Raw genomic sequence first — 87,766 nt, forward strand, 5'->3', positions numbered from 1 at the left:
ATTGCCCAATACCTATACTGACAACATCCTTGCCTGGTTAAGTTATGGTGCAAATAACCAATCGATGGATAGAAGAGTATCCTTGTTGATCTCCCCCGAATTCACCTTGATTCCGAATGCACTGAAATTAAAGGCCGACCTCAGTTATCAGCCCCAGTCTTATAGCTTGAGCCGATACAGCCCCAAATTCAACCAAGTCGTAGACTCCTGGCAATATACATCGCAGCAAGCCGAGGCGGCAGAAAACCGGGCCTATTTTGACAACAATAACACCAATAAATACCTGGTCAACATCTATGCAGATTATAAGAAGACCTGGGCAGAGAAACACAATTTTTCCACCGTAGTGGGTTACAATCAGGAACAGACAAAATTTAATCAGATCACCAATACATTCCGCAAACTGATTTCGCCCGATATACAGAACCCGGATGCAGCTGAGGATCCTTCTTTACATACAGTATCCAGAAATGCATACACCCTGGCTGGACGTGCCGTATTTGGCCGTGTGAACTACAACTTTGCTGAGAAGTATTTCTTTGAGAGTAACCTACGTTATGATGGAAGCGCCAAATTTACGGAGAAAGATCGATTTGTCACCTTCCCATCCTTCTCTGCCGGATGGCGGATATCGCAGGAGGATTTTATGGCCGGAACGAAGAACTGGCTCAACGAACTTAAACTGCGCGGAAGTTGGGGGAAATTAGGAAATCAGCCCTCATCCATCTATCCTTATCAGGCAACGATGAATACAGGCAAGGCTCCTTACTTAATCAACGGGCAGCAAATAGTCTATATCGACCCGCCGGGACTCGTATCCCCTTACCTCACATTTGAGAAAGCCAGAACCTGGAACGTCGGATTTGATGGAACATTTCTCAAAAACAGGCTCGATGTAACATTTGAATATTACAACAGAAAGACCACCGACATCCTCACCGATGGAAGTGCCTCATTTCCGACGACGTTGGGAACAGCCGCACCGCTGGAAAACTCGGGTATTTTGGAAACTAAAGGATTTGAACTTTCCTTCCTTTGGAAACAAACCATCAATCCCGATCTACGATATCGCGTAGGTCTCAACCTGTCCGATTACCTGACCAAAGTACAGCATTACGCAGCCAACACCAGCATGATGATTACCAATTCTTCGGGCAGGGAGGTGATGTATGATGGTAAAACGATCGGCGAAATATGGGGTTACCGTACCGGTGGTATACTACAGGAAAGTGATTTTGCCGGACGAAACGAAAGCAATGGTAACTGGATCTACAATGGAGCTTATCAAGGCACCCTCTATCCGGGATATATCTGGTATCAGGATCTTGGCGGACCCGAGGGTATTCCAGATGGGAAAATAGATGCCGGACTGAACACCTTGGCAAATCCAGGCGACCGTGTCGTTATTGGAAATTCTACACCACGGTATCGATTTGGTATTACCGGAAACGTGCAATATAAACATTTCGATCTTGACTTCTTATTCCAAGGTGTGTTGAAACGTGATATCTGGGCCGGACTATCTTCCTACTGGGGCGGTGGAGCAGGCTCAAAATGGATGTATGAAAGATCTTGGACACCGGACCGCACAGATGCTGAGTTTCCAATGTACGGTTCCTCAGTCAATGTGCAGGACAGATACCTCATCAATGGGGCCTACCTGAGACTTAAACAGGCGGTATTGGGCTATACCCTACCGCAAGAGATGACCAAACGATTTGGTGTGGAGCGCCTGCGTTTCACGCTTGCCGGTTACAACATCTTTGAAATTACAAAAATACCAACAATTTTTGATGTCGATCAGATATCTGCCGACTATCCACAAAAAAGATCAATTGCTTTTGGAGCCCAAATTGTATTCTAACCATTACTACTATGAAAAAAAATATATTCAGATTGATCGTGATTGCAACAGCTTCCTCCCTTTTGCTGACGCAGTCCTGTAACGATAAATTTTTACAGCTAAGTCCCGAAACTGAACTATCGAATGACAACTCCTTACATACCGAAACAGAGCTGACATTATACCTCAATAATCTCTATAACCGCTATATTCTAGGGCATGGTTCGGGCTGGGCTGATGCTAAAGTCAACCCCAATGTTGTTGGTGGCAGCCATTTGTTGGCATCCGACTTTATGACTGACAATATGGTCCGCTACGGTAACATTAGTAGTATGATGGACAACACCTTTATTCCGCCCAATGCAGGTGGTTCAGTTGACTGGACATGGGAAAACCTGCGCTCCGTCAATTATTTCATCAAAAACTACCGCAATGCATTGCCGGCGGTGAATAATGATGCCACGCGATTGAACAAATATATCGGTGAAGCCTATTTCTTTAAGTCGATGGATTATTACCGCAAGCTTATGCTTTTCGGCGATGTACCCTGGCTTTCAAGCGACCTCAACATCAACAGCGAGGAATTATACAAACCACGCGATAAACGAACGGTGGTTGCCGACTCATTAATGAAGACCATCGATCTGGCTGTTGCTGGTCTAGAAGGTATTACTGGCCGTCCAGACGGACGTATCAATCAGGATATGGCGTTGTTTTTAAAAGCGAGAATTGGTCTTTTCGAAGGCTCCTTTAGGACCTATCACAACGAGCTGTCTCTACAAAGCACAGCAAAACCTTTTTTGGAAGCAGCTGTGGATGCTTGCGAAAAAATCATCGCATCAGGTCGCTATCAATTGTATGCTACGGGCGAAACTCCTTACTGGAAATTATTCACATTCAAGAAAGATCCAAATTCCGATGGCAATAAAGAGGCTATCTTAGCCCGTGTTTATGACGGTACTGTTGTCGGTCACGCAACGCAGCGTTATTGGGATCAGAACAACAGTATTTCGGGCGGAAGACCTGCTGGAGGTGCAACACGAGGCTTGATCGATGAATATCTGTGTATTGACGGTAAACCGATCTATACGTCAGGATCCGCAGGCAGCTACACCGCCAACCCACTTTTCAAAGGCTATGATGGTCTATGGTCCGAACTCGAAAACCGCGATCCACGGTTAAAGCAGACCATTAATTATCCGGGGGAAAACCGGTCACTATTCAACAGGACTGACGGTACAACCAGTCTGGAGAAAAATGGCATCACCTATCCTCGATTATCGTATAATGTGAGCGGCGGCACAACTGTTACGGGTTATCTACCCATTAAGCATTGGATGGGTGACCGTACCGAAAACGAAGCGACAACAAACGGACAACAAACGGCCATTGAATTCCGATATGGAGAGGTATTGTTGATGTTAGCAGAAGCAAAAGCCATTTTAGGCACGCTGACACAGAATGACCTGGATCGGACGATCAATCTGTTACGCCAACGTGCAGGATTTGACTTTGCGAAATACCCGAGCAGCAAGCTTGAGCTTGGCAACCTTCCTGCTGATCCTAGGCTTGATGAGATCTATGCTGCAAAACTTGATTATTCCGTTAGCCCCATCATCCGTGAAATCAGACGCGAACGCCGTATTGAAATGGTGTTGGAAGACCGTCGTTACGAAGATTTGATGCGCTGGAAAGCGGGAAACCTGATGACAGTGCCCTTACGCGGCATGAAATTTACAGCTGAAAAAGGAAAATTGTACGATGGAACACATACCGCCAAACCTATTATCGCCCTAAAAGAAGAAGTCAATAAAGACATCTTTTTGGATAATAACGGGTTTATCATCGCTTATCCACGGAGTGCCAACATTACAAATGGTGTCGCCTTATGGGCAGACTACCGATACTACTGGCCGTTACCTTTATATGATCTCACGTTGGACGGTAATCAGCTGGTTCAGAATCCAGGATGGCTGGGCGCAAAATAATATGAATAAAAAAAAAATAACATCATGAAAATTAAAGTATATATCTACCTGTTGATTAGCCTCCTATGTGTAACTATGGGGTTGAACGCATGCAAAAAGGATCTGGGGCCTATTAAAGACAATTTAACTGTTCGGGAAGCTGTACTTTCTGGAGGTTTCATGCAGATTCCTGTTAAAATCGGAACGCCGCTTCAGATCAATCTGGCAGTCAATCCTGGAAACCGCAGCGTCACACAGGCGACCTATACCAACAAACATCCAGAAATTGCAACGTATAGCAATACGGGATTGGTTACCGGCTTAACCGTCGGCAAAGATACCGTCACCATACGATCTGGCGAACTGAATGTCTGGTATATAGTCAATGTAACCAAGTAATAGTCGGCATTCACCATGTTCGAAAAAATAATGGTAAGAGGTGACCATTTGTTTATTTAGTGTTTAGTTTAGACTATCAGACAAACCCGTCTGGTAGTCTTCTTTTGACAAAATAACATCTATTCATTTTACCGTTTTTCAAATTATAAAAACGATTGACTTAATTGTAAACCGCAGTAAAACAAACCCAATTTCTTACTATAAGCTTGTATTTTGAATAATTATAAGCCACCAATATACATGAACAATTATAAATTATTTACTTCAAAAATTATGACACAACAAACAAGAAAATGGATGCAAATCCTGAAAGGACTTGCATTGTCCACCACAGTCCTATTCCTTTTTTTCGCGTGCTCCAAGCCCTTGGTAGAGCAAAATGCACCAGAAACGCTACGATTAAAGGCGTCATCAAATGGCGTTATTGACACATCCCTGGCCAATCTCACATTTGTCACTAATCCAGTAAATCTCAATATCGTCATGTTTGTCCCCACAGACAATCCAGCCTTACCCGGCTACAAAACACGGTTATCTCAACTATTTGTCCATTTCCAGGATTGGCTGCATAATGAGATGGCACGTTATGGTTACAGCAGTTATCTGGGGCTGGCAAAAGATTCTGCAGGCCTAGTTAACATCATTGAAATCCCTGCCGCAGGAGCTCAAGCGGACTACCCCTATAGCTCAGCCGTATCCGCTGGTAAAATTATAAATGAGATCAATACGTACAGAGCTGCCCATCCAAGCCAATTTTCATCCAACAATCACTATCTTGTGCTGTTGCCTGCAAGAACAGATGGCGATAACAGCCAACCCTTCTATGGCTATGGAAAATACTGCTTTGCAGTAGATAATTCCTCCATGTCTGTCAATGGAATTCCAAACCCTAGCTCAAACTATCTCGGCGGCATGCTACATGAATTGGGCCATGGATTAAATTTGCCGCATAACCGCGCTAAATATGTCAGTGAAGAACCTACATTGGGCACATCACTGATGGGAAGCGGCAATGTGAGTTTTAGCAAGGGACAGCCTACTTTTCTAACAGGCTCCGATGCTGCGATTCTCAACAGAAATGAAGTTTTTCAACCTGCAGTAGCGACAGCTAGCCCCTACCAAACACCTACATATTCTGTACAACCTCAATTTGCCATTGATAACAGTCAACAAAAAATCTTTATTACTGGAAATTATACGTCCAATTTGCCTGTGAGTGAGATACTAGTCTATATGGACCCCAATGTGAACAACGAAGGTACAGGAGCCAACAAAGATTACAATGCAGTCACCTGGAAATTTGCCCCCGTTTCCTCTGGTGTCATCCAAGGTACTATAGATCTCAATGAACTTTACTACAAAAGCAATACACCTTATGAGCTTAAGGTAAAATTATTATTGCAAAATGGCTATACAACATCCAATGTTTACGAATTCAACTATGTCAACGGGCTCATGACGACCAATCAGGATTCGGTGTATACCTATTCCAATGCGTCCTATGCCGGTGTGAAAGGAAGCTTTGGCAAAGGGCAATATACCACCGCAGATTTATTGGCCAAAGGTGTGACAGACAATAGTGTCTCTTCCATTAAAGTTGGTGCTAATGTTAAAGTGACGTTATACAATAACGATAATTTTACAGGCGACAGTCTTGTCGTCACATCATCGTCTTCTTATCTTTCGACTTTCAACGATAAGGTTTCATCCATGAAAGTACAAAACCGTTAAAAGATTTGGGAAATACAATGCATAAATTAATTTTAAGGAACGCAGGGCCATTGCTTGTTGTGCTATTAGCGTTGGTCGGGTTGAACCTGCAGGCGCAGCCCGCTCCCTGGTTCACCGACGGGAAATTCGGTCTGTTTCTACACTGGGGGCTCTATTCCCAGACCGCGGGCGACTGGGACGGCCATCCTACCAAAGGCGGCGAGCATTTTATGCTCTACGAACGCATACCCGTCAAGACCTATGCAAAGATTGCCAATCAGTTTAATCCAACAGGCTTTGATGCCGACCGTTGGGCTCAGATGGCCCACGATGCCGGCATGAAATACCTGGTGATCACAGCCAAGCACCACGATGGGTTTGCGATGTACAATTCGGCCGTCAGCGACTATAACATCGTCAAGCGCAGCCCTTGGGCAAAAGATCCAATGAAGGAGCTTGCTGCAGCCTGTAAGAAATATGGTCTGAAGCTCTGCTTCTACTATTCCCTCGGCCGCGACTGGGAAAACCCCGATGTGCCCACCAACTGGCCTGTCAAAGCTGGGCGCAGCAATACCTGGGATTATCCCGACGAAGATGCCAAAGACCTCAACAAATACGTCGAAAACAAGGTCAAACCGCAGCTGCGCGAATTGCTGACACAGTATGGTCCTATCGGTATTATCTGGTTTGATACACCCGAGCTGATCACCAAAAAACAAAGTCAGGAAATCAAAGATCTGATCCATTCCATTCAGCCCGACTGTATTATCAACAGCCGGATAGGCAATGGACTTGGCGATTATGCTGTTGTTGAGCAGTCGCTGGTTTCTACTGCACGCAAGAACTGGGAAGCCTGCATCACGATGAGTGAAAACTGGGGTTACAATAGACATGACACCAAATGGAAAAGCCCCGAGCTGCTGGTTCGCAACCTTATTGAAGTCGTGAGCAAGGGGGGCAACCTGCTGCTCAATGTCGGCCCCAAAGGCGATGGTACCTGGCCAGTCGAAAGCCAGGAAAACCTACATACTATCGGAAGCTGGATGAAGACCAACGGCGAAGCGATTTACGGCACCACGGTCTGGGGTGGCGCCAAGGAAGCAGCACAAGCCATACAGACCGACAAAAAGATAGCCGAAAAGGAAAAAGCGGGCATGAAAGATGCCGTGAATGATGCAACGTCAAAAGAAATCGTATCAGACTATCGCTTTACGCAGAAAGGCAACTTTGTTTACCTCTTTGTACGCAGTCCGTCGACGGCTACGATCGACATCCCGGAGCTTGCAAAAAGTGGCCGCGACATCAAAAGTTTAACGCTTCTCGGCAGTTCCTCAAAGGTGAAATGGACACAAAGAAGAGATACGCTAAATCTGTCTTTACCCACTGTCAAGAACCCAGAAATCCCGATTTACGTATACAAGATCGAAGCGAAATAGCCCATTGCCTATTTCACAAATCGTCTTACTCCCTTTAACAAAAAGCTCCCTGATCATTGATTGATCGGGGAGCTCTTACAATCCAACCGCTCTTCTTACGTTGACACCTCACTCGGACTGTATTTTAAATCAATATTGTTTCAGGTGGAACGAATCGTAAGCCAAAACGATCGGATATAAATCTACCGAAAAGACTAGCCTTAAAATGTGCATCTTTGCTTTAACGACAAAAGACAAAGTACACACATGAAAAAATATATTATTGTATTCAGTTTATCCATACTTACGTTAACCGTTTCGGCGCAGAAAAAAAAGAAGAAACAGGGCCCGCCACCAGTGGTGAAACCTATCCCCGAGCCACCAAAAGTGATCGAACAGGCAGGTACTTCGGAAAGCATGCCTGTTATGATATCCATGCCTACACGAGCGGCAGATCAGGTGCGCATCAAAAAGACAGATGGACAAGAACTCAATCTGGAGAAACTGGAGGAATTAGTAAGCACAGACTTAGCTCAGGTAAAAACCTTATCCCTGGGTTCTTCCATTTCCGGAAAGAAGCTCGGCAGCGAAATCCTGCAAAAGATTATGAACGAAGGCAGTCAAATGGAGTCATTGGAAATTAACAATTTAGACATCAACACATTTCCTGAAATCACAGCAGCCCATTCTAAACTTAAAAAGATCACGTTAAGCCGAAATAATCTCAGTGTACTTCCCGCAAGTATTTCCAATCTGGCAGCGCTGGAAGAGTTCGACTGCAATAATCCCTTGACGAGCTTGCCTGCATCCTTTGCACAACTCAAAAACTTAAAACAGCTGGGGCTTAACGGGAATCTGTTCAGCACTTTTCCCAAAGAAATTTTTAGTTTGAACAAGCTGTCTTTCCTATACCTTTCGGGCAATTACAAAGGTGAGACCAAGCTGACAGATCTGCCCGATCTATTTGAGCAGTTGCCCGAACTAAAAGAACTCGGCATAGAGCATGCGGGGCTATCGACACTCCCAAAATCTATTGTTACATTAAAAAAACTGGAGAAGGCCAATTTTTCCTTCAATCAATTTACGAGCTTCCCCGCAGCATTGTACAATAATCCCAAACTGGTTTTTGTACCGTTTACGAATAATCCCCTGCAATGGGAACCGTTTTTGGCTTCTGTCAAAAAAATAAAATGGAGCGGTCTCTTCTTTTTGAACGATACAGGGCTTAGCAAAAAACAGTACGAGCAGGTACAGCAGATCCTGAGCAAGACGGATGTCTATTATGATGAGATGAATGATTAAACCCTTTTACAGTAAGCCCAAAAGATAATTTTTGGGCTTACATTCGAAATTATTCGTTCTAAATAACACGCGATACAATTATTGCGCATGAAATTTATCTTTAATTGCTTTTGCTAAATTGGGTATATCAACAATCGCTTGATCAATCAGGTGTCGATATAAATTTTCTCCATATTTTGCTATTAAATGCTCATTTAAATCACCACTTGTCGGCCTTCCGTCACTATAGACATAAGTAGGCACAATTAAATAATTTGGAACATCATCAAAGGTTATCATTTCCCATGTCAATAACCCTTTAAAATCTCTTACAATATTCCTGATTTTGCTATATATAACCTCATTTTTATCTTTGTCCTTAAATCTGAAACGTAGAAATGGGTATCCCGCATACCGATCATCTATCGACATCATTGATATTCTACTTGTCGCAATTGGGCAAATATCATTTAATGTAAAAAACAAAATTCTATTTACTTCTTCGAAATCCATATTACAGTCGTTTAATTTAATGGACATGATAGTCTGACAATACATTTGCCTTGAATTTTAAAAATCAAATTTCAATTCTTTACTCTTTCCAATCCAAACTACATCTTCCTCAGCACCTTTAAACAGAACATAACTAGATACTTTTGCGGTAACAGCATACCAAGGAAGCATTTTAATATTAAATTTTATAGCACGATTATGAGAAAAAGTAAAACTAACATGCTGATAATTAAACCAAATAGTCGGCAATAAATTTACTATTTCCTGACTTAAGATCTTTCCTTCGAATGTAAGCTCAAAGTTATTATAACTAAAATTATCTTTATTATCTAAAACCAATTTTAGCTTTTCGAGCAAACTAGGCTCATCAAATTCAGGCCTACTTGCATTTATATAAAAATTACCCGTTTCGAAACTTAGCTTTAAAATCAAGTTGACAAAGTATTCTCTATCAGAATAGACATCAACTACAGGCTTGATAGACAGTAGATTGCCACCCGCATTATTATGAATTTTTAAATCTTTCATTATTTCATTTTCGGTATTTTCTTATAAATAGTCGGCAGACATTATTAATTCGGAGAAAGTGCGTTTTGAAAGATTAATTTTTAATTTCCCATAGGCGCCTTCATATGTGGGCGAATCAAAAGAAATTATAGGATAGTACTTAAAAAAATCCTTCAGAGATTTGTTGTTCTTTAAGAAGATATTTACGTCAACAAGTACACTATCTGAATTACTATAAACTTTCAATTGTTTGTAAAATGCATTATTACCATCTTTATTTTTCAAAAGTGATATTAGGACAGAATCAATAAAAATTAAATCTCTTTGATTCAGGTTATAACTATTATCAAAAACAGAATCCTTTGGAGCATTGAAAATTGCATAATCATGAAACCTCTTTTGATCGAAATAATTTATACTATACGTATTCCCTTTTTGTAAACGTAGCCTCCTAAAAAAAATATCCCCTATATATAAGTCCATAAAGCCATTTCTTAATACCGCCCTATCAACCTTATTAAAAGAAGGAGCAAAGTAAAAAATATTCCCATCTATTCTAGTTTTACCCGTAACAGTATTCTCTGCCAACAGTAGCGGATTTTCTTTAGGATCGATTAATTCCAACGTAGCAGAATCAAGACCTAGGGAATAATCAATTACCCGATATGAGGAGTCTTCTCGTATTTCAATAGCGTAATCCGAACCACCAAACATATCACTATTGACTGTTACGGCCTTAACCAAAACATGATCTTTAGGGGTATTATTACAAGAAACTGTAAAAATTACGACGACTATGCAAATAAATGCGCTTCCTCTCATAAATCTCATTATTTTCCCCATTTTAATTGAACCGATATAATCCTCGGCTGATTTATTCGACCCCAACTTCATATCCTTCTTCCTTCAGATTTCATTATCTTCTTAAGCTTTCCATGGTCAGACAAATCCCAGTACCACCATTTGTGGGATAAACCTATGATCTTCGATAAGTCCCCATTAAAATACAATTTAAATATAAAAACATATCCCTTGAAACAGAAGTTCCGTCTAAATAACACTACTACCCTTAAAGAATTTCTAAGAAGACTACTGAAAATGACAGAAATGAGGCTTCATAATCCCGAACGGGTATAAAGCACTTAAAAAACACATAAATTATACCCGATAAAGTATAATTTAAGAATATTTATTATATTTATATCAGATAGGGTATAATTATGAATTCATTACGAGTGTTTGTAAAACAGAAACGAAAAGAATTAAAGCTAACGCAGGAAGATTTAGCTGCGAATGCTGGAGTCGGTTTAAGGTTTTTACGTGACCTCGAGCAGGGAAAAAAAACATTACGTTTAGACAAAATAAATGACATATTAGCGTTATTCGGTAAAGAAGTTGGTGTAATTGATCAAATTAAAGAGTGATGGCGCGCGAAGCAAAAATATACTTTCATGATGACTTGGCAGGATATCTCATTGAGACTGATCATGGTTATTCATTTAGTTATGAAGAGAATTATCTAAAAAAAATGGAAAGTTTGGGAATATCTGAGCTCGTAAGAAATAATATTTACAAAGACTTTAGAAAAAAATGCTGATAAAGTTAAAGAATTGATTGATTATAGCTTTCTCACGGATGATTACAAGGAAAAATATGTTCAAATTGTTCACAGTAAATTGAAACAGATTGAATTATAGAAAAGAATTTAGTGATCAGTCTATTCGGATTTCTGACGGATGGAAAAACGACACGAATGGGTCTTTTATTAAATTAAGGTAAATAGACGCTTGAGCGCTATAAATCCTTGTTATCAAAACTTTATTCTTGCTATCATAATCGAGCCAATTATCATAAAAAAGAAACATGCTATTAATATAAAAAGAGCAATGGCTCTTCTTATATAGACCTTAGATTTACTTAAACTCTTATAGTTTTTCTCAAATACTGGATTTCTCACGGTTTGTTCAATGGATGAACGGCCAATTAAAATGGCTAATAGACTATAGATCATAATACCAAATGCCATAAAGATAGGCTCCTTAACACCTACTAATTTTAAAATTAAAAAGACAAATACTTCCCCTAAATAGATTACTTTACTTATGAATAAATAAGCTAGTCCAGGAACTACATTTTCTGTCTTCCTCTTTCCTGCAAACCATTTTGACAGCACAAAATCTAACTGTAATATTTTATTTATCATACCTTTGCTTCCTACAAGCAACTAAATTTATTTTTCCATTTAAATTTGCCCCTCTCCGATAATTCAATCACCGAATAGGTTTAAAAAGTCCCATCTCCAAAACTGACCTTGTCATTTAATTATTTTTGTTCAACGGGACAAAAAAACTATTCGGCTCATAATCATCTTCATCAATTGAAAAACCTTTTAAATAGAACAGATAAGCAATAGAATATTTTGTATCAAGAGGACTGAGAAACTCATCTTTCAAGCGCAAGATAACCGATCCAGGAATACGGGACGTAAATCGTTCAATAGCTTCTGAAATAGGTTTGTCAACGTATTTTAATACTTCCGGATCTTGATTAAAAATCCCATATTTATCAACTATTTCGGCTATAAAAGCTTCATCTTGCGGATTCGTTAAGAGATCATTAAGAAATTGCGAAAAACTTATCTCGGTATCCATATTTTCCTTAAAATAGTTTCTAAACCACAGTAAGCGCCCCATAAAAAGTCTATTCTCTTTTGTTTTTCCGTATACAAAAAGTAGATCATTTCGATCGTAAAAAAATTCACTACTATCGCTTAAAACAAACGTCCTAATGCTTGCGGATTTGTCCAATATGTCTGCGTCTTCTCTAGAAAAGCTAACTTCATTAGGACGAGGATCTATTGAAGCCGCTTTCTTGTTGTCAGAATGACAACTACAAAAAAAAGCTGATAAACAAACTAGTAGTAACAATCGTAATCCCATACGCTCCTATTTATATTTTACATCGACTTCACAATAAGTTTTTGGTGGATCTGATGAATTTTTTATGGCCTTATATTTATGTTTATCCAAAAATGCTGAATTTCCAGATAAATAGATCCGGTCGACCTTCTCAAAATAATTGTAATAGTCAATCAGCGACCTGATTTTATCCCCAAAATCCTTATCCAGAAACTTAACGATGCCGTTTTTGCTCTTATAAAAAATATCGTTATCATTATTAATTAACAAGATATCGTCTTTAGAAGTAATCAGGTAAATTTTATAGTCGCCATAGGGATACATTTTATTGTCATCGTGATTAACGGTATCTCCCTGGGTTCGATATTTATTTAATATCGTTTTATACAACTTGTTCCATTCGGCACTATCTAATAGTTTATCATGGACCTTTGCAACAGCATCGTAATCAAATATATTTCGTTGAAACGTTGAAAAGCTAAATTTATCATCTTGGATAAGTCCATTTTCAAAGATAACTTTTATATAAGCACTGTCTGTCCTAAATGTGCTGTCTATCTTGTTATTTTCAACAACATGTCCATTGCAGCTTGATATAAGCAGCAGGCAACTCATCATGCTGGCTAGCAAACAATGTAGAATCTGTTTCGTTGTTTTCATTTCTGGCTGCCCATTTTTAAATATATTTTCATAATCCTATGTTACGGAAGTTTATTTCTTACGATGTTTATTGTGCTGACTTTCCATAATTATGCTTAGATTAATACCCTTCCAAATTCCATCCAGTTGGTTTATCTTCCAGATCTGTGATGTCAAGCCCATTGATTAGTGTATAAAGTGGCTCGTCAGGAAAATTATTCATCCGCAATAGAATGAGCTTGTCGTATTCTTCGTTGTAATAGTAATACCCAATTTTTGGATGTTTTTTCCAAAAAATAGTTGACGTAATTAATTCTTTATTGGTCATAAGGTCTTTATTTAATAATATGCTATCAAGTTATTCAGAACGATAAGAATCTATTTCGATCCAATTGCTTGACGTTATAATTCTCCCATTTCCCTTATTTTTTAGATATAAGTGCAATTTCACTTTCCTATCTGCGGTCGAAACTCTCAATTCATCCCTTCCTACAGTAAATCGATATGAAATAATACTGTCCTTTTTCAATTCCAATTTGAATTCCTCTAAAAATGCGCAGTTTGGCAGTACAGCCGGTACATCCATTCCTTCTGGAAAAAACTGTCTTGACAATAACCTGATTTTATTGTCTGTATTTTCAATAATAATTTGGTTATGTTTTAGCGCACTTGGATTCTTCGTTTTATAAAATACGGTCGCGTCTTCCCAATAATCAGGACAGCCAGTTGCAAACATTCGCTGATCTAATTTTAATATTGTATCCATTTTTGATTTGAACTCCAACCTTACAAGATAATCATTCCCCGTTTTTCTAATCGCTGTTTTTAAACATATTGAATCTTCGCATTTTTCATCAGATTGACATGAAGATAAAACACCTAATAAGGCAATATTTAAAAGTAGAAATATTTTCATAATGCTATGTTACGGAAGTTTATTTCTTACGATGTTTATTGTGCTGACTTTCCATAACTCCACCATTACCTATTTTTCAGCGTATTTCGTATATAAATCAACAATTCTGAGCATACATATACAATAAACACAAATATGAGGATGAGATTTATATTTTTTGATAGTTCGGGCAAATCCTATAAGGAAGTTCCTCTATAGGGCTTTAATAGAAAAGAATCCGACTTGTTTTCAGAGACAACTTTGCGCAGCAGCTTTTCATCCGTACTTAATAAATCGATATTCAGATGATCCAATACTTTTATCACGAAAGGCAATTCACGATGTGAGATATCAATATTTGAATAGAACAAGTCCTCTTCCTTAAACAGCCCATAGGGATAGGAGATCAAGTCTTTTGATAGCTCCATCAAAAGTTCTTCACTACAAATCAATGCACCTCTAAAATTAGCTGAAATATCATTTTGCTTGAAAAAGTTCCGTAGTGCGGGTAAATTATCCTCATTATTCGGAAACCACTCGAGATCTATCTTATCGTGATTTATGATCCATGAAGAGCCCCGCTCAAACGTTGATATAACTTTCTTGAACCAGGGGTCATATAACCTAATAAAATCAGCTAAATTAAACTCCTTTCCTTTCGGATCTACTTGAAAGGAAACACCGTACCACTTAAGTGATGAAATATGCTCGCCAAAGAGGAATTCAATATAATGATTCCTATCGTATGGGAGTATATCTGTCCTATTGCTTGTTATCATAAATATTTCTATTGATGTGTACCCTTCATGTTAACGGGAATTATACGATCTATTCAGCTTATTACCGTAACTTTTCTCAAATTCATTCCACTGCTCTGTCGTTTTTCCGTTTATGAAATAATCAATACAATTTAATTCTACGTCAATCCGAGTGGTATCGAACATCTTTTTTGTTTTATGAACTTCAATTATTGGAACGCCTTTCCGTTTAACAATGGTATCACCTATATCACAAAAAGGTATAACATGGTAAAACCACCTACCTGGCAGCGATTGTACAGTATCTCTTTTTGTGCTAGGATCAACGCCAATAAGGATAAAATCCTGATACTTGATCTTAGGTTCTTTTAAAAGAACAACATTAGCCTCGAAACTTTCAGCATATTGTTTAGTTGTTTCACATCTATTGGGATCATTACATCCAATAACTAATAAAGCTAGGATACTATAAATTGCTTTCATATTTGTTACTTTGTCTGAAATAGTGAAATTGTCGTAGTTTTACCGTATACAGCCCCCACCCCTTCACCCAAGGAAAACTCATGTACACCTGTAATATCTGTATCGCCTTTTTTGAGTATTGGCCTTGCATAGGTTCCCATAATTCAAGTTCCAAAAGAGAAATCCTGAGGTTCACCAGTTAATTAAACAAGCTCATCCCCAAAATAGATAAGGGCTCATAAGAATTGGCTCTTACTGTGAATGATACTTATTATTATCATAACTTTCCAGAAGTTCTTTCCATCGTCTTATCGTCTTTCCATTTATGAGATAACTTTCGCAAGTTGCTTCTATGTCAAATCGCGTGGTATCATATTTCATTTTTGTTTTATGAACTTCAATTATGGGAATGCCCTTCCGTTTAACAATGGTATCACCTATATCACAAAAAGAGGTCACTTGGAAAAACCATCTACCGGGCAACAACTGTACGGTATCTCTTTTGGTAATAGGATCAACTCCAATAAGGATAAAATCTTTATACTTAATCTTAGGTTCTTTTAGCAGAATAATATTAGCCTCGGGACTTTCAGCATATTGTTTAGTTTCTTCACATCTATTGGGATCATTACATCCAAAAGTTAATAATAGTAGTATGCTATAAATTGCTTTCATTTTTAATTTGTTTGAAATAACTCTTCCCTGTTAATGATACCTCAAAATAAAAAATGCAACGGTTTTTATGGCTCTTTTCCTTAAGCAAATTTATAAATTTATTGACAGAGAAAATTATAAATATGCATCATTATTGGAAAATCAGGGGCAAGTGATAACTAGACAATGCTATTCACCGAACTTCATGTAAGTGAAGCTTATTAGATTTGCGCATACCATTTTTTTATGTTCGGTATTGTATATAAAATAAATGGACTGACAAAAGTAGCTACTACCAAATCATAGAAAAAAGAAAAGACAAATACAGACCCCAGTGAAAAAATCAACGTAAAAATAAAAGAAAGAAGTATATATAAACCAGCGTTAATTAAAGCCAGTTTTATCAATGCATTTTTAAAAGCTATTTTATTATATAGATAAAATATAATAAAACACCACAGTGGATAGTAAAATATTAAGCGTAGCGAATTCACCTCATTAGCTCCTCTTATTGCATACTCAAGGTTTAGTTGACTATCATGCCTAAAATAAGGCTCAATATAAAATAAAAGGACACAAATGATATATTCAATGATTAACAATAAAAACCCAAGCGATACAATTCGCACACCTCTTTTCATATTTTGTTAAGCTAGTCTACTATAAATTACTTTCATGCTTATTCCTCTCTCAGAAATCATACCCACATGAAATGATCCACAATTAAAAAATGTAGTGGTTTTTATGGCCTTTTTTTTTCTAAAGCAAATTTATAACTTTATTTACTTGGAGACTTAAAAAAATGCAATCATTTAATGAAGATCTAGCGCAATGCACCAACAAATAATGATATTCTCTAAATCGATTATTTAACATACCAGATAACCGCATCAGCAGATTGGAATATTGATATAGCTAAATTAGCGATAAACACATGAAAAATTTCGAAAGAAACGGAAATGAATACAAAATGAAACCCCAGTTAGGAACCTATGTTCCTTTGGTTGGTATATTTTCCATTATGGCCCTAGTAGGTTTCATCAAAATGCCTGAATCCTCATTCAAATGGTGGATGCTGGGTATTGTCATTATCTTGATGATTTCCCTGCTTAGAGCCTATTTCATCATTGATATGGACAATAGGGAGATCCGTACACGTAAGGGACTTTTGGGTAAAGAAGTGACCATTCCGCTGGAGAGCCTACAGGGTTTTAGTATCCACAAGCTTAAACAATACGGCTTTATCACAATCAACGTCGCCCTGATCGCGCGTTATAAGGATGAAAATGGGAAAGAAAAAAAGGTGCAGCTGGCACAGAGCTATTTTACAAAACCCATTAACCGTATTATTAATGATATCGACGAAATCATTGCCGAAGATCATAATCGATAAGTTAAAAGCAGTATTCAGGCGCGTCCCCTATCATTGAGTTTCGTCTAAACCCCATTTCTTCTGATATATACAAGTTTATTACCTTTAGGAGTATAAAACATAAAATAGCTTCCTCCAGAATCAGCATAGATATAGGCATAAAAATTTCCAGGCTGGTTGAGCTTTCTATTCAATTCCTGAAAACAGCTATTTTCGAAATTCGTACTATCCAGTTCCAGTGAAAATAATGCTTTGGTTTCATCGTCAACAGGGCACTCTTTCCACTGACCAATTTTTGCATCGCCGGCAATAGTTCTATTTCCCCATTTTGAAATGGGTTTTATGTCTTTCTTTAATAGGACGTTTTCTGCCTTATATTGTATTACATCAAAAAATTCACCCCGCATGCTAAATCCGATAAGATCCACTGCACATTCCTGTTTTAAGGTTGGAAGCTGATCAAACACGGCCAATTGATCACTTTTCTTAAAGAAATCAACGGACTGATTTTTAATCGTAAAAAAGATCAGTAGGCAGATCAATAAAACACCAATTTTTTTCCAAACATTCATAAAGATAAGCTCTCGGCAAACAGACCTCCCTTTAAAATTAGTAATTCAGCGCTGAATTTTCTAATTTTAATCATTAATGACCGACATAGAAATCCTAAAACGACAAGTTCTACATGCGCTGAAACGCGGAACAGGTGAAGCATACCTGATCGTAAAAGAGCATCCGAAAATTGACTTTTCAAATCAAATTATACAAGGTGCATTAAACATTTTCGCCTATGACGGACAATGTGAAGGCGACCGGGCAGCTTATATTTTTGATATTATTTCTATTTCAAAGCAAAAAGACAAAATCCGTAAAGCCGTCTTGCAGGGTTTGGCAAGGGAACAGGATGACACCTGGAATTTGACACATTTGTTTGCGCTGGCAAAACTTTATGCGCAGCAAAATGACACCGAAGCAAAACAAGCTATTTATGACCGCTTTTTAAACAACCCGATCGCCGGTGCTGATTGGGCCGGCGCTTATGAAATAATACAACTTGACGGACTAAATGGCTTATTTTACGTTGCCGAGAAATTTGGAAAATACATTGAACAACACCCTGACGATTGGCAAGACGATGGCATCATTCGGCATTTTCAAGCAGAAAACCTAAGCATACAGGTTTCTGAAGAACTTCAAAAGAAAACCCGAACCAATAAGTTCATCCGTCTTTACCTTGACAACATACAACGGACAGAAATAAACCAGAATACACAGCGAACAAAACCCCAAAAATACAAAGACATCATTGATGAAGTTTTAAATAGTAAAGCCCGTATTTCTTTTGCAAGAATGAGAAAGCTAACAGAAGAAGAGATAAACACTATCGCAAAGCATCTTTTGAAAGAAACGGACCAGGCAAAAATTGAATGCCTTTTGGATATTTTTGACTTTCACAAATTTCCCTACGATAGCCAAGTCATTTTAGACTATGCTAAACAAAAGGGAACAGGCAAAAACAGAATAGCTAAAAATGCCATTAAAGCACTCAAACATCTAAAAAGCAAAGCCATTAGAGATTTTGCCGTGGACAAAATACAAACCGTCAAAAATCCGATTGACTATTTGGAATTGCTGATTTCTAATTACAGAAATGGCGACTCGAAGCTACTGACCGACATCGTCGAAAAGGCAAAAAATGAACACGAAATTGAGCGATTGGCAGGGATATACACAAATATTTTCAAAAAAAACAACACAAAATCCTGTAAAAAACCCCTTGAAATTCTGTATAGCAAAATGAATTGTGCACTTCACAGAAAAGGGATAATAGAAATCCTTCTGGACAACAATGTTCTCTCCGATACTATAAAGAAAGAACTGCAATTTGACTGCAACCTGGAAACAAGGATGATAGCTCTTCACGATGGGACGCCGCATCCCAATAATTAGAATTTCCGATTAAATTCTCCAGCACCTTATTGTTCAAAGCCGTGGAACACTTAGATATTATTATCTTTTATCTTGAAAACAGTTCATCTGGCTCAATAAGGCTATAAATTCCTATATAATCATCAAGCTGCAAAAATTTATTATTGATAAAGCAATAGTAACTTATAGACATCAGCTGTGATTTAGCATATCCATCTTTAAGTCTCCAACTACTATTTTCCTTGATGAAGTATTCGAGTAGAAAATCTTCTAAACCATGACTTTTATAATAATTAGCTACTTTGGAATCTAATAAAAAGCAATCCGCGGTACCTAAAATACGCTTATTATCTACCTCTATCTCTTGGTTCAAAGCTAAAACCAAAAATTTTTCATAAGACAAGTTTTTCGGATTTTCACGATGAATTCCCCACAATGCAGGTTCATTAATCATAGCGACTTTGCCATTATTGCATCGAACAAAAAAGTCAAAATCAAATCTTGAGGGCGTTGTTCTGTCATCATAAGCCATTTCATAAATTATCCTTGAATCAATGCGCTTTGTATTCTTATTTCTAGAACAAGAGCTTAAAACGATGAACGCTATCAATATAAATTTTAACATATTTATTCAGATCATTCCGGATCAATCACAACTATTTTCCTATCGCTAAGTTTGCTATTATCTGATTAATTTCTTGTTGTTCTTCAACAATCTCCGGATCAATCTGGGTAACAGTGTCAATAGTGTAACTGCAATAAACTACTTTATTATCAGCTGCAAAAATCCAATTAAAAATAGTTAACGCTTCGCCGCTATTTTCCGATGACGAGATATAATAAAGATAACTGTAGCCTCCGTCATTTTCCAGTATTTTCCCATTATTCTCTTCACATAAATCTACTAAATACTTGTCCGTATCAAAATGACTAGCTTGTATTTCTAAGGGCGTGATTCTAAAACTTCCTGTTTGTTCGGTGTAAAACAAGTAAGTCCCCTCCTCCTCTTCAACATAGATCAAATGACTCGGATAATTAAATTTTATCCACCCTTGGTTGGAAACAAAATGATTATACTTCATAGCGGTTAATTTACAAAATTCTCTCCGCTTCCGATCATCAGATTCAAAGAACCTTTTTCTACTGAGATGTCGCTTTTTGGCCGTTAAACCTCATTCCTTATCTCCTACGCAAGCTTATTATCCTTTGCGGAATAAACAGCATGCAATGATGACCAAATTTAGACACAGGAAAATGAAAAAATAAAAGTTTAAAAAAGCCATATCTTACGATATGGCTCAAAACTAAATAAACATAAACAATCCTATGATGCGTATTGCCTGGGATTAAAGCAAAGATTCGTAAAATTGCCTAAGGTCTTTCCATCGATAATACACGCCATCCACTGTCTTGACTGGCGGGACAGTAATTTCATTCTCATGGAGTAATATTTTCACCAGGATATCATTTGGATTTCCACTGTTTTTTCTAAAAAAAACAAACTGTATATTCCCTGCCATCGGTGCGACTTTAAAATCGCTCCAAGCCTCATAAACCTTATTAGGATCCGAGACACTGCTATAACAACCTTTTAAGTGCAGCAGCATCGCCAGCGGAATAATATTCCCGTCATGGGCAAACCTAAAGTCAGCCCCTCTGCCTCCATGAGCAATGATCTGCTCTGCACTATCCAAAATGCTACGCAACAATGGTTTTGCATTCTCCATCATTAAGCCCTTACTAAACGCCGAATTTCCATCATTCAGGTAAGTTTTCAGATTTTTACACTGCCAAAGGTCCACCAGCTCATCTTTGGTAAATACGTCAAAAAAACTCAGCTTGGTTTCTACATTTTGCATGCCCTCCGCGATGGCAAAAAGTCCCCACATAATCTTTTCTGCCGTCATCTCTCTTTCCACTGACTTTGCGTTTGTAAACAGTGCTTGCATCATCCGTTCCGGCTTAACATGGGCTTTCTCAAACTTATTGTATTCCGGTTTCCAGGTGTCTGCTGCAGAGCGATAGGCAACAGCCTGCTTGGTATGATGATTGAGAAAACGTTGCCATTTCTCCCCTGAATTGCGTTCAATATGCGTTTCAGGACTAAACTCCTTGATCCGTTCGCAAAAAGCATCCATACTGAGTACACAGCGGACAACCGTAGTGGCACAAGCTGTTACTTTGCTGCCCGTACCGAACAGCTCAGGGTAGCTGCCAAATAGACGTGAAGCAATACCACGCTGTTCGCGCACACCTCGAGGCGACAGATCGCCGCCGCGCCATTGCACCTCCTTCCACAGTATATGGAGCCTCCCGAGGACTTCCCTGCCCAATGGAGTAAGGTCATTTTTTCGCGATGCCTTTTCGAACAGATCGATCAGATCTTTATACTCCGTATCGCTGATGAGATAACGGGATCCGTGACGTCCCAAGTGACTGATGTAAAAGGGACTATAGCCGTCGGGAGCTTGGCTTTGCGAACCTATTTCATGTTCGGGATAGGCAAAGTGCACACCGCCAGCCTTTTCAATCTGGTTATACAGTTCGGTCTTACTTGTCTGCGCTGTCGTCTGTTTAGCGAGAATAAAGAGTACAAGAAAATAAAAATATCTTATCATGCTAATAAAAATTGTGTCTATCGTATCAAATGGCCATACAATATGGGCTATATCGCCGGCTTAATTAAAATTTGGATTCTGTTTGAGATTTGGATTCACGGTAAATTCGTCCTGGGGGATGGGAAATAAGTTGAATTTGTCATCTACATCCTTGCCCAAATAATGCCCTGCTGCGCCATCGCTCCCTTTCCAGTCCCAATTGTATCCCTTTGTAAATTTGCCGAATCGGATCAGGTCCGTCCGTCTCACAGACTCCGTGTATAATTCACGTGCACGTTCATCAAGGATAAAATCCAGGTTAAGTTCAGCCTCAGTGATTCTTCCGCTGGCAGCCCCGCCGTAATTACCCGATAGATAGGCACGGTCACGTAGCTGATTGACATAGTCCAAAGCTTCGGTCCGGCTTCCCGCAGCACCGCGCAAGATAGCCTCCGAGGCCATCAAATAGGCATCTGCGGTACGGAACATCGGATAGTCTACCGAACTATATGTGGTACCTCCTTCTGCAAGGTCTTTGCGATCCTTGGTAACATTGCGCCACTTCATGATCGCATAGCCATTATTGAAATCATTTTGAAATGCTTTACCTGCTACCCAGGTTTCCTTGGTATGACCTGGCGAAAAAAATTGGGCACGCTTATCCCGCTTGCTATCCCCCCAGGTATCGTTAGCAATAAATGGCTGGTCAGCGGTGGCAAACTTATCCATCAGCTGTGTTTTCGCACGAGCATTTCCCCAGCCGCGCGCACCGATTCCGGTCAGATAATAATTGCTCATCACACCGTTCACCAATGCTTTGATCAGAAAATTGGTCCCAGCGCTATTGATCGTATTATCCTGATCCTGTACCAACGGCCAGATGATCTCCTTGCATTTATCGTTGTCTGCCAAGAAGATATGGCGATAATCGGAGGCCAATGGGTAGGTACCATCGCTAATGATTTTCTTGGCATAGCTGTATGCTTTGGTATATTCCTTATTTCCTGACCATACTTCTGCATTCAGATAAACACGGGCCAATAGAAACCAGGATGCCACCTGATCGACGCGTCCATATTCATTTTTACCAGCGGTTATCAGTTTGGCCTGTACATCTTCGAGTTCGGAAACTACATAATCGTAGATTTCCTTGCGTGTTTTCTGCAGCGGAATAGTCCCGACAGCCATGGTTTCATCGATAAAGGGCCCCGAACCATACAGGTCGCAGAGCATGCTATAGCAGTAAGCCCGTAGGAAGCGGATTTCGGCCCGGAAAGCATCGATATCATTTTTGAGCGCATCATACACCGCTCTTTCTTTCAATTTACTTTCTGTTGCTTCGCGAAGAAATTCATTGCAGTAGCCGATTGTCATATAGAGCCTATAATAGGCATATTTACTGATCATAGTCGAGGGGTTCCAATTGACAAAGAGCAAGTCACGCGAACCCTGTGAACTTCCCGAATGCAGGGCTACTTCGTCAGTCGTGCACTCCTGCAAATAAAATAAAGCCCGGGTATAGCCGCTATATCCTACATCTAGACCGCCAAGATCACCATTGTCATCCGGTCCTTCCTGTCCGTTCAAGATGAGCGAACCATAACATTTGGCAAGCACTCCTTTATAGCCGGCTGCTGTTTTATAAACATCTTCATTGATCAGCTGCCGATCGTTGAGCGGCAAGGTATCGAGATCTTTCAGACATGAAGTCATTAATCCAGATAGCATGAATAAGCTACCTACATATATCATTATCCTGTGTTTCATGATTTTCATTCTTAAGGAGATTAAAAGCTAAGATTTAATGAAAGGGTATATATGCGCGGACGTTGGTACACATTGTTGTCGAGCCCATTGAAAAGCTCAGGATCCACGCCCGAATATTTTGTAAAGAGCTTTACATTCTGCGCACTCAGGGCTATCCGCAGTGCAGTACCTTCATTCCAGAGACGGCGAAATGAGTGTCCCAAAGTAATATTATCGATCCGAAAGAAGGCACCGCTCTCCAAAAACAGATCGGAGAAATAACGTTCCTGCGCGAAGCCCCGCTCCAATGCTTTTTGTGAAATATTGCTGGATACACGTTCCGAGCTGAACAAGTCCATCATTGACTGGCTCGCCTGCTGGTAATTGAGCACATAGTTACCAAAACTTCCATGACCGTTGATTCCCAGATCCCAATTTTTATAATTTAGGCGGGTCGATAGGCCGTAGTAATAAGGAACCCGCGAGCTTTTGCCCGTAATGTATTTATTGGCATCCTGTTCGCTGGTGGTAACCGAACCATCTTTGGCGATATAGCTGCCTTCAATCGCTTTGCCATTGTCATCATAGGCCTGTTTGAGCAAGAAAAAGGTATTCGGTGTTTCGCCCACTTTCTGCACCTGAAAATCATTGCGGCTAATGGTACCCGTTTTCACGTAATTATCTTCTGTATCAATGGTATTGAGCTTTTTTATTGTCGCATTGCCATAAGTGAAGTTTGCATTTACCGTCCATTCCAGGTCCTTCTTCTTGATCGGACTGCCGCCCAGCGCAAGCTCTATCCCCCGGCTCTCCATATCTCCGATGTTAGTTTCAATAATATTGGTAAAATTACTTCCCGCAGGCACCGCAATTTTATTCAGCAGGTCTTTGGTGTAACGTTTATAGATATCAAAACTTCCATATAGACGATTGTTAAAAAAACCAAAATCCAGCCCTAGGTTATACGTATCTGTTGTCTCCCATCGGATATTCGGATCGTATCCATTGGGGCGGTACATATTTAGCCAATTGCTTCCAAAGAGGTATCTTGCCGCGTTGCTGGAAACCGAATACGTTGATAAGTAAGGATGATAACCGCCGATCTCCTGCTGACCTGTCCGGCCATAGCTCAGTCTCAGCTTCAGATCGGAGATCTTGCCCATATCTTTGATAAAACTTTCCTCAGAAAGGCGGTAAGCCAATGCCGCAGACGGGAAATAGCCCCACCTGTTTTCCGGCGAGAAACGCGAAGATGCATCGGCACGCAATGTTCCTGTCAGTAATATTTTGTCTGCAAAGGAATAATTGACCCGGCCGAAAAAAGAGAGCAGATAGAGGATATCTTCATCCGGAATTGAGGTATCAACAACATCTTTAACGACGCTTTTGGGGTCGGTACTATACCAGAAGCGCTGCCATTCGTAACCTGCAGTCGCATCAATCTGGTGCTTCCCACCAAACTTTTTCACATAATTTGCATAGGCAGTGAGCATGTAGTTGGTATTCTTGTCGTTCTGTGTCCGGAAAAGCCCCCTTCCATCGTTACGGTTTGAGGTATACATGGATGGTGCCTTATCCGGAATAGACTCCTCATAGTCCCGCTTGCGGATATCATACCCTAGATTGAGATTTAACCTGAGCTCTTCGAAACCATGGATCTTATAGTCCACCGCAACATTCCCGATTGACCTTTTGATCCGGTCGAGCTTATCAGACAAAAAGAGCTCCGCCACCGGGTTGCTTGGTGCCAATGTGATCGGCGTACCACCATTCCGCCAAAGATAATAGCCCAATCCTTCCTGATCAGGATAATCTTCATAAACTGGCCGTGTAGGATCAAAAGAGATCGCACTTCCGATGACACCAGTAGAAATTGGACGCTCGCGCTCCAAGCTGCCTTTTAGATTCAGGTCTACAGATAAATGTTTATCCAGAAATTTAGGGGAAATGCCGAACCCTAGGTTTGTCCGCTGGTATTTGTTTTCTTTGATGATACCATTCTGATTAGTATATCCACCTGATACGCGGTAGGGCATGCCAGCGCTGTTACCTGTTAAAGAAAGGTTATGATCGTTGCCGAAGGCTGTGCGGTATATTTCCTTTTGCCAATCGGTATTTGCTGAACCCAGCTGAAAATCTGCAGGAGCATTGGCTTTCTCAGCAAAAGCCTTGCGGTATTCGTCGGCAGACAGCACATCATAATAACTTGCTACCCTATTGAGCGTAAAATTGCTGCTATAATTAAATTGTGGTTTCGACTGCCCCAGCGTACCTTTTTTTGTTGTAATGATGACGACCCCATTAGATGCACGCGAACCATAGATCGCTGTGGCCGAAGCATCCTTTAAGACGGTAAATGTCTCGATATCGTTTGGGTTGATTGACCGCAGGGGCGATCCGCTGCTTATAGGTACACCATCGATCACGATCAGCGGATCATTGGAAGCCGACAGCGATGCCCCCATCCGGATCCGGATCGTCCCTTCACTCCCCGGTGCTCCGCTCCCGGGTACAATATTAACACCCGCAATCTTCCCTACTAGGGCATCTTGGGGTGTTATCTGAACACCTTTATTTAATTGGTCGGGTTTCAGGCTAGCAACAGCACCTGTGGCATCTGTTTTCTTGACCTGACCGTAACCGATCACTACGACCTCTTCCAGTTCCTGATCCGCAGGCTCGAGAAAGATATCAGTTTGCATGCGTCCATCAAGCTGTATCTCCTGTTTTTGAAAACCCACATAGGAGATGACTAGCGTACCCTTTTCGCCAGGTTTAAGCTGATAATTTCCATTGGCATCCGTAAGTACCGTGCGATCCTGTCCCTTCACTTTTATATTGGCACCAACGATTGCCTTGCCCGTCGCACGATTGAAAACGGTACCCTTGACCGCGGTCATCTCCTGTCCTATCGCCTGCTGCAAAACGATAAGATGGCCGACAAGAAAAAGTAGAGAAGTAAGCAGATTTTTCCGCTGTTTGAACTGTATCATAATTGTCTATAATTGGTTATCTAATGAGCAACAGGATATCCATTGCCCGATAATTCAAAGTTAGACTGAGACAGCTGCAATTAAAATAGAAGTAGATGCAGAAAGTAGATTAATTGCTAGAAAACAGAAAAACAACTACTTAATAAACAATACTTTAATAAAAACAAAACTCAAAAATAAAGTAGACAAAATAGGGGTTATGAGTAGACCATCAGCGCAAAATCAACGTCCGATCTGTTCCATTTTCAGTTTGAATTCCTCCTTGCCGACTTCCAGTTTATTCATAATTTTCCGTTTGTAGTTATAAACTGTCTGCGGTGAATAATGCAAAAAGTTTGCGATACGGCTACTGTCCGGAATCCCCATCCGCATCAGCGCAAAGACACGCAATTCGGGTGTAAGGCAGTCATCAGCCTTGGGCTGGATCTGCTCTTCGGGTTTAAGCAGCCGATTGAAGTCCGGAATAAATCGCGGATATATACTCAGGAATACCGCGTCAAAATTCTGGAAGAAATCTCTGACTTCATTGGATACAAGATTGGTATCGCCAGTTGCCGCCAGGGCCTCCTGGATCTGGCCCGCCCGAAGTTTTTTATGCAGGTTGACACGATAGCTTTCCAGCTTGTTGATATACGACGAACATAGGTTGAACACATAGCCGATATACGTTTCCTTAACATGGTCGGATTCAGAAAGCTTGGTATTCAGATCGCGCAGGGTGACATTGATTTCCATCAATTCATCGTTTTTGCTTTTCACTAGCTTCTTGGTTGCCGATATCCGTTTAAGCTGCTGATAAATAAGGATACTGCTCGCCAATAAGATCACCGACAATACGGAAATCAGTATCAGATAATTGAATAAGTTATTCTTCTCCTCTTCCATCTTCTTATCATAAGATGCGACTATAATGGGAAGCGCTTCGGAAATTTCGAGCATACGGAACCGGGCTCGGGCAAAGGAAGCATCTTCCATCGCGCAGCGGATATAGGAGTAAGCTCTATCCACCTGACCTTCCTCATACAGTAAGACGGCCAGCTCGCGCAGGGCGACATAACTTTTGGCTGCTCTCCTGATGTCTGTCAGAGCAGCAAGCGTCAGAAATCTTTTTTGTTCCGATGCATCGCCCAGCTTTTCGTAAGTCTTGGCAAAGCGATAAGCGATACTGGCTTTTTGCGCACTATCTTCATCCGGCTGCTGCCCGATTTGCTCTAATGCCAAAAGGGCTTTTCTATAATCTCCTTTTTCAAGCAGCTTATCGTTATAGGTCAGTTTATAAGGTATACTCTGTTTGTCATAAACCTGGAGGAGCGAGTCCTTATAACGGCTAATGAGTGTATTATACTGTTTTTTTTCATCATCCAGTAAGGCATTGTTAAATAGCAAGGTATAGATGGAATGGTAGAGGTGATAGTAGTAGCCCCATTGGTCTTTATTTAATTGAGACTTGTCTATTTTGGCCATGCTATTAAACGTTTCCTTGTAGATCCCCATTTTCCCCATAATCTCCGCAATATTCATCTGCGACTGCAATACCAGCTGCCGGTCCTGCAGCTGCTGTGCAAGGGACAATTTCGTCCGCGCGGCGGCAATGGCCGAATCGAGATTATAATGTTTATAAGCATCAAAGAGCTTATCCGCATAGTTGAATTTATCTTGTAGACCGCTGCTGCGATGGAATGCCAGTTTCAGATCCTTTAAATGCTGTTCCTTTTTATCTGAAAAATCAGCTCGTCGTGCTATCGCTTTATCGAGTACCTGCAATAATGAATCTACATTTCCATTGGCAAAAACTGGAAGTAGCGTTATGGATAATAAGATCAGAAGAATAATTTTTTTCATGATAGAGGCTTAAAAAGGTAGACTGATAGCTGCCGTATTCCGGCTAGCTCAAAACTACGGTTATTGTTGTAAAAAAAGAATAAAGATGCGAATATGGTCGTTTTTAAAATTGTGGGGACTTTGTGGATCTTTCTGACTTTTAAGAAATATCCCGAACCAAGACCGCTATTCATCAGTGTTTAAAATCAAAAACAAAAGGATGATAGCTCTTCAAGCTATGGCGCGGCATCCCAGTGATTGGAATAACGGCGACTAGCTTATATCAGTTACTTTTTTATTCGAATAAATCTGTTTGTACTATCCGGCTTATGCTTCAAAGGATAAAACTTATAAAGTTCATCTACGGTTCGCTCCCGACCTCCATAATTACTTTTCGAATAGGTAATCCTAAAGTTTCTTTCAATAATTCTCGCCTTGTTTATCACTGTTTTTAAAGGCCCTCCCGACGATGGTTCCCAAAATTCCATGTAAATTTCATCATTGGAGATATCATAAACCCCAAAACCAGTCTTGCTATCTTGCATCAAATTAGCAAATCTATCTATCGTACCCTCAAAATTATTCTTCAAATCAGATTTGAATACCAGTCCGTGCAACATCACCGAATTGCGATACAGCAAAATTACTGAACAAACGTATTCCTTTGCATCTTCCTTATTCGCTTCTGAAACAAATACACCATCGATATCCAGAGCTCCAGGGTTTTGGACATTACGCAAATAGAGCTTTTGGTCAATGCATGACACGAAGCAGCAGCACGCAAGAATTGGGATTAATATTTTCACTATCATATTTAAACTATTTATTTATAATTGCCCACCTTTCATTCACGCCTAAAGAAGAAATAAAATATACCCTCTTTTTTTATTTTACGTATTAAAGCAAATTTATATCTTTATTAACAAGAAAACTTAAAATTATACTATTATTTACCGCAGGCTGCATTTAAATGATCATGAATAAAATACTATTTATCATCCTCTTTGTTTTGGTTTCTACTTTCGGTTTTTCACAAACCTTGACTAAAGCAGACTATCTCGAAGATCTGGATTTTTTAAAAAGGACATTACCCGCCAAACATACCAATCTATTTGCCAAAACCACAAAAGCCACTTTTGAGAAGCTCGTCGATGACATTGCCAGCAAAGCTGATTCGTTGAATTATGAGACCTTCACCGTAGCGCTCTTCAAGCTAATGGTAAGTATAAAAGATGAACACACCTTTGTTGAAACAAAGTTCAACAGGATACTTCCCATTCAGCTGGATGTGTTTAATGATGAAGTCTACATAACAGCTATAGATCCAGCTTTTGCATCGTTATTGGGGACCAAATTAGTCGCAATCAATAACCACAGTTTCAAACAGATTACTACTTTGTTTAAGGAGGCTATCCTAAGTGAAAACCGTTCGTATTTCAATGATCACCTTCTCCATTTCATCAACAATCCGGCTTTTTTAAAGGGCCTTGGAATCATCGATTCGGACAAAGAAGCAGCATTCACATTTGTTGACCGGAACAATAAGATCAGTAAGATAAAATTGACGTCGTCGGAAGGCAATGACCTAAAAAAATTAAACTTAACAGGGGCGGCGGTCAATCTACTTTCAAAAAAGAAAAAAGGGAACTACTGGTACGATTATGACGCTGCTCACAAAATCCTTTATTTTAATTATACGACATGCCGGGAAGATCCAGCTCAGCCTTTCGATCAATTCAATCAGGAGTTGTTCACGTTGATCAATTCCGAACATCCCAATAAAATTGTGCTGGATCTAAGGTATAACAACGGCGGGAATTCCGGTATTTTAACGCCATTTATTGACCAAATCAAAAACAGCTACCTGAATAAAAAAGACAGCTTTTTTGTATTGATAGGCAAGAATACGTTCTCTTCTGCTGTAATGAATGCCGTTGAACTGAAGAAAAATTCTAATGCAACCTTTATAGGCGAAGAAACCAGTGGCTCAATCAATCATTATGGGGAAGTAAGGGGATTCAGTCTACCAAAATCAGACATCGTGATTGCCTATTCGACGAAATACTGGGAAGTATGGAAAGGGAAAAAAGGGCCGCTAAAACCTGATATAGATATCAAGTATACGATCGAGAATTATATGAAAGGAAAAGACGAGGCGTTAATGAGCATTTGGCCCCAACGATCTCGTCCTAAAGGGAAGCCAATAAGCAGTAGACTAATACTGCGATAAAAAGAGCTACCAGTTCGAGAGTTTGATTTTTCCATCGTTATCAAAATCCGAATTGTCCGTCACTCTTTTAAGGTTCAGCTGCTTTAATGATAAGCCTTCCTGCAGAGTCACCCCTGTAGACTTTATCCTAAACAAGGGATAAGATAATGGCTTTTCGTTCCATTCGAGCACAAAATGATAGCCATCTACAATCTTTTGCTGGTCATCCGTTTTGATGATCAAGATATTGTGGAAGGTTTGCTCCGGTTTTGCAGGATCACTATCGGGCAAAGCACCCCTTGATTTATAGGTGGCGACAAATTTATAATAATGGTATTTGCCATTTATGGGATTGAATACCAATTCACGGCTGTTGTTTTCCTTGATCAATGCTGAAAAGGACTGCTCGAAATCATCCAGCATTTTATAATTAAAATCGGTATTGATCTTATTGGCGACCAATATATAGGTCTTTTCATCTTTACCGACACTATTTCCCTTCGCTTGGTTTTGTGCAGCGGCCGAATAACAAGTGAACCAGCTTAACAATAGGACTATAAAATATCTCATCCTACTAATTTATTAAAATTCAAAGAATATTACCTTAGCTGGCCAGCAAACATTTCATTTTTCGATTTCCAGCTGACACAGGCACAAAACTTTTACACTACTCCAATAGATTTTTCCACTAATATCGCATGTATTGGTCATACGCGTACTATTTCTCCTCCAATCTCTGATCATCTATGTTCAATCCACATCATTTAAAACCTAAAACAAACCATTAACTTATATTTATTAAATTTGTAGCATTACGCATATTATTTCCGTTTGCAATAGTATAGTATCAAAATAAATTATGAAAAGACCTGTTTTAACGAAATGTGCAATATTATTGATTTTCCTGTAAGACTTCCTAATGACCTATTCTAAATGCTGAACATATTTCAAAAAGTAAATAAAGGACAATGGTTGCTCTTTATCCTACCATTCTTTCTATTTGGGTGCGAAAAAGATGAGCGCGATGGCACAACCTGTACGCAGAATTGTATTGTACTATCGGGCGTTGTTGTGGATACTCCTGCGAACAAATTACTATCTGATGTAGAAATAGGGATTTCTTTCCAATATTACAGTTCATTCCTTAAACCATCTATAAGTTTGGGGAAAACAAAGACAGATTCCGAAGGCAAATATAGTTTTCGATTTGATGCCAGCAAATACATATCCCAGGAAGGCTTTTTTATAGTTGGCGTCAAAAAGAATGGTTATTATCTTAATGCATACCATCCAGATTCCTATCAAAGCGTAGCTTATTATGGCTTGGACGAGCTCAAGTATGATACGCCGACTGATGAGCGAATAATGCTGTTTAAAAGGGGGGAAATGGAGTTACATCTCAAAAATGTCAAAAAACTAGATTTGACGATGCTTGCCGTTGGCTATGGTCCGGAGAAATCCAATACTGGCTTTTCTATCGCTCCGGTCCCTCGTGATTTGGATACCATTGTTAGGATAACGATTCCTGCCGATATGGAATCTGTATTAAAATGGCAAGGCTATAATGGATCGAAGCCCTTACAATTCGACAAAGCAGCCACCGTTAATTCAGAAAAAGGAAGCTTTACACGCTATCAGTTAGATTTCTAGTGGGAATTAGCGCTGATTAAAAAGAGAAAACAATTATAAAATCTATAACCCTATATTCATATGCTCAAAAAATTACATTCCAGAATATTCCTTGCCCTTTTAACTTTATCAGGATCCTCGCTCTATGCGCAGCAAAACAATGGCGGCAGTTATGACATCGAACTTTCTATTACTCCACTTGCTGAGAGTAATATTGGTCCGTGGCAAAGCCTTATGGGAACCGGTAGCAATGCCAGTAAGAATTATATAGCTGGATTGCTCCGCCTAGGTTATCACTATAATGAAACATGGTCGTTTGGTGCAGGTGTGGGCTATTCCCACCAGAACATAACGACAACATCGGCAATTGTCGATCCATCGGTAGAGCGGAATCAATACTCCTCGGAACTTTCTATTTGGGAAGTCCCTTTAGATGCCAGGGTAAAATTTTTAAAATATCTCTACGCAAATGCGGGACCTATGTTACACTTCCAGCAAAACTCAAATAGTCATGTAGACAAACAGAATGGTATAGGTTTCCATATTGGACTAGGCGCAAAGGTTCCATTATCCCAACAGTTTGCTGTCACGCTGTCCCCACACTATAAGATGTACTCGCTCATTCCTTTTCATTCCGAGAGAAATTATGATCGCGTGCAGGCTTTAGGAATCAGCATTGGGGTGAATTATCGGATCGTAAAATAGTAATCGCTTAGCACGGACGAAACATCCCAGGTTAAGGCTGTTTCTTATCAAACCAACGCTTAAAGTGAGCAGCATGGTAACGGCTGACCAATATATCATCTTGCTTCTCAAAGGACGGCTTTAGTTCAATCGTTAATATACCATTGTCTAAAGCACGATATTCTTTGATGATACTCCGATTAACGATATAACGCCTGTACATCAAGTAATATTGGTCATGGTCGAGTACCTTCATCAATGTCTCGAGGCTATAGTTGTGTGTATACTCTTTACTACTCGTCAAGGTCAGGAGCTTTTTGTCATTCGCCGAGCTTTTGATAAAGGCAATGCCGTCAAGCGCGACGTAGTTATCTTCATAACCGTATTTTACCCCAAGACAAGGAGCTAGTTTGATCGCATCGGAAAGGTCCTCCCCCCTTTCATCCTCCAATTTTAGTTGGAGTGCTTCATAGGTTACAATCATTTCCTTGAGGGCAGTCATTTCAATTTCTGCCTCTAAGTATTGATCTTTCACAAATCGGGCAAATCGAATGACGTATATCACCAGAAATACCAAGTTCAATATCAGAATAAACAAAAATAAAAACCTAAACTCGTTACGCATATAGGGAATGATAGACCCCCACCCCTTTGCGTTTAAGGGTAAAAACACCAGCATCACAAATAACACTGTGAGCAATGCAGGCAGTACCACTCCAAAGAGACTCTGTCTGATCAGACGCGGCTTAAAATCCGTCAGCCAGGACATTCTCCCATCCATATACCGATTAAAAATATGTGCCCCACGAAGCACAACCATAACGATCAGCGAAGAAAGAAACCAATAGAGATAAAATTTCGGCATGTCATACCTCTTATCAAAAACAAGAAATTTGTTGGGCGAACAGAAAAAATTACCCAACAAAACAGCCAACAATAGCTGAAGCCTAAACGGTATGTAGTTAACCTGAATCTCGGAATGGAATTTCTCAATAAGTTTTTTAGTTTGCATAAAGTTTAATCGGTTAAGGCAAACTAAAATAAAAATTTTCCGAATAAAAAATTAAAATAAACCGCAAGATCCCCTAAAATCTACCGATAAATACTACCATTCATGCTATATTTTTATTTTTATGTCTTTACAAAAAATCCCCCTTAAATAGCCATTAAGCAACATATAAGCGCACTATCCTATACCATTCATCCGGCTTCAGACGTTTTGCCTTGTCTTCGAAGATAGACCTTGTTAATTTTATAACAACACAATTAATTAATGGATAAGCAACGCATTAAAATTGTTTGGCGTAGACCAAATGACCAAGTACCTTAAAAAATTATTATGAGAAAATTAAGAATAACTTATGGACATTCCTTTTATAGTTCCCCCATAGAACAGTGTTTCTATTGCGAACGACATTTGAGCGATCATAACAACTGGACCAACCTCCAGCGGTGTAATGACTTATTTCGTCCATCGACGAAATTAAGCGGCAATAAGATCAGGGTTGTGGTATGCCATACCTGCCAGAGAGCCAAATCACGGCTTGAACCCGAAGAGTTTATCGAAATACTCCAAGCCAGCTTTGACAAAATACAGGAGTTTAAATATATTGCTGTATCGCAGATCCAGACCATCATCAGCAATATTCTTTACATCCTGGATCATCTGGAGCCTGATCTCAACGGGCGGAATCTCACCATCATCAAGAGAACGGACTCCAAAAAACCACAATTAAAATATCAGGCTGTGCCCAGCCCAATTTCTATTCAACCAAATGCATTGCAAATTAATACAAGCCTGACTTGCTATTACTGTAATACACCATTGGACATCTCACGGAAAGATCCCAACCTTCAGATCACCCGCGATCATGTACGTCCTATTTCCAAACATCCTGAATCCAGGAAGATTGTATTCAGCTGTCATAGCTGCAACAACAGCAAGGCGAATGATGAGCCAGAAATTTTTCTAGCAAAACTAAAAATTGCCCATTATCATAAACAGAACTATAAGAAAATACCCCATAATCTTCTAAGCACTATTATTGTTAATCTACAAGATTTGATCCTTAAGTCCCTGAAGCCTTTTGCTCCATACCCGGTACTAGACATCCTGCAACGGTATGACCTTTCGCTCCTGCGACAACAGCTGCATGGTAAAAAGCGGCAACTTTGGCTCGACCGGATTGATGACTACGCCTTGCTGGAATTGCTCTTGCTTTGTCTCGGTGCTCAAAACAACCGTTCACGGGATGGCTTGGCCCATGATGCTGCTTTTTTTAACATCACACTCTGGCAAGAGCGACTCGAACTAGCATTGGAGATCGGATGGATATCCGCATTTTACCGCATCGATACCATCGATTTTCACATGCTGATGGAAGAGCAAGAGTTTGATCAATTTTATATTCTAAGCGATCGAGGCAGGGTGGCGCTCCAATGGGACACGATTCATAAAACTACATGCACCTCTTCCAGTGAGCAAAATAAGTTATACAAAAAACATTGACGTTAATGGAAGAAAGAGGGTCATACCAAAAGCTCATCAGGCATTTAGAATCTTACAGAAGGCTCACTGACAGTCAACAGGATATATTGCGCCAGCTGGTTACTGTCAAATACTGCAGTCCAAAGGAGATCTATCTCGAGCGAGGTGGTATTGCCAAGCATATCTGTTTTATCCATACGGGTTATGCTTTGGGCTATGAGAACATTGATAAAGAGTCGCGACTATCTCGTATCTGGCAAGAAGATCAGATTATCTTAAAGACGGAGAGCTTGCTGGCTTTTCAGCGTAGTGAAATGGATATTATCTTTCCCGAAGGCGGCAATATCATCGAGATCCCTGTTGAACATCTTCTTCAAGCGACAGAACTAACCCCTTTTTTCCATTATCTGCTCCTGCAGGAACTCAAATATTACCAACAACAAGAAAACCTATTTAGATTAAAAAACAGCAGAGAATTGATACGTTGGTTTCACCATCGCTATGCTGGTATTCGCTTTAAACTCACCGATCTACAGATCGCTCAATTTCTGGGTATCACGCTCAGGTGGTACAATCAGAATAAAAATAACCCAAGCTTGGAATAAAAACACTAGAAATAGGAATAAAAACTTAACACTCAGGAATTAATGTTTGCACAACAGGAATTAATGCTCTAGTAATACCTCATTGATGAATTTACCTTAGTATCATAATCAAAAAAACACGATTATGATGAAAAATAAATTCGCAGTGAAGGCATCACTCTTCACTTTAATCTTGGCACTGCTCGCAATCGGTACGTATGCGGCAGTTGCAGTGATGAAAAAAAATACCATAACTGAGAAATCAACAGTTGTTGACCCACAATGGTATCAGTATGACGGTAGTGGAGATCCTACCGATGCAAGCAATTACAACCTTATTCAACCACAACCGGCTGATGACGGTGAGGCCAATACGCTATGTCCTGGCACTGAGGAAATGTGTGCGGTACGTGCATTGCCAGGATCGCCAACACAACCCGCTGCGTTTAGCGATGACTTTAAGGATGATATTACCGATGCTTTGGCAAACTCTGCTCCCACAACGGAGATTAAATTGCATGACTAATCTTATTGTTTCTTTCATACGTTAAATTAAATTTAGTTTTGAATCCATCCAGAAATGCTTACCAAGCAGATCTGGATGGATTTCCTTGTTTATCGTGGGTTCTGCGGAAACCCAGCAATGGCGATAACATTATCCGGTATCAGAAACACATATTTCAGATCATCAGGTGCAAGCCTGTACACTTCCTTATCCAATTGCCGCTGTAGCGTCATGGCTGTCTCTTTATCCAGATTGAAACGCCTTAGGTCTGTCCAGCGAAGTCCCCGAAACAACAATTCCTTTCTCCTTTCTTCGAGCACCAATTTCAATGCCTGCTCATGCCCAAGCGTTAAATCCGGCTGATAGGTACCTGTAACATAGCGATTGCTCAGTAGGGCTGCCAGACTTTTTAATCCTTCCTGCACATCTCCCACCCTCACCTGTGCTTCGGCTTGTATTAGATATAGCTCATCCGCGGTCAAGCCTTTGAACAGGAAGCCCTGTACGCGGCCATCGTAGGTGCCCTTAAACGTATAATAGCCATCTGCATTTTTGGTAAAGAACGCTTTTTTGCGTAGGTCTTTATCGGCATAACTGCTGTACAGGAGCGAATCTACCCGACTGCGCGCCGGAGCCAATAACGCACTGACCGTATTGCTCCCCGCCATCCAGATAATCTCTGCATTTGTTGTGTTAAAAGGCGCTGCGGCAGTGATGTTGATGCTATTATAGTCCACTAACTCTTTCCCATAAGAAAGTGCCTGCGTACTTGCTTTCAACGCATTTGCATAATCCGATATAGCCAAATAAATACGGGCCAAAAGCGCATAAGCTGTACGCTTAGTCGGCCTGTTGATATAAGCCGTATGCTCGGGCAGTATTTCGGCAGCAGTTTTCAGATCGTTCAAAATCTGCTCATAAGTTTGCCCCACTGTACCCCGCGGAGTATCCTCCTCAATTGTTGTAGACAGCCGAATGGGAATACTCAGCTTCTCCATATTTTCAGCAGCATACACCGGCCCAAAAATACTGGCTAGCTCATATAACGCAAAAGATCTAAAAAATAACCCCGAGCCTTTGATACGCTGATAGTCCTGTTCACCATTTTCTTTTCCCAGCACTTCCAGTTCTTCGAGAACCGTGTTACAGATAAATACGACCTTATAAGGAGATATCCAATCGGCATTGAGCTTTCCCTGCTCCTGCCATATGTACCTATTACGTGTATCCTGATTGGCAATACCCTGCCAGTTTTTGGCGCTCAAAAAGTAATTGTCCGAAGCCTCTTCACCTGTCGATGAATAGACACTGTTTATGGTTCCGTAGGCATCGAGCAATGCCTGCAGATCATTCATTGTCTTTGGGACAGAAAGTGCCTTATTCGATTTTTCATCCAAAAATTTCGTGCAGGAGACCATACATAGCAGACTCCAGCACAGCCCTAGTCCAAAATAGAGATGTATCTTTTTCATATTATAATTGTATGTTTAAACCAAAGGAAATCTGCATCGGCAGTTTAAATCCGTCCGGATATTCAGGGTCGATACCACGGCTATTTTTACGCCAAAGCACCCAGTTTAGGCGATCGGCATAACAGTAGATATCCATGCCACGGATGATTTTGCTTCCAAATACATTTCCTTTGAACGCGTAAGAAATCCTGATGTCATTTAAACGAATATGGGATCCATTTTCTACGGTCGCTGTAGACATACTGTAGAAATTATCCCGATCTTCATTGATCGGATACACAAAAGAAGGAACGGTCGTATACAATTCATCACCAGTCTTTTGCCAGCGAAGCGCATAGTCAGTATGGCCTACGTTATTTTTCAATAAGTTACTGTAAGAGATGGTATTTCGCCGAAAATAATAAGCGGCTTTAAATGCTATATTGGCCGACAAGGTGAGCTGTCTGTACGAAAGCGTATTCCTAAAAGCACCATGCCAAAGCGGTACTGGCGAGCCATGGAAAACCAGCTGGTCCAAAGCCGTCTTCTGACGGATATCCTTATAGTTTTCGCTAGGAGCGCCATCCAACTCCCCTATGGGATCACCCGTTGCCGGATCAAGCCCATTAAAGCGGTAGCTCAGGAGCATGTAGGGCATCTCCCCTTCATAAGGCAGCACATTTGTACCGCTACCCACATAGAGATAAGCCGGACTTTGCCGATCCAGCAAATATTTCGTCAAGGTATTTTTCGCGTAACCTGCTTGCATGTTAACAGTCCAGTTCCAGCTACCTTTTAAAACCTTTCCGATCAAATTTAAGTCTACTCCCTGCCCAGTCATATGCGCGCTGTTGACCATTACAGCCAGAAAACCTTTGGTTGGATCAACGGTCTGCGAACTGACCATATCCACCGCCTTTTTACGGTAGTACTCCACCGTTCCCTTGATCCGATCATCCAGCAGACCAAAATCTAGGGCAAAATTGGTCATCGCAACTTTCTCCCAGCGTAAATAAGGGTTGCGCGGGGAAACGATATTGGCATAAGGTATTTTAACGATCGAATTTGAAGATGCCGAATTGTTTCTGACAATGGTATAAGCAGACATCCCATTAGGGATATTACCACTCGTACCATAAGTGGCCCGCAGATTTAGGCTAGAGAAAATCTTCGACCGCCAAAAGTCTTCACGCGCAATATTCCACGAAGCACCTACCGACCACAATGGCACTCCACGTTTATTTGTCTCCACACCAAACAAATTCGATTCATCCTTGCGCATACTTGCATTGACGTTGAAACGCCCATCGTAGGAATAGCCTACATTACCATAGTAAGAGATAAAACGCGTAGTGCTTTCCGAAAGCGATACCGCATCCGTAATTTTTTGCAGGCCATACATACCATTATAAGTGGGGAGATAATCGATTGTGTTAACAGGTGTCGAACTAATCAAATCGTCCACATATCCGTATAATCGATTCCCCTCGCTCTTCTGTTTACTGTGGCGCAATTCGGCTCCTGCCAATCCTGTCAACAGTCCCGAAGTACCTATTTTAAGGTTAAGATCCGTTTGCATCCGAAACGAATGTGACGCTAGCCTGCTGTTGCTGTAGTCCAAGATGCCGCCCATCGGTACCGCATAAGTCGGTGTCCCGTTTTTGACTGTGGTCATCAAATTGATCAGGTTGCGCGCATAATAACTATCCGGTCCCATATAGTCATCATTTCGACCAAAAGACTGTCCAAATTGATATTTGAGGCTTGCACGCAGGAAGCTGAACAACTGTACCTTTGTCCCTATATTAAACCGCAGGGTATTCATGGCCGAGGTGACCTTTACCGCATCCCGATCCTGCAGGGGAAAATAGTTCCAGTCTAGTAATGCTCCATTACCCACTGTATCCACAAATGATTGCCTAAAGTCTCTTTCCACAGGCAGTCGATTACCACTTTCATCAACTAAACGCGTATATGGGAATAAGGCAACCCGGTCGCGGCCTAAACGATAACCGGTAGCATATCCGCCCAGACCACTTTGTGTACCACCCTCATGTGCATAGTAAAAGTCACTTTCCAATTTGATCTGTTTCGTTAAATCAATGTTGTTTCGGAGATTTAAGGTCAGCCGGTCATTGTATTGCTCCACTAGATCTGTATTATTTTTATCATAACCGACCGAAAACAGGTAGTTATTTGTCGCCGCGCCACCATCTATGGATACAAAATGCTGCTGCAAGAATGTCGGGCGGTACAGATAGCGGCTGATATCCTGTCGCACATCCCTAGCTTTCAACAAATCCACTTGCCGCTCACCCTCGGCAGCATCCATTTGCCCTTCCTTGACTCCCTGCCAGATCTCCACTGCTTCACCCAATACCGGATATAAAGTTTTGTCATTTATACGGCTCTCGTAATATGCTTGATCATAGAGTACACGCTGGAAACCGATATAATCTGCACTTGACATCTCCGGGTAAGCCATTAAATTAGGTTTCGAACTCCATGAGAAATTATTGCGGTAGCTGATGTGCCTGGCTTTGCTTTTGCTTCCACGTTTGCTCGTGATAACAATAACCCCATTCCCAGCGCGAGCACCCCATATAGAGGTTGCTATTGCATCCTTTAAGATTGATACATTGGCAATATCATTGGGATTGATCGACTCTATATTCCCTTCAAAAGGAAAATCATCCAGGATAATCAACGGATTCGCATCCGAAAATAGCGTACTCAGTCCCCTGATCTGTAGTTTTGGCTGATCGGTACGTGTATCAAAGAGCAGTCCCGATGTGGTATTTTCCAGTCGGGAAAGCACATTCATACCCACCGCGCGATTGAACAGTGCCGAATCTACCAGCTCAAAAGAACCAGCAGAGCGTTCACGCGAGAGCACCTGATAGCCCGTGTTTACAATCACTTCATCCAAGGTATGGTTTGTCCTGCTCAGATAAACTACGGCAGGCAGTTTTCCGGTTAGCACATCAAGTTCTTTACGCTGGTAGCCTAATATCCTAAAGCCAAGCTGTACTTTATCATTCAATGCTTGGATTACAATCTCCCCTCGATCGTCCGTAGTTCTTGGAAGGAGCTTCTGATCAATGCTGACCAATACGCCCTTGATGGGCTTTTGATCTGCACTATCCCGTACAGTTAATACCACAGACTGAGCCAATAGCAGCTGTCCAGAGAAAGACAACATGAACAGCGTGAATAAAACGCGCATCATGCTCCCCTCCGTTCTGAGATCACCAATACCGCAAGATTTTCCTTACGCTGATCAGCCTTGATACCCGATTGAGCCAGCCGTTCGATTAGCAGCTTAGCCGAAGTACAATCCTTCAAATTACTTGGCACATGCAGGTTTTGCAGATCACTCGGACAGATGAGATACGGAATATCATTATCCCGAACATTAAGTTTATCGACCAGTGTTTTTAATGCTATGGTTTCACCCTTTGAAACATGAGATTTACGGTTATTACCGTACAAAGCAATTACTGAAACCGGCCGTTCTTCTATCGCCAGTTTAATCTTAAAATGTTGCCAAAGATCATTTCGCAGAGTCTCTCGAAAGGCAGCTGTTGTTGACTCAACAGGTAATACAGCCTCATAGCATAAGCCATATTGCTGGTTATAGACATCCGCATTGACCTGCTCTTTATTAAAATATCTATTCTGATCGATGACCTCGTAGACAATTTTCTTTTTAGCAAGCTGCACTCCTTGGATATCACTCATCGCATCCATACAGAGACTTCTCAAGGTCGTATTGACAAAATAACGACGCTTCAATCGGAGACTATCCAAATCCTGCAGGCCACTTGTAGGTGCTACACCGCTTAGAAATCCGCAAAAACCAGTATAGCGTGCCTTTAGATCGGCCAGTTCAGGGATCAATAACGGTTGCTTTGGATCAAAATCAATTTGATCAATTTTCATTTTCACCTGAGCGAAATCATTATTCAATCCCTTTTGTAATTGCTTATCTGTTATGTATTCGGACGAAGTAAAAGCTTTGATAATACCATCGGCATCAATCCAAACGAAATGCGATATTGTCGCATGCGGAAACAGCTGTTTCAATAATTCATCACCAACAACGAGGGGAAACTGCCATTGTTGGGCATTGTTATTACCTTGCTGAAATTTGCTGACCACCGCATCCGATTGAAAGGTAACAGGGATAAATGCAATTTTTGACTGATCGTACTTCAGGTTATACTGGATTTTTCCAAGGCTTTCTACACAGCTTGCACACCAGGTCGCCCAAAAATCCAGTATAATCAATTTTTTATCGCGGTATTCGCTGAGTTTTATTGTTTTCTGACCAGTTGGATGGTTGACCACTTCAAGCCAGGTATCCCATAGTGATTGAGGAATCTTGTCGCCAATGTTTAAAGCTTTGACCGGAGACCGCCCATCCGCCCCGCTGTCCTTGCGGGGCGTCTGAGCTGATAAACTAAACATAGAAACCATCAGAGCTAATAAAGCAAGAGCTCTGATGCTCTTCAATACCTTAAAAGAATAATTAGATGATTGAAAAACTACTGCGATGCATGTTAAGAAACACTGCGCAATTGTTCGACTCCGCTTCGGCTGCCCGTCGGCTGTTCTTCGGGTCGGCGTCGGGACAGCTTCGAGACAGCTTCGGGTCACGTTCGGGTGTGCTTCGGCTCGGCTTCGGCTGCGCTTCGGGTGGCCTTCGGCAAATTGTCGAAGAAATGCCGAACAATAGCCGAAGCTGTCCACACCATGGTACGACGTTGATACGAAGCTGACTGGGAGAAACCCCAAAGCAAGGCCGAATAAAGTATTGCTTATAACTGCTATATCTGTATTTAAGTAGTACTTAATGAGTACTTGAACTATATGGGTTATATATAGCCTTACAAAGGCTAGTAATTTTAGGGTATTCATAATTTAGTTTGTTGGCGGTTGGATAACCTACTGAAAAACTCAGCAACTTTTCTGCTCAATTCTAGCTCTTTTCCGATGCGCTCTTCAGCTTCTGCTGACAGCTGCATTTTACGCAGGTCTATATGGCGATGATAGACGATACAATAAGCTATCAACACCCGATACAATGCAGTTACAAATTCCTGCATTTCCTCATCCTTTAGGAACCTATTTTCTCCTACGCCACAATCAAGATACGTGCTCAATAGCTGGAGTGTATGAGCAGAAATAGCGTCTAAGGCATAATGTTTCCAGAATGCCTCAATCTCCTTTATAGGATCATAATCGACCTTATGGACATCATAAATCATATGATCAAAAGCAAATTGTAGCGCTAAAATCCTTTTCATTTTTCAGTCTGTAATCTTTAACCGAAAGTACACAGCATCCCCTCTCCGATCGAAATCAGCTTTTTATTGGGAGCCTGATGTTACTCAGTTCACATTAGTAATAATTAATTCATTGGGAGCCAGACTACGTTTGAATGAGGGGTCACAAGGTATATAATATTGGCGATACGTGGTCCATGGCAAAGAGAAGCCAAATCTTATTTGGCCAAACCAGCCGAGCTACTCGGGGGCTGTGATGATGTTCTTTGATTGTTGTTTTTTGTTCATAACTCGTTTGTTTATAAAAACGAGTCTTCTGGCAGGTGTTAGATACGGCAATGGCGTGACATCCAACCTACCGCTGTGAGGCCCTGAGAAGCCGTGGAACGAGTAAGCGGACGCCACGCCATTGCAGACGGGCGTTTGATTCCACTTATCGCCTTGTTCCATTTGAAATTTCTCAGGTTTCACAGCCAAGACTCATAAGTGCAGCCACCTAAGATGGTGCAAATGTATTGTTTTAATCTACTAAAGACAAATAATTTACTTTAAAAGTGGCTTTAGACTATGTATAAAGCTCATTTTATCGACAAATAATCGTATCTTTATATCAAAGGTAAGGAACCAATTATTTAGAGCAAAATGGTAAAATACCGGTAAATTACCGAACTTATTAAAAACTATAAAAAATGGGCGTTGCATTTCAAGAAGAGAAAATACACGAAGGAAAAAATCTAAAAAGAATTCGTGAAATCATGGGTATGAAACAGGAAGCTTTAGGACAAAAATGCGAAAGCAAATTTGACCAACGGCGCATTTCTGAGTTTGAAAACTCCTGGACTATTTCAGAACCAGCCTTAAAGGAGTTGGCTGACGCTTTAGGAGTATCTGTCGAATTTATTCGTGCCTTCAATGAAGAGAAAGCCATATTTAATATCCAAAACAATAACAATTCTTACAACGATCACGCTGTAGATCACTCTCATGCGCAACATTATCAACCTACCATCAATTACCAAGAGAGAAAAGATCTTACCTCACTTTTGGAAAAACTCGTTCAGGACGATGCAGTTAAGACTAAAGCGATTTTGGATTTGACTAAGGTTGTTGCTGATTTGGCGGAAGAGGTGAAGAGATTGAAGGGCGAAAAATAGACTATGGAAATCGATTTTGGATATTTCTTTCATTTTCAAGACAACTTTGAAAATGAACATAAAAAATCTAAACTGGATAGATTTTATAAAAGGCTCAATATAGAGTTAACTAGCTATGTTGATCATTTAATAAAAAGTTCAGAGGGCTATAATAACCAAGAAAAGAAGCTAAGAGATGAATTAAAGCTAAATTATCCAAATTATGATGAATTGAACGCTGAATATTATAGGTTATTTAAGGAATACGAAAAAATACACGGAGGACAAGCTGCAAGCCAAATCGCAGCGCACGAATCTGGCGTTGGTCAGATTGATCAAGAATTATCTTATGCAGACGAAGATATTTTTAATACTTTTCAATATGTTCGAGATACATTCTTTAAATCGTCATTAATATATTTATACTCAGTACTTGAAAGCCACTTACGTGAGATATGTACAATTCTTAAAGATGAAAATGCAGTTTTATTAGACATAAGTGATTTGTCAAATCGCAACTATTTAGAAACCTGTTTCATTTATCTCTCAAAAGTGATCGGCTTAAATTTAGAAAACCTAGATCCCTATAGAAATACACTTAAAGATTTTCAAAATCTTCGTAATTGCCTTGTTCATGATTTTGGAATAATAGCTCCAAATAAAAAAAACCAAATAAATAAAACTTTAGAATCCTATACAGGGATAGAATTGATAGAAGGTAAGATTCAAATAAATAATTATTCAATTCTAATAACATTTTTGCGTTCAATAATTATGCTTTTTCAAGATCTGTATTGGATTATAGATATGAAATCAAATTATTTGAAACTAAACGCAAATTTAAATAATGGTCTACAGTTTATAACTAAGGGTTTATCGATGCATATTACTTCTGTAGAATATGCAAAAGGACTTACAGAAGCAAAATTCAGAAATAAGATAGTCCATTTAGATATTTTAAATAGGAAAAAAGAAGCTATCGCACAAGCCACAATTTCAATTAATACCCATAAGACTAAATCGTCATTTAGAATTAGAATTGAGCCCCCAATATATATCCCTAAAACATATTCGCACAAATATACTCGGTTAGTTAAAAGACTAAAACAAGAACCATTTGTTGTTATTAGTGACATTTTCCAGAACTTTTACTTGACACAGAAATTACCTAGAAGAGTTGAAATCACTATAACTCTAAAAAGTTAAATTAGTAATCTATATTTAATGAATAATATCGAAAATTTCAGAGAAGTTTTATTAGATATATTTTCAAATATCGAAAAAAAACTGCAGGATTAGCGATAGATATGATGCTGGTCCGTCAATACACGAGTTCCCCAATGACTCAAGAAGATGTATAATAAGAATTCCCATAAATCATTTCAAAGATGAACCAATCAAAATCATTTGGACTATCTTACATGAATTTGGTCATCATGCCTCAGGAAGGTTTGAGAAAAATAATGCATCTAAATATTCCCAATCGGCAACTCATTCAATAGTTTCTTCTGCACGCGCCAGTTTGGCAAATACTGGTCCATCAATGAAACAAACCGTTTGTTATGATTGCGCTCTATCAAATGTACGAGTTCGTGTACTACAATATATTCAATACAGGATAAAGGCTTTTTAGCAAGTTCAATATTAAACCACAACCGTTGGGAGCTCACCGCGCAGCTGCCCCACTTGGTTTTCATGTAGCGTATTTTAAAATCGGGAACTTCAAGCGCCATTTCTTTACTGTATTTTATAACATATGCTTGCAATTGTTTGCGAAGCTCTCGGCGATAATACTGGGAAACAATTTTTTCTTTCAGATTCCGATCATCGGGATCTGTACACTGGACAATTAGCCTGTTACTACTGATGACAATACTATTCCGATTTCCTTTTACTACTTTCAACAAATAGCGCTTACCTAAAAACTGATGACTCTCTTGAGTAATGTATTCTCTTGCTTCTTCCCTATCCTGATTTCTGATTTTTGCCTGCTCCTTTTTAATCCAACTTAGTTTAGTAGCAGCATAAATCTTGACTTTTTCCAAATCATAGAAATCCGGTGAAGAGATAGTTACTCTTCCATCTGGAGGATGAACACTCAAATGCAGATTTTTGATCGCTTTGAAGGTGACTTCAACAGCTATTGATCCGATATGTATTTTACAAACCATTAATATTCATCCTTATGGGCATCAATGATTTTGTAAACCTCTTCGACTTTATTAATATCTTCCACCACCTCATAGATTGCCTTCTTAACTAACTTCTGCTTAGCTAAGTTCTCTCTGAACCCATCTTGTTTGGCATATTGCACCGCATCTTCACAGGCTAAGGCTAATTGCTCATTATCTTCCAATGTATGGTAGAGTGCAACCTTGCCCTTGGTATTAAGTGATTGAGGAACATTGCCTTTTTTACCTTTATTGACATCAGCAATAAGTGCTGCCATCTCCCTTAAATACTGCTGATAATTGATGGTTTCTTGTTTCCTTCGGGCTATTAACTCCTGTAATAAAACAGACATTCTATCAAAATATTTAGGATCAAGCAGATGCTCTTCTACAATTTTACTGCGGACGTTATTTTCGATAATCTCGGCCACAGCTTCTTGATTTCCTTTAATATCATTTGGCAAACTAGCAATGGCGCCAGCCATATCCGTCTCTAACAAGACTAATAGCGAAATATTTTCGAAAGGTGAGATAACCTCCGATTCCTCTGCTCTTATATAGGTATCAATCAAGAAGCGCATATCGGCTTCATAAGCCTTTAAATCAATAGTCTCTCTAGAGGCAATACGGATAATTTCTCTGATATTTAGGTACTCATTTAATTTATCGGTGAAACGCTTGATTTCGGCATCGGTAAATTCTGCCGTTATAAAATCTGCTTTCACATTGGCATAAGCTCTAATATACTCTACGATGGCTTTGTATAAGGCCATTCGTCGATATTCCGTAGCTTTTAAATCATCTGGTTTTTCAGTGTTACCACAGAAATAGTGTATATAAGCCAAGTCATTTTTAGGCAGCTCCACGTTCTCGCAAATACTCTCAACAGTCTCTAAAGCTGTGAACAAGCGATCTTTGGCTATTTTCAAACGGTCTTTGAGCTGTATGCTCACATCCTCTTGCGTGAAACCTTCGCTATCTAATTCTGAGGTATATACGTTGATCGCGTCAGTTACGTATCCAAACAACTCCATATAATCGATAATATAGCCGTAGTCCTTGTCCTCAGTATCTAATCGGTTGACCCGACAAATAGCCTGGAATAGGGTATGGTCCTGCATTTTTTTATCGATATAGATATAAGAACAAGGCGGAGCGTCGAATCCGGTTAACAATTTGGAAACGACAATCAAGAGCTTCATTCGCGCAGGCTCCTTGCGGAAGCTTTCTTTTGAATCCGTTTCGTAGGTTTCCGTTTTTGACTTGTTCCCTTTTACACTGACATCCTTTAATAAATCCGTATAGGTTTTATAAATAAACTGCTTGTCGGTTTCATTATCAGCACCAGTATCTTCTAGCGAAACATCACTTGCATTCGGATTATACGATGTAATGATGGCACATCTATTTTTCATTTCCGTATTCAGAAACAGCGTATAATATTTACAAGCTTCAAATATGCTGGAAGCTACCAAGATGGCATTTCCACTTTGAGATCTCAAGCGAGGCTTTGTGGAGAAGTCAACTATGATATCTGCAACAATTTTTTCCATGCGACTCTTCGAACTCAGAACGTTTTGCATAGTGCCCCACTTCTTTTTCAGTTCGTTTTTCTGGAAATCATTGAGTCCGGCAGTCTTTGCTTCAAACCATTGGTCAACTTTTGTCTGCGAAGTCAGTGTTTGTTCAATAGCCCGCCCTTCATACATCAAATCTTTGACCACACCATCATCTACCGCTTCATTAAATTTATAGGTATGAATGTACCGTCCAAAAACATCCATCGTTGTTTTCCTATCTTCTTTTAGCAGTGGCGTACCCGTAAAACCGATAAATACAGCGTTATGTAATATGGTCTTCATTACCTGGTTTAATTTTCCACTTTGGGTACGATGACACTCATCGATGAAAACGAAAATCTCTCCCTGCGTTTGTACTGGATTTTCCTGTAAATCTTTTATAAACGCATCGAAATCAGTCTCTGATTTATTGCCAAACTTATGAATGAGCGAGCAGACTAGACGGGGTCTGGATGAAGTTAAAAAGGACATAAGTTCCTTGCCCGATCTGGTCTTGGCCACATCAGTCTCACCGACATCTTTAAATACGCGCTCGATCTGATCATCAAGTTCGGTACGGTCGGTTAAAATGACAATCCGTGAATTGGCCACGTTTTCCAGTATCCATTTACCAAGCATGACCATCATCAGTGACTTACCTGATCCCTGTGTATGCCATATAATACCACCTTCTTTTCTGCGGACAAATTTTTGGGCTTCTTTGAGACCAAAATACTGATGTGGGCGTGGCAATTTCTTGACCCCAGCATCAAAGACAACGCCGTTATAGATTATATCAACTAAACGCTCTTTCTGACAAAGCTTCTTTAAATATTTGTCTAGCTTATACCCCTCATTATCATCTTCATCTTCTTTCCAAGCTAGGTAATATTTAGATTGGGTTTCTATCGTTCCATATCTTAGTCCCTGGGTGTTGTTACCTGCAATAAGCAACTGAATGGTGGTATAAAACCATTCGTTGAACAGTACTTTTTGGTTAGATATGGATTGATTGATACTTTCCGAAATATCGGTAGTCCCCCGCTTTAACTCCAGTACGCCAATAGCAATACCGTTGACGTACAATACGACATCTGGTCTACGGTTGTTTTCACCTTTGGATAAGGTTACTTCCTCAGCTATTCCAAACTCATTTTTTTCAACATCCTGCCAGTCAATAGGGAAAATCGTGTCAAATTGCTCCCCTAGATCGGGTCTGGCTTTTACTCCATACCGCAATAAGGAATACATTGCTTTGTTTCGATGGTATAGCGTCCCCGAATTGCTAGTTGCTAAATCATAAACCTCTTTGACAGCTTTGTCTGCTAAGGTCTCCGAATAGCCTCTACGTAACAAATTCTGTTTAAGAATATCCTCTTCCACATTGCTATTGTGTTCTCGTTTTTCCCAATTGCCATAATAGGTATAGCCTAGTTCTTTTTGAAAAAGCTGGATAATGCGATCTTGCGTGCGGCGTTCTACAGGGTTGATCATAAATCTTGGTTCTTAGATGTGGCAATAGCGATAGCCCGATGCAGCTTTTCTTTTAGAATTTCTTGTGAAGGCAGCAATGTCAAGTATTCCGCTACTTTTATATTGGCCTGTTCCAGTTGCATGAGTTCAATATGTTCCTCATTTTTACCGGTACACAGGATTAATCCGATTGGGTCATTCTCCCCCTCTATTTGTTCATGTTTTTGAAGGTAACGTAGGTATAATTCCATTTGACCTTTAAAACCAGCTTCAAACTCACCAAGTTTTAAGTCTATGGCGACCAAGCATTTCAACCTGCGGTGATAAAATAGCAAGTCGATATAATAATCTCTATTATCGATACTAATACGCTTTTGACGGGCCATGAAAGCAAAATCGCTCCCCAGTTCAATAATAAACCGCTGGAGTTCTACGATAATGGAGGTCTCCAGATCCTTTTCGGAATACGTATCACGAAGTCCTAAAAAGTCCAGGAAATAAGGATCTCTGAATACCAGATCGGGAGAAAGCTGTTGCTCATTTTTCAGCAAGGCTAAATCGTTGGCGATGGTTTGCTCTGGCTGTTTACTAATAGTCGTCCGTTCATATAACATGGACTGGATTCGTTCTTGGAAAGTTCGTACGCTCCACTTTTCCAATTTGCACATTTCGATATAAAAGTCTCGCTTTAAAGTCTCATTAATCGGAATAAGTAGCTTGATATGTGACCAGCTCAATTGTCGTGTCAGTGATACGACAATCTTTTCATCAGGAAAAACGCTGGCGAACTGCATCATCCTTCGCAGATTTTTCTCTGAAAACGAAGTGCCGTATTCGCTATGCAATTGTCGCCACAGTGTAGCGACAATCTGTTTGCCATAGCTTTGCTGCTTGTCGTATTTTTTGAGTTCTTCGTTAATAGCATAACCAATCCGCCAGTATAGCACACTCATTGTGGCATTAACCGCCACAGCAACCTGCTGTTTGCTGTCGTCTATCAGCTGCTTGATATTAACGAAAAGTGAATTATGTTGGGATGGCGTACTCATAAGCTAAATTTAATGATATTTTCTTAAACTAATCGTATCCTACCTGTTAGCAATTCCTGCATCATGCCTTGTTTGATCTTCCTAACTTTTTTTAGCTGAGCTGCTAAGGCTTCTAGCTCTGCATCCATATCTGATAGTATATTGGCGATACGGGTTTGTTCGGTTAGGGAATTGGGTATAAAAAATTCATATGATTGCAATTCTAAACTATTAATCCCTGGCTGCCCACTTCTCAAAGAATTAGAATTGATATAATCCTGATAAGATTGAGATTTGGTTATATAAAACAGTAACTTTGAATTTAGAAGTTGAGGATTTACTTTCAATCTAATTAGAAAACCTGCAAACACTAGATTCCCATTTTCTTTTTTATGATAATATGATTTGCCAACACTCGCTCCAGTTCTTGCAATGCAAACATCTCCAGCATCCAACATGTAATTAACTGAAAGAAAATGATCCACAGAAACTTTTCCATCCTGAAGAAAAGTACCGTTCTCACTAATGTCTGTTATTCTCAAATAAGTTGGTAATTTATCTTGATATTTTACCGCCGCTGCATTAATACCATATTCAGGATTTCTGAGCAATAATTCCCCCAACCTCTTCTTTTCCCATCCCTCCTTTGATGTCAACAATTCCTGCATTGCACCTTGTTTGATGAGGCGTTTTTTAGCAATAAGTTTCTCAAGGCTTTCTATCCATTCATCGGTATCACTCAAGGCTTCTGCTATTGCTTCTTGTTCGGGTAAGGGTGGAAGGGGAATATTAAAATCTCTTATCTTAGCCATTGAAAGACTAGGTTGTGCTCCAATGCTCATCCTATCTTCTATTTCTTTCCTGATGAATTCGCTCAAAAAATAATTAAAAATATAATCTACATCGACGTCTCTATTTTCAATTTTAATCTTAGCAGTATTTGGGCCTAAATGAAATCTATTATTTTCCTTAACAAGATAAATCGGGCCAATGGTCCCCACATAAGCAAAAACTAAATCTCCTTTCGACAACTTGCTTCTATGTAGAAAATCCGAAGTCTTTCTTGGAATATATTTCGTATCCGATAAATCCAGTTTATTGCTAGTGATATTTGTTCCTCTAATAACAACAATTTCTCCGCCATCTTTATAACTATTGAAATATTTGGAATATTCAAATCCAGCTAGCTTCGTTACAAATGCTATATTTCCTAATTTCTTCAAATCCCACTCCTCTGGTAGTAGCCCAATCTCTGTATTTTGCATCACATTTTCCTTTACCATACCAATCCCATTTTTTTCAGATGAGCCATTACTTTTCGCGAAGATTCTTCTACCTCGGTTTCCAATATCGGTAAAGCTTGCTGGTAGCGGGCTGCCAATTCTTTAATGCGTTGCGTTAGGTTTTGACTCAGTCTTTCCTGTTCGCTTTGCAATGCCTGTCGCAATACGGGAGTCCATTTGTGGTTGATGACCAAATCCTTTATTCCGGCTTCGCTTAATAAGGGGTATTGCGCCACTACTTTGGCTTCCAAATTTTCTTTGGCAATTTTGATTAACTTACCAATTCCCGTTAACGCTTCTTGCGTATCTAAGTAGTTTTTTATGTACTTCAGCTCTTCCATGGGCGCATTCTCTGCTTTACGCTGTTTGTAAAGCTCCTTTACATTCTTTGGATTGATTTTTTCTATATCGCTAAAAATCCCTTCATCACCACCGTTTTCTTCTTCTATTTCAGCAATGGCTTCTTGCGTCAGTGACAATTGATTTTCTAAATCCTGTAGGCTGTCGCTTTGCTCTTTAAAAAAATAGTTGATGATCATTTCTGGTGTTACCATCCGACCTTCAATACCTGCCAATCCTGCAATTTCTTTATCTTGTGCTGTCTTGCCATCTTTCCCCTTTTTACCTTTGATAACAAGTCGGGTGTAATCGTTTCCAGCTTTCCACCCGTCTAATGCAATTGAGTAAAAATCGTCCTGCATCGTTTCGTTCCAATACTGCATAAGGTGTTGGTACATCGCATATCGATTGACTAAAGCATTGTTTTCAAAATGACTTAATAAGGTTTGGGCTGAGGTTTCGATCATTTCCTTGATCTGTATTCCTTCACTCATTTCAAACCATATCTGTTGTTGTTCGGTGATCCAAGCATCAAACTCAGCGTCCATAGCCTCATTAAAAGCTACAAACTCTCGATGATTAAAGATGGTGCTTTTTATGCTTTCGGCAGGCACTTTTAACTCAAAATATCCCGTTCTCATTTCGCTGAACAACTCGGCTTTCAGCGAGGGAAACAAATCCCAATAAGCCTGTAAGCTATCTATATCTCGCTGCGGAATACCACCGAGCAAATGTCCTCCCAAATCTTGAATATCTTCGGCTTCCTGTGTATCGATATATCGAGGAATATTGAGATTATAATCATTCTTAGTATCAGCAATTTCTGTCATCGACACCATGCGACTGTACTTGGAAACTTCAACAAATGAAGCAAACACATCGGTAATCTTGCGGATGTCTTGCTCACGCAAGCGATTTTTATTGCCATCTTTGACAAAGCCTTTGCTAGCGTCGACCATAAATACACCTTTGCGATGGGTGGCATTTTCTTTGTCAAGTACAATAATACAAGCTGGGATACCCGTGCCATAAAAGAGGTTGGCAGGCAATCCGATGATGGCTTTGATATAACCCTTCTTTAAAATATTTTTGCGAATTTCGCCTTCTGCGTTACCACGGAACAATACACCATGCGGCAATACCACTGCGCCTTTACCATTTGCTTTTAAGGATTGTAAAATATGCAAGAGAAAAGCATAGTCGCCATTCTTCTCCGGTGGTACGCCCAATTTGAAGCGATTGTATTCATCGTTTTCAACGTTAACACCATTACTCCAACTTTTCAATGAAAAAGGCGGATTGGCAACCACATAATCGAACTTCTTCAGCGAGCCATTTTCTTCTTTATAAAACGGACGACTGAGGGTATTATCTGCAATAATAGTAGCTGTTTCGGCCCCATGCAGAATCATATTCATATGTGCTAAGTTGGCCGTTGTGGTTTCTTTTTCTTGCCCGTAAAGGTCTATGTTTTTGCCCGCTTCATTCATCACTTTGAGCAATAGAGATCCTGAACCACATGTGGGATCGTAGGCTGTAGTTTGATGTGACGAATTCTGCTGATTGATGCCAATTACTTTAGCTAGTACTCTTGACACTTCGGCGGGCGTATAAAACTGACCTTTGGATTTACCGCTTTCTGTCGCAAAATGCCGCATCAGGTATTCGTAAGCATCGCCCAAAATATCATCCCCTTCCGCCGAATTACCGGAAAAATCCAAACTTGGTTCGTTAAATATACGCACCAGATTGGAAACGGTATCAACCAAATCCTTTCCTTTACCTAATTTACTTTCGTCATTAAAATCAGGAAATTCATTCAGCTTATTCGCCTCCTTAATTGGATTGAGGATTTGCTTATTTATTTTATCACCAATTTCCGCATTTCCGATCAAATCCACCATATCGTCAAAGGATGCTCCTTTTGGGACAGTAATTGCCCCAAAAGGGTCACCTTTGTATTTATCTGAAATGTACTTCACAAACAACATCGTCAGTACATAATCTTTATATTGTGAGGCATCCATCCCACCACGTAATTCATCGCAAGAAGCCCAAAGTGAGCTATATAATTCTGATTTCTTAATCGCCATAATTTTGATAATCAAGACCTTAAAGATCTTTCGATTTTGACCTCAAAATAACCTTTATTTGCCAATTAGACAATAGTAATATATGGGTATATATTGACGAATTTGCCAAGAAACTCTCATTAAGTGATCAAAAGTTTAATAGTCCGTAAAACCGCTGGATAATTTGCTTTTTTCTCACGAGATATTAGGATATTTTTCACCATCAAATATTTATGATAGAAATATTCGATTAAAATACTGTTAACGAAGATTAGACTTTATTACTTAACAAATATCTTTCCTCCAAATTCCAAAAACTCTTTCAACAACTTCGGTGTACCAACCTTTTCTTCTAAATGGTGGGCAAACGAAAACAAAATATCATTTATCCTGTGCTCCAATGCCGCTTGCTGAGATCCTGGATCAGAAAAAACTTTCTTTTTCATCGAGTGAATTCTATTCCGATCAATACGCTCAATGTAAGACTCAATCAAGTTTTCAAATGAACGGGAATTTTCTTTAAAATACTCCGAATAAATTATTAAAGAATCAATATGAATAACGATAAGTTTTTTAATACGGTTTTTGATTGGTTTTAGTTTTGTACTTTTTTCTACTTCTTCTTCGAACCAATTATTTAGGATATGGTTTATACCGATTGTATTTAAAGAATGGTCTGTAACCAATAATATCGGCGTAACTATAAAATTGGCCGGTCTATCTTTATCATAAACTGCCTTGTTTGAATTATCTTCAAGAATTTCTATCCTTTCAATCAATTGTAAAATTGCTTTTTTATCGCGTTGATTACCATAAAACTTCCTTTTCAATTCTGCTTCTAAATTTTGCCAGGAAAATCCTTGTTTAACATCCCCTCTAACTATACTGCCCTTTATTTCAAACATAAAAACTTTCTTTCCATTCCGGACATAATAATCAGGCTCAGTATCTACTTTAAAAGTATTAGTAATATCTTCACCTGAAAATACTTTATAGCCCCTTTTCCTAAAGATTTTATCCAATACAGTATACGAAAGGTATTTTTCCACAAAATCGAACGTATATATTGAAAAGAAATCTTTCTTCACTTTTACTTTACCATCTTTGATTATTGATAAAATATCAAAAAATATAGAATTGAATAATCGATTAACTGCCAACCCCCTATCAATAATTAAATATTCGGTATCTGCAATTTTGTATAGAGGATTTGATCTTAAATGCACAAAATCTTCCAGTAATGATATAGATCCTTCTGAATTCGCAATTAACTTATCTAAAAACAATTTGGAATCCCCTTCAGCTTTTAGAATTTGTATACCCGATTCTGTCAATTCACCTCTCACTGCATGGATTGCGATAGGCATAATACTTCTTAGAAACTCATTTTTATCAGCAATTCCATAATCAATAAGAAATTGCTTAAACAACTCTGGGTAATTTGACTCTAGAAATTCAAGCAGTAGATAAGCCTTATAAAAGTTGGCAATCAGCGTATTTAAAACGTTCGTATAACTTATCTCAAAGATGCTTATCGAATTAGAGATATGCATTGTTGCCAAATAATCTTCTATTCTACCGAATGCTTCGGGGTTTAGCTGCTGTGCAAGCTCATCTGATTTCTTGATAAATTGATCGTTTATTTTCAGATAGTTTTTGAATAAATCAACTTCAACCTCATGTTTGGACAACTCCTTATTTTCTTCATTTTCAGAAGATAAGAGATCATTCATTAGCTCAAAGTTTGACCAAAGGCTAAAAGTAACCAATTGATCAGGCCTGTAACCATTCTTTTTGTAATAGTCACGAATTGTATCGAACAAATCATCAGCATTTGAATTATCATTTGAAAACCAAAAACCAAACACATCAAATATACTTGATAGCTTTCCCATACGAACTTTGTGATTCAGGGATGCTATAACTTTTGCAACGTTTTCTTTTTTAAATTCTTTCAGTTCGGCAACTTTATGATCTGGAAATGGACCTGAAAAAGAAATTGGTAATACTCGTTTTACATTCATATATTTCTGATTAATAAATTGATTATATTACAATATCATGACTTACAATATACTACATTGTTAACAACCCCAAATGTAATAAAAGCCACATCTCCCGACATGGCTCCACAACATATATATTTATTTGAAATCGCTCTTATTTATACGAATTGATTGATTTGGTTACTTTCCAGTCATTGCCCACACGCTCCAAGGTGACTAGATCGGTCTTGGTGAAGTTTTCAAATTTCAACGTTACTTTAGCGACCATATAGTCTGCTGATTCTTCTAAAATGTCGGTGCTTACTGTACAGTTTAGCTTTTCGCCTTTTTGTTTTTTCAAGGATTTAACCACTTCGCTACGGTTGTTATTTTGAGCATTGGAGACTTGGATCTTTTGATTAAAATCTTCGGTAAATAACTGCTCTACACCTGCCGATTCGCCCTCGGTGGTTACAGCCACATAATGATCCAAAGCTAAGTCTGCTGTGGAAAGGTTAACGTTTGCTTTTGTTGCTTTTGCTCCAGGTCCCTCAGCTGCCATAGCGAATGTAGATACTGCGATTAAAGCTGCTGCTGCGAATGTTTTTACTAGCGTTTTCATAATGTCTTTTTTATAGTGTTAGTTTATCTGTTCTTATTTGTTGACTCAAAACTACAACACAATAGGCCCCTAGCCTATGGGCTTTAGACTAACGCTCTGGAAAACTCGGTGAATGACGGAAATAGGTAGGCAAGTCTGCTCCGTATCAGATTCGTACCACGTTCGGATCATCAATAGATATTGTACAGACACCCAACAGACCTTGTCCAGTCTCTGTTCAGGAAAAAACTGGTCAGATACTGGTCGACAATCGAATCCTACATGTCCTGTTCCGAAGGCGATACGAAGCAGGTACGAACACAACCCCTATAAAAGTTATTTAAACTCATCCCTAATTAGCAGTTTTTAGCAAATAATGCCTAGTGCAGCGACGAAATCCGTGAGTTCGTGTTGGAGCGATCACCGAGATACCATGTCTTTGGTCACCACCATGCAGGCTATGGTAAGAGGAAAATTAAGGCTATCCAGTTTATCACCGCTTCGTTGTATGAGCTGTTGTAGGGAAAGGTGTGATTAAACTACACGATCAACTCAAGTGCACTCAAGATCTATAAACGAGGCAATACTACTATCTTTCTACTAATTCTTCTACTTTCTTTCTACTTCTTCTTCTCCTAACCTTTCCCTAGTTCTTTCCCTAAAATATTTACATTTTTCCTTCTAAAACAGCCCACAGCCTATTGTACGAGCGTTATTAAAAGTCTATTCATTAAGCGCTTCTCCTATTTCTTCTCCTAAATTCATCTATTCTTTCTACTTAATTATTCTAATTGAGCTCCACTCACTACGTTATCCCCGAAACAAGTCGCTATTTCAAATAGATCATGAAAAAGCCACATCTCTCGATGTGGCTCTACAACATATATATTTATTTAAAATCGCTCCTATTTATACGAATTGATCGATTTCGATACTTTCCAGTCATTGCCTACACGCTCCAAGGTAATTAGATCTGTTTTAGTAAAGTTTTCAAATTTCAACGTCACTTTAGCGACCATATAGTCTGCGGATTCTTCTAAAATGTCTGTGCTTACTGTACAGTTTAGCTTCTCGCCTTTTTGTTTTTTCAAGGATTTAACCACTTCACTACGGCTGTTAGATTGTGCATTGGATGCTTGGATCTTTTGGTTGAAATCAGCTGCAAATAACTGCTCTACACCTGCTGATTCTCCTTCGGTAGTTACTGCAACGTAGTGATCTAAAGCGAAATCTGCTGTGGAAAGGTTAACGTTTGCTTTTGTTGCTTTTGCTCCAGGTCCTTCAGCTGCCATAGCGAAAGTAGATGCTGCGATTAGGGCTGCTGCGGCGAATGTTTTTACTAGCGTTTTCATAATGTCTTTATTTTATAGTGTTAGTTCTGTTGTTCTTATTTGTTGACTCAAAACTACAACACGATACGCCCCTAGCCTACGGGCTTTAGACTAACGATCTAGAAAACTCGGTGAATGGCGGGAATAGGGAGGTGAAAGATATCGTTCGAAATAATGCTTCAATTAAGCTATATTTAAAAAGGAAATTACCAGAATAAACAGTTCGAATAAAGATATTAATTGAAGTCTAACAGAACACCACAAAAACTAAATTGCTAAAATGAAAATTTGGATTATGGTACTTAATAATGAGAGGGTGTAAAGTAAACTGTGTCAAATAAAGAATTTTTATATTAGACACAGTTCAGTTTACACTCCCGTTTACCTCCCAAAAAATACAACAAATTTAATTCTTTAAAAATTACTTTTAAATAACAATTAATCATGAGCATATTCAGAAACAAAATATTATTATTCTTTTTATACCTACTTTACTCTTCAATTATTGTATCTATTCCTATGCTTATTTTGAGAAGCGGGTATTTCGAAATAGGAATGCGATTCAGATATATTTTTATTTATTTCGTGTTTTTTATATTATTATTTCTTGTCAATAAGATTGTATCAGTGAGAAGGAGCTTTTGGTATTTGCTTGCGCCAATTTTGATTTTTACCATCTATGGATTATGGATTAATGCGAAGGATCTTTTTCCCTTCATATTTCCTGCAATTACCTTATTATTTACCTTGTGTATTTTAGAATATTTATTTACAGGAACGAAGAGAAGAATATTGTTTTCATTCAATATCATATTAATTCTATTTTTTTCCTTTGTGATTTATCCTTCCCTTACTGCTAAAAAAAATATCGAATATTTAAGTTTACCTTTTGAAGATATTAAATCATTCAACATGTTAACGCCAGATGGTGGGTCTATTTCACTTTCTAATGACAAAATGATCCTATTGGATTTTATGTTTTTAGAATGCAAACCATGTATTTTAAAATTAAATTATCTTCAAACACTTAAAAATCTTCCCATATCTATTAATATTATTGTCGATGGGCAGATCGATAAGTTCGAAGACTTTAAGAAGTATTATTATGAAAATAAAGAAATGTTATCTGGTTTTACGTTCTTATATGATATTGAAGGACGATTATCAAGAAAAATGAAAATTAACACCTATCCTACAGAGCTCATAATCAAGAATAAGAATATTATTTTGAAAGATGTTGGTGTGCCAAGTGATGCAAAGACAGACTATTTTGATATAAGAAAAAAGATTTTGACAGATGATTCTAATGACCTTTCAAAAAAAACTAACGTATTTAAAGGTTAAGAATTGGCGGATGCAAGTAAGCTATTTTCCGACAAATGGGGCTGAACTTTCTCTAATTTCATTTATTCATCAGAAAAAGTAAGGTACGTATAACACAATTATTGCTAGGATAGCTCACCAGAAAATAGCCAACCATGTGCGTAAAGTTTTTCAGGACGAGTCAGGCTGGAATCGGGAGGTGAAGGTTGTGCATAACAGCTTATTAAATGAATATTTGCATATTTCTAAGAAAACATTTTAATACGGTTGACTTAGCGCGTAGAAAGGTATTTGCTTATCATTTAAGACATTTAGTTGTCGGGCTTATTAGCAATGATGAGTTTGAGGAGGAAATACTAGACAATGTATCCTTTGGTTATCTTCCTGAACATTATTATTCTTCAAAACAAGTCAAATTTGATGATCCTATCATAAGACCAATGCTCGAATTAAGCTGGTGTTTATATAGCGACTTAGAAAATCATACACTTGCTGGCAAACACCAACTTTCTGATAAAGAACTGAAAGACATTGCTCGGTTTATTTTATTCCTACATTCGGATTTTGAGTACGAATGGCCTTACTTTGATCGTATGAATCCGCTATTACGGTTTTCATTTAAAGACTTGTTATTTACTATCCTGAGCTTAGGACAGCATTATAACGTAAAACTAAATGAGAGGAAAGAGCAATTTGAAGAATTTAAGCATTCACGGGATCATGAACTATGGCCATTTATAAGCAAAGAACAATACGAACAGCAATTGAGAAAGCAACCATTTTTAAGAGGCATAAATTCAACAAAATCCAACTAAGGGCGTAAATTACATCCGTATTCTCCTTTACCTGCTTTCAGCATAGCAAAAGCTTCTACAAGTCCAAATGATTGAAATTGCCTATCAACAATATAAAGTATTAATCTATACCGATCACCAATATATAGTTGAGTCGCCGATAATCTCAGACGCTACAAACGGGTATTTGCCCAGCTATGTTTCGTTACGCACTGCGTAACGGATTGGAAATTCTCTACGCGCTGCGTAGAGGATTGGTCGAAGTCGGGGAAGGTCTGGTAAAAATGCCGCATTCCGTAAATTGGCTTCTGAAAAAACCTTTTCCTAATGCATCTGACAAATACTTAGAAAGGCCTGATACTACAAAATCACCATAGCTTGCACGGCTATTGCCTTGCTGTTCTTGCTCCACAATACGCTTACCGATCTGCCAATAGGTGTGCATCATAATAGTAATAGGTCTTCTAATAATTTTACTAATAAAATTGATCTTGACTTTTCGATTAAAAGCAATTTCCAAGCATTTAAGAAGGTTTTTGGGGATTCTATTTACAGGCTCTTCTAATAAAATCGCCTATTCTTTCTACTTATCTTACTCCTAACTTTTCGATTGAAAAATGGGTTTCAAGTAATTAAAAAAACATTTATGCTTGATCTTTCTCCTAATTCTTCTCCTAATCATTTATTTTCCCTACTTAATTATGCTAATTGAGTAGTACTAGCTACAGTTATCCTCGAGGCACTTCGCTATTTTAAATAAAACATAAAAAAGCCACGTCTCACGACCTGGCTTCTAAACTAAACTTAAACATATGATTCACTAGTGGTTTGCCTTCTTTTAATGGAAAACCACTAGTTATTGGATACTATTTATACGAATTGATCGATTTGGATACTTTCCAGTCATTGCCCACACGCTCCAAGGTAACTAAATCTGTTTTGGTGAAGTTTTCAAATTTCAAGGTTACTTTAGCCACCATATAGTCAGCTGATTCTTCTAAGATGTCGGTGCTTACTGTACAGTTTAGCTTTTCGCCTTTTTGTTTTTTCAAGGATTTAACCACTTCGCTACGGCTGTTAGACTGCGCATTGGAAGCTTGGATCTTTTGATTAAAATCTTCTGCAAATAACTGCTCTACTCCTGCTGATTCTCCCTCCGTAGTTACTGCAACATAGTGCTCTAAAGCGAAGTCTGCGGTAGAAAGGTTAATGTTAGCTTTTGTTGCTTTTGCTCCAGGTCCTTCAGCTGCCATAGCGAAAGTTGATACTGCGATTAAAGCTGCTGCTGTGAATGTTTTTACTAGCGTTTTCATAATGTCTTTTTTTATAGTGTTAGTTCTGTTGTTCTTATTTGTTGACTCAAAACTACTACACAATAGGCCCCTAGCCTATCGGCTTTAGATTAACGATAAGGAAAACTCGGTGAATGGCAGGAATGGAACGGCGAGGAAAGTGAAATTATTTTTATTATCTTTTAACAACAATTAAAAAACGCGAATCGCCAAGGCCGATGTTGTCAATGATTTTAGCGAAACGGAGAAAAAAAAGTTATTAACTATAGAGAAGGAAAAAGATGGAACAACATCTAATTAAACTATTCAGATTATTACTTTTATTGTCATTTATATTTGTCAACGTCAGTTTATTTAGCCGACCAAAATATTTTGTTATGCCGGATAAGCCGGAGAACTATTCAATTGATCAGTATAAGTTATCAACAGAAAAACTATACGGTATAGAGAAGAATGTAGAGTTATTTACACTCACATTCCATAACGGACCAGACCCAATAAGTAAAGATAAAATTAATGCCAACACTCAGCTTAATATAATACTTATTGCTGTCCTCCCCGATTTGTCAGGGAGCGCAGATTGGAAAGAAATTAATCTCGATACTATTAAAGACGACATTATTACTACTTCGGTATTAAATAGATTATTCCGAATAAATACGCTTTCAGGTTTAGATGACCCTTATGGTCCAAAAACTAAATATTTTGACGAATATCAAATTATCCGGAAAATTGGCAAAAAATACTTTGCCTCTAAACATTGTTTAATTCAATTTTTTGCCGTCAGAAATAGACCTTCCATTTTTCAGCATGTGTTTGGGACAATAAATATTGAGCAAGAACCGCTCAAGATTACAGAAATGGAAACTATTTTTAAAAAGAAATACCCCGGCACTAACTTTCCACCATATACGATTGGCGACACACCTTATTCCTACAGTAGCGCTATTGATTATTTAAGAGATCGGAAAGAATACTTGTCAAAAACCATAAAGTTCCAAAATAACGAAATTGGTTACCAGTTTTGGACCTATACCAACTGGCATACGCATGATCATGAGCTGGAGGTAGATAGAGGTATAGACAGATTTGTATACGTTCCTGGAAAAGGGATCGTGGGCGGTTCATTTGATTTCTATTTTTATTTTTATCGTAAGAAATTGCCCATAAAGTATAGCGACTTTCTGAATAATGTGAAAGAGGAAAAAGTGATGATTGCGCCAGAATTTAAAGTTTAATGATCGCTCATCACATTAAAAATGCTATTCACCCAATCCGGTTCATTAAATGATTTTAGCGAAGCGGTGAAAACGAAGTTATTAAACATAGCGAAGGAAAAGATGGAACAACATGTAATTAAACGGTTCAGATTATGGCTTTTGATGCCACTATTAATTGTTTCGCTCAACTTATCTGCTAAAGTGAAATATATCTTATTACCTGATCAGCCACAGGGCTGTATATTAGATAATTACAAATTATCGACAGATAACTTGTATGGTGTCAAGAAGAGCGTTGAGCTATTTTCACTGACGATCATCGATGGTATAGCTATAGATCGAAATAAATTGGGCCATCACAAAGACCTTAATCTAATTCTTATTGCCGTTCTTCCAGATTTGGAAGGGAACCGGGATTGGACTGAAATTCAACTGGATAGTATCAAAAATGATACGATACCCCACCAATACCTTAAAAGGCTATTAAGAGCCAATACATATGCTGATTTTGATAAAACATACGGTGCAAAAACTAAATATTTCGACGAATATCAAATTATCCGGAAAATTGGCAACAAATACTATTCGTCCAAACATTGTCTAATACAATTTTTTGCGATAAGAAATAGGCCTTCCATTTTTCAGAATATGTTTGGAACAATAAATATTGAGCAAGAGCCTATTAAAATTACTGAAATGGAAGCTATTTTTAAAAAGAGATATCCGCATGAAGAATTTCCTGCTTACACTATCGGCAATACCCCTTACGACTATCCTACTTTCGATTATCTAAGAGACCGAAGAGAATATTTATCTAAGGTCGTCAAGTTTAAAAATGGTGCGATGGGTTATCAATTTTGGACTTACACAGACTGGCATACGCATGACCATGAGCTGGAGGTAGATAGAGGTATTGACAGATTTATATACGTACCAGGAAATGGGATCGTGGGCGGTTCATTTGACTTCTATTTTTATTTTTATCGTAAAAAATTACCTATAAAATACAGCGATTTCCTGAATAACGTAAAAGAGGAAAAAGTGATGATTGCGCCAGAATTTAAAGTTTGATGATCGGCAATCAACGAGTTACGCACATTGCATGACAAAACAAGAAAGCCAGATCTCACGACCTGGCTTCTAAACTAAATTTAAACATTTGATTCACTAGTGGTCTGCTACCGATCTGACCGAGCAGACAACTAGTTTTTAAATACTATTTATACGAATTGATTGATTTAGATACTTTCCAGTCATTGCCCGCACGCTCCAAAGTAACTAAATCAGTCTTGGTGAAGTTCTCAAATTTCAACGTGACTTTAGCAACCATATAGTCTGCTGATTCTTCTAAGATGTCTGTGCTTACTGTACAGTTCAGCTTCTCTCCTTTTTGTTTTTTAAAAGCTTTAACGACTTCGCTACGGTTGTGAGACTGTGCATTCGAAGATTGGATTTTTTGATTAAAATCTCCGGCGAATAATTGTTCTACACCTGTTGATTCGCCCTCCGTAGTTACCGCCACATAGTGTTCTAAAGCAAAGTCTGCTGTGGAAAGGTTAACGTTTGCTTTTGTTGATTTTGCTCCAGGTCCTTCAGCTGCCATAGCGAAAGTGGATACTGCAATTAAAGCTGCTGCTGCGAATGTTTTTACTAGCGTTTTCATAATGTCTTTATTTTATTGTGTTAGTTTTTATTTCTTATTTGTTGACTCAAAACTACGACACAACACGCTCCTAGCCTATCGGCTTTAGACTAACGATAAGGAAAACTCGGTGAATAGCGGGAATGAGGAGGTGAAAAATTATACTATTTAGATTTGGAGAACTAAAATTTTAATCAATTTTGCCAACAAATTTTTCTTCAATTGCAAATAATAATACTGCACATTTAAAAATCCCAATCTAAGATAATCTAAAATTGGGATTTTAACAAAAGAGCACTCTTTACCTCCTTCTTCCCGAGCTTCGGGTATGAGGCCTCACATAGGTACCATTCTTTCGATAGTAGCCTTTGACATGAACACTTCCACCACTTGATGTCGATGAACTCGGTGTATAGCGACTTGATCCAGATGAATAGGAATTGCCATTTACAACTGCCTTCGAAGAGTCAGAAACCGGTACATAGGAATAGGCCAAATGCGCAGTCCAACCTTTATATTTTTTCCATTTTATCTTTGAGTAACTGCGTGGACCATCGGTATAATAGATCTTTGTTCCTTTTGGGATTACGGTATAGACTGTACTTGTGGTATCTTTCTTATGGTAGATCGGTGTATCTTCTTTGAGATACACCGAGTAATAATTTGTCGTACAGGAAATAAATAGGAACAGAAGCGGAAATAGATAATAGAGTCTTTTCATAATATACTAATTAATAGTTGATAACCGTTTCAACAATCTGTTCTGAATATCGGTAGATATCGTCTAAGGAGTCTAGATCATATTTGGCCTCCTTTTTGTCTTTGTCAAACAATCCGATGCGTAAGCGATTGGGCGTAAAATAGAATCGACAGATCGGTTTGCGATTATTATCATCTAGTAAGATGCCGCAGTAGGATTGATTATCACGCATAAATACACGTCCCACTTCTATATCCTTCCGTAAGATGGATTTAATGATCAAGTATCCCTCGATCTCTTCCTCGGTAGTAACAATCAAGGCATCGGGTTCTGTCGGTGCAATTGCAGCATTCTTTTCTTCGACTTCGGTTTCTTTTTTAAGTGCGCTTTTTAGTCTTTCGGCGATCTGGTCATTGACAATTTGTGTAAACACGCGCTTTACCAATGGCGTAAACTGTTCCAAAACCTTTGCTGTAACAACACTTGGATAGGCTTGCTTCGCAAAAAAACGAACGAAATCATCGCTAGGGTTTTGCATTTCGCCCATTGCTAAAATCGTCAATTCGTTAAAATATTTTAATTCGCTAGCAACACTCGATATGCTTTCGAGATCAAATTCGGTCTTATGAAATTTACGCAATTCGGATACTTCATTATCCTTGATGTCCATGATCTTGAACTCGAAAAATGGCTTTTCATCCATCTTATTTGGTGTCACGAGATCAGTATAAAAACGATACTCTACGCCATTGGTCAACAATCCAAACTTTGCTTCGGTCGTATGGAAATAACGGAACAGTTGTGAATTGTGTGGATCAAGCCCGTCCGCATAATGTTTGCATTCGATTAAGATAACAGGTTTGTCTTCACGCAATATCGCATAATCAACTTTCTCTCCTTTTTTGATGCCAATATCGGCTATAAACTCTGGTTGTACCTCAAACGGGTCAAACACATCGTATCCCAATATCTTCAAAAATGGCATCACTAAGGATGTCTTCGTTGCTTCTTCTGTTTTGATTTGTGGTAAAAGTCTGTCAACTCGTTTTGCGAATTGACGAATCTCATCTTTAAAATCCATAATTATATTTGTCTTTTTATTATTTTACGCTACATTCTGGCTAATACCTGGTCTTTTTTAACATCATACTCTTCCTGACTGATCAATGAAGCATCAACCATGCGTTTCAATTTGGAGAGTGTCTCCATTGGATCTTCTATTGGTGTTTGAGAAACCGGGGAACTTACAGGTTGACTAACTGGAGTATTGATAACTATACCGCCCCCGGCTAACGCTCGCTTATCTTCAAGATCACGTTGTCTACGTTCATCCTTCTTCATTTCTTCCATTTCCTGGGCAAAACGATAAAGTTTGCGCGCCTGAGCCTTAGGAATATCTTCCATCTTATCCATCCGACCATTGATTGTCTTGATCGTAATATCTGCAGCAAATACCCCTTCACGGAGATGTACATCTGCTACCTGTATCCAGGAGTAATCTGCAAATTCTAGCGTAAAACCAAAAGACTTTGGACGGATCAAGATGATACGACGGTCGGTAAGTACGATGCAATCCGGGGAAAAATTTATGCCAATGGTTTTCTTCTGGACAGCAATATATTTGATTTCTTCGTTGGCCGTACAAAACTCCCTTACTTTAGGCAATACTTTTTCAATGACTTTAGGATCCTGTTCTTCTGAAATTAATTCTTGTAATGAAATCATGATAAATAGGTTAAAAATATCTTTTCGAAAAACTTACCCTACTTTTCCTGAGAAGTGTATTGCTTTCCGATTCTTCAAAAGTAGCTACTCACTACGAGGGCTTTTTACGGGAAACCATAAATCCACGAAAAAGTAAATCCTAATTTTGAGCCATATAATTGATCCTATTATTCACCTTTAAATAATTAAAACATGTATGATCCATGCGCATGGTGCAACAAAGAAATTAAGTCTGGAAAAGAAAAAAAGAGTTATAAAGGAAAAGGTTTCGCTATGAAGGTACTCACGTTTATGTTCGGTAAATCTTATTGCTCTGAACGATGCCGTAATTCGGCAGAAAAAAGAAAAAGAAGGTAAATAAAAAAGTTCTATGAAAAATACTTATCGAAAATGGAGCTTTGTATTCTGCTCTCTTCTCCTGATATCATCACCCCTGGTCGGCTGCCAGTCCAAATCAGAAGATTACAAACAGAAAATGTTAGGGTTCTCATCCGGTGGAATCACGGACAATAAAAGTTTTCCAAGTAGCATATACCGAGTTACAAAAGTATCGGATGGGGATACCTTTTGGTGCAAAGATGATAGGGAGCAACGAATTAAAATACGGCTAATCGGAATAGATGCGCCGGAACCCCGCAATTACTTTCGCAAAAAAGAACAGGCTTTTGGTAAGGAAGCTTCGAAATATGCCACAGATCTACTGTTGCATAAAACCATCAATCTGGAATTTGATGTAGATTCATTGGACCAATACGGGAGAACCCTGGCTTATGCTTATCTAACAGATGGTACATTTATCAATGAAAAAATCGTCAAAGATGGCTATGCCGTCCTGATGACGATTGCCCCCAATGTAAAATATGAACAGCGCTTTCAGGAGGCTCAACATTATGCACGGGAAAAAGGTCTGGGACTCTGGTCTAAAAATATCACTGAATGAATCTGAAATCACTAAAAATTGCCTTGATTTGCGGCCTCATATTGGCCCTCTTACCATTACCATATGGTTACTTTACCATTCTTCGCATATTTGGTTGCTTGGTTTTTATCCTACAGCTTATCAATATCCCAAAAACCAAGCGACATTCCCGGAACAGTGAATTTGTAATCTGCATCGTACTGATTATTTTATTTCAACCCATCCTTCGGTTACCATTGGGAAGATTAATCTGGAACATCGTTGATGTCGCTACGGCAATTTGGCTATTGCTCAATTTAAATCGACGGACGAGAAAGACTAAAAAAATAGCTTAAGTGTTTACTTAAGCTATTTTTTTGGATTTTTTTAGAGGTTTCGATTGGATATTTTTGGTACGATCTGAATAATAAAGCGTTGGTTATTATCCTCATTAGCTTGATCCCGCCCTACTCCGCCCCAACCATTTCCGGACAACTGGAGATCAATCAACTCGCCATAAGCTTTTTCCTCAAAATCTATTCCCTGGGTTTTCCAGAATTTAGACAGTGCATAGGCCCGATTATAGCTCAGCTCATACTCTTTTTTCCGTCCCAGGGGCGAAGTATCCGCATTGTACAATTTGGAGGCGTAACCGGAAATTATAACAAGGTAAGATACCTTCTCTCCATCGACACGGTTCTGCTCCTTTGCGGATTTGACGACCGCATCAAGTACTTCCTTAAGCTTTTTACCGGCATCAATGACTTTCGCGCGCGTGACCGCGTAGTTTTCCAGATTGCCCTCCTGAATCTCGAAAGCAGAGGGCTTGAATTTAACTTCAAAATTGAGCAGGAATCGCTTGTACTTATCCTCATAACGAAATGAACTGTTATTTTTCAACGGCATTAGTGAATCCTCGACTTCTTTGTATACCTGTAACTGTTCATCTTGGGCAATAATTGTGTTGCGGTTGTTTACGTAGGTTACAACAAATAGAACCAATACAATAAAAAACAAGCTCGTCATCAGATCGGAAAAACTGACCCAGAAAATATTGTTTCCTTCTTTTTTTGCCATGACCTATTTTTTTCCGAAAATGCGTTTAAAAATACTCTCGTTGCTTTTCTCGACTTCTTCTTTCAATTTACTGAGCACATTCGATATGGTATTCAACTTGTTTATCTCATCCCGCCGGTCCGTTGCATCCGAAACTTTAGCATTAACTTCTTTCAGCGTTTTTTCGATGGTACTGATCTGTTCCTTATTGATCTTCACTTCGGCCCCCAATTGGCTCACGGTATTGATGTGGTTGATCTGTCCGGAAAGCATCTCATTCTGGTGCTGATCAAAACCATATTTGATCTCAGGCAAGACGGTCAGATTTTCAAGCAGGTCCAATTTATCGAACTTGGTCACGTTTTCAGTATAGGCCTTTTCCAGGAGATCATGCTGCTCAGTAATCAGATTGGTTAGTCCCTCCCGTTTCATGATCACATGATTTTCAAAAACCTTGAGTGTCTCGTCCAGGTTATCGTCCACACGGAGGATCATCTCTTTATATCTTGAAGACATATCGTCCAGACTTGAAAACTGCTGTTTCAAAAATGAAATAATTGTATTGGTGTCGTCTACCCGAGCATCTATTTTCTTGGCTATGCTATCAAAATTATTGGCGCGATCGAGCAACTTTGATATGCTATCACTCAAAGCTCGCGTTTCAGTGAGACGGCTATTGAGGCTTTCAATGAAAATATTGAATTTATCAAATCCATTTGTGGCCTTTTCTAAACGTAATAAGACGTTGGCATTCATCTGCACAAAGTCATTGGCATTCAATTGTTCCAATCTACCCAATACAGTATCCTGAACTTTTAAGGTATCGTAGTTTTTCTGAAATAAATGGTTCAGGGTATTGATATTCGCCGTAAACTCCAGGTTGAATGCATTCATGGTATTCGTCAATTTGGTGATGGATGAACCAAAGTCCTGACTTACCACGGGCAGCAAGTCCGTCTGTACGAAATTGTAAAATTCATTTTTATTCTGCTCCACTGCCCGCTTTGATTTCTTAAAAGAATTTAATCCGATAAAAGAAGTAATAAATAATCCCAGAAAACTGGAAATCATGGCAATACACACTGCTAGAAGGAAATCATTCAGATCAAGTTGTTTGACCAAACCTGAAGTCGCTGACTCATCCGTGTTCCAAAGCTTGACAAGCATCGTAAATAATCCGAAGATAATCCCGACGATGGTCGCCATCAGCCCCAGATAAAGAGGCTTATTAATAGTTTCTTTAATCTCATCTTCTTCCACATTTACATTGCGTTCCACCAGATCTTTGACAATATTAAAATCAGCTATACCGCCATTATTTTTTAGAAGATAGATATTTAGCGACTCAATAATTTTGTCAAAGTAGGTGCCCGACGTTGTGCTTGGATTGATGAGCGTAACCTGTACCGAACCTTTTTGGGGTATCGAATCGGTCTGTTCATCGTTTTTTATTGTTTCGAAAATTTCTACGACCCGGCCTTCTTGTAAAAGTGTTTTGGAAACCGTAATGCTTTCGGTCTTAAAATAAGCCTTGGATGGAATAAAGCGTCCAAACCGGAGGATAGATCCGCGAAGCTGTGTTCCTGTCTTCAGTTGCTGTGAAATAAAATAACCAACAACCGCTAATTCTAAAATAATATGTATCCAGTCCATCTGTTATTAACTATATCTGATCTTTATTTTTTCTACTACTTGCAACTTGTCTTCCACAAGTTGAAGTCTGCCGAGTTTAGATTCCTGTGTAAAGGATTTTGCTCCAGGAAAATAATTATTCAGGGACTCACAGAAGCCATCTACGTAGCTGTCACGATGCTGTATTGAGGTGGCAATTGCGTCCAAATTAGTCTCATCCAGACGAAAATAATACTCGTTTTCCCTTTTTGAAATTATATAAGGTGTACGCCGGTCTCTTCTACTGACTGACCGCAGGTCTTGAAAGGCGCCACCTGTTAAACAATCCGCAACAAATTCCTGTTGTTGTGGGACAGAAAGTGTGATGGGTTCTGATGGGATCTCGCCATCTCGCGTATCGGTTCGTTCTATAATCGGATTGATGACCCCGATATCTTTATCGTTATTTTTAGCGGTAGAACTTATTTGCGCTGGTTTCGACAGGAGAATTCCATCAACTTTTCTAGCTAGGGTTTCAAACTTTTCGGTCAGCTCCTGAACTTGTTTTTTGAGTATATTGTTATCGTCATTACTATAACGAGGAAGACTTGATGAGACTTGCGGTCTAAGTTGCTGTTGGTTATCGTTTCTCGGTTGCTTTTGAAAGGAATCAATTCTACGCTCCAATTCAATAACTACCCTATTTCGGCTATTCGTTTGAATCATCATAAATATTAAAACCAACAAAACCGTGATCGCCAATCCAATAACAACGTACTGCAATACTTTGTCAGACATCAATGAGGATTGACTGGTCACATCGACCTGTTGAGAAATCGCGAAACTTGGCTTGATTACCAATAATAGCCCTATCAGTATTAAACTTTTATATATTTTACCAATTTTCATCTTCATGTAGTTTATTTAACATTTCACCTAACATTCCGCGCACAATGTAGCAACACAAATTATCTGAGACCATGTCTGTTGCTGAAATCTGCTTGGTTCGTTGTGCCATTCCTGCTTCTAAAAACTCGATCGCAATCTTCTTGTCCATAAGCGTATCTTCAAACTTTCGTTTGAGATCATAGTCAATACCGAAATCATTCTTGTAGTTAATGCCCGGCAACTGAAGGAATAGCGAGACAAATTCCGTGTAAGCCTCATATGCACTTTCATTAAATTGACTTTTTAGCTCCTCATAACTTAATGGATTGTCAATGGAAATAATAGTTCCCTCTTTATCTCCAAGATAACTCCGGAACTTTTCATCCAGACTATTCATGGAAAGTTCCGTCAGCACCTCCTCTCCTTCTTCCAGTACATTGATTGCCCCTTTGGAAGTCAATTCTTTTGGATTATCTGGCACCAATACTTTTACACGAATTTTGTCGGAAGAATCTTTCAATTCATACACCGCATTAATAATCGCCGCCGCATAGTTGACAATACTTTCTTTTGTACTTGATTTATCTATAATGGATAAAAATTTTGATCCCGTACCGGAAAAGGTCAGATAGCTGGGAGCAGGTATACCTGCAATTTTCATCGCTTTAACGCTGTTATAAATAATTGCAGCAAGATAAAACAGAAATACAGCCCGCTCATTGGCGTGCATCGCTAGGAATGCATTGAAACTTTTGTTATTTACATCCTGTAACTCCTTTTTCTTGTCAAGAGAAAAATAATAAGCAATAATGTCTTCGATTTTACCTTCCTGCTCAATTGTTGTTTCGATCTCCTGTAGATTATGATATCCCTTTACACTCGATAATCCCGAAAAGAACTTTGTTCCGAGCTTATAAAATCCATTGGATCTCAAATCTGTTGTATAACCCGCCGAATAGAGATAATTAGCCCCAAAAAGTACGGAAGAAATATTGATTACTTTACGGTTCTGATAGACAACACTATCAATCGTTCCGCCACCGATATCCAGTGATAAAATAGTATTGGAGGTACCCAATATCTTACCTGTACTTGCGATGGAATAGAATGGAGCAATAGATTCAGAAAGTTTTATCGTTTCGATCCCCTGTCCAAAATGAATGGCAACAAGTTCCTCAATCAATCCGGCAATTAAGTTTATTTTGTACTGGCCATAACTTAACGGATAGGTCCAGGTAAACCTTGTTTTGGATAAATCACCCCGCTCGACCAATACTTTGGTTTTACACATAACGACAAGCTGTTCCAAAAAACAACGCATCCACGCCTCTCCCTCTATATTTTCAATACCATTTACCCATTTGAGATTGGTTCTCGGTTTCACATTATTAAAGGTGGGCAGTCCCGTTTTTTCATAAGTAAATCCAATATTATAATCCAAGATGGGTTGAAAATTAGCCGGATTAAAATTGTTATAGTCAAATAATACGGTCCGAATCGGGAAATTATAATTCGACTCACTCGAGATATTTTCAGCTATAAATTCCAAATCCTTGTGATTCTGGATCTCATTTAAACTACTAATGTTTGTATTAAGTTTATTAAATGATGTTGCGAAACCATTTTTATCAAATGGTAGATCCAATGCGGATGGTATACTCTTGTTCACTGAGTACTCCACATGCGTATTGGATGTTCCAAAATCGAGCGCAAAAGTGAATGCTCCACCAATATGTCGTTCATTGCGCCATAAAGGAATCAGATAGTTGCTGCTGGGGCTTTCCTCTTCCTTAAAATTTATGGCATTAAAGTCTGATTTACATCTAAAATAATAGGTATTATAGAATGATCCATTACGACTGTCACGTTTTGCTTTCATGCTGCGAGCTACCGCTGCTTGATCATCAAAAGCGAGCTGAAAGGTATGGCTATAATCATTTAATCCTTCGTCAATCACCTGTACATAGTAATTGGGGTTTACACTGGACCTTTGAATAGGAAATAACTGAAAATATTTGGCACAGCGGATAATCTTTCCTTTTTGAGGATTTATATCCGTAGTTTCGTATTTTTTCTCCAGTTCGACCACATGGCGACCTCCGTCAATTGGGATTCGCAACTTTACATTGACTGAACTCTTCTTTTTAATGATCTCAATTATTTTTTTCCCGGAGAAGCTACGCTTAATCAGATCTTCCTCGCTGAAATAAGTAAAAAATGTCTTCTTTAAGGGAAGAAGATAGCCAATACCTTGCTGATCGGACTCATTTGTAAAATTTCCATCAAAAAAAGCATCTTTATTAATCTCATAAGGTGTTTCATAAATGTCCTGTTCCAAAAAATCATCTACAGTCAAATAAGGGTATTTCACATCTTTTCCGGGTAGGATTCGTACATCCAACATTTGGTCTGCTGGATGAGAAACCTTGGTATTGACATCCCATTTGACACCCTGGTACAAATAATCCAGCATCCCTAAATTGCCGTTGGTCGCGAGTACCATGGGAGGAAGTCCCGACACTGTTTTAGAAGCATGGATTAAAAACTGTGATTCTCGACCGATACGCTCCTGAATGTTTTTTACACTTTTAGTCCGAAACGGTACATTAAATACTTCAACTACATAATCATTTCCATCAATCGTGGTCTTATTTTCCAAAAATTGAACATCCAGCGCATTTATTGCAGTCATAAAAGCCTTATCCTGTTCCATCTTCTCTTTGACATTACGTTTGACGTAATCATAAAAAGTTGGCATATATTTGCTCAAGGACGGATTTTCTTTGAAAGAAGCCATCAAATAGAAAATAAAATCTTCATCTCTATTTTTGAGTGACGCCGGTTCAGTGAATAGTTTACGGTCATGCAAAGTGACCTGTGCAAACCCCAGATCATTGGCAGATGTGAACACCATTGTCTTAGGGGATGTCGCGCCGATAATCTTATGATTGAAATAAAAAATATAGATGCGATGCAGCTTATCGAAATTGAATGCTTCATCATCTTGCTTAAGAAATAGGTCCAAAGTACGGCCAAGCAATTGGTGACGTGAATAGCTGGATTCAGTCAATTTAGCTAAGTCACGCTGTTTGTCCCACACCTTGATTGTCAACTCTCCGTTGATAGAATCCTTGTTATAAAGTAGCTCAAGCAGATCAAGACAATCGCTTACCAATTTATGGTTATTCGTATAGCCATCAAGCCTATTGTTCGCGTCGTTAAAGTAACGGAAAGCAGTATTGAATAAATCTAGACGAGCAAATGGGGAAGGTATCGAAGTGGGCAATATCGAACTTTGATCTCCGTCGGGACTTATGATCTTTTCGATAATAACACTGCTGTAGTCGGTGCTGCGAGCTTGCCAATGCGTCATTGGCATATCGTCAAAAAGTCTAAAAACTTTTGCCATGTTGATTAGAATAAATATTTGGTTATGATTTCTGCCGTCGCATCATGCGACTGAACCATCAGTTTGTTTTCTACGGTAGGATATTTTGCCTTACGATGTTCATTTAACGCCGCAGTCAACAGATCATAGCTTTTTTCCTTAAATATTTTGAAAATGCTACTTCGCTGAGTAAAACCAGAAACGAGTTGCATTAAATCTGCTGTTTGAGGGACCAATCCTATAACACCGCCCTGATTGTCGATTAACTCTGTGATGTTATAAGGTGAAAAGCTGATTTTATTGCGTTTCATCTCTCCAAGCCAGATACGATATTGATCTAAGAAGCGCAACAACCTTCCATAAAATACCGAGCTCAAAAAATTCTGGTCAATAACCGGCGCAGTCTCTTTGGCAAAAGGAGCACTCAATTTATCTTTTAGTTCACTCTCCAGGTAAAGTGAGAAGAACAACAGCTGTGTCAAATTGAGCTGTATCTGATTTTGGGTTTCATGGGATAAATCCTTAAAGGTGATTACCGGATTTGACGCCGAGAGATCGTTGACACCGAATTCCTTGTATTTAGGATTCTGGGCATTTCCCTCATGCGTGCTTAAAGAACTATCATTTGCAAAGTCTACGATCGCTAAAGCAGCGGCAAGCTCGACAAAATGACTATCATTTTTTTGTCCTGTGCCACCCACGACATTTTTGTACACATTGTTGTTATCATCAGCGATATAATATAAGGAGTTTATATCCCTGCTCTCACTAATGTTTTTGTGATAATAGTGCAGGGCCGCTTTAGTCTTTGAATAAAACGTCGAACTTTGGATGCTATCTGTATTATCGCCATCTAGCTTGAAATAAGGCATAACCGTAATAGCTCCAACGACTGCATTACGAAGATGATCATAATTCTTCCCATTGACCTGTCCTTGGCGGATATTTTTTAAAATCAAAGGGAAGCCAGCCGCCCCCGTTCCCCCAAATATGGAAGAGATAATAAAAATTCGGTCATTATTACTGAAACTATTTGCAAAGTGGTTGAACTCTTCCGATTCGGTAAATTTATTAAGCACTACAGATCCAATATTCGGATTGCCTTGAAAACCGACTTCCAGATCAAGATTCAAATTGGATTCTGAGAAGAGTACATCCACAAGAGCTTAATTACTACCTCCATCTTCCAGCAGATTATAATCGATAAAGTCTTTGAACTTCCCTCCATTGAGCCCTTCAATACCCAGACGAAATTCACTACCTAATGCATTTGACCCTACAGCACCGATCACCTCGCCTAAAGATTCTATTTTGTTCTTAAAAAACACTTTCTCATTATTCGGTGCTACAGCCTTATGAATACTCCGGTACTCATTAAGCAAATGTTCGGTTTTAGCAACATCAGCTGCAGAAGAATCCGGATCTAAGATGATCGGGACAACTTCGTATCCTGTTGAAACACCGGAAGCCAATAACATGGTCAATGACTTAACTACACGGGACCCTGTCCCGCCAATAGCAAAAACGTATAATTTTGGCATAACTAAAATGGCGTCCTAGAAAGATTTTTGGACAATTTTCTGAGGAATAACGAGAGGATAAAGAAAAGGAATAAGGTAAACACAAAACTTCCAATGGCTACACCGAAATAGGCTTCACTTGGAAAAACAAGATTATCCCGCTCCATGATTGACTTACAGTCATTATACAGGTATGCCGCACTTACAAACGATGCGACTGTAAGGAGAATAAACCAGAGTCCAATTTTAGCGAATCGTGGTCTATCCAATAAAAGATAAAAGACCAGTGAAAATACCGCCGCGCTTATAATGGCTATAATGGCATACTTTTGATAGAGGAACCTATCAAACATTTCTAGAGAGAAGTCTGTCTCGTAATAAAACTTCTCATAAAATAGGGCAAATAAATCGTTCATGATTACTTAATTGCTAGGTTATACTTAATTTGAAATAATATGTCTTGATTGTTGTTATGCGTTTTGTAAGCCTCAGTAACTCCGTGAATCAGATTACGTAATCCAAAAGTCTGTTGTGTGGTTTGGCTGATAGCTGAATCGTCCGTATTGGATGAGCGGTCCACCCAAGAAGGCATGGAATTTTTGTAAGCAATAGTCAATTCATTGGGAAATTCCTTTTGATTCACTTTTACAGTGATGAGATGGGTGAATTTATGGTCTTTAATACGCTGCCAATCGTTTTGATGAATTAAGGCAGGCCGGTTATGGACTGGAATTTCTTGGACATTGACCAATGTCGCCCCGGGGCTTAAGACATAATTGCGACTTTCAAGAATAGACTTTCTATCAGGGAAAGAACTCATATCTGCCGCAATGCTGTATTGAAATATACCATTCACAAATTGAATATCCTTGATATCCTTAGGCTCCTGAGAGCGATAAACTGCCCGTCCAATTCTATTTGTACCTGATAGATACTGAGTGTTGAGCTCCGTCCCTTGATTCCCTGTTAAGAAATAACTATTTTGATAGCCTTTCATGTCAGTAAATCGAACTTTGCCGAGAAGATTCTGAACGCTATTGTCAGCTCCTATGATCCAGATATAATAAGGACGCTCGGCCTGCTGCAATTTGGTCTTTTGATTATTATAGTCGTAATATGTGCCATTAAAACCAGAAGTAAACTGAAGGATGCAGGTTGAAAGATCCGATTGTTTCAGACGTTGCATAAATGCACTTTTGGTCATATTTTCCTCTAAAATTAACCCTTGCTGTGTAGATCGTCCTTTTCCCAAAGAATAAATACAATCGGAGACAAAGATGGATACATCATTTTCCTTTGTCTCCGACAGCACCTTTTCAAAACATTGATTTAGTTCGGATACAAATTGATTTCCCACTTTAAAAGGAGGTTTACCAGGCTCAAGTGAACTAAAGAATGTGTTGACATCCGTTACTTCGGTTGGATATATTTCTGAGTTGATAAAATTGAACTTGATGTTATTCTTATCATAATGATAATTTAAGCCTATCAGAATATCCGACAAGACAGATTCGAAATTGGAAACACCATTGACATAACCATTCATACTTGCTGAATTTTCTAAATAAATGGCGAAAGTGGGTGCTGTTTTGACTTCTCCACATTGATCAATATTCAGTTTAGCTTTATTCGCATTTTTGCGCATATAGCCTTGGATCGCTATTTTATCAGCTTGACCATCTTTAATTAATTTTTTAAACGAGCGGTCTTCTTTGTTCTGCTGAACATAAGCTGTAAAATGCTCCAGATCTTTACAATCCAGCTTACCATCCGCACTTAGTTCTTCCAACTTTTCAATCAATTTTGATTTTGGGGCACAGCTGTAATAGAGGAGACCCAATGAAAGAGCCAGCGATGCCATTATTCCGTATTTGCTTATATTCATGTTAGATTAATTTTATACGATCAGTCTACGTTGACAGCAAATCTAGCGGATGTTTACGGGCTAATTCTACGGTTTCCCGTAAAGACTAAACTTAGGACCGATTAGATTTCGACAGGCACTCCACTTAACAAAAAAAATAAAAGGCAGTAGGAGTCATTGTATCCTAAATTGTGTAGTTTTGAAGAAATTACAGCCAAAACGTATTTCTTATCCATATGAATTCAAATCTTCCAATAAATCGATCCATATCTTGGCCATCCTTTTTAACTGTATTCGCTATTGTGATCGCTTTTCTTTTTGGTTATGAGTATATCGCCAAAACAGATGATATATTTAATGGCGTAATCATCTTCTGCGTTATAGCGCTAGTGTTGCGAATTACTATTCCAAAAAGTCATCGAAAAGGAATGAAAGCACTTAAACAAAATGACTTTGAAACAGCGATTGTACATTTTAAAGAGAGTGTTGATTATTTTACTAGAAACAGCTGGGTTGACCAGTATCGTGTCATTACAGTTTTGAGTTCTTCAAAAATGTGCTTTCGAGAAATGGGCCTTTGTAATATTGCATTCTGTTATTCGCAGACGGGGCAAGCCGAAAAAGCAAAAGTGCTATACGAAGAGATCCTGGAAGAATATCCGGATAATGGAATCGCTTACTATGCACTAAACTCAATCAATACATTTTCAAATCAAGCTGATTAAAAATAGCGCATTCAGCCGGACAATCATAAGTCGAGCTTTTACAGATAATCATGAAACAAATAAAGGCTGTCCTACGATAGCCTTTTCTCATCATCTTATTGGTTAAAATATGGCACTAAATATCTTGAATGCATCAGATATAGTTTTCAGCAAATAACCCTACCTCGTTATCTACCTTGCTTTCACAAAGGTAGCAGGATACCCCCAAGATTCTTTACGGAAAACCGTAATCCGATAGCAAAGATTATTTATATAAAACCTAATTCTTTACAGTACGCAACAAGCTGTTCGTTTTTAGTATATCCAAGTACATCCTTCATCAGATTGAGCCTTTTTTCAATGCTGCTCAGGCTCGACGGACGGATATCACGCTGCTGAAGATATTCGGGCATCTCTTTTTGGGACACACCTTCGTACAGGAGTTTAATAATATGCAGGTCAAACTGCGTAAACTCATGCGAGTTCTGCTCCTGAATAAATTTTTTACTGTCGGGCGATTGGTACGTTCGATTCTGATCAACAGCTTGCAATGCCTCGCGCAGATGTTGGCCATCGCGGCGTGCTTTGCGAACAAGGCCATCGATCTCGTTGTTTTTGAACATATCATTGATCAGGGACGAGCGGTCCTTGGCCGTCAGGACAATAACCTTAATGTCTGGTTGTACAACCTTGACAGCTTTGATCAGTGAAAGGCCATCTTTAATCTCCTGCGGACTATCATCATCTTCAAATTCGATATCCGTAATGAGTAGGTCATAAGGTTCGCCATCGCGGATCGCATTTTTAATCCAGGTCAGTGCATGGTCGCAATAATAAACGTATTTGGTATTGTGAATACCGAGGTCGTGCAGGGTTTTCTGCACAGAAATGTTGGCTATCTCGTGGTCTTCGGCAATGAGTACTTTCTTAAACATACATTATTGTCTTTTTATAATGGGATAGTGGTCGTGATATTAAGCCCTTTTCCCGGTTCATTCACAAAGGTAATTTCACCACCGAGGCTTTCAATACGGGAAACCGTATTTTCTAAACCTTTTCCTTTAGATTTTTCTTGTGGAATTCCAACACCATTATCCTTATAGAAAATGTTGAGCTCTTGGTCTGTTATTTCAAAACGTACTACGACCTGTTCGGCCTGACTATGTTTCTTCATATTGACCATCAGCTCCTGAAGCACATGCTTCACTTCATCCTTAATACGTTTGCTAATATCGTCCCATTGTTCGGCATCATTACCGGCGATCAATACCCGACGATGGTCAGCCGCAAAGGATTTGAGCAGGTTTGCTAATTGCTCGTTATAAGGTATCTCTGTGGTGGTTTGCTGTTCGACATCGTGCGAGATATCGCGCGACTGGTGGTACATATTTTCCAGTTTATCGAGCACACCATCGCGGTCTACCTCATCGCCATGTTCGATTTCCGACATCACCCGGTAGATACCATTGGCCACGACATCGTGAATCTTTTTGGAAAGATGAAGCTGTGTTTCTTTAACCCGGTTCTGTGCTTCAAGTTCAAGGCGTTGCTTGCGCCTTTTGTACCAAAGGGTTCCCCCACCAACAGCTAATAGGAGTAAAAAAATACTTGCACCAGTAATGGCACGTTGTCTGACCAGGCGATTTTGCTTTTCGGCATTTTCTTTTTCTAGTCGCAGGTTATCGGCTTTATTTTTTTCGACTTCGTAGCGGATCAGGGCAAATTGGTTTTTGGCGGCTGCTCGTGCCTGTTGGATGCTATCCGAGATGATTTTATATTGATTAAAATAGAATGTCACCGAATCTGGACTAATGACTTTAATTAACCGTTCAATAGCTTTAATCTGGTCATCGCCACTGTTAAGTTTTTTTGCGATCAAGAATTGTTTTCTAGCGTAATATAAAGAGGAATCAGGTATAGTTAATTCATAATAATCCGCAAGATGGGCTAAGCTCGCATTTTGTCCCCACAGATCCTTTTCTTTCTCCCTTATCTTCAGAGCACGTTGTAGCTCTGGAGCTGGCTTATAATTTATATCTCTATTCCACTTTACAAAGGCTAAGTTAGAAAGCACTCGAGCATATTCCCTTCTATCACCACTAATTTTATTGAGAATTTCTTCAAATGTTTTGATTGCAGCATCATAATGCTTCATATGCATATAACTCAATGCTAAATTATTGAGATAGATATTGGTATTCAAGGAATCATCCGAAAACTTTATCGCTAGATTATAAAAAACAACTGCTCTCCTATAATTCAAAAGTTTAGAGGTACTAACCCCTAAATTATTATAGTTTAAGCTCAAATAAACACGATGTTTATTATTATTGCTATTTAAAAAATCTAGAGCCTGCAATGCAGTTTCCTGAGCACCATAATAATCACCTTGATCTTTTTGCGTAATAGCCATGTTGGCCAAACATTTAGCAACTCCTAAACTGTCATTATGATCAAGAAAAATCTGTCTAGCTTTATCGAAAAAATAAAAAGAGCTATCTGGTTTATCTATATCTATAAACTCATAAGCTTTATCGAAATAAGGATTATTAACTTTTGGAACTTCTACTTTATTGTCTCTTTCACACGAAAGAAAAACAAAAGAGATAAGATATAAGAAAAAATTTCTCAAGGCTGGCTAATTTCTTTCTAATATATCTACTATTTTTAGAATATTAAAACAATACAATAAAAAAGGCAGCCGCAGCTGCCTCTTTCATTATCAGATTTATTTACCCTTAGGAGGTCTTGGCGTGCTCGTTTCCCCCCCGTTATCCCCCGGATCCACAGGAGGTGCATCTGCCGTTTGTACTGTTGGTGTTCCTGCGCCAGGTTGTGAATTAGACGGTTGACCGATTCCAAATAGAAAATATAATATTAAACTCCACATGATTCAAAAAATTTAAAAAGTTGAAAAAATGAGTAGTCCCCGTGCACCATGCACGGGATTGCTACAAATGTTTTCAGAAGGCCTTCTGAATTTTTTGGGAAGTAAGAGTGTCAATCGCGGGAGGCAGAAGCTGCTTCCCAAACCGGCTAAAGACTACCGCGAGATCTTCTCATTGTGAAATCAGATTAGTATCTTAGTTTATATTTTAATCGATTTATCATCTGACTTCGAGAACAAAGTTATAGCCGTTAAAAGCCTTTTTATCATGGATTTCCGTGATTTCCCAACATAACCCGTGATAACCTTAGTCCGCCGCCAGTTATTTTGAGCTCCGATGATATCACGACAGTTTTGAAGCATTAAAACTGATACGGTTTCCCGTATTTTCCCGAAGAACGAATGATTTAATTTTGTAATGATGTTTGAAATTGACCGATATAAAAGAGAAGTATTAGAAGCCTTTCAGGAAATAAAAGATCAAGGAAAGCTTGCAATGCTGCAACGCGCCACGCGTGCAAATCTGATGAAAGAATGCATACGGCGCTTGGATAAAGGAGAACTCGATAGAGACCTCGCCGATTTAACTGAAATATTTGGGTCTGATGGCACACGTGAAAATTTGAGAAAAGCAATAAAAAAAGCTGGTTCGGATAGATTCCGCCCTGTACAGGATTTTTTTCAACAGCGCACAAGTAAACCAACCGACAACATCACTACGCTACTAGCCATATTTATTGATTTTGAACCAAGACCATATGACTATTGGAGAGAACTTCGACAAGTTGTGAATGAAGAAGCTGAGAAAGATAAAGACATACTAACAAAAGAAAATAATGATGATCAAGATTCTGTAGAAGAATCCAATACGACCTATCTTGAAGGTGCTTCGGAGGGATTAACTAACGAAATAATCGATAATCATGTTCAAAGACAGCATCTAAGTGATGCCGATATCGATAAAGCTTTTAAAGAGCATCCTATATCAGTGGAAAATGAATCTCAGTCAAGCAAAGTTGATGGATCTATCGACGAAACATCCGATATTTTAAAAGATGATTCTTCTGAATCGGTTGATCTTGGGCTAGTAAATTCTACAGGCACAGATGATCTATCAGGCCTAAACAAGGGAACAAATCAACAGAAAAATCAAATTAAAAAGTTTGGTGTTAGTTTTTTGAAAACGGGTAAGAAACGGAATTTTTTATTGGGAGGCGCTGGTATTTTGACTTGCGTAACGCTAGTAATGCTTATTTCAAATCCAGAAAAAGACTGTATGTGCTGGAACGGGGAACAATATATCCAGGTAAGTTGTCAGGACAAAACACAGCGTTATCAAGTAATCGGATTAGATCAAAATAAACTAGACAACTTCCAAAAAATCATGAAATTAGACACTGTGAAATTGGAAGACATTGATCATATCTGGTATTCAAAAATTGACAATGAATATGAATTTTTCACAGCACCTGGAAGACATCCCGTTGCACAGACAAGATCACTTAAGGCGACTACAAAATATATTTGGGAAACAAAGATTAAGGGGAGATCTGACAATAACCAAAATAGTCGGCTAGGAATCATGGGTAAACAATAGAAAGGCTTTTCCTAGTAAAAGTAATTACTCATAAAAAAGCCACATCTTACGATATGGCTCTACAACATATATATTTGTAAGGGATGGCCCCTATTTATACGAATTGATCGATTTGGATACTTTCCAGTCATTGCCTACACGCTCCAAGGTAACTAAATCAGTCTTGGTGAAGTTTTCAAATTTTAAAGTCACTTTAGCCACCATATAGTCTGCCGATTCTTCGATGATATCGGTGCTTACTGTACAGTTTAACTTTTCGCCTTTTTGCTTTTTCAAGGATTTAACCACTTCGCTTCGGCTATTAGACTGTGCATTGGTAGCTTGGATCTTTTGGCTGAAATCGTCGGCGAATAACTGCTCAACTCCTGCTGATTCGCCCTCGGTGGTTACCGCAACATAGTGCTCTAAAGCCAAGTCTGCTGTTGATAAGTTAACGTTTGTTTTTGTTGCTTTTGCTCCAGGTCCTTCAGCTGCCATAGCGAATGTTGATACGGCGATTAAAGCTGCTGCTGCGAATGTTTTTACTAGAGTTTTCATAATGTCTTTTTTATAGTGTTAGTTCTGTTGTTTTTATTTGTTGACTCAAAACTACAACACAATAGGCGCCTAGCCTATCGGCTTTAGACCAACGATCGGGAAAACTCGGTGAATGGCGGGAATGGGGAGGTGAGTCTGATTCGTATCAGATTCGCACTGTGTTCGGAGCATCAACAGATATCGTACTGACAGCAAACAGATCCTCCCTTTCCAAAAAGTGCAGTCCTTGACCTCCTATCGGCCATCGGTGATTTTACCATTAGTTATGTTACTGCACAAATCGGTGATTTTGAGAACTTTTATTTCTATTGAGGGTCGTAAAAAAGGTATATGGCGAGCCCATGTGGTCATTCATTATTAATAAACAACAAGTCCTGTAGACTTTCTGTATTTGTATTGAATATTAGGTTCTTTTAATTTTATGATTAAGTTATCATCATCATCGCTTATATCAATTCCTTTCTCTCCCAGATATCCGTAACCATTAATCATATTTTGCCAAAGTGGCGCGGTTAAGTCGCTTGGTCTTTTTGTAGGAAAGCATTTTACGATAAGGTTCCCTGACTCATTGTAAAGTACTATCATTCTGTTTTCCTCAAAATAATATGCTGTAATTGATTTCATCAAGAAATCTTCAGGTATTTTTGTGTCTTGCAAAAGCGGAGCTCCTGTACTTTTATAAAAGCTCAAAAACCAGGCCCCATTATAGCAGTAAAATGTTTTGTATGATAGATTCATGTATGAAATAAACTTGTAATCTAAATTTGAAACATCGATCCCTACGCTAACCAATTTTTCATTGTGAGGATATACTATTGAATAAAATGCTGGCATAGGACTTCCTGTAGGTCCGCTTGAATTTAATTTTTCTAAAAACATGAGAGCAGCGATATCACTAGGTTTGGATCTGCCGTCAACTGCAAATCCTATTTGGCCTATTTTATCAATGAATTTTGAATCAATTTTAAACTTAGTCATTAAAAACAATTTTCCCGAAGCATCAATATATGCTACCAAAACATCAGTTCCTCTCAAAGCCCCAATAGTTTTGTATTTCTGATTCAGTGTTCTACCTTCTGCGAAATGCTGGTAGTTTTGCAATTCAGAAATGGCAGAAATATATTTGTCACGGATATCCGTCCCAGTCTTGACTTCTTGAATTGGTTTTTCAGTATCCCCAGTTCCATCACTCTTACCACAGCCAACAATAGCCAGGGAAGCAGCTAATACAAATGGAATAAATCTTTTCATAATGTATATCTAATCTATTAACACAACTTAAGGAAAAGATTCAAATCCTCCAAACTTTCATACTTTTAGAACAGTTGGAAAGTACAAGTTTATTGCTTTGTTCAGCAAATTCAAATGTTCATGTTTCATGAACATAAGGTAAAAATGAACGATCCAAGATTTCTAAAGCCTTTATAGCTTTTTTCTAATCTTTATAGCCGTTGTATGAAAGTCCTCCAGTTCAGCTATATGACACTGCAAGTCTACTAACATATCTTGATGAGGCTTAGCATATTTTTTATAAGTGTAGATATACGAAAAACAGAAAATTACTCCGAAGATAACAAACCTAAAAAATACTGATGTATTGAAAATTGACGCTAGGTTAAAAGTTTCAATATTTTTGATTGAAAGTGCAGCTGTCAATAAGAGGCAGATCGTAATTCCAGCAAGGTTATAGTAGCTCAAATAATCCGAGAGGAGCCGCCGTATATTCTTCAAACGATCAATTAAGGGCAAATCTGTTTCATAATTTTGATGAATATTTTTTCGCAATATATAGGCCATACATATCAATCGCCCCTCGACCACTGTGCCAAATAGGAAATAATAGCTCCAAAATGCGCTGTCATAGAAATACAAGACAATACCGATGCATAGGATGACAATCACTGAGCCGTAGCGCATATTCTTTTTCAAATTCTCATCTATTAAATCAAGCAAACCTGCCGATTTTTGTAGCGATATTTTCTCAATAGCTTCCTGAGACAAAAGTATTGCATTCGCCTGAGCTTCATCTCGATATTGTTGCATCCTAAATTTAAGTTGATCTAGTTCCATTACGATAGCTGTTTGCTTAGTTGTTTTAATTTTGTTTTGATCCGCGATATTTTTACCGCTACGTGATTAGCAGTCATGCCCAGTGTTTCAGCAATTTCATTATAACTATAGTCTTCGAGATATAGTGTTACCAAGGCCTTTTCTACTTTTGTCAATCTGCTTATTGCCTGATACATAAGCAGTATATCTTCATCCTCCCGATAGGTGATCTCGCAATAACTTTCTTGGCTATATTGTAGTTCGGCGAGCGTATACCTATTGCCTCGTTTGATATATGTGATCGCCGTATTCAATCCGACTCGATATAGCCATGTCTGAAACTTGGCATCCCCCCTGAAGCTTTTGAATGATTTCCATGCCTGTAATACGATTTCTTGAAATAAATCTTCCCTATCGGCTTTATTGTCTAGGTACATACAGCAGATGCGGTGTATGATAGCCTGATTAGAAGTCGCTAAAGTAATAAAGTCTTTTTCGATACTCATATCCTACGAGGATGTCTTATTTGTTATTGCTTTACTTGTTAGTCTCCAAAAAGACAAAAACATTACAACTTATATAAAAAAAGTGATATAGCGTTCATGACAAAAACCGTTAACTCTTTTCTCCAATTACCTGCTTTCCAATGCTGCCTATACTTGCATATAATTAAATTTTTGATTATTTTTATTAATAAAACTTTAAAAAATGAAATATTTCTTAATAATACTTGCTTTATTGTGGTTTATCAGTTACATAGTAGCGGTCGTTCAAATAGCTAAATCAAAAGAGAGAATATCTTTTTTGAGTATTATACTAATGTTTCTGTTTCCTTTTTTATGGGTGTTTTTTGCAACACAACTTTATCATATAGAAGAAATATCGAAGACCAAGAAAAAGAAATATATTTAAGCGTTCGTTATAACTTCTACTGTAAGTATCCAAAAAAATCCAACAGCTTAAAACTGGGACATAAATGTTTAGATTTAAGTAATAAGATGAAATATTTATAGGAAAAAGTTGCCAATTCAAAAGATCATGGAATCAATCTTATGAAAATCAATGTACTGTCTGATGCTTTGAATTGTATATTTTTAACGATATTAAAGTCTCTATGAAGTGCTCGAACCACTACAGAAGGATAAAGCACAAGATAGAAAGCCTGAAAACTATATAAAATACTTATTTAAGAATACCATTAAATTAATAATAGCATGTAAAAATATAGTATGCCAAAGACCAGTCCCTCTCTTCTTAAACTCCATGATGAAAAAGAAAAAAACAAAAACTGTCCCCATAAGGAAACTTAAAATAAAATAATATAAACTATACATATGAGTCAAAGCAAAAATAAGGGCAGAAATTAAAGCCATCAATAATTTCCTTTGTTTAAAAAAAGTATATGTAGACAGGAGTTTTATAGGAATAAATTGGAATAATAATGTCTCAAAAAAAGGACCTAAAATTATTGCATATAGGAAGATTTTTAGGATCCCTTGGCCACGAACCACTTCGTTTGACACAGAAGCTAACTTGAGTACGTCAATGAGAATTAAATTACACAAAACATCAATAATCACATAAGCAATTATCATCACAACATATAAATAAGTTACAGGTAACTTCAATAATCGATTTATATATTTCGGCATCTATAATATTTTTTTCATAGAGACTGTAACGTAAACTGTGTCAGAGGAATAATTCAATAAGATTATTTATATTCAATTATTCAAACGACACGGTCATGAAAGAAAAAGACCCATTCGATTTTTCGTTAGTGTCTGTTTTTAAAGGAACTCAAGAGGGCTTCGCCGTTTTGAGCGCTTCAAGGCAGAA

83 protein-coding genes (1 of these 83 running past the window's edge) are annotated in these 87,766 nt (G+C 38.8%); 26 read left to right on the forward strand and 57 right to left on the reverse strand.

Going from position 1 to position 87,766, the window contains the following annotated elements:
• The 6 genes from B3600_RS11210 to B3600_RS11235 all read left to right on the forward strand — a co-directional run.
• Positions 1 to 1,864, forward strand: the 3' portion of a protein-coding gene (locus tag B3600_RS11210) for a SusC/RagA family TonB-linked outer membrane protein (protein ID WP_286753008.1). 1,664 nt of this gene lie to the left of the window's left edge; 1,864 of the gene's 3,528 nt are visible here — the last part of the coding sequence; its start codon lies beyond the left edge, outside the window; its stop codon occupies positions 1,862 to 1,864.
• 11 nt (positions 1,865 to 1,875) lie between these two features.
• Positions 1,876 to 3,831, forward strand: a complete 1,956-nt coding sequence (locus tag B3600_RS11215; RefSeq protein WP_286753009.1) for a RagB/SusD family nutrient uptake outer membrane protein — start codon at positions 1,876 to 1,878, stop codon at positions 3,829 to 3,831.
• Between the two features lie 24 nt (positions 3,832 to 3,855).
• A complete protein-coding gene (locus B3600_RS11220; RefSeq protein WP_286753010.1) occupies positions 3,856 to 4,209 on the forward strand; it encodes an Ig-like domain-containing protein in 354 nt (117 codons plus the stop codon).
• Between the two features lie 273 nt (positions 4,210 to 4,482).
• Positions 4,483 to 5,940, forward strand: coding sequence for a hypothetical protein (locus tag B3600_RS11225; RefSeq protein ID WP_286753011.1), 1,458 nt, complete (start codon positions 4,483 to 4,485; stop codon positions 5,938 to 5,940).
• 17 nt (positions 5,941 to 5,957) lie between these two features.
• Positions 5,958 to 7,355 carry an alpha-L-fucosidase gene (locus tag B3600_RS11230; protein WP_286753012.1) on the forward strand — a complete coding sequence of 466 codons (1,398 nt, stop codon included), beginning with the start codon at positions 5,958 to 5,960 and terminating at the stop codon, positions 7,353 to 7,355.
• A gap of 246 nt (positions 7,356 to 7,601) precedes the next feature.
• Positions 7,602 to 8,636, forward strand: coding sequence for a leucine-rich repeat domain-containing protein (locus B3600_RS11235; RefSeq protein ID WP_286753013.1), 1,035 nt, complete (start codon positions 7,602 to 7,604; stop codon positions 8,634 to 8,636).
• A 78-nt stretch (positions 8,637 to 8,714) separates the two neighbouring features.
• On the opposite strand, the gene B3600_RS11240 is transcribed toward B3600_RS11235, so the two are convergent.
• From B3600_RS11240 to B3600_RS11250, 3 genes are read right to left on the reverse strand one after another with little or no spacing between them, the layout of a single operon-like run.
• Positions 8,715 to 9,128 (reverse strand): hypothetical protein, encoded by a 414-nt coding sequence (locus tag B3600_RS11240; RefSeq protein ID WP_286753014.1) that lies wholly within the window; start codon positions 9,126 to 9,128, stop codon positions 8,715 to 8,717.
• Between the two features lie 57 nt (positions 9,129 to 9,185).
• Positions 9,186 to 9,656, reverse strand: coding sequence for a hypothetical protein (locus tag B3600_RS11245; RefSeq protein WP_286753015.1), 471 nt, complete (start codon positions 9,654 to 9,656; stop codon positions 9,186 to 9,188).
• 21 nt (positions 9,657 to 9,677) lie between these two features.
• Positions 9,678 to 10,457, reverse strand: coding sequence for a hypothetical protein (locus B3600_RS11250; protein ID WP_286753016.1), 780 nt, complete (start codon positions 10,455 to 10,457; stop codon positions 9,678 to 9,680).
• Between the two features lie 398 nt (positions 10,458 to 10,855).
• Between B3600_RS11250 and B3600_RS11255 the strand changes: the two genes are divergently transcribed.
• Positions 10,856 to 11,059, forward strand: coding sequence for a type II toxin-antitoxin system Y4mF family antitoxin (locus tag B3600_RS11255; RefSeq protein WP_286753017.1), 204 nt, complete (start codon positions 10,856 to 10,858; stop codon positions 11,057 to 11,059).
• 386 nt (positions 11,060 to 11,445) lie between these two features.
• Here B3600_RS11255 and B3600_RS11260 read toward each other — a convergent pair whose 3' ends face one another.
• The 10 genes from B3600_RS11260 to B3600_RS11305 all read right to left on the reverse strand — a co-directional run bounded on the left by B3600_RS11260 (position 11,446) and on the right by B3600_RS11305 (position 16,602).
• The gene (locus B3600_RS11260) at positions 11,446 to 11,838 is read right to left on the reverse strand and encodes a hypothetical protein (RefSeq protein ID WP_286753018.1); all 393 of its coding nucleotides are present in this window, start codon (positions 11,836 to 11,838) and stop codon (positions 11,446 to 11,448) included.
• A 115-nt stretch (positions 11,839 to 11,953) separates the two neighbouring features.
• Positions 11,954 to 12,574, reverse strand: a complete 621-nt coding sequence (locus tag B3600_RS11265) for a hypothetical protein (protein WP_286753019.1) — start codon at positions 12,572 to 12,574, stop codon at positions 11,954 to 11,956.
• A 6-nt stretch (positions 12,575 to 12,580) separates the two neighbouring features.
• A complete protein-coding gene (locus B3600_RS11270; RefSeq protein WP_286753020.1) occupies positions 12,581 to 13,213 on the reverse strand; it encodes a hypothetical protein in 633 nt (210 codons plus the stop codon).
• A 100-nt stretch (positions 13,214 to 13,313) separates the two neighbouring features.
• Entirely contained in the window at positions 13,314 to 13,520 is a 207-nt protein-coding gene (locus B3600_RS11275; RefSeq protein WP_286753021.1) for a hypothetical protein, read from the reverse strand.
• A 30-nt stretch (positions 13,521 to 13,550) separates the two neighbouring features.
• Positions 13,551 to 14,108 (reverse strand): hypothetical protein, encoded by a 558-nt coding sequence (locus B3600_RS11280; RefSeq protein ID WP_286753022.1) that lies wholly within the window; start codon positions 14,106 to 14,108, stop codon positions 13,551 to 13,553.
• 176 nt (positions 14,109 to 14,284) lie between these two features.
• Complete coding sequence (locus tag B3600_RS11285; protein WP_286753023.1) at positions 14,285 to 14,866, reverse strand: hypothetical protein; 582 nt, start codon at positions 14,864 to 14,866, stop codon at positions 14,285 to 14,287.
• Between the two features lie 30 nt (positions 14,867 to 14,896).
• Positions 14,897 to 15,328 (reverse strand): hypothetical protein, encoded by a 432-nt coding sequence (locus tag B3600_RS11290; protein ID WP_286753024.1) that lies wholly within the window; start codon positions 15,326 to 15,328, stop codon positions 14,897 to 14,899.
• 5 nt (positions 15,329 to 15,333) lie between these two features.
• The gene (locus tag B3600_RS11295) at positions 15,334 to 15,468 is read right to left on the reverse strand and encodes a hypothetical protein (RefSeq protein WP_286753025.1); all 135 of its coding nucleotides are present in this window, start codon (positions 15,466 to 15,468) and stop codon (positions 15,334 to 15,336) included.
• Positions 15,469 to 15,559: 91 nt separating this feature from the next.
• Positions 15,560 to 15,982 (reverse strand): hypothetical protein, encoded by a 423-nt coding sequence (locus B3600_RS11300; protein WP_286753026.1) that lies wholly within the window; start codon positions 15,980 to 15,982, stop codon positions 15,560 to 15,562.
• A gap of 200 nt (positions 15,983 to 16,182) precedes the next feature.
• A complete protein-coding gene (locus B3600_RS11305; RefSeq protein ID WP_286753027.1) occupies positions 16,183 to 16,602 on the reverse strand; it encodes a hypothetical protein in 420 nt (139 codons plus the stop codon).
• A gap of 293 nt (positions 16,603 to 16,895) precedes the next feature.
• Here B3600_RS11305 and B3600_RS11310 point away from each other — a divergent pair, with 293 nt between their 5' ends.
• Positions 16,896 to 17,354, forward strand: a complete 459-nt coding sequence (locus B3600_RS11310; protein ID WP_286753028.1) for a hypothetical protein — start codon at positions 16,896 to 16,898, stop codon at positions 17,352 to 17,354.
• A 44-nt stretch (positions 17,355 to 17,398) separates the two neighbouring features.
• On the opposite strand, the gene B3600_RS11315 is transcribed toward B3600_RS11310, so the two are convergent.
• Positions 17,399 to 17,905, reverse strand: coding sequence for a hypothetical protein (locus B3600_RS11315; RefSeq protein ID WP_286753029.1), 507 nt, complete (start codon positions 17,903 to 17,905; stop codon positions 17,399 to 17,401).
• A gap of 76 nt (positions 17,906 to 17,981) precedes the next feature.
• Here B3600_RS11315 and B3600_RS11320 point away from each other — a divergent pair, with 76 nt between their 5' ends.
• A complete protein-coding gene (locus tag B3600_RS11320; RefSeq protein WP_286753030.1) occupies positions 17,982 to 19,283 on the forward strand; it encodes a hypothetical protein in 1,302 nt (433 codons plus the stop codon).
• Positions 19,284 to 19,350: 67 nt separating this feature from the next.
• On the opposite strand, the gene B3600_RS11325 is transcribed toward B3600_RS11320, so the two are convergent.
• From B3600_RS11325 to B3600_RS11355, 7 genes are all read right to left on the reverse strand, one after another.
• Positions 19,351 to 19,887, reverse strand: coding sequence for a hypothetical protein (locus tag B3600_RS11325; protein WP_286753031.1), 537 nt, complete (start codon positions 19,885 to 19,887; stop codon positions 19,351 to 19,353).
• Between the two features lie 31 nt (positions 19,888 to 19,918).
• Complete coding sequence (locus B3600_RS11330; RefSeq protein WP_286753032.1) at positions 19,919 to 20,344, reverse strand: DUF3805 domain-containing protein; 426 nt, start codon at positions 20,342 to 20,344, stop codon at positions 19,919 to 19,921.
• Between the two features lie 264 nt (positions 20,345 to 20,608).
• Positions 20,609 to 21,880 carry a histidine-type phosphatase gene (locus B3600_RS11335; protein WP_286753033.1) on the reverse strand — a complete coding sequence of 424 codons (1,272 nt, stop codon included), beginning with the start codon at positions 21,878 to 21,880 and terminating at the stop codon, positions 20,609 to 20,611.
• Positions 21,881 to 21,940: 60 nt separating this feature from the next.
• The gene (locus B3600_RS11340; RefSeq protein WP_286753034.1) at positions 21,941 to 23,626 is read right to left on the reverse strand and encodes a RagB/SusD family nutrient uptake outer membrane protein; all 1,686 of its coding nucleotides are present in this window, start codon (positions 23,624 to 23,626) and stop codon (positions 21,941 to 21,943) included.
• Positions 23,627 to 23,646: 20 nt separating this feature from the next.
• Positions 23,647 to 26,598, reverse strand: coding sequence for a SusC/RagA family TonB-linked outer membrane protein (locus B3600_RS11345; protein WP_286753035.1), 2,952 nt, complete (start codon positions 26,596 to 26,598; stop codon positions 23,647 to 23,649).
• A gap of 222 nt (positions 26,599 to 26,820) precedes the next feature.
• A complete protein-coding gene (locus B3600_RS11350) occupies positions 26,821 to 28,440 on the reverse strand; it encodes a DUF6377 domain-containing protein (RefSeq protein ID WP_286753036.1) in 1,620 nt (539 codons plus the stop codon).
• A gap of 266 nt (positions 28,441 to 28,706) precedes the next feature.
• Complete coding sequence (locus tag B3600_RS11355; RefSeq protein WP_286753037.1) at positions 28,707 to 29,231, reverse strand: hypothetical protein; 525 nt, start codon at positions 29,229 to 29,231, stop codon at positions 28,707 to 28,709.
• Positions 29,232 to 29,395: 164 nt separating this feature from the next.
• Here B3600_RS11355 and B3600_RS11360 point away from each other — a divergent pair, with 164 nt between their 5' ends.
• Positions 29,396 to 30,649: a hypothetical protein gene (locus B3600_RS11360; protein WP_286753038.1), complete on the forward strand. Its 1,254-nt coding sequence runs from the start codon at positions 29,396 to 29,398 to the stop codon at positions 30,647 to 30,649.
• Between the two features lie 6 nt (positions 30,650 to 30,655).
• On the opposite strand, the gene B3600_RS11365 is transcribed toward B3600_RS11360, so the two are convergent.
• On the reverse strand, positions 30,656 to 31,198 hold the full coding sequence (locus B3600_RS11365; protein WP_286753039.1) for a hypothetical protein: 543 nt from the start codon (positions 31,196 to 31,198) through the stop codon (positions 30,656 to 30,658).
• Between the two features lie 363 nt (positions 31,199 to 31,561).
• Between B3600_RS11365 and B3600_RS11370 the strand changes: the two genes are divergently transcribed.
• Both B3600_RS11370 and B3600_RS11375 read left to right on the forward strand, forming a co-directional pair.
• Positions 31,562 to 32,278 (forward strand): hypothetical protein, encoded by a 717-nt coding sequence (locus tag B3600_RS11370; RefSeq protein ID WP_286753040.1) that lies wholly within the window; start codon positions 31,562 to 31,564, stop codon positions 32,276 to 32,278.
• Positions 32,279 to 32,338: 60 nt separating this feature from the next.
• Positions 32,339 to 32,962 carry an outer membrane beta-barrel protein gene (locus tag B3600_RS11375; RefSeq protein WP_286753041.1) on the forward strand — a complete coding sequence of 208 codons (624 nt, stop codon included), beginning with the start codon at positions 32,339 to 32,341 and terminating at the stop codon, positions 32,960 to 32,962.
• A gap of 31 nt (positions 32,963 to 32,993) precedes the next feature.
• On the opposite strand, the gene B3600_RS11380 is transcribed toward B3600_RS11375, so the two are convergent.
• Positions 32,994 to 33,953: a LytTR family DNA-binding domain-containing protein gene (locus tag B3600_RS11380; protein WP_286753042.1), complete on the reverse strand. Its 960-nt coding sequence runs from the start codon at positions 33,951 to 33,953 to the stop codon at positions 32,994 to 32,996.
• Between the two features lie 327 nt (positions 33,954 to 34,280).
• On the opposite strand from B3600_RS11380, the gene B3600_RS11385 reads away from it, so the two are divergent.
• From B3600_RS11385 to B3600_RS11395, 3 genes are all read left to right on the forward strand, one after another.
• Complete coding sequence (locus B3600_RS11385; RefSeq protein WP_286753043.1) at positions 34,281 to 35,450, forward strand: hypothetical protein; 1,170 nt, start codon at positions 34,281 to 34,283, stop codon at positions 35,448 to 35,450.
• A 5-nt stretch (positions 35,451 to 35,455) separates the two neighbouring features.
• Positions 35,456 to 36,034 carry a hypothetical protein gene (locus tag B3600_RS11390; RefSeq protein WP_286753044.1) on the forward strand — a complete coding sequence of 193 codons (579 nt, stop codon included), beginning with the start codon at positions 35,456 to 35,458 and terminating at the stop codon, positions 36,032 to 36,034.
• A gap of 124 nt (positions 36,035 to 36,158) precedes the next feature.
• Entirely contained in the window at positions 36,159 to 36,539 is a 381-nt protein-coding gene (locus tag B3600_RS11395) for a hypothetical protein (RefSeq protein ID WP_286753045.1), read from the forward strand.
• A gap of 89 nt (positions 36,540 to 36,628) precedes the next feature.
• On the opposite strand, the gene B3600_RS11400 is transcribed toward B3600_RS11395, so the two are convergent.
• From B3600_RS11400 to B3600_RS11415, 4 genes are read right to left on the reverse strand one after another with little or no spacing between them, the layout of a single operon-like run.
• Positions 36,629 to 37,990 carry a RagB/SusD family nutrient uptake outer membrane protein gene (locus B3600_RS11400; RefSeq protein WP_286753046.1) on the reverse strand — a complete coding sequence of 454 codons (1,362 nt, stop codon included), beginning with the start codon at positions 37,988 to 37,990 and terminating at the stop codon, positions 36,629 to 36,631.
• Between the two features lies 1 nt (position 37,991).
• Positions 37,992 to 41,198 carry a SusC/RagA family TonB-linked outer membrane protein gene (locus tag B3600_RS11405; RefSeq protein ID WP_286753047.1) on the reverse strand — a complete coding sequence of 1,069 codons (3,207 nt, stop codon included), beginning with the start codon at positions 41,196 to 41,198 and terminating at the stop codon, positions 37,992 to 37,994.
• Positions 41,195 to 42,889, reverse strand: a complete 1,695-nt coding sequence (locus B3600_RS11410; protein ID WP_286753048.1) for a TlpA family protein disulfide reductase — start codon at positions 42,887 to 42,889, stop codon at positions 41,195 to 41,197. Before B3600_RS11410 ends, B3600_RS11405 begins: the two co-directional genes overlap by 4 nt.
• Positions 42,886 to 43,278, reverse strand: coding sequence for a hypothetical protein (locus B3600_RS11415; RefSeq protein ID WP_286753049.1), 393 nt, complete (start codon positions 43,276 to 43,278; stop codon positions 42,886 to 42,888). The genes B3600_RS11410 and B3600_RS11415 overlap by 4 nt, the downstream gene beginning before the upstream one ends.
• Positions 43,279 to 43,946: 668 nt before the next feature.
• Here B3600_RS11415 and B3600_RS11420 point away from each other — a divergent pair.
• Both B3600_RS11420 and B3600_RS11425 read left to right on the forward strand, forming a co-directional pair.
• Positions 43,947 to 44,411: a helix-turn-helix domain-containing protein gene (locus B3600_RS11420; RefSeq protein WP_286753050.1), complete on the forward strand. Its 465-nt coding sequence runs from the start codon at positions 43,947 to 43,949 to the stop codon at positions 44,409 to 44,411.
• A 3-nt stretch (positions 44,412 to 44,414) separates the two neighbouring features.
• Entirely contained in the window at positions 44,415 to 45,596 is a 1,182-nt protein-coding gene (locus B3600_RS11425; protein WP_286753051.1) for a hypothetical protein, read from the forward strand.
• A gap of 263 nt (positions 45,597 to 45,859) precedes the next feature.
• On the opposite strand, the gene B3600_RS11430 is transcribed toward B3600_RS11425, so the two are convergent.
• The 8 genes from B3600_RS11430 to B3600_RS11465 all read right to left on the reverse strand — a co-directional run bounded on the left by B3600_RS11430 (position 45,860) and on the right by B3600_RS11465 (position 58,253).
• Complete coding sequence (locus B3600_RS11430) at positions 45,860 to 46,561, reverse strand: M48 family metallopeptidase (protein WP_286753052.1); 702 nt, start codon at positions 46,559 to 46,561, stop codon at positions 45,860 to 45,862.
• Positions 46,561 to 49,614: a type I restriction endonuclease subunit R gene (locus tag B3600_RS11435; RefSeq protein ID WP_286753054.1), complete on the reverse strand. Its 3,054-nt coding sequence runs from the start codon at positions 49,612 to 49,614 to the stop codon at positions 46,561 to 46,563. The genes B3600_RS11430 and B3600_RS11435 overlap by 1 nt, the downstream gene beginning before the upstream one ends.
• Entirely contained in the window at positions 49,611 to 50,642 is a 1,032-nt protein-coding gene (locus B3600_RS11440) for a PDDEXK nuclease domain-containing protein (RefSeq protein WP_286753055.1), read from the reverse strand. Before B3600_RS11440 ends, B3600_RS11435 begins: the two co-directional genes overlap by 4 nt.
• A 23-nt stretch (positions 50,643 to 50,665) precedes the next feature.
• On the reverse strand, positions 50,666 to 51,904 hold the full coding sequence (locus B3600_RS11445; protein ID WP_286753056.1) for a restriction endonuclease subunit S: 1,239 nt from the start codon (positions 51,902 to 51,904) through the stop codon (positions 50,666 to 50,668).
• Positions 51,898 to 54,336, reverse strand: coding sequence for a type I restriction-modification system subunit M (locus tag B3600_RS11450; protein ID WP_286753057.1), 2,439 nt, complete (start codon positions 54,334 to 54,336; stop codon positions 51,898 to 51,900). The genes B3600_RS11445 and B3600_RS11450 overlap by 7 nt, the downstream gene beginning before the upstream one ends.
• A 260-nt stretch (positions 54,337 to 54,596) precedes the next feature.
• A complete protein-coding gene (locus B3600_RS11455; protein ID WP_286753058.1) occupies positions 54,597 to 56,339 on the reverse strand; it encodes a hypothetical protein in 1,743 nt (580 codons plus the stop codon).
• Positions 56,340 to 56,475: 136 nt separating this feature from the next.
• Positions 56,476 to 56,922 (reverse strand): nuclear transport factor 2 family protein, encoded by a 447-nt coding sequence (locus B3600_RS11460; protein ID WP_286753059.1) that lies wholly within the window; start codon positions 56,920 to 56,922, stop codon positions 56,476 to 56,478.
• A gap of 884 nt (positions 56,923 to 57,806) precedes the next feature.
• Positions 57,807 to 58,253 carry a nuclear transport factor 2 family protein gene (locus B3600_RS11465; protein ID WP_286753060.1) on the reverse strand — a complete coding sequence of 149 codons (447 nt, stop codon included), beginning with the start codon at positions 58,251 to 58,253 and terminating at the stop codon, positions 57,807 to 57,809.
• A gap of 423 nt (positions 58,254 to 58,676) precedes the next feature.
• Between B3600_RS11465 and B3600_RS11470 the strand changes: the two genes are divergently transcribed.
• Both B3600_RS11470 and B3600_RS11475 read left to right on the forward strand, forming a co-directional pair.
• Positions 58,677 to 59,576 carry a TlpA family protein disulfide reductase gene (locus B3600_RS11470; protein WP_286753061.1) on the forward strand — a complete coding sequence of 300 codons (900 nt, stop codon included), beginning with the start codon at positions 58,677 to 58,679 and terminating at the stop codon, positions 59,574 to 59,576.
• A gap of 206 nt (positions 59,577 to 59,782) precedes the next feature.
• Positions 59,783 to 60,370, forward strand: a complete 588-nt coding sequence (locus B3600_RS11475; protein WP_286753062.1) for a hypothetical protein — start codon at positions 59,783 to 59,785, stop codon at positions 60,368 to 60,370.
• A gap of 214 nt (positions 60,371 to 60,584) precedes the next feature.
• On the opposite strand, the gene B3600_RS11480 is transcribed toward B3600_RS11475, so the two are convergent.
• Both B3600_RS11480 and B3600_RS11485 read right to left on the reverse strand, forming a co-directional pair.
• On the reverse strand, positions 60,585 to 60,797 hold the full coding sequence (locus B3600_RS11480) for a DUF1016 N-terminal domain-containing protein (RefSeq protein WP_286753063.1): 213 nt from the start codon (positions 60,795 to 60,797) through the stop codon (positions 60,585 to 60,587).
• A gap of 418 nt (positions 60,798 to 61,215) precedes the next feature.
• Entirely contained in the window at positions 61,216 to 61,662 is a 447-nt protein-coding gene (locus tag B3600_RS11485; protein WP_286753064.1) for a nuclear transport factor 2 family protein, read from the reverse strand.
• Between the two features lie 260 nt (positions 61,663 to 61,922).
• Here B3600_RS11485 and B3600_RS11490 point away from each other — a divergent pair, with 260 nt between their 5' ends.
• The gene (locus tag B3600_RS11490; protein ID WP_286753065.1) at positions 61,923 to 62,879 is read left to right on the forward strand and encodes a hypothetical protein; all 957 of its coding nucleotides are present in this window, start codon (positions 61,923 to 61,925) and stop codon (positions 62,877 to 62,879) included.
• Positions 62,880 to 62,900: 21 nt separating this feature from the next.
• Positions 62,901 to 63,932 (forward strand): hypothetical protein, encoded by a 1,032-nt coding sequence (locus B3600_RS11495; RefSeq protein ID WP_286753066.1) that lies wholly within the window; start codon positions 62,901 to 62,903, stop codon positions 63,930 to 63,932.
• A gap of 145 nt (positions 63,933 to 64,077) precedes the next feature.
• Here B3600_RS11495 and B3600_RS11500 read toward each other — a convergent pair whose 3' ends face one another.
• The 4 genes from B3600_RS11500 to B3600_RS11515 all read right to left on the reverse strand — a co-directional run bounded on the left by B3600_RS11500 (position 64,078) and on the right by B3600_RS11515 (position 66,928).
• Positions 64,078 to 64,524, reverse strand: coding sequence for a nuclear transport factor 2 family protein (locus B3600_RS11500; RefSeq protein ID WP_286753067.1), 447 nt, complete (start codon positions 64,522 to 64,524; stop codon positions 64,078 to 64,080).
• Between the two features lie 280 nt (positions 64,525 to 64,804).
• Positions 64,805 to 65,224 (reverse strand): hypothetical protein, encoded by a 420-nt coding sequence (locus B3600_RS11505; protein WP_286753068.1) that lies wholly within the window; start codon positions 65,222 to 65,224, stop codon positions 64,805 to 64,807.
• A 10-nt stretch (positions 65,225 to 65,234) separates the two neighbouring features.
• Positions 65,235 to 66,284: a type I restriction endonuclease gene (locus tag B3600_RS11510; protein ID WP_286753069.1), complete on the reverse strand. Its 1,050-nt coding sequence runs from the start codon at positions 66,282 to 66,284 to the stop codon at positions 65,235 to 65,237.
• A 29-nt stretch (positions 66,285 to 66,313) separates the two neighbouring features.
• Positions 66,314 to 66,928 carry a PH domain-containing protein gene (locus B3600_RS11515; RefSeq protein WP_286753070.1) on the reverse strand — a complete coding sequence of 205 codons (615 nt, stop codon included), beginning with the start codon at positions 66,926 to 66,928 and terminating at the stop codon, positions 66,314 to 66,316.
• 370 nt (positions 66,929 to 67,298) lie between these two features.
• On the opposite strand from B3600_RS11515, the gene B3600_RS11520 reads away from it, so the two are divergent.
• Together B3600_RS11520 and B3600_RS25580 are read left to right on the forward strand one after the other, a co-directional pair.
• Entirely contained in the window at positions 67,299 to 67,868 is a 570-nt protein-coding gene (locus B3600_RS11520) for a thermonuclease family protein (protein WP_286753071.1), read from the forward strand.
• Complete coding sequence (locus tag B3600_RS25580) at positions 67,865 to 68,182, forward strand: DUF6804 family protein (RefSeq protein WP_376749825.1); 318 nt, start codon at positions 67,865 to 67,867, stop codon at positions 68,180 to 68,182. Before B3600_RS11520 ends, B3600_RS25580 begins: the two co-directional genes overlap by 4 nt.
• Positions 68,183 to 68,213: 31 nt before the next feature.
• Here B3600_RS25580 and B3600_RS11525 read toward each other — a convergent pair whose 3' ends face one another.
• Genes B3600_RS11525 through B3600_RS11560 form a run of 8 tightly spaced genes read right to left on the reverse strand, consistent with a single transcriptional unit; the run spans position 68,214 to position 78,174 of the window.
• The gene (locus B3600_RS11525; protein WP_286753072.1) at positions 68,214 to 68,903 is read right to left on the reverse strand and encodes a flagellar motor protein MotB; all 690 of its coding nucleotides are present in this window, start codon (positions 68,901 to 68,903) and stop codon (positions 68,214 to 68,216) included.
• 3 nt (positions 68,904 to 68,906) lie between these two features.
• A complete protein-coding gene (locus tag B3600_RS11530; protein WP_286753073.1) occupies positions 68,907 to 70,535 on the reverse strand; it encodes a hypothetical protein in 1,629 nt (542 codons plus the stop codon).
• 6 nt (positions 70,536 to 70,541) lie between these two features.
• Positions 70,542 to 71,402: a hypothetical protein gene (locus B3600_RS11535; protein WP_286753074.1), complete on the reverse strand. Its 861-nt coding sequence runs from the start codon at positions 71,400 to 71,402 to the stop codon at positions 70,542 to 70,544.
• A complete protein-coding gene (locus tag B3600_RS11540; protein ID WP_286753075.1) occupies positions 71,389 to 74,790 on the reverse strand; it encodes a hypothetical protein in 3,402 nt (1,133 codons plus the stop codon). Before B3600_RS11540 ends, B3600_RS11535 begins: the two co-directional genes overlap by 14 nt.
• A 5-nt stretch (positions 74,791 to 74,795) precedes the next feature.
• Positions 74,796 to 75,929, reverse strand: coding sequence for a hypothetical protein (locus B3600_RS11545; RefSeq protein WP_286753076.1), 1,134 nt, complete (start codon positions 75,927 to 75,929; stop codon positions 74,796 to 74,798).
• Between the two features lie 6 nt (positions 75,930 to 75,935).
• Complete coding sequence (locus tag B3600_RS11550) at positions 75,936 to 76,310, reverse strand: hypothetical protein (RefSeq protein WP_286753077.1); 375 nt, start codon at positions 76,308 to 76,310, stop codon at positions 75,936 to 75,938.
• A 2-nt stretch (positions 76,311 to 76,312) separates the two neighbouring features.
• Complete coding sequence (locus B3600_RS11555) at positions 76,313 to 76,705, reverse strand: hypothetical protein (RefSeq protein ID WP_286753078.1); 393 nt, start codon at positions 76,703 to 76,705, stop codon at positions 76,313 to 76,315.
• A 2-nt stretch (positions 76,706 to 76,707) separates the two neighbouring features.
• Positions 76,708 to 78,174 carry a hypothetical protein gene (locus B3600_RS11560; RefSeq protein WP_286753079.1) on the reverse strand — a complete coding sequence of 489 codons (1,467 nt, stop codon included), beginning with the start codon at positions 78,172 to 78,174 and terminating at the stop codon, positions 76,708 to 76,710.
• 215 nt (positions 78,175 to 78,389) lie between these two features.
• Between B3600_RS11560 and B3600_RS11565 the strand changes: the two genes are divergently transcribed.
• Positions 78,390 to 78,878: a tetratricopeptide repeat protein gene (locus B3600_RS11565; protein WP_286753080.1), complete on the forward strand. Its 489-nt coding sequence runs from the start codon at positions 78,390 to 78,392 to the stop codon at positions 78,876 to 78,878.
• 248 nt (positions 78,879 to 79,126) lie between these two features.
• Here B3600_RS11565 and B3600_RS11570 read toward each other — a convergent pair whose 3' ends face one another.
• The 3 genes from B3600_RS11570 to B3600_RS11580 form a co-directional block, all read right to left on the reverse strand.
• Positions 79,127 to 79,792 carry a response regulator gene (locus B3600_RS11570; protein ID WP_286753081.1) on the reverse strand — a complete coding sequence of 222 codons (666 nt, stop codon included), beginning with the start codon at positions 79,790 to 79,792 and terminating at the stop codon, positions 79,127 to 79,129.
• 14 nt (positions 79,793 to 79,806) lie between these two features.
• Complete coding sequence (locus tag B3600_RS11575; protein WP_286753082.1) at positions 79,807 to 81,270, reverse strand: tetratricopeptide repeat-containing sensor histidine kinase; 1,464 nt, start codon at positions 81,268 to 81,270, stop codon at positions 79,807 to 79,809.
• A gap of 315 nt (positions 81,271 to 81,585) precedes the next feature.
• On the reverse strand, positions 81,586 to 81,747 hold the full coding sequence (locus tag B3600_RS11580) for a hypothetical protein (RefSeq protein WP_286753083.1): 162 nt from the start codon (positions 81,745 to 81,747) through the stop codon (positions 81,586 to 81,588).
• A gap of 28 nt (positions 81,748 to 81,775) precedes the next feature.
• On the opposite strand from B3600_RS11580, the gene B3600_RS11585 reads away from it, so the two are divergent.
• On the forward strand, positions 81,776 to 81,925 hold the full coding sequence (locus B3600_RS11585; RefSeq protein ID WP_159332799.1) for a hypothetical protein: 150 nt from the start codon (positions 81,776 to 81,778) through the stop codon (positions 81,923 to 81,925).
• 237 nt (positions 81,926 to 82,162) lie between these two features.
• Positions 82,163 to 83,341 carry a hypothetical protein gene (locus tag B3600_RS11590; protein WP_286753084.1) on the forward strand — a complete coding sequence of 393 codons (1,179 nt, stop codon included), beginning with the start codon at positions 82,163 to 82,165 and terminating at the stop codon, positions 83,339 to 83,341.
• A gap of 90 nt (positions 83,342 to 83,431) precedes the next feature.
• Here B3600_RS11590 and B3600_RS11595 read toward each other — a convergent pair whose 3' ends face one another.
• The 5 genes from B3600_RS11595 to B3600_RS11615 all read right to left on the reverse strand — a co-directional run bounded on the left by B3600_RS11595 (position 83,432) and on the right by B3600_RS11615 (position 87,579).
• The gene (locus tag B3600_RS11595) at positions 83,432 to 83,878 is read right to left on the reverse strand and encodes a nuclear transport factor 2 family protein (RefSeq protein WP_286753085.1); all 447 of its coding nucleotides are present in this window, start codon (positions 83,876 to 83,878) and stop codon (positions 83,432 to 83,434) included.
• A gap of 357 nt (positions 83,879 to 84,235) precedes the next feature.
• Positions 84,236 to 85,129, reverse strand: a complete 894-nt coding sequence (locus B3600_RS11600) for a hypothetical protein (protein ID WP_286753086.1) — start codon at positions 85,127 to 85,129, stop codon at positions 84,236 to 84,238.
• 171 nt (positions 85,130 to 85,300) lie between these two features.
• Positions 85,301 to 85,948: a hypothetical protein gene (locus B3600_RS11605; protein ID WP_286753087.1), complete on the reverse strand. Its 648-nt coding sequence runs from the start codon at positions 85,946 to 85,948 to the stop codon at positions 85,301 to 85,303.
• Positions 85,948 to 86,433, reverse strand: coding sequence for an RNA polymerase sigma factor (locus B3600_RS11610; protein ID WP_159729564.1), 486 nt, complete (start codon positions 86,431 to 86,433; stop codon positions 85,948 to 85,950). The genes B3600_RS11605 and B3600_RS11610 overlap by 1 nt, the downstream gene beginning before the upstream one ends.
• 663 nt (positions 86,434 to 87,096) lie before the next feature.
• Complete coding sequence (locus B3600_RS11615) at positions 87,097 to 87,579, reverse strand: type II CAAX prenyl endopeptidase Rce1 family protein (RefSeq protein WP_088160556.1); 483 nt, start codon at positions 87,577 to 87,579, stop codon at positions 87,097 to 87,099.
• Positions 87,580 to 87,766: the final 187 nt, after the last annotated feature.

The sequence above is a fragment of the Sphingobacterium sp. UBA2480 genome, from assembly GCF_002341965.1.
GTDB classification, from domain to species: Bacteria; Bacteroidota; Bacteroidia; order Sphingobacteriales; family Sphingobacteriaceae; genus Sphingobacterium; species Sphingobacterium multivorum.

Excerpts from the sequence above, each read along its gene's own strand:
- B3600_RS11215 (WP_286753009.1), top strand. The coding sequence starts at position 1,876 with ATGAAAAAAAATATATTCAGATTGATCGTGATTGCAACAGCTTCCTCC.
- B3600_RS11220 (WP_286753010.1), top strand. The coding sequence starts at position 3,856 with ATGAAAATTAAAGTATATATCTACCTGTTGATTAGCCTCCTATGTGTA.
- B3600_RS11225 (WP_286753011.1), top strand. The coding sequence starts at position 4,483 with ATGACACAACAAACAAGAAAATGGATGCAAATCCTGAAAGGACTTGCA.
- B3600_RS11230 (WP_286753012.1), top strand. The coding sequence starts at position 5,958 with ATGCATAAATTAATTTTAAGGAACGCAGGGCCATTGCTTGTTGTGCTA.
- B3600_RS11235 (WP_286753013.1), top strand. The coding sequence starts at position 7,602 with ATGAAAAAATATATTATTGTATTCAGTTTATCCATACTTACGTTAACC.
- B3600_RS11240 (WP_286753014.1), bottom strand. The coding sequence starts at position 9,128 with ATGGATTTCGAAGAAGTAAATAGAATTTTGTTTTTTACATTAAATGAT.
- B3600_RS11245 (WP_286753015.1), bottom strand. The coding sequence starts at position 9,656 with ATGAAAGATTTAAAAATTCATAATAATGCGGGTGGCAATCTACTGTCT.
- B3600_RS11250 (WP_286753016.1), bottom strand. The coding sequence starts at position 10,457 with ATGAGAGGAAGCGCATTTATTTGCATAGTCGTCGTAATTTTTACAGTT.
- B3600_RS11255 (WP_286753017.1), top strand. The coding sequence starts at position 10,856 with ATGAATTCATTACGAGTGTTTGTAAAACAGAAACGAAAAGAATTAAAG.
- B3600_RS11260 (WP_286753018.1), bottom strand. The coding sequence starts at position 11,838 with ATGATAAATAAAATATTACAGTTAGATTTTGTGCTGTCAAAATGGTTT.
- B3600_RS11265 (WP_286753019.1), bottom strand. The coding sequence starts at position 12,574 with ATGGGATTACGATTGTTACTACTAGTTTGTTTATCAGCTTTTTTTTGT.
- B3600_RS11270 (WP_286753020.1), bottom strand. The coding sequence starts at position 13,213 with ATGAAAACAACGAAACAGATTCTACATTGTTTGCTAGCCAGCATGATG.
- B3600_RS11275 (WP_286753021.1), bottom strand. The coding sequence starts at position 13,520 with ATGACCAATAAAGAATTAATTACGTCAACTATTTTTTGGAAAAAACAT.
- B3600_RS11280 (WP_286753022.1), bottom strand. The coding sequence starts at position 14,108 with ATGAAAATATTTCTACTTTTAAATATTGCCTTATTAGGTGTTTTATCT.
- B3600_RS11285 (WP_286753023.1), bottom strand. The coding sequence starts at position 14,866 with ATGATAACAAGCAATAGGACAGATATACTCCCATACGATAGGAATCAT.
- B3600_RS11290 (WP_286753024.1), bottom strand. The coding sequence starts at position 15,328 with ATGAAAGCAATTTATAGTATCCTAGCTTTATTAGTTATTGGATGTAAT.
- B3600_RS11295 (WP_286753025.1), bottom strand. The coding sequence starts at position 15,468 with ATGGGAACCTATGCAAGGCCAATACTCAAAAAAGGCGATACAGATATT.
- B3600_RS11300 (WP_286753026.1), bottom strand. The coding sequence starts at position 15,982 with ATGAAAGCAATTTATAGCATACTACTATTATTAACTTTTGGATGTAAT.
- B3600_RS11305 (WP_286753027.1), bottom strand. The coding sequence starts at position 16,602 with ATGAAAAGAGGTGTGCGAATTGTATCGCTTGGGTTTTTATTGTTAATC.
- B3600_RS11310 (WP_286753028.1), top strand. The coding sequence starts at position 16,896 with ATGAAAAATTTCGAAAGAAACGGAAATGAATACAAAATGAAACCCCAG.
- B3600_RS11315 (WP_286753029.1), bottom strand. The coding sequence starts at position 17,905 with ATGAATGTTTGGAAAAAAATTGGTGTTTTATTGATCTGCCTACTGATC.
- B3600_RS11320 (WP_286753030.1), top strand. The coding sequence starts at position 17,982 with ATGACCGACATAGAAATCCTAAAACGACAAGTTCTACATGCGCTGAAA.
- B3600_RS11325 (WP_286753031.1), bottom strand. The coding sequence starts at position 19,887 with ATGTTAAAATTTATATTGATAGCGTTCATCGTTTTAAGCTCTTGTTCT.
- B3600_RS11330 (WP_286753032.1), bottom strand. The coding sequence starts at position 20,344 with ATGAAGTATAATCATTTTGTTTCCAACCAAGGGTGGATAAAATTTAAT.
- B3600_RS11335 (WP_286753033.1), bottom strand. The coding sequence starts at position 21,880 with ATGATAAGATATTTTTATTTTCTTGTACTCTTTATTCTCGCTAAACAG.
- B3600_RS11340 (WP_286753034.1), bottom strand. The coding sequence starts at position 23,626 with ATGAAACACAGGATAATGATATATGTAGGTAGCTTATTCATGCTATCT.
- B3600_RS11345 (WP_286753035.1), bottom strand. The coding sequence starts at position 26,598 with ATGATACAGTTCAAACAGCGGAAAAATCTGCTTACTTCTCTACTTTTT.
- B3600_RS11350 (WP_286753036.1), bottom strand. The coding sequence starts at position 28,440 with ATGAAAAAAATTATTCTTCTGATCTTATTATCCATAACGCTACTTCCA.
- B3600_RS11355 (WP_286753037.1), bottom strand. The coding sequence starts at position 29,231 with ATGATAGTGAAAATATTAATCCCAATTCTTGCGTGCTGCTGCTTCGTG.
- B3600_RS11360 (WP_286753038.1), top strand. The coding sequence starts at position 29,396 with ATGAATAAAATACTATTTATCATCCTCTTTGTTTTGGTTTCTACTTTC.
- B3600_RS11365 (WP_286753039.1), bottom strand. The coding sequence starts at position 31,198 with ATGAGATATTTTATAGTCCTATTGTTAAGCTGGTTCACTTGTTATTCG.
- B3600_RS11370 (WP_286753040.1), top strand. The coding sequence starts at position 31,562 with ATGCTGAACATATTTCAAAAAGTAAATAAAGGACAATGGTTGCTCTTT.
- B3600_RS11375 (WP_286753041.1), top strand. The coding sequence starts at position 32,339 with ATGCTCAAAAAATTACATTCCAGAATATTCCTTGCCCTTTTAACTTTA.
- B3600_RS11380 (WP_286753042.1), bottom strand. The coding sequence starts at position 33,953 with ATGCAAACTAAAAAACTTATTGAGAAATTCCATTCCGAGATTCAGGTT.
- B3600_RS11385 (WP_286753043.1), top strand. The coding sequence starts at position 34,281 with ATGAGAAAATTAAGAATAACTTATGGACATTCCTTTTATAGTTCCCCC.
- B3600_RS11390 (WP_286753044.1), top strand. The coding sequence starts at position 35,456 with ATGGAAGAAAGAGGGTCATACCAAAAGCTCATCAGGCATTTAGAATCT.
- B3600_RS11395 (WP_286753045.1), top strand. The coding sequence starts at position 36,159 with ATGATGAAAAATAAATTCGCAGTGAAGGCATCACTCTTCACTTTAATC.
- B3600_RS11400 (WP_286753046.1), bottom strand. The coding sequence starts at position 37,990 with ATGAAAAAGATACATCTCTATTTTGGACTAGGGCTGTGCTGGAGTCTG.
- B3600_RS11405 (WP_286753047.1), bottom strand. The coding sequence starts at position 41,198 with ATGATGCGCGTTTTATTCACGCTGTTCATGTTGTCTTTCTCTGGACAG.
- B3600_RS11410 (WP_286753048.1), bottom strand. The coding sequence starts at position 42,889 with ATGAATACCCTAAAATTACTAGCCTTTGTAAGGCTATATATAACCCAT.
- B3600_RS11415 (WP_286753049.1), bottom strand. The coding sequence starts at position 43,278 with ATGAAAAGGATTTTAGCGCTACAATTTGCTTTTGATCATATGATTTAT.
- B3600_RS11420 (WP_286753050.1), top strand. The coding sequence starts at position 43,947 with ATGGGCGTTGCATTTCAAGAAGAGAAAATACACGAAGGAAAAAATCTA.
- B3600_RS11425 (WP_286753051.1), top strand. The coding sequence starts at position 44,415 with ATGGAAATCGATTTTGGATATTTCTTTCATTTTCAAGACAACTTTGAA.
- B3600_RS11430 (WP_286753052.1), bottom strand. The coding sequence starts at position 46,561 with ATGGTTTGTAAAATACATATCGGATCAATAGCTGTTGAAGTCACCTTC.
- B3600_RS11435 (WP_286753054.1), bottom strand. The coding sequence starts at position 49,614 with ATGATCAACCCTGTAGAACGCCGCACGCAAGATCGCATTATCCAGCTT.
- B3600_RS11440 (WP_286753055.1), bottom strand. The coding sequence starts at position 50,642 with ATGAGTACGCCATCCCAACATAATTCACTTTTCGTTAATATCAAGCAG.
- B3600_RS11445 (WP_286753056.1), bottom strand. The coding sequence starts at position 51,904 with ATGGTAAAGGAAAATGTGATGCAAAATACAGAGATTGGGCTACTACCA.
- B3600_RS11450 (WP_286753057.1), bottom strand. The coding sequence starts at position 54,336 with ATGGCGATTAAGAAATCAGAATTATATAGCTCACTTTGGGCTTCTTGC.
- B3600_RS11455 (WP_286753058.1), bottom strand. The coding sequence starts at position 56,339 with ATGAATGTAAAACGAGTATTACCAATTTCTTTTTCAGGTCCATTTCCA.
- B3600_RS11460 (WP_286753059.1), bottom strand. The coding sequence starts at position 56,922 with ATGAAAACGCTAGTAAAAACATTCGCAGCAGCAGCTTTAATCGCAGTA.
- B3600_RS11465 (WP_286753060.1), bottom strand. The coding sequence starts at position 58,253 with ATGAAAACGCTAGTAAAAACATTCGCCGCAGCAGCCCTAATCGCAGCA.
- B3600_RS11470 (WP_286753061.1), top strand. The coding sequence starts at position 58,677 with ATGAGCATATTCAGAAACAAAATATTATTATTCTTTTTATACCTACTT.
- B3600_RS11475 (WP_286753062.1), top strand. The coding sequence starts at position 59,783 with ATGAATATTTGCATATTTCTAAGAAAACATTTTAATACGGTTGACTTA.
- B3600_RS11480 (WP_286753063.1), bottom strand. The coding sequence starts at position 60,797 with ATGATGCACACCTATTGGCAGATCGGTAAGCGTATTGTGGAGCAAGAA.
- B3600_RS11485 (WP_286753064.1), bottom strand. The coding sequence starts at position 61,662 with ATGAAAACGCTAGTAAAAACATTCACAGCAGCAGCTTTAATCGCAGTA.
- B3600_RS11490 (WP_286753065.1), top strand. The coding sequence starts at position 61,923 with ATGGAACAACATCTAATTAAACTATTCAGATTATTACTTTTATTGTCA.
- B3600_RS11495 (WP_286753066.1), top strand. The coding sequence starts at position 62,901 with ATGCTATTCACCCAATCCGGTTCATTAAATGATTTTAGCGAAGCGGTG.
- B3600_RS11500 (WP_286753067.1), bottom strand. The coding sequence starts at position 64,524 with ATGAAAACGCTAGTAAAAACATTCGCAGCAGCAGCTTTAATTGCAGTA.
- B3600_RS11505 (WP_286753068.1), bottom strand. The coding sequence starts at position 65,224 with ATGAAAAGACTCTATTATCTATTTCCGCTTCTGTTCCTATTTATTTCC.
- B3600_RS11510 (WP_286753069.1), bottom strand. The coding sequence starts at position 66,284 with ATGGATTTTAAAGATGAGATTCGTCAATTCGCAAAACGAGTTGACAGA.
- B3600_RS11515 (WP_286753070.1), bottom strand. The coding sequence starts at position 66,928 with ATGATTTCATTACAAGAATTAATTTCAGAAGAACAGGATCCTAAAGTC.
- B3600_RS11520 (WP_286753071.1), top strand. The coding sequence starts at position 67,299 with ATGAAAAATACTTATCGAAAATGGAGCTTTGTATTCTGCTCTCTTCTC.
- B3600_RS25580 (WP_376749825.1), top strand. The coding sequence starts at position 67,865 with ATGAATCTGAAATCACTAAAAATTGCCTTGATTTGCGGCCTCATATTG.
- B3600_RS11525 (WP_286753072.1), bottom strand. The coding sequence starts at position 68,903 with ATGGCAAAAAAAGAAGGAAACAATATTTTCTGGGTCAGTTTTTCCGAT.
- B3600_RS11530 (WP_286753073.1), bottom strand. The coding sequence starts at position 70,535 with ATGGACTGGATACATATTATTTTAGAATTAGCGGTTGTTGGTTATTTT.
- B3600_RS11535 (WP_286753074.1), bottom strand. The coding sequence starts at position 71,402 with ATGAAAATTGGTAAAATATATAAAAGTTTAATACTGATAGGGCTATTA.
- B3600_RS11540 (WP_286753075.1), bottom strand. The coding sequence starts at position 74,790 with ATGGCAAAAGTTTTTAGACTTTTTGACGATATGCCAATGACGCATTGG.
- B3600_RS11550 (WP_286753077.1), bottom strand. The coding sequence starts at position 76,310 with ATGCCAAAATTATACGTTTTTGCTATTGGCGGGACAGGGTCCCGTGTA.
- B3600_RS11555 (WP_286753078.1), bottom strand. The coding sequence starts at position 76,705 with ATGAACGATTTATTTGCCCTATTTTATGAGAAGTTTTATTACGAGACA.
- B3600_RS11560 (WP_286753079.1), bottom strand. The coding sequence starts at position 78,174 with ATGAATATAAGCAAATACGGAATAATGGCATCGCTGGCTCTTTCATTG.
- B3600_RS11565 (WP_286753080.1), top strand. The coding sequence starts at position 78,390 with ATGAATTCAAATCTTCCAATAAATCGATCCATATCTTGGCCATCCTTT.
- B3600_RS11570 (WP_286753081.1), bottom strand. The coding sequence starts at position 79,792 with ATGTTTAAGAAAGTACTCATTGCCGAAGACCACGAGATAGCCAACATT.
- B3600_RS11575 (WP_286753082.1), bottom strand. The coding sequence starts at position 81,270 with ATGGCTATTACGCAAAAAGATCAAGGTGATTATTATGGTGCTCAGGAA.
- B3600_RS11580 (WP_286753083.1), bottom strand. The coding sequence starts at position 81,747 with ATGTGGAGTTTAATATTATATTTTCTATTTGGAATCGGTCAACCGTCT.
- B3600_RS11585 (WP_159332799.1), top strand. The coding sequence starts at position 81,776 with ATGAGTAGTCCCCGTGCACCATGCACGGGATTGCTACAAATGTTTTCA.
- B3600_RS11590 (WP_286753084.1), top strand. The coding sequence starts at position 82,163 with ATGATGTTTGAAATTGACCGATATAAAAGAGAAGTATTAGAAGCCTTT.
- B3600_RS11595 (WP_286753085.1), bottom strand. The coding sequence starts at position 83,878 with ATGAAAACTCTAGTAAAAACATTCGCAGCAGCAGCTTTAATCGCCGTA.
- B3600_RS11600 (WP_286753086.1), bottom strand. The coding sequence starts at position 85,129 with ATGAAAAGATTTATTCCATTTGTATTAGCTGCTTCCCTGGCTATTGTT.
- B3600_RS11605 (WP_286753087.1), bottom strand. The coding sequence starts at position 85,948 with ATGGAACTAGATCAACTTAAATTTAGGATGCAACAATATCGAGATGAA.
- B3600_RS11610 (WP_159729564.1), bottom strand. The coding sequence starts at position 86,433 with ATGAGTATCGAAAAAGACTTTATTACTTTAGCGACTTCTAATCAGGCT.
- B3600_RS11615 (WP_088160556.1), bottom strand. The coding sequence starts at position 87,579 with ATGCCGAAATATATAAATCGATTATTGAAGTTACCTGTAACTTATTTA.